This is a genomic window from Phytoactinopolyspora mesophila, from assembly GCF_010122465.1.
Classification (GTDB): domain Bacteria; phylum Actinomycetota; class Actinomycetes; order Jiangellales; family Jiangellaceae; genus Phytoactinopolyspora; species Phytoactinopolyspora mesophila.
Genome location: NZ_WLZY01000002.1, coordinates 363,433 through 478,775, shown reverse-complemented (window position 1 = coordinate 478,775; position 115,343 = coordinate 363,433). Strand labels below are relative to the sequence as shown.

Genomic DNA, 115,343 nt, shown 5'->3' with positions numbered 1-115,343 from the left:
GGCTGATGTGCGTCACGTAGACCTCCGGCGCCCTCCTTCCACCGACTTCAATACCGCCAGGTGGCATAAAAGGCCCTGCGACGGCGACAACGCGACCTGGCGGTATTGAAGTCGCGAAAGCTGGCGGCGGCCGCCCGGTAGATCTACCGACATCGCGGGGGTTATGGCCACCGAATCGTCGGTAGATCCCGGCGCGGACGGCCCCAGTGGCGCCAAAAGTTTGAAAGTACGTACTATCGACGTATGGATAAAGCTGATCCGTCCAAGGCCGAGCTGCACCAGGCCCTCACCAGGCTCACCGCCCGAGTCGAGGCCCTCGAAGCGATGATGCGTCCCCAACCACCCGGGCCTTCATCCGACGACGCGGTGGACAGCCCGTTCTGGGCGCTCGACAGCCTCAAACGTCGCCGCGCCGATCACCCGGCCACGGTCGACGGTGCTGTCCTCTTCGCCGGGACCGTGACCCTGCCCACGGGCGAACCGGTCGAATGGCAGGAAGCCGCCGGGTCCGCGGGTCTACTGGAATCCGACTGGTCCAGCCAGGTACCGGCCCTCAGCGCACTCGCGCACCCGGTCCGCTTGGAGCTCCTCCGCCAGGTGCTGATAGGTGTGCGCACAACCGCGGAACTTGCCGCCGTGGAGTCGCTCGGCAGCACCGGTCAGCTCCATCACCACCTGCGCCAGCTGGTTGCCGCGGGCTGGCTGAGGCATAGCGGGCGCGGCAGCTACGAGGTGCCCGCGCCGCGTATCGTCCCTCTACTCGTCACTCTGACGGCGGTGCAGCGATGAAGCGAATAGCTCAAGAACTCCAACGCTTCGGAATGCGGCTCGTGCTGACCGGCATGGCCTGCGCCTTCCTGTCGATACTGGCCCCCCGATGGCTGCCCGACGCCGGCCCGCTCCTCGCAGCATTCGGCGCCGGCGGAATCCTGCTTATCCTCGTCGGGGTCGGCGCGCTCTTTGTGCCAGGCACTGACCACACCGGCGAGCCGCTTGTGATCCAACCACCGGTACAGGGCCGTTGGCTCGCGCTGAACTCACCCGCCACGAAGGTGCCGAGCCACGGCGTTCGCGCCTACGGGCAGGCCTATGCGGTGGACCTGGTGTTCGAACCGCAGGAATCAGAACGGCCGCAGTTCGGCTCCGGGCCGGGGATGCGCCGTCCCACCGACTTCCCCGCGTTCGGTGAGCCAGTGCTCTCCCCGGTGCCCGGGACCGTGGTCCGGGTCCAGGACAGCGCCCGGGATCATCGCAGCCGGAGCCGGCTCTGGGCGGTGGGCTACATGATGATCGAAGGCATGTTGCGTGAGCTCGGCGGCGTCCGCAACATCGTCGGCAACCACGTCGTCATCGATGCGGGCGACGGCTGTTTCGCGCTCGTCGCCCACCTACAGCGCGGTTCAGCCCAGGTTGGCGCCGGCGACCAGGTCGAGGCCGGTCAGGCGCTCGGCCGATGCGGCAATTCCGGGAACTCCAGCGAGCCCCACGTCCACGTCCAGCTGATGGACCGGGCCAATCCTTCAACCGCCCAGGGGTTGCCCATGACGTTCACCGGCATCGCGATCGGCGACGGACAGCCCACAACTGGTATGCCCGCCAACGGCGAGTACATGACCGTCAGCTGATCGAGTTCAGGGGCGGTGGTTGAACCCTGCCAGCGTGCTGGTGCCGTCGTCGTACAGCTGGATCTCGGTCACCGAACCCGGCGCGGGCTGCAGGCGGAGGACCGACGACGGCGGCGCCTCTAGCGTGCTGCTCGCCAGCACCCGAATGGGCATCGAATGCGTGACGACGACGACGGTCCGCCCGGTGTAACGCGCCACGGTACGGTCGCGCGCCCCGGTGATGCGGCCGAACAGGTCGTCCAGTGATTCCCCGCCGGGTGGGGCCGCCGTCGTCGTCGAGAACCATGCCGCGAGCTCGTCGGGGTACCGCTCGGTGATCTCAGCCAGCGTCAACCCTTCCCATGCGCCGAACTCGCATTCACGCCATTGCTCGTCCACCGCGATGTCGGCCACCCCGAGCCGGGCGGCTATCACCCCGGCGGTCTCGCGGGTGCGCTGCATCGGCGACGCGACGACGATCGGTGAAGCGGCTGCCGCCCCTGACTCCGCCGTGCCGGAGAGTGTGGCCGCCAGCACATCGGATTCAGCCAGGAATTCAGCCGCGCGTTTGGCTTGCTGCTGCCCGACGTCGTCCAGCGACGGCCCGACGGCGCCCCCGCCGCTGAAGACACGGGCTTTCGTCATCGGTGTCTGGCCGTGCCGGACCAGGACAAGCGTGGTCGGAGGGCCCAGCTCAGACGACCACACGGCCATGAGGCCGCCGGTCTGTTCCGGCTTCTCAGCGGCAGGTTCTGCCGGCCCCGGCTCCACCGGGAAAGTCTCCGGCGGCGCCGTCTCGACAAACAGCTGCTGCGTCTCCGCGGTGGCGGAGCCAAGCTGGGCGGGCGGCTCGGGCGGCTCGGGCGCGGCAGGCGCCGCTCGCGGTTTGCCGTCCAGCGCGTCATTGAGCAGCCGGTCCGCGGCTGCGTTCTTGGCCCGCGGCACCCAGGTGTAGGTCACCTGCCCGGGCGGGAAGATCCGCTGCGCTTCCAGCGCCAACGGCCGGAGCCCGGCATGTTTGATCTTCCAGCGGCCCGACATCTGTTCCACGACGAGTTTGGAATCCAGACGTGCTTCGACGGTCGCGTCCGGATCGATCGCGTGCGCGAGCCGCAGCCCGGCGATCAGCCCTCGGTATTCAGCGACGTTGTTGGTCGTGTCGCCGATGGTTTCGCCTATCTCGGCCAATACTTCGCCAGAGGCGGCCGCCCGCACCAGCGCCCCGAACGCCGCCGGGCCTGGGTTGCCGCGCGAGCCTCCGTCGGCTTCGACAATCAGTTGAGTCATATCAGCGCCGGCCGTCTACAGGCCGGAGTCAGGGACGCGGACCAGGATGCGGCGGCATTCGTCATGCCGGATGACCACCTCTGGAGCGAAGCTGCTGATCCGCTTGAGCTCAGCGGCGTCCAGCTGCATCTGGCAACCCTCACACGTCCGCCGGCGAAGCGCCGCGGCTCCGATGCCGTTCTGCGAGGCCCGGATCTTCTCGTACAGGGCCAGCAGCTCTTCGGGAAGCTGCCCGGCCAGCTCGGATCGCCGGACGCGGGCGGCTTCGGCTTCCTGGTCGATCTCGGCCCACTTGGCGTCACGCGACTGTTGAACCTCACGTACCCGCTGTCCGAGCTTCTCCCGCTCTGCCTTGAGCGTTTCGGCCTCGTTCTGGGCCTGCTCGAGGCGCTCCATGATCTCGAGCTCGGCGTCTTCGAGGTCGGACTGCCGCCGGTTCAGTGACTCGATTTCTCGCTGCAGGCTTTCCAGCTCTTTGGGCGAGGTGACCTGGCCCGCGTCGAGCCGTTTCTGGTCGCGCGACTTGCGGGTGCGCACTTTCTCGACGTCGGCGTCAGCGCGCTTCTGCTCACGCTCGAGGTCGGCGACGGTGGTCTGCGCCACCACTTCAGCGTCGCCGAGCCGCGTGTGCTCGGCGGCCAGCGACTCGACCTCGGCCACTTCCGGCAGCGTCCGCCGCCGATGTGCCAGCTGGTCCAGTTTCAGGTCCAGCGCCTGCACATCGAGGAGCCGGAGCTGGGTTTCAGGGTCAGCGTTCAGGGGTGGTCCCTCCCTCGAGCACGGACGCCCCGGACGGGCGGGACGGTACGTGCAGCGTCCACGGATCGGTGGGTATCGCGGATACGCGAGTCTCCACCGTAGTACCTCCGGAGGCGAGGTCGTCTCGCAGCCGGTCAGCGGCATGCGCCAGCCACGGCCATTCGCCGGCCCAATGGGCGACGTCCACCAGCGCCGGCCCGCCACCGGCCAGCGAGTCCGACGCCGGGTGGTGGCGGAGATCGCCGGTCACGTAGACGTCGACGCCGGCCCGTCGGGCGGCGTCGAGCAGTGAGTCACCCGCACCGCCGCAGACGGCCACCGTGTGTACGTGCGCCTCGGGATCGCCTGCGGCCCGGACGCCGGAGGTGGTCGCCGGCAGCGCCGCGGCGACCCGCTCGGTGAACGAGCGCAGCGTCTCGGGTTGATCGAGGACGCCGATGCGGCCCAGGCCGGTCGCGGCCGGCAGCGCGGCCAGATCGTAGAGGTCGTAGGCCGGTTCCTCGTACGGGTGGGCCGCTTTCAGAGCCGTCAGGACGTCGCTGCGCAGTCGCCGGGGCACGACCATCTCCAGGCGGTACTCGGCGACCTCTTCGACCGCGCCCACCGAGCCGATGGTGGGGTTGGCTCCGGCGCCGGGACGGAACGTGCCCGTGCCCGTCGTCATCCAGGCGCAACGTTCGTAGTTGCCGATCACCCCCGCGCCGGCGGCGGTCAGGGCGTCCAGCACTCCCCCAGCGTCGGGTTCGGGCACGAAGACGATCAGCTTGTCGTGGGGCTCGCTGAGATGCGGGCTGAGCGGGCGCAGCTCGCGCAGCCCCAGCGCGGCGGCCAGTGCGTCGTTGACGCCGGACTCCGCGCTGTCGGCGTTGGTGTGCGCGGTGAACAACGCGATGCCGTTGGAGATGAGGCGATGTACGAGGCGGCCTTTCGGCGTCGTCGCCGGGAATCCGTGAACAGGCCGCAGAAACAGCGGATGGTGGGTGACGACGAGGTCGGCGCCCCACTCGATCGCTTCGTCGGCCACATCGGCCACAGGGTCGACGGCGAACAGCACGCGACGCACTTCCGCGCCAGGGTCACCGCAGACCAGGCCGACAGCATCCCAGGATTCGGCCGTTGATGATGGGTAGTGGCGTTCGAGTACGGCCAGGACGTCAGCTAACTGTGGCACAGTCGATCAGCCTAGTGGTCCGGTGTTCGCACGGTCGAGTCCACCTGGTTTGTGGACGGCGCCGCCGCGCGCAATCAACCGGCGACGAGCGACGCCGGGACCACGGTGACCGGAAACGGGTTGGCCAAAGCCACGGACGTGTCCCGATCGCCGTAGCCCACCTGCACGTACTCACCGTCCCGGAGATCGTAGGCGACGATCGACGGCTTCGACGGATCGACGATCCAGTAGGACTCGACACCACCTTCGGCATACTTGGCGAACTTCAGCGTTGTGTCGCGTAGACGACTGCTCGCCGACATCACCTCCACCGCCAGCCGCAGCGGAGCGGTGATCAGTTTCTCGCCGATGTCTTTCTTGGCGACCACCAGGAGGTCGGGTTCGAGGGAGTTGCGCTGGTCTGGTTGCCAGTCAAGCGGCGCGAAGAAGACCTCGAGGTGTGATGGGCAGGCGGCCTCGAGGGCAAGCGTCAGCTGCCGAACCGCTCGCTGGTGGATCGGCGTGGGTGCAGGGCTCACCAGCAGCATCCCGTCGACGAGCTCGTACCGCAGCCCATCGTCCGGTAGCTGGGTGAGGTCGTCGACCGTCCAGTCGTCAGTGGCACGCGGCATCACCGCCATAAGAGTCATGGTGCCCCCTCCCGGGCCGGAATTGCCAGTGATCATGACCCACTTGGCAGCCGTTGCCAAGTCCGTTGTCCACAACCCCGCCAGGCACGGTCACTGGCCGTCATCGCGGCGCCCCATTCCCGGTGATCGTGAGCGGATTCTGGTCGTAATTCGGAGGTAAAACCCCAGGTGAGCTCCCTGACCAACGACCAGAATCCGCTCACGATCACCGGGGAATGGGGAGCCTGCTCTAGCGGGACCGGAGCACCTGCAGCGCCCACTCACACCACTCCAGGGTGTCCTGCTGGAACCGGATGCCGCGCCGGCAGTTCAGGTACGGGCCGAGATGCCGGCTGGTACGCACGAACGTCGCCTCGTCCCGCCCACCTAGGATCTGGCGCTCGAGCTCCTGCAAGGTAGCAAGCTTCTGCTTCGCCTGCTCGGCACGGCGTTCGATGCCGTCACGAACCACCTCAGCGTCGAGGGTGTCGATCGCCTGGACAGCAATCATCAGGTCGTCACGGCCGACCGGGAGCCCTTTCGGCGCGGCGGCGAACTCCGCCAGCACGGCGAGGCCGTCGTCGGTGATCGCAAACATCCGTTTGTTCGGGCGGGACTCTTGGATCACCTCTCGGCCCTGAACCAACCCGGCCTCGCTCAACCGCGCCAGCTCCGCATAGACCTGCTGCGGCTTGGCATGCCAGAAGTTCGCCACACCCAGCTCGAACCGCTTGGCCAATTCGTAACCACTCGCCTCGCCGTGCACCAGAGCCGCGAGAACCGCATGTCGGAGAGCCATGAATACACCCTAGCCAACAAGATGATTAGTCACTAGATTGATTACTCATGAATCTGACTATCACTCGACTCGTCGTCTGCGGCGACAGCCTCTCCGTCGGCGTCGGAGATCCGGCCCCCCGCGGCGCACGTCAGCCAGGCGATCTCTACGGATGGGTCCACCACCTCGTGGAGCGCCAACCCACACTCGAACTCGTGGCCAACCTCGCACGGGTCGGTGCGACGGCGAGCCGCGTCCGCCGGACCCAGTTGCCGCTCGTCGCCCAGCACACTCCCGACATCGTCTCGTGCATCATCGGCGTCAACGACGTCATGTCCTCCGGGTTCGACGCCGACGCCTTCGAGGAGAACTACGACGCCGTCATCAGCGGGCTGGCCGGCATCGCCACCCGCGGAGTGTTCACGGCGACCTTGCACGACGTCGCGGCGGGCCTGCCCATCAGCGGCCGTCGCCGCGCTGCTCTGAGGTCCCGGACGGCCGCGGCGAACGCGGTGATCGAACGGGTCGGTGAAAGATACTCGACCTGGCTGTTCGACGTCCGTATCGGCGCGACGATGGGTGAGCTAAACATGCTCAGTGCCGACAGGCTGCACCCGAACGGTCGAGGCCACCAATACCTTGCCGCCCACGTCGCCGAGGTGTTGGGCCGCCACGGCGCCTGCCCGCCCGGCATGGCGGCCACCATTCCGCCGCCCTGGCCTGCCCATCGGCGAATCGCCCACGGCGTCAGGCACGCGCGCTGGCTGATCACGAATGTGTTGTGGCCCCGGTGGAACCGTTCATCTCCCCGTGGTGATGGCGAGCGGATCACCAGAGACAGCGCGCCCGCTCCGGATCGACGATGCGGTGCGCGATGAAACGATGAGAGACCGGATGCCGCGAAACCAGCTCTGGGTTCTCCAACGCCTGCGCGTGCTCGACCACTTCACCGGCGCGCTCGTAGCGGATGCTGGCCTCCGGATCGCCGGCCAGCTCCCGGCGGAGCTCGTGCCAGGTCACCAGCCGCCCGCCCGCGCCGATCCGGTTCAACCGTGCGTTGGAGGATTCCATCACCAGCACGAGGTCGTCCTGTCCCGTCGCCATCGGCAGCCGGGGAAACAGCAAGTGGTTCGACGTCATCTGCTCGGTCTGCAGGTTGCTGTACATGGTGAAGACCGATCTCGTCTTCCCACCCATGTACGGCGAGGCTGCCGTCGCCACCAGAAGCACGACGCACGACAGGTATCCCAGCCGGGACACGGACAGTACCGGTCCTGGCGGCCAGATAGGAGCCGCGCGGGGCCACCGGTTCTTGACGGCCCGCCAGGCGGCGTCAAGCAGCAGTGCCCCCAGACCGACGGCCACCGGCGCGAGAACCAGCCAATTGCGGTTACCCGACCAGGTCGCGACGTCGGTGCCGACGCCGGCCACCAACGATCCGGCGAGCACCGCCACCGCGATCAGGCCCATCGGACGTGCGCCCTTGATGCGCGTGAGGCGTTGCGGGAGGAGACCCAGAGCTCGGCCGGTCAGGTGCACACCGGCCGGCGCGGGCAGGAACAGGAAGACGAGCGCGAAGAGCACGATCGTGAAGTCGATGGCCGTCGAGCTCGGGCTGAGCGACATGCCGAGATGGAACAGCACCACGACGCCTACCCCAAATGCCCTCGTCGCCGGAATCAGCAACAGCACCGGAATCAGCAGCTCCGTCCCGGCGATCACGAACGGCAACGCGGCCTCGATCGCCTGCGGGATGTCCGGCACCCGCACCCGGCCGTCGAGCACGGCGGTCGCGTCGTAGAACATCGACACCGCACAGCTCTCGACGACGTCGAAGAAGCCGTGGTTGAGCTTCGCGAGCGCGGCGGCACCGTAGGCGATCACTATGGTCAGCCGGATGTAGGCGACCGCGGCGCCCGGCAACACCCCCGAGTCGGCGGCACGCCGTCCGCCCATCAGCACCGCTACAAGCACACCGAGGTTGACGAACCCCATGATGATCATGTGGTTGTCCGTCACCGGCAGCTTCGTGAACAGGTAGACGAGCTGGATACCGGCGAGCATCCCGAGCCGCAGCCGGGAGCGTGGGTTGCCGAGCACCAGGATCGCCGCGATCAACAGCAGCCAGACGAAGACGCTGCCCGGGTCAGCCTTACGGAGCAGGTGCGCCAGGTGAGCAACGCTCCAGAGAACGCTGAAGACCACGACTTGCTGGGATGCCGGGTTCGTCATGGCACCAGCCCCAGCGGGCGGGGCGGCCGGCAAGGTGTCACCGGCCGCTGTCCGCGTCATGGCCCGGCATATTACGGCATGCCGGGCGATTCGGAATAAACGCCCGCAACGGACAGTCCGGCCCCTGTGACGCCCGCCGTCAGCGGACGGCTCGCGCGTCGCCGGTCAGCTCGGGCAACAGCCGCGCCGTGCGGGCCTGGTCCGCCGCCGCCCCCACCGGCACCGCCATGAACTCGGAGACTCCCGCCTCGGCATAACGGCGGATGGCCTTCGCGACCACCAACTCGTCGCCCGCGATCACCAAGTCGCCGGGCCCACTGACGCCTTCACGCTCGAAGGCCGCACGGTAACTCGGCAGATCCCGCGTCATCCCCAGCCGCGCGTTCAGCAGCTCTCGGGTGCCGTCGGGGTCATCGGTCACAGCGACGGGCATCTGCGCGATGATCTCTGGCACAGCACGCCCGGCGCCCTCCGCGGCACGCCGCAACGCAGGCACGACCTGCTCGATCACCGTGTCCGGTGTGACCCATGTCGTGATCACACCGTCAGCGAGTTCACCGGTCAGTTGCAGCAACTTAGGACCCATCGCTGCCACCACCACCGGCGGCGGCTCGGCGCCGGCCAGCTCAAGCTGGCCGACGGCCGTCCAGTCCGTGCCGTGATACGACACCGGCTCACCGCGCAACAGCGGAATCAGCACGGACAGGTACTCACGCAGGTTCCGCGCCGGTGCGGTGAACGGTATGCCGTACTGCCCTTCGACGATCGGCGCATGGCTGGGCCCCAGCCCCAGAACGAGCCGGTTGCCCGTCATCGCCTGGATGGTCAGCGCTTGGGCCGCCAGGGCGAGCGGGTGCCGGGGATAGCTGCGGACAACCGCGGAGCCCAGCCGCGGCGACGCGGCTTCCCGGGCGGCGACGGTCAGCAGGGTGAGCGGATCCCAGTTTCCCACCTCACCGAACCACAACGTCGAATAACCCGCGCCGTCCGCCGCCCGCACGGCCGTCTCGATCTCGTCCGCCGGCAGCCCGGACACCTCGAGCCACATTCCGATCCGCATCGTCCAACCTTTCCTTTGTGACCGACCTTCTTCCTCGAGTGAGGACGAAGGAATGTGCCCGACCAAGACGCAGTTGACCTACACAGCGATCACGAATCCTGATCGTTCGACGTCAGAGGGGTGAACATGGAGCTGCGGCAACTTCGTTACTTCGTCACGGTCGCCGAGCACCTACATTTCGGCCGGGCGGCACAACAGCTACACATCGTGCAACCCGCCGTCAGCCAGCAGGTACGCCGGCTGGAACGTGAGCTCGGAGTCACCCTGTTCGACCGGTCACCACGCCAGGTCCGCTTGACGCGAGCGGGTGAGCGGCTGCTTCCGGAGGCACACGCCGTCCTCGCCGCCGCTGACCGCACGGCGGCCGTTGCTGCTGGGCTCACCGCCGCCCAGCAGGGCACGCTCCGGATTGGCACAAGCCCCGGGCTGAGTTCACGCCTGGCCGGCGGCCTGGATGTGCTCGCCAACCAATGCCCGGACATCGACGTCCAGCTCGATAGCCGGCCCGTCGGGCAGCAGCTGGAATCCGTGCGCAACGGCGACCTCGACGTGGCGTTTCTCCGGGGCATGCCTGGGAAGCTGGCCGAGGACTCCACAATCAACGCGGTGCCCTTGCTCGAGGAGCCGGTGCGGATCGCGCTGACCGCCACCCATCAACTTGCGACACGCCGCCGGCTACGCCTTCAGGAACTCGCCGAGCTCCCGCTCCGGCTGCCCAGCCAGAAATGTGATCCGCTGCTGCACGCCTTCGTGCTCGACGCCTGCCGCCGGGCCGGCTTCGAACCGCGGCGCGGGCGGCCGTCGGGCAGCACACCGGACACCCTCGTGGAAGTCGGTGCGGGCAGCCCGGCCTGGACGCCGCTCTACGGCGACGCCGATCAGTTCGCCACCAGCGACAAGATCACGGTCCTGGAGCTCGATCCGGCGCTCACCGTCACGGTCTCGCTCGTCACCTCGGCGACGCGGGCGCCCACCTGCGTCGAGGCACTGCACGACGCGTTCACCTCGCCCGCGCCCGCCCCCACCTCCCCTGGTGGTCACCGCCACGCACTCGCCGCACTGCGGTGATCGACAGAATGGCCGCGCGGGATTCAGTGTCAGGGTGAGACGTCAGGAGACCTCGACGTCGGCGGTCAGGTGGCGGTCGAATCCAACCACTCGTTCCGGGCCGGTCAGCGTCACCTTGACGACGTGGGTGGTGTCGAGGCTGGAACGCGCTAGCCGGAACTCCAGATCACCTGGTTCCACGACGCGGTCACCGCGCACCCCAGTGAACGCGGCGAGATCGGCGTGCAACCCGAAGGTGACCCGGCGCGCCTCACCAGGTTGCAAGAACACCCGCGAGTAACCGACCAGCTTGGCCTGCGGGCGAGTGACCTGCGCGACGGGGTCATGCAGATACACCTGAACGACTTCGGCACCGGCGAACTCGCCGGTATTGCAGATCCGCACGGACACCGTGACCGATCCGTGGGTCGGGACCTCGATCGGTCCGGCGTCCGGCAATGGCTCATCGGCCCCGCCCACGTGCACGTCGTCCCATGTGAAGGTCATATAGCTGAGGCCGTGACCGAACGGATACAGCGGTGTGGGGTCGATATTGCTGACCTCCGAGCGGTGCCCGAGGGGCGGCGCCAGATAGGTGAACGGCTGCCCGCCTGGGCGCCGGGGCACACTCACCGGCAACCGGCCAGACGGACATACCCGCCCGGACAGCACACCGGCCACTGCCGCACCGCCTTCCTCCCCCGGGAAGAACGCCTGAACGACGGCGCTCACCCGATCGGCGACCGCTCCCAGCGCGTACGGACGACCCGCCAACAACACCAGCACCACCGGGGTACCCGTGTCGGCCATCGCCTGGATGAACTCTTCCTGGACCCCGGGCAGGCGCATGTCCTCGGCGTCACAGCCCTCACCGGACGTGCCGCGACCGAACAGTCCCGCGCGGTCACCGACCACAACTACGCAGACGTCGGCCGAACCGGCCGCCTCGGCCGCGGGGGCAAAACCGCTGCGGTCGTCTCCCGCGACGTCGCACCCGGCAACGTGCACGATGCCGGCGTCCGGAAGCTCAGCGCGGATGCCGGAAAGCAGCGTGGCGATTGGGGGCCCCTCCGGCTCGCCGGTCTCGGCTACAGCGTGCCCGAGGTGACTGGCGAAGGTGTAGCAGCCGAGCATGCCCGCGGTGTCGTCGGCGAGTGGGCCGACGACGGCGACCCGGGCGGCGGGCGACAGCGGGAGTGAGCCGTCATTGTCCAGCAACACGACTGAGGCTTCAGCGATCTCACGGGCCAGCCCTCGCGCCTCCGGCGGGTCGAGGTCGATCCCCTGTTCCGGTGCGGACGCCGGGCCCGGCTCCGGTGTCCAATCCGGATCGAGCAGCCCGATCTCGATCTTCTGCGTGAGCACCCGCCGGACGGCACGCTCGACCAACGCCTCGGGAACGGTCCCCGCGCGCACCGCCTCGAGCAGTGGCGTGCCGTAACAACGCACGCCCGGCAACTCCACGTCGATGCCCGCGGCAAGGGCCAGTGCGGCTGAGTCCACCGGGGAGCCCGCCACACCGTGCTCGATCTCCAGGAAGGAGATGCCGAAGTAGTCGGAAACGACGGTGCCGGCGAAACCCAGGCGGTCCCGCAATAGGTCCGTGAGCAGTGACACGTCCGCGGCCGACGGCACGCCGTCGGTCTCGGTGTACGAGGCCATCACCGAGCCGGCGCCGGCTCGCAGCGCCATCTCGAACGGTGGGAGGAAGACGTCGGCGAATTCCCTCGGCCCTATCCGCACCGGTGCGTGGTTCCGGCCCGCCTCGGAGCCCGAATACCCGACGAAGTGTTTGAGAGTGGCGACAATGCCGGCCGACTGCAAACCTCGCACATACGCCGTGCTCACGGTGCCGACCAGGTAAGGGTCCTCCCCGATGCTCTCCTCGACGCGCCCCCACCGCGCGTCACGGACCACGTCGAGCACCGGAGCAAGCCCTTGATGCACCCCGACCTCGCGCATCGACCTGCCGATCTGCCCGGCCATCCGCTCCACGAGGACGGGGTCGAAGGTGGCCCCCCAGGCCAGCGGCGTCGGGTAGATGGTGGCGCCGAACGTCATGAACCCGGTGAGGCACTCTTCATGCACCAGCGCCGGGATACCGAACCGGCCGGCTTCGACGACGTCACGCTGCATACGCGCAAGAGCCTTGGCGCCGTCACCGGGTTCGACCTTGGCCGTGCCGAACGGCCGGGTGAACTGTCCGAGCCCGTACCGGATCAAGGCCTGGAAGTCGAGGTCGGCCTCGATCAGCGCATGCTGGTGTGGCGCGACGTCGTCCCCGGCGGGGTCGCCCCCGACCCACACGCTGTAGAGCTGTGCGACCTTCTCTTCCAGGGTCATCGCCGCAAGCAACGCGTTCACCCGGTCAGACACCGGCAACGACGCATCACTCCAGGAGCCGTGTTCGGCTGTTGCCGTCGGTGGGTCGCCGATGGGCTCGCCAGCGCCTTGAATCTGCATGAGTCTCGCTCCGTCATCCTGTTATCGATAATTTTCCGGTCAGTATGTCAGATGTCTCGTCGACGCAGAGGCATTCGCACTCTCCACATCGCCCGGGCTTGCCAGTGTATTGCCATGTCAGCAGCACCTTAGCAGTTGATCCTGGCGCCTCCGGAACTTTCGGAATGCCACCGAAACGTTTGGCTCCGCTGCGCATGCTCCCCCGCGAACCCACGCGCGTTTCAATGGGTCCGGTCGAGGCGACGCGCCTGGAACCCGCACCACCACCTGGCTCAGCAGCCACGGGGGCGATAATGGAACGATGAACGCCACGGGCGAGCGCAAGGTCACCATCAGCGCCATTGCTGACGAAGCCGGCGTCTCGATACCCACCGTGTCCCGCGTGCTCAACGGACGCTCCGATGTCGCCCCCGGCACCCGAAAACGTGTCGAGGAACTTCTTCGCCGCCACGGATACCAGCGCCGATCCGCCCGCTCCCCCGTCAACACCCGGTTGATCGATCTGGTCTTCAACGATCTCGACAGCCCGTGGGCCGTCGAGATCATCCGCGGCGTCGAGGAGGTCGCGCACAACGCCGGGGTAGGCACGGTGATATCGGCCATCCACCGAAAGTCCGAGCCGGCCCGGACCTGGCTCGAGAACCTGCGCATGCGGGCCTCCGGCGGTGTCATCCTCGTGAACTCCACTCTCGACTCATCGATGCACCAGGAACTACGCCGCCTCGATGTGCCACTCGTCGTCGTCGACCCGGTCGGCGGGCCCGTGCTCGACGCCCCCACCATCGGTGCCACCAACTGGGCCGGCGGCCTGTCGGCCGTCGATCACCTGATCTCTCTCGGACACCGTCGTATAGGCGTCATCTCCGGCCCACGGAATCTGATGTGCAGCCGGGCCCGCCTCGACGGCTACCGCACCGGCATGGAGACCGCCGGGATCACGCTGGCCGACGACCTCATCTGGGAGGGCGACTTCTACCACGAGTCCGGGTTCAAGGGAGCCCAGGCATTTCTCGCCCTCGCTGACGCCCCGACGGCCATCGCGGCCTCGAGCGACCAGATGGCCGCCGGAGCCTACGAAGCCGTGCGCCGGCATGGCCTTCGAATACCCGACGACGTCAGCGTCATCGGATTCGACGATCTGCCCGAGGTGCGCTGGGCGTCCCCGCCACTGTCCACAGTCCGCCAACCGCTGGCTGAAATGGGTGCGCTGGCCGCCCGGACGGTGCTCCGGCTGGCTGCCGGTGAGCCCGTCGAAAGCCCGCGGCTCGAGCTTGCCACCAGCCTGATCATCCGGGACAGCACCGCCGCTCCATCCCGGTGATCACCCGGGATGGGTGGGCCCCGGACCGGGCCCTGGGGTTGGGCGGAGTGGGCCCGGTCCGGGGTGGGCTGCCCACAGGTGGAGCCGCGGCAGCCCAGGGCGGGCCGGGTTCAACGAGGTCAGTCGCTGAACTCGGCGTAATCCAGGTTGAACATCCGCAGGTTGTGCCTCGGATGGTTCTCGAACACCAGATACATGTCGTGGACCCCGTAAGCGCCGCCGTCGGAGCTGGTGTCGATATCGGTGGACACCGTGATCCACTCGTCAGGACACAGGCCCGTCCACGGGCGACGACATGCATCGGGATCGTCGGCGGCAGGCACTTCCAACTCGCCCACGACCGGTCCGGAACGCGGGTCACCGAGCCGGACCGAGATGGTCCCGCCGGCCATCGGCGCCACTCGGGCGTGCATCCGGAGTTCACCCATCTGCTCGACGAACCCTGCCGCGGAGCCGTCGGCGAAGTTCACGTTGGAGTACTCCAGATGGGTCCCGTGCCGGATGTTGGTGATCATCGACCCGCCATCCGGGTTGTCGGTCACTTTCAGCCCCGGCGACTGACCGTCGTTCTCCTCGGCCGGGTAGGTCGAGAAGACGTCCCGCATCGCGGGCAGCGCCGGCAGCTCGAAATTCTCCGGAATGAACGTCGTCACGCTGGATCCGCGCAGCGCCACGGTGAATTCTGCGTCACTCACCGCGACCGGATCGAGCTTCTTGAGATTCTCACTGGCCGACGTGCGGTACGGCACCACGGCGTCGACATCGGCCGGGAAGCCGTCCAGGTCGAACCGGATCGTGTGGTCGTCGGTGCCGTTGTTGACCGCGACGACCGTGAAGTTCTCCGTCTCCGGGTCCTTGTACGCCGTGACCAGCACGTCGTCCACGGGCCGGGCGTCCGCGCCGATCATCACGTATCCAGGCTCGAGGAAGCGGCTGTAGTTGCCGAACGCGTAGTACCTCTTGAAGACCCGGATCTCACCGGTCTCAGTGGGGTTGCCACCCTGCGGGGACCCGTCGTTCTGCAGCCTGATCAGGTTCGACCCGTCGGCACCGCTGTTCGACGCCGGCCACCACCAGAAGTACGCATTCAGGCTGACCTGGTCGAACATGTTGCCGATCAGGTTCGCGTACCGTAGACCGTCGGTGATCGTGTTGTTCACGAACAGCCGGTCCCGAGGTGCGCCATTGTTCATGTACTCGGTCTGCCAGATCCGCTTGCCCAGTTCATTCGACGTGGTCCACCGATCGGGGTTCGGGGCCGTCTCGCCATCCACCAGACCGGTGTAGGCGTGGGCGGCGACGACGTCGACGAAGTCCACGGTCTGCGGGTCGTTCAACGCCGGGCGCACCCATTCCTCCCCGAAGCCGACGGCCTCACCGACGACGATCTGCGCCGGCACGTCGCGTTCGGCGAACGTCGGCCCCAGGTAGTCACGCACGAACACGTTGAGCTCTTCCGGGGTCCATTCACTGCTGGAATAGCCCGTGCTCAAGTCCGGCTCGTTGGTGGGCGAGATGTAGCCGATGTCGATGTCGAAGTGTTCCTTGTACCCGAGCACGTATTCGGACAGGTAGTCGGCAAACTCCTGGTACATGTCGTCACGCAGCCGGTTGGGCCCGCCACCGGTTGCGCTCTCGTTTTCCTTCATCCAGGCCGGCGGGCTCCATACGCTGGCCAGGACCGTGTCGACGCCGCGCTCCTTCGCCTCCTTCATCAACCAGATCTGATAGGCGTCGAAGTCGTCCTTCACGTCCTCCCAGTCCGGGTCGTCCCAGACGAAAACACCCGGTTCGGGCATGATCGTCTCGGTCGGGCCGTCGTAGATGTCGTCGCCCCATTCGTCGATGCTGCCGTCGCCGACCATCACGCGGACGATGTCCAGCCCGATCCCGTCTTCCTGGTTGAAGATCATGTCCAGGATCTGCCCACTGAGCGGGTCGCCGAGCCGCTGAATCGAACCGGCCTTGTGAAAGGCGAATGCGCCGCCGAAGCCGTCCACCTCCTGCCGTACGTCGTTCCAGTCGATGACAGCCGACGATGTTGAACCGCCGGTGTCCACGGCGTTCAAGTCGTCGGTTGGTGAAGCGCTTGCCGCGACCTCAGGTCCTTGCGACAGCGCACCACCGAGTACCAGCGCCAGCCCTGAGCCGACGGCAAGGGCACGAGCGAACGTCGATGTCACGTCGTTGACCTCCCTTAGCGATGTACCGAGAAGTTTCCGGAACAGTCTGCAGCAATCCGGTCCCGGTGACTAGGGTTGATTACGAGATTGTCTCGTTCTCCATGCTGCCTATCTAGGGGTTGACCTGGACAGAAAGCCGCCTGTAACGTACCCGAAACTATCGGAACTTTCGCTGCTGCATGGCAGCTGAGTGCAGGTACTTGGACATCGGCCGCAAGCAACGCGGCCACTTGAGCCTCATCAGGAGGACAGACAGATGACAGCACCCAGGACCATCCGCCGCCGGACGTTTCTGGCCGGACTCGGCGCGGCCGGCGCGGCAGCGCTGACCACCAGCGCCTGCGGCGGCGACGACGCCGGCAACGAGACCACCGTCGACCCCGCCGATGCAAGCGGCGAGATCGACGTATGGGTCTTGCACGAGGATGCGCTGAACCCCGTCAGCCAGGAGTCCCTGGACCGCTTCTTCGGTGCGGAAGACTCGAACGTGCAGGCCGAGCTGATCACCGAGCCCAACGACAGCTACCGCGATGTACTCCAGACCATCATCGACAGCAACCAGCGGCCCGATGTCTTCTTCAACTGGGGAGGCGGCAGTATCCGCTCGTACGCCCGGGCCGGCCTGCTCGAAGACCTCACGCCATATCTCGAAGCGGATCCGGAGTTCAAAGACTCGTTCCTGCCGGCCGTGCTCGACGCCGGCCAGATCGACGGCGCGTACTACGGCATCCCGATGCGCACCGTGCAGCCCAAGCTCATGTTCTACAACACCGCCGTGTTCGACGACGCCGGCATCACGGTGCCAACCAACTGGCAGCAGTTCCTCGATGCCATCGACACCTTCAGCAGCGCGGGGATCACACCAGTCGCCCTGGCCGGCGCTGATGCCTGGACCCTGCTGATGTGGGTCGAGTACCTCACCGACCGGATCGGCGGCGAGCAGGTATTCCTGGACATCGCTGAGGGCACCGGCGAGGGCTGGCGGCACCCGGCCATCACCCAGATGGTCGACACCATCCGCGACCTCGTGGACCGGGGCGCCTTCGGCACGGCTTTCGCATCGGTCCAGTACGACGGCGGGCCGGAGCCGATGCTCGAGGACGGCCTGGCGGCGATGCACCTGATGGGCGCCTGGGCCTATACCAACCACCTGAACGACGACCCCGAGTTCACCCGGAACAGCCTGGCCTGGGGTCAGTTCCCGGCCATCGAGGGCGGCGAGGGACACCCGGACAACATCGCCGGCAACCCCACCAACTACTTCTCGGTCCACGCCGACTCCCCGCTCAAAGAGGTCGCCATCGAGTACCTGAAACAGGAGATGGCCTCCGACGCATACGTGGAGGACCTGCTCAACATCGGCGACATCCCCGCGGTCGCCGACATCGAGTCGCTCATCGAAGGCCACGAGCACGAGGATTACTTCAGCTTCATCTACAACATGGTCGCCAACGCACCCAGCTTCCAGCTGTCCTGGGACCAGGCGATCGAACGTCCGCTGTCCCAGCCGATGCTCGAAGCCATCGAGAACGTCTTCCTCGGAAATCTCGATGCGGAAGGTTTCATCAAGGCCAATGAAGACGCAGCTGGATAGTTCCAAGGGCGGGCCACCCGAAGCGCCCTCGCCGCCGCGAACCGACCGGTCGCGGCGGCGAGCGGCGCCGGACAACGGACCGCGCCCTGGCCCCCTCTACATCCTTCCCGCCGTGCTGTTCTTCGGCCTTTTCGCCGTCGTGCCGCTCATCCTCGTCGTGGTGCTCTCGTTCTCCTCGTGGCCGGGATTCGGCAGCATCGAATGGACCGGGTGGGACAACTGGCAACGGTTGATCAACGACGGCCGGGTCCTGGAGTCGACCCGGATCACCCTGATGCTGACCGCGCTCACCTGGATCACCCAGACGCCCATGGCGATCGGTATCGGGGTCTGGGCTGCCGGTCAGCAGCGGAATCGGGCCATCCTCTCGTCCATATTCTTCCTGCCGCTGCTGCTGTCCTCCGCCGCGATCGCCGTGCTGTTCCACCGGTTCCTCGATCCGAACTTCGGGATGGCCCGCGACTTGGGTCCGCTGATCGGCTTCCCGGACGGGAACATTCTCGGCACGTCGCACGGAGCGTTCCTGACGGTGCTGTTCGTCAGCGCATGGCAGTGGGTGCCGTTCCATTCGCTGCTGTACCAGGCCGGTGCCCGCAACATCCCCACCACGCTGTACGACGCCGCCATCATCGACGGCGCCAACCGCTGGGACATGTTCTGGCGCATCAGCTTGCCACAGTTGCGGCACACCATCGTGACGTCGTCGGTGATCATGATCGTAGGCTCGCTGATCACCTTCGAGACGGTCCTGCTGCTGACCGGCGGCGGTCCCGGCGGTGCCACTCGAATCTTGCCCTACCTGATGTACACGGCGGGGTTCGAGCAGTTCGAGATGGGCTACGCCTCCGCTATCGCGACGGTGCTGGTGGTCGTGGCCACGGCGATCTCGCTCGTCATCGTCCGGTTCTCCGGGTTCACCAAGATGCGTTCGACGCTGGAAGGTATGTAGCCGATGCTTCGCCGATCCACTACCAGGCCCAACTGGCTCGCCGGCGCGCTCGCCACCATCTGGCTGGTCATCATCGGTGTGCCGATCCTCAGCATGATCGTCTGGAGCCTGACCACCGAGCGAGCCTTCCGGGACGCCGGGCCGCTGGCGCTGCCGAGTGTCTTCACGTTCGACAACGTCGCCAATGTGATCGACCGTGGTTTCCCGCTGTTCTACTGGAACACCGCGATCATCACGGTGGGCAGCATTGTCTTGGCGCTGGCGCTGGCGCTGCCCGCCGCGTACGCGATCGTGCGTTCCAACAACTGGCTGGCCAGCGCGTCGTTCCGGATGTTCCTGCTCGGCCTCGCGATCCCCGCCCAGGCAGTGATCATCCCGCTCTATCTGATCGTGACCGAGATGGGGCTCTACGACACCCTGATCGCGGTCATCCTTCCCACCGTCGCGTTCAGCCTGCCACTGGTCATCCTGATCCTCTCGGGCGCCCTGCGGGACGTGCCCCGGGACATGTACGAGGCGATGGCGCTCGACGGCGCGGGCTCATTCCGGATGCTCATCAGCGCGGTCATACCGGTAGCACGCGGCGCCATCTCCGCGGTGGGCATCTTCATCGGGCTTCAGGCGTGGAACAGCTTCATCTTCCCGCTGATCTTCATTCGCAGCCAGGAGAACCGCGTGGTCACGCTGGGCCTGCGGACCTTCCAGCAGGAATTCGGCATCGACATCCCCGGGCTGATGATGGCCGTCCTGTTGTCCGCCGTGCCGGTGTTCCTGCTGTACTTGTTCGCACGCCGGTGGCTCATCGCCGGGCTGGCCGGGGTGGGAGGAAAGTAGAGATGGGGGCGTTACCGCCGCGAGACCCGTCGGACAATGCAGTCCTGTCGCCGGACGGCAACACCGACGGCCGCAAGGTCACCATCAGTGTGATCGCCCAGGAAGCCGGGGTCTCGGTCCCGACCGTGTCCCGCGTGGTCAATGGCCGCTCCGACGTCGCCCCCGACACCCGCCGCCGCGTCGAGCAGCTGCTCAACCGTTACGGCTACAACCGCCGTGCGCTCCGCACTCAGGCCAAGCCGAGCGCTCGGCTGATCGACCTCGTCTTCAACGATCTCGACAGCCCTTGGGCCGTGGAGATCATCCGCGGAATCGAGGACGTCGCCCACAACGCCGGACTCGGCACCGTCGTCTCGGCTACCCACCGGGAGCCGGTGGCCGCGCGGCAGTGGCTGCAGAACCTGCGTGCCCGCGCCTCTGACGGCGTCATCCTCGTGAACTCCGACCTCGACTCCCCGGTGCAGGAGGAACTTCGCCGGCTCAACGTGCCGATGGTGGTGGTCGATCCGGTAGGCGGTTCCCCGCGCAACACCCCGACCATCGGTGCCACCAACTGGGCCGGCGGGCTGTCCGCTGTCGAACACCTCACGGAGCTCGGTCACCGCCGGATCGGATTCATCTCCGGTCTGCGACAGATGCTGTGCAGCCGGGCCCGAATGGACGGCTATCGGGCGGGGCTGGAGGCAGCGGGCATCACACCCGACGATGCCCTGATCCGCGAGGGGGACTTCTACCACGAGTCCGGCTTCCATGGCGGGCGTGCACTGCTGGAGCTGGACGATCCGCCCACGGCGATCTTCGCCTCGAGCGACACGATGGCCTTCGGTGTGTATGAGGCGGTTCGGCAGCGCGGCTGGCGGGTTCCCGACGACGTCAGCGTCGTCGGCTTCGACGATCTGCCGGAGACGCGATGGTCTTCCCCGCCGCTGACGACGGTGCGCCAGCCGCTCGCCGAGATGGGCGCCCTCGCCGCTCGCAGTCTGCTCCGGCTCGCCGCAGGCGACACCATCGAGAGCCCTCGGGTTGAACTAGCCACCGACCTCACTGTCCGGGAGAGCACAGTCCCTCCTCGCCGCTCGTCCGGCTGACCGGAACGTTTCGGTGATCGTTGCCTACGAGGCGATTCTGGCGCATCTACGCGTCGTGGCGAGCCTGCCCATCTAGTGTCGTGTGATCACAAACACGGGGGGAAGTCTGGAGCGTCATACAGCCGACACCGACGACACCCTGATCCTGCTGTTCATGTGCTGCCATCCGGCGTTGTCGCTGTCGTCGCAGATCGCGCTGACGTTGCGCGCGGTCGGAGGCTTGACCACGGCGGAGATCGCTCGTGGTTTCCTGGTGCCGGAGGCCACGATGACGCGGCGGATCAGCCGCGCCAAGCAGCGCATCAGGAACAGCGGCTTCCCGTTCGCGATCCCCCGAGGCCCGGAGCGCACCGAACGACTCGCGGCCGTCCTTCATGTGCTGTACCTGACGTTCACCGAGGGCTACGCCAGCACGTCCGGGCCGAGCCTGCAGCGCGTCGAACTATCGACCGAAGCCATCCGGTTGACCCGGCTGGTTCACCGGCTGCTACCGGAGGAGCCCGAAGTCACTGGCCTGCTGGCCCTGATGGTACTCACCGACGCCCGCCGCGAGGCCCGAACCGGGCCGGATGGCGCGCTGATCCCGATGGCCGAACAGGACCGCAGCCGCTGGAACACCGACTACATCGATGAGGGCATAGCGCTGATCAGCGCGGCGTTGCCGCACGGACCGACCGGCCCTTACCAACTCCAAGCGGCCATCGCCGCCCTGCACGATGAAGCCTCGAGCTTCGAGACCACCGACTGGCCACAGATCCTGGCGTTGTACGAGCTTCTCCTGCAAGTCTCCGCTAATCCGGTAGTCGCGCTGAACCATGCCGTAGCGGTGGCCATGGTGCAGGGCCACGAGGCTGGACTACAACTATTGTCCGGGCTGGCACAGGAAGAGCGGATCGCCGAGGACCATCGGTTCCATGCGGTGCGGGCACACCTGCTGGAGATGGCCGGCCAGCCAGACGCCGCTCGGGCCGGCTACCTGGACGCGGCAGCCCGCACGTCGAGTCTCCCCCAGCAGCGCTACCTCCATGCCCGGGCAGCCCGCCTCGACGCCCCTCCCCCGTGTTCATGATCACGTTCATGACGACGAGGGACTTCGGGGCCACGCCCCGCCCTCCCTCCGCTCGTCCGGTAGAACAGAGGCATGAACCAAACTGCGGTCGACACGCACGAGAACTGGCTTGAACCAGAGGATCTCGAGCTGGCCAGGCGCCGGCTCCCCATTCTCTACATCAACGCGGTCCCGGTCCGCGTGGACGATACGGGGGTTGTAACCTCGATCGGGCTTCTGTTGCGCGCCACGCCCGATGGCGACATCCACCGCGAACTGGTCGCCGGGCGGGTGCTGTTCCACGAGCGCGTTCGCGATGCGATCGTCCGCCATTTCGAGAAGGATCTCGGACCGATGTGCCTGCCTCGGATCCCGATCTCGCCCGTGCCGTACACGGTGGCCGAGTACTTTCCCACCGCCGGCGCGTCGGCCTATCACGATCCGCGCCAGCACGCCGTCGCACTCGCCTTCGTCGTCCCCGTAGCTGGAGACTGCGCTCCCCAGCACGATGCACTGGACCTCGCTTGGCTCTCACCGACGGAGGCCGCCGACGACGCGCTCCAGAACGAGATGCGGGGTGGCCACGGCTTGGTTCTGCGGCAGGCGCTGGCCCACCTCGGGCTCCCTCCGGCACAGTCCGCCTGATGTACCTGGATCTCCGCCGGCGCTGGGGAGGCTTCATGGCCTCACGTAACGGTTTGGAGTGCGTACGGGCGCCGAAACGTTACGTGAGGCCATGAAACTTCGGCCAGGTGCGTAACCGATCGCTTACCCGAGCGAAACGGTCGAGATCACTCAGCCTCTGATGATGGGCATGCCCGAAGCCAGGCATTTCGGGACGATTCATGACCATCATGGGAGGCCGCGTGGAAATCGCTCCAGGAACGCCGCAGGGACTGAGCAGACGACGATTCTTGACCCGCGTGGGTATGGCCGGTGGCGCCGCGACGCTATACGGCTCCATGGCGGCGCTCGGGCTGACCGCAGGCCCGGCCGCGGCCGACGAGTTCCGCCCGCCTCGTCAGAACGAACTGCCCACGAACGCGCGCGGCCGAACGAGCGTCGTCATCCTCGGAGCCGGGATCGCCGGCCTGACCGCAGCCTACGAGCTGCAGAAAGCCGGCTACGACTGTCACATCCTGGAAACCAGAGACCGTCCCGGCGGCCGCATCCGCACCATCCGCGGCGGCGACACGCTGACCGACACCGACGGCGTCACCCAGACCGCCGAGTTCGACGACGGCCAGTACTTCAACGCCGGTCCGGCCCGTATCCCGAACCACCACGTCACCCTCGACTATTGCCGTGAACTCGGTGTTTCGATCGAAGCTCTGGTCAACGCCAACGCCGAGAGCCTCTACTACCACGAGAACACCGGCAGCACCGACTACGGCCCGCTGGCCAACACCCCGATCACACACCGCCAGGCCAAGGCCGACTACTACGGCTACGTCTCCGAACTACTGGCTACCGCCGTCGATCAGGGCGCTCTCGACGACGTCTTGAGCACCGACGACGCCGAGAGACTGATCTCGTTCGCCAACAGCTTCGGTGACCTTCGGGGAGGCAAGTACGTCGGCAGCGGCCGGCGCGGCTACACCGAGGCACCCGGCGCCGGGCACACCTCCGGTGTCTTCGACGAGCCACCGCCGATGTCCGCCGTGTTGCACAGCCAGATGGGCAACCGGTTCTCCTTCGAGTTCGGGTTCAACCAGGCGATGATGATGTGGCAGCCGGTGGGCGGGATGGACCGGATTCCGTTCGCCATGGCCGACGCCGTCGGCAAGAAGAACATCACCTACAACGCCACAGTCACCGAGATCCGCAACACGTCGTCGGGGGTCGTCGTCGCCTACACTTCCGGACGGCCCGGCCGGACGCGCACCATCCAGGCCGATCACTGCATCGCCACCATCCCGCCGATGGTGCTGCGCGACATCTCGTCCAACCTGTCCAACGAGACCAAGACCGCACTGGCGGTTCCGACAGGCGCGAACACCGGAAAGATCGGACTGCAGTACAAGCGCCGCTTCTGGGAGGAAGACGAGAAGATCTTCGGCGGCATCACCGCCACGAACATGGACGTGGCCGGGATCTGGTATCCGTCGTCCGGCTTCCTCGGCCAGAAGGGCGTCATCGTCGGCTACTACTCCGGCGCCTACACCGACCTGTCCATTGCTGAGCGGGAGGAACGCGCCGTCGCGCAAGGGGTGAAGATTCACGGCGACGCCTACCGCGACGAGCTCGAGACGTCGTTCTCCATCGCCTGGACCAAGGTCCCGGAGGCACTCGGTGGGTGGGCCAACTGGCCGAACCCGCGCGGGGACGCCTACGAGCACTTGCTGAAGCCGGACGGCCACATCTACTTCGCCGGAGACCACCTCAGTCACAACATCGGTTGGCAGGCCGGCGCGATCGATTCCGCCCGCATGGCCGTCATGAACCTCCACGAACGCCTCGTCGCCACCGCGGCATGAAAGGGATCCCTATGCGTACCCGTCTACGCTCCGGCCGAGTCCGGTTGCTTGTCGTCGCCCTGTTGTCCAGCCTGGTCACCCTGGGAGTCGCCGGCGTGGTCTCAGCCGATCTGCGGTTCAAGCCGCCCAACCCGAACGAAGTGCGGTTCAACCTCCCCGAACCCGTGGAAGCGCCTGACCCGTTCCTGGCCGGCGGCGTCTCGATCGGCAGCGGCGTGCCGATCTACTTCTCCAGCGGAATCGGGCCGGCCGCGCGCAACACCGACGCCCCCGCCGGAACCCCAGAGCGCTACATCGACCCGGCCCAGTTCCCTGGCGGCGAGTTGCCCGACGGCGTCACGGTCACCGAGGCCCAAGGCATGAACGCGATGGCCCGGATCCAGGAGAACCTGCAGTCGCAGGGGCTGAGCCTCGCCGACGTCACCAGCATGCGGATCTACCTGGAAGCACCGCCCGGCGCGGACCGGGCCGACTACAACGGCTGGAACCGCGCCTACCGGAAATGGATGGCGAACGTCGACCGGGTGACCGGCGAGGTGATCGACGCCTACGCTCCGGTCGAGTTCGCCAACGAGGTCCGTCCGTCGCGGACCAACCTCGAAGTGGCGACGCTGCCCGTCGCCGGCTGGCTGGTAGAGATCGAAGTGGTGGCTACTTACCCACACGGGCGCCGCCGCTAGAGCGCGGCTCTCATGGACCGGCGGCGTCGGCGAATCCCTCCAGAGCCGGCGCCGCTGCTGCTCGCGTAGCATCCAGTTTCGTCACCTGATCGTCGTTTCTCACCTGATCACACCCCCCTTCCGCGTTGATCATGGGCACCTGACGCCTATTGGGCGTCGAATAGGCGTCAGGTGCCCATGATCAACGCGGAGGGGGACCCACGGCTTGTGCGTCTGATCATCAAGTGTCCGCCTGCCTCGGAGTTGGTCGGCGACGATTGGGTAAGCTCCCGGCGTCCCGTTCTGTCGGCCGAACTACTCCCTGGAAGAACCTTGATCTCACCCAAACAACTCGGTGTGCTCGGCATCGGCGTCTTGGCACTCGCCGCCTGCACCAGCGACGACGCAGCCAACGTCGAGGTCAATCCCCCGTCGACGGCGGCCGCGACTACCGCACCGACACCCACAGCCGGGCCCACCGAGGCGGACCCCACCCCGGACACGTTCGGCTCGCTCGCCGATCTTGTACCCGAAGACCTCCAGGGCAGTGTCCTCGCGTTGGGCATCCCGCCGGAGGAGATGCGCTCCACCGTGTACCTCGAAGTCGAGGACGGGGTCGCAACCGGCGTCTTGCCCGAGCTGCTACAGGCGGCGGGCAACCTGCTCGGCCTCGAGACCGAGCAGCGTGAATTCAACAACGGGGACGAACTAGAGGAGGCGTATCTGGACGGCGACCCGGCCGCATACATGGTCGTGGCCTCGCCGAGAGGTTTCCCCACGTCATACGCCGACATTGTCGCCTTCGTCGAGTACGACGAGCTTTTCCTGCTCGGGCCCGGCGTCGAGATCGGCGACGAGCCCACTGACCTATGTGGGCTGCGGATCGGCCAGTACGAACCCGAGCACAGCGAGCCGAGGCTGGCCGGCTACTTCGCCGAGATCTCCGCCCTCTGCGAGGCCATGGGCGAGTCGATAGAACTCGTTTCGTACACCCCCGACGACATCTCCACCAGCGAGGCCGTCGCGGCAGGCGATATCGACGCCGCGCCCACTGACGAGGTCATGGGCGCACGTGCGCTGAGCGATTTCCCAGAACTCAGCCTTGGCGGCCACGTCACCGGCCGGGGCACGTCGACGTTCATCGTCGGCCAGGAACACGGTCTCGCCGAACCGCTGGCCGAAGCTCTACACGAGCTAGCGGCCAACGGCACGTACGAGGAGATCATGGCCAGCCATGGGATGCCCAACGTAGCTCCGAGCGAACCCATGGTGAACGTGGTCGAAGACTAGTCCTGCCCGTTGAGGAAGTCGTCCCGGGCCATCATCGCGGTGTCGGGGTTGTCTGCCCACACACCTTCGACGCCGGCCTCGAAGAACGCCTGGAACTCGGCGAAGGCGTCGCCGTAGTCACCTGGATCGTCGCCCCAGCGCAGATCGGTCGGCAAATACTGGTTCTCGTTGCGGAACGTCCACGCCATCACATCGAGGCCGGCGGCTTTGGCGTCGGCCACCAGCGAGGAAGGTTCGCCGAGCGAGCCGTCGGACTCCCTGGGAATGACCAGGTTCTTGTTGGGGCCGATCCAGTCCGCGTAGGTAGCGATCTCCTCCAGGCCCTCGGGGGTCACCATGTCGGCGTAGGTCGGCCCTTCACCGTTGGCGATCGTGTCGTACGGGGCGCCTGATGTGGTGATCGCCTGGACAACCGGCACCTTCAGGGCGTCGTCGAGCTTGCGCAGGCTGGTCGGTTCGAACGACTGCACCAGCACAGGGCCGTTCACGCGGTTGAGGCCGTTGCGCTTGATGATGTCGATGAGCGGCTCTTCGAGCGGCAAGCCGATCGACCTGAAGTATGTCGGATGCTTGGTTTCCGGGAACAGCCCAATCTGACGACCGCCGCGGCTCGCCTTCTTCGCGAGGTCGATGATCTCCTGGAACGTCGCGATCTCGAAGCGGCCGTCGTAGATGGTGTTGTGCTGGCGGATGTCCTGCAGCGGCTCTACCGCACGCAGCGTCTTCAGCTCGGCGAGGGTGAAGTCCTCTGCGAACCACTCGTCCTCGATGAGCCGTCCACTCACGGTCTTCGTGGTCTGCCGGTCGGCGAACTCCGGACGGTCGGCGACGTCCGTGGTGTGACCGAGCCAGGGCTCGTGCCGGGCCACGAGCACGCCGTCCTTGGTGGCGACCAGGTCGGGCTCCAGGGCATCGGAGCCCATCTGGATCGCGAACTCGTAGGCCTCGATGGTGTGCTCAGGCCGGTAGCCCGAGGCACCCCGGTGGGCGAAGACGATCGGTCGTTGATCCATTGCCTGCCCGCTGGCCGAGGCTTGCTTCGGTGCTGCCGACGTGCTGATCGGTTCGGGGTTGCTGCCCGCCGGGGGTACGGCGATGGCCACGGCCGCGGCGCTGGCGATGACGGCATGGAGTGGTCGACGGAAGGGCATCGGTGCTCCTCTCCGGCGGCGCCATTCAGGGGGTTCACTTGCGGAGCCGCCGCTGCTCGTGAACGTACTCAATCGATTTAGGAACCGTCAATGGATTGCGGTCGTCGAATCGCCGAACGGTTGGTGACGAACTAGGGCAAGCCCGCCCCGGCGAGAACGTCGCCGCGTGAGATCCTCACCGTATGGTCATCATGTTCGACGCCGAGCTCTGGATATGGGATGCCCGGCAGACTGACAGCTGGACGTTCGTGAGCCTGCCGGTCGATGCGTCGGAGGACATTCGCCAGATGACCGCCGGCGACCGCCGCGGCTTCGGCTCGGTTCGGGTCCGCGTCACGATCGGTGGCAGCACGTGGAAGACGTCCATCTTCCCGGACAGCACCCAGGGCCGCTACGTGCTCCCCGTCAAGCGGGCCGTTCGCACGGCCGAAGACATCGAGGCGGGTGACTCCGCGACCGTGACGGTCGAACTCGTCGATCTTTGATTCGGCAAGGTCGTGGTGGGGCGCGCAACGGATTTGGCGCACCCCACCATGGTGGCTGTCTACTCGCTCACGCTGAAGTCGCTGAACCCGAACCTTCCGGTCACCCCCGCAGCGTGGGACGTCGCGATCAGACCGGCATCCTGCGTCGCCGAGATGCCGGCAAGCTCGACGGTCGAGCCGACCTGCGTCCACGAGTTGCCGTCTGTGGAGTAGTAGCCACTGACCTGTGACCCGGAGCGAACCAGCCGGACCCAGGCCGGCGCCTGGACTCCGCCGGCCCCACCGAAGGAGTCCAGGTATCCGTTACCGTCGGAGTCCCATTGGAACGAGACTCCGTTGCCCGGTGTCACCACCATCACCGCGTATCCGGGCGACGAGCCATCGGCGGTGACATCGTTGCGGATGACCACTCCGGCTTTGGCCCAGGGGTGGGTGTTGTCCATGTGGGTGACCCGGGCAGTGACGGTGGTGTTCTCACCGACCGCGCCCGGCTGGTAGATGGCGCCGTACTCGTCGAACGCACCTCCAGCGTCCTCCCAGATGTCCGCGCCCTCGGTGAGGATGGCGAACTCCGGTCCTGCCTCGGCGAACTGGCTAGGCACCGAGCCATAACTGTCCAGCGAGGTCAGCGGGTTGAGCGCGGTAAGCGTCAGGGAACGGTCCGCTACGTAGGTGTCCCGTTGGATCCGGAAGCTCAGCTCCGCGCTGACCGTCCGTTGGCTGAACGGGACGTCGAATGCCCCGGGTGCGGTGACTTCCCAGGACACGGTGGCCGCCGCCCCCGGCGCGAGGGCGCCGCGCAGACCCTCTCCGATCTGCACGGCCTGCCAGCCGTCAGGGATCGCGATCGAGGCGTCCTGACGGACGAGAGGGCGATCGCCCCGGTTCACCACCGTCATGGCGACGGTCGTCGACTCCCCGGCGTACACGCTCGTCCGGTCTGCGGCCAGCATCACGCCGACCGGACCGTATTGGTCGAACTCCCCGGTGGGGCCGGCTCCATCGATCACTTGTTGCGCCCCCGCCGGGATGTCGTCAGCGGAGAAGGTGACGTTGTCCGCCACGACGTTTCCGCGTTCGCCGTCGACGATGCCAGTGATGGCCGGATTGGTCGAGAAGTTCCCGGTCAGTGCGAGGTCGCCGGTGTTGTGGCCGCCCTGAATGTTCGCGTGGGCCCACTGGTCGTTGGTGTTCATCAGGACGTTTCGGGTCACGTCGATGTAGCGGGATCCCTCGTCGAAGTACAGGCCGAGCTGGCCGGTGCCGTCGCAGAAGTTCCCCTCGATCGTGCTGTTCGGCTGTGCCGAAAGCAGATAGATACAGCCCGCGTCCCACATCGTGTTCACCGTGTCGACCAGGTGGTTGCCGACGATGCGGACGTCAGTGAGAGTCGTGGGTGTGTCGTAGATCGGCTGAAAGTCGTACAGGCCACGGTCGATGTATTCCTGGCTGCCGCCCGGATCGTTGGCGCCCCAGCCGTATCCGACGCCGATACCGCTGTAAGGCATGTGGGCGATGTAATTGTGCTCGATCGAGAGCCGGGTGGCGTATGTGGCAAGGATCGCGTCGTTGTCCAGATAGTCCAGCGCCGTGGAATAGATGCGGTTCTCGCTGAGCAGGATGTCGCGGTTGACCATGCGATCGTCGGACGGATGGTGCGCGTCGGCTTGGATCCCACCCACGGCGATGCCGCCGCCGGCGCTCTCGGTGAAGGTGTTGCCGAGCACGGCGATATCGTGGGCGCCCAACCCGACGCCGGTGGCGTGGGCGTTGGCGTCTTGGCCTATGCCCAGTGCGACCGACCCGAGGTTCACGAAGGTGTTGGCCACGAACGTGATGTCCTTGGCCGCCGAGACCTGCAGCGCCCCAGGCATCTGCTCCCAGTCGTTGCGAGAGCCCTCGAATCCGTAGCAGCCGCGCGAGCACGTCTCGAACGCGTCAGCGGGCCGATCTGGCTGGACGCCCGTGATGATGGCGCCAGTCTGTTGGTTCGCGTAGCCGTCGGGCGAGTTGGGGCCGAGCCAGGTGGTGCCGGTGAAGGTCAGTCCCTCGAACCGCAGGTTGCTGGCCGGTTCGTCGTAGGTGCCACCGACCTCCACCAGAGTCTCCAGCCGCGGCAACTCGACACGCGTGTTGTCGAGGTCTTGGCCCGGCAGCGGCTTGTAGTAAAGCGTTCCGGCATCCGTGTCCAGGTACCACTCGCCGGGCTGGTCGAGAAAGGCATGCGAGTTGACCAGGGAGAACCGTGGGCCGATGTACGGGTTCTGGATCGTGTCGTATCCGTAGGTGTTGTTGTCCCAGCCGGGCTGCTGCATGGTGACCGTCGAACCAGAGATGCTGTCCACCCGGGTGATCCGCGTGGTCCAGGTCAGATGCGCGACGAGTTCGATGCGCTGCTGGTCCGGCAGGTCGGACAGGTAGCTGAGGTTCTCGTTGTTGATGGTGAACCCGTCCGGGTCGAGCGTGAGGTCCGACGAAGCCAGGCTGATCTGGGCGCGCCGGGCAAAGGCACCGTCGACATAAAGTTGCCTGCTGTCGAGGCCATGGCCGACATCCGCCTTGTAGATACCCGCCTCGGCGTCGTCGAGCTCCCAGCCGGTCACCTGCTGAGCGCCACTGACCTCGGGGTTCGCGCCGGGTGCCGCCTTCCACGTGACAGTGTGCCCGTCACGACCCGAGTCCGTGGCGTCGAAGCGCAACGGAGCGTCCAGCCGGTGGGTGCCGTCGAGCAGCACGACGGTGACATCACCGCGTGCTTGGGCCGCTTGGTCGCGAGCCCGCCGCTGGGCCTCCTCGAGAGTCGCCAGCGGCCTATTCGTCGTTCCCGGGCCTTCGTCGTCGGCGTTCACCGCTCCGGTCGGGGCGACGACGATGGTACGACCCGGCGCGGCGGCAGTCGCTCCACCTGAAGGTCCGGTGAGAAGTCCGGCGGTCAGCGCGGCCGTCGCGCAGGCTGCGAGGAATGTTCGTACGTGGCGTGAATGGGGAGGACGCACGTTACTTCCTTTCTTCGGGGACGACGGTTCTCGGGTGATCACCAATAGGGCGTGGAGGACGCCTCATCGGGGCGCGGGGGTGCAGGGTCCGCCAGAGAAGGGGCAGGGGTTGGTGGTGCGGCATTACCGTCGGTGACGGCCAGTAATCGCTTCCCGGCACGCTCCGGCCGGACATGGGGGCCATCATTGGTCAGCGCCACCATCCGACGTGTAGCGGCCGCGATCACGTCCTCGTCGATCTCGATGCCCAAGCCCGCTGAGTCTCCGAGGACGAACGCCCCATCCTCCACATGCAGATCGACCGAAACCCCCGCAGGCGGCCGCAAGTCTTGGAGCTCGCTGGCGAGGTGGTTGGGTACCGACGTCGCGGCGTGCAGAAGCCCGATCGGGCTGTTCCCGATCGGGCTGACGGGGAGGTCATGAGCGTGGGCGAGGGCTGATACCCGCAAGAAGTGGGTCACTCCCCAGACGGCGGCTGACTGGACGATGTCGATCGCGCCTGCGGCAAGCAACGGACGGTATTGTTCGAGACCAGTGAGGTTCTCGCCACTGGCTATTGAGGCCCGGATTCCTCTACCAACGACGGCCAGCCCTTCGGCGTCCCAGCGTCGGACCGGCTCTTCCACCCAGGTGAGGTCCAGGATCCGTTCTAGCTCACAGACATGACGAACTGCCTGCTTGCGCGTCCATGCCTCGTTCGCGTCCAGCATCAGGGCGGGCCGCAGGCCGTGTGCTGCCTCAGTCAGGACCTCTCGCACCAAGCTCAGCCGGCGCACGTCCCGTTGCACATCGAGGCCGCCCTTGAGTTTGGCCGATTTGAGCCCGTGCTCGGCGTATACCTGGTAGGTCGATACGAGCTCAGTATCGGTGAGGCCGATGTCGAGGCCCGATGCGTACGCGGGGACGGTTCGGTCGCGACCACCGAGGAGCCTCCAGAGTGGTTCCCCCGCGGCTCGGGCTTTGATGTCCCACAACGCGGTGTCGAAGGCTCCGATGGTCCCGAACACCGCGCCCGCGTGACCGGCCTTGAACGTCTGCCGAAGCATGCGGTCGTAGAGCGCGGTGACACCACGTGGATCCTCACCGTCGATCGCGGCAAAGATCAACTCAGCTTCCACGGCAGGTCCCAGGCCGATACCGGAGATTCCTTCGTCGGTGTCGACAACGATGATCGGCACCGTGACGACCCCGTCACCGAAGACGCCGTTGGCGTCACCGACCGGGCGGCCCCACTCCTGGACTGTTGTCAGGCTGCGAAACCCAGTTATCTTCATGTCAGCCTTTCGTGGCACCGGCGGTGATTCCGTCGGCGATTTGCCGCTGGAAAAACAGGTAGATGAGCAACACCGGCAGCGCCGCGATCAGCACGCCGGCCGCGAATGTCGGGATGTTGTCGGAGTACTGGCCCCGGAGTGCGGTGACCCCGACCATCAGCGTCCGGTTCTCCGCAGACGGCATCATCACCAGCGAGATGAGCACGTCGTTCCAGCAGAACAGCGTGTTGAGGATGCCGACCGATAGCAACGCCGGCGTGCCCATGGGAATCATGATTCGCCGGTAGACCCCGTAGAGCGTGTTGCCGTCGATTCTGGCCGCGTCGATGATCTCGTCCGGGATGCCCGAGTAGAAGCTCGTCATCAGGAAGATCGTGAATGGGAGGAACTGCGCGACGTATGCCAGGATCAGGCCGGGGTAGGTGTCGATGAGCCCGGCGTCGGCCATCGTCCGGGCGAGCGGCACCATGATGACCTGAAACGGGATGAACAGCGCCGCGAGGATACCCAGGAACAGGATGCGCGAGCCGCGGAAGCGGAGCTTGCTCATCGCGAAGCCGGCCATGGATCCGAACAGGAGCAGCAGAGCCACCGCGCAGCTCACCACGATGAGCGAGTTGACGAAGTAGCCGGCCATCCCGGCGTTGCTCCACGCGGAGGCGACGTTCTCCCACCGAAGGGCGCTGGTCGGAGAGAAGCGGTCGAGGATGTACTCGTGCCGCGTTTTCATCGCGACGTTCGTGGTGAAAACCAGCGGGTAGATCGTCGCCAGCGCGAGGACCGCCATCGGGATGGCGATCAGCCACCTGCCCGCCCGGACGCCGGGCATCAGTCTTCCCTCCCCGAACGCCGCAGCACACTGATCTGCAGCAGCCCTACCACGAGCATGACCAGGAAAAGCACCGTAGACGCGGCCGAGGCCAGCGCCGGGCGGTTCATCTGACCCTGCTGAATCCAGATGTAGTACTCCGGCAGGTAGGTCGAGCCTTCCGGACCACCGCTGGTCATGACGAAGAGCAGGCCGAACATCGCGGTGAGCATCCCGATCATCGTCGTAACGAAGACGAATTGAATGGTGCGGGCCAGCCCCGGGATAATGACGTGCCAGATCTCCTGCACGAGCGACGCCCCGTCCACCCGGGCGGCGTCGAGGAGCGACGAGTTCAACGTCGCGAATCCGGCGAGGAAGACCACGAGCGCCATGCCGAAGGTCGCCCACACATGTACGCCGACGACGGTCAACATGGCTACTCGCCGATCCCCAAGCCAGTCGACCGGGCCTAGGCCGATTGCCCCGAGCAACCCGTTGAACGGGCCGCCGTACGCCAGCAGGAGGTTGAAGATCGCGCCGACGATCACCGGTGACAGCACGGCGGGAAAGAAGTAGACGACCCGGTAGAACCGGTGCCCGGGAACACGCAGATAGATGAAGGTGGCCAGCAGGCCCGGAATGGCGACCGCCACCGGTAGCAGCAGGACCAGCAGCGCCACGTTCCGCATGGCCTGCCGGAACAGTGGATCACCAAACAACGTCATGTAGTTGTCGAGACCGACCGGCTGCCCGTTGAGCACGCCGTCGCCGGTGAAGGAGAAGTTCACGCCCAGCACGAGCGGGTAGAGCCGGAGCCCCACGATGATCAGGACGGCTGGAGCTACCAGGATGTAGGGCGCGAGCCGCTCGCCGCGTGACCGCCGGGGTTTCCGGTTGCCGGTCCGCCTGGTAACTTCCGGGCGGACCGGCAGGATCGAGGATTTGGCTGGCACGCTGTCAGCTCGCCTGGTCGCTGGCGGCCAGCTGCTCCATCGCCTCGTCAACGGTGGCCGATCCGCTCAGCAGTTGCTGCGACAGCCGCCCCATCAGCTCCAGCGTCTCCGACGACAACGCGACGTGCAGTGCGGGCTCGCCGGTCTCCAGCTCAGCGACGATGGCGGCCACCGACGGGCCGGCGCCTGATGCGTCGATGGTGGTGTCCGCCGCGATCGCGCCTGCGTCGTCGAAGAACGCCTCCAGCGCCGCAGTAGAGGTCAACGATCGGACTAGGTCCGCGGCCAGCTCCGGATCGCTGGTCCACTCGGCGACCGCATACCCGATGCCGCCGTCGTACGGAAGGTTCGGCACCGCATCCTGCTCGACGAGCGGGGCCTGCATCACACCGACGTTCTCCGCGCCGAGGAACTCGCTGAAGTCCTTCCAATGACCGATGTCCGACATCAGCCCGATCACGTGTGAGGCTTCTCCGGACTGGAAGATGGCGAAGGAATCGTTGAACATCGCCGTCGAGTTGGGTGCTTCGTTGTTCAGGCCGGCGTCGTTGGCTTCAGTCCACAGCTCGAAGATCCGCCTGACTCCGGGAGAGTTCCAGTCCCGGTCCCCGGCGATCCAGTCGTCGTACTCCTGCGAAGTGAGCACGGCGGAGCCCATTGCGGAAAGGAAGAACTCGATGCCGATGCCCTCTTGGTTGCCCAGAGCGAAGCAGTGGGCGCCGGTCGCGTCGGTGATCGAGTCGCAATTGCTGACGAACTCGTCCCATGTGGTCGCCGGGTTGTCCGGATCGAGGCCTGCCTCTTCGTAGAGTTCCCGGTTGTAGTAGATCGGGTGGCCCTGCAGCGTCACCGGCGCGGCATAGATCTGGCCGTCTCTGGCGAACGCATCCCAGCCCGCTAGGCGGTCTTGATCCTCGGCGAGATAGTCGTCGAGTGGGACAAGCGAGTCTGCCCGGTCGCGGATCTGACCGCCCCCGTTGAAGAGGATGACGTCGGGTCCTGCGCCGGCCTGAATTGCCCCACCCAGCAGGGTGTAGTACTGGTCGAACGGCTGAGCCACGAACTCCACCTCGACGTTCGGATGCTTCTCGGCGAAGTCGGCCCTGGCCCGTTCGATGTAGGCCGCAGCGGATTCGTCCGCTGACTTCCAGTCCCAGACCACAAGCCGGCCTTCGGCATCGCCGCCTTCCGCATCGCCGCCTTCGGCATCGCCGCCTTCGGCATCGCCGCCTTCCGCGCCGTTGCCTTGCGCATCGCTGCCTTCCGCATCGTCGGCGGCGGATCCCGTGGCGCTACCACACCCGGCAAGCGCCAGGCCGGCTACCACAACGGCGGACCACAATGCTCGCTGCTTCATCGCTGCTCACTTCCCGGAGGTCCAGACGAACGACTATCGGAACGTTGGGCGCAAACGTAACTCGTATGACGTCTTACGTCAATAGAGTGACGTATAATCACGCCAGTCTGTGGCTCCGCCTCCCCGCGCGGCGCCACCGGAGGGAACATGACCGCATCGCAATTGCCGGCCGCCAGCACTCAGGCGCCACCTGCTTGGGCCCAGCGGCCGACCAACCTGGCCAAAGCCGTCACCGCTGAACTGGTGCAACGGATCGTCCGTGGCCAGCTTCCGCCTGGAGAGTTGCTACCACCGGAGCCCGCGCTGTGCGAGGCGTTCTCGGTCAGCCGAACCGTCGTTCGCGAGGCCGTGAAGATTCTCCAGGAGAAGGGTCTGGTGAAGATCCGCCAGGGAGCTGGCACCATGGTCCAGCAGCCGACGTCCTGGAACATGCTGGACGAACTCGTCCTCGCCGCGACCATCTCGGAGGACGAGAGCCTCGCGATCCTCGACGACCTCGTGGTCACGCGCCGCTTGCTCGAATCCGATATGGCGCACGTCGCGGCACGGCTGGCCACCCCGGACGCCGTCGAACAGTTGCGTGCTCTGGTCGAGCGGATGGACGAACTCGTCGGCGACCCCGTGGTTTACGAAGAGCACGACCGAGCCTTCCACGACACTGTCATGCAGGCGTCTGGCAACCGTCTGGCCCGTGCAGTCGTGCGCGCTCTGGAGAAGCAAGCCATCAACACCGCGCGCTACGTGGGCCGGACCGAGCCGGCCCTTTGTGTGGCGTCGAACCAAGGCCACCGCCGTATTTACGAGCGCATCGCGGCACACGACCCCGATGGCGCCGCGGACGCGATGTTCACCCACATCACCGAGGCGTGGCTGGTGCGCCGTAGCGGACAGGGCGATCCTGACCGGTTGACGCGCTGAGCCAGCCAGGCCTAGGACGACGCTCGACAGCGACCTTCGGTACGGACTTCACAGAGATCGCAAGGAGCCCGCTCCGGTCCGTGAGCCACCGGCACAGGCGCGAGACCCGGTCCGGATCATTCCCGCTCTGCTAGCGCGGCGAGTCGCTCAAGTGATGCCTGAAGCTTGTCAGCTGTGGTCGCGCGGGCGCGCCCTAGCCGATTCTCATCGGTCAGCTCCGACCAGTCATACGTGTGCGTGACGCGCGTGCGCGACGAGTCGATCGGCTCGAGCTCCCATCGCCAGAGGTGTCCCGGCGTGGGCTTCCCCGGCTCTGAAGGTCTCCACGCGACGAGGCGGCCCTCCTCGAACTCGACTACATGGTTCTCACGAACGCTGCCTATGGTGAGCGTCATCGTGAACACATCACCAACGGCGCGGATTCGCTGACCGGCCGACGCTTCGGCGAGGTTGTCGTTACCGTCCCAGCGAGGCTGCTGCTTCGGATCTACGATGAGCTCGAAGATACGCCCGGCGTCGGCGGCGATCTCTCGGCTGGCGGATGCGACCCGCGGGACGTCGTCGTTGATGGACATGCCTCTATCGAATCATGCCCGGCAGCCCCGTGAGGATGTCAGCCATGAGCAAGACCGACTCGGTGACCATGAGCGCCGGGGCCTGGTAGGCGCGGCGCGCGACTCGGCCAAGCGAGAAGTCTTGTTCTTTGAATCCAAGCCGACGTTACCTAGCGTGGCATGACGACGCGATGGCCGGACTGCTTGGCCGCCTCGGCCATACGCTCGTCGTATGTGACGAGCGCGCCGAGGTCCTCGCCCAGCCGGAAAGCCGTGGCCAAATGAATCGCGTCGAGAGATCGCACCTCGTCTGGCCGCAACGTCGCCGCATCATCGAGGATCCCGTTGCTGATACGGACGACATCGATCCGCCTCAGCACCTTACGCCCAGCTGCCACCGCCTTCTCCCCAGCGGGCAGCAACGCCCGCACCACCTCGGTGCGGGCCAATGCGCTGGAGACCAGCGGACGACGTCGACGCAAGTACTGCCGCAGCGCCGCAGACTCAGACTCCCGCACCACAAGCTTGATGATGGCAGACGAGTCCAGATAAATCGCAGCCATCAGCGCTCATCGCGACGCAACCGCGCAAGAGCTTGCGAGGCGGACTCAACACCTGCAGGCACAACCATGGGTTCGGGCAAATCGTCAAAGTCTTCGGTTGCGGGCTCGATCTCGCCGGCGGCATGCATCCGCTCCAGCGGACTCCCTTGTGGCATGGGAGTCAGCAACGCCACAGGACGGCCACGATCAGTGATCTCGACCGTCTCCCCTTCTCCGACCAGGCGCAGTAGCTCACTGGCTCGCTGTCGCAGCTCACGCACACCAACCGATGTCATGTGCTATTTGTAGCACAATATCCGCCACGTCGCCGCATTCATCTCAGCAAACGTCCGGACGACTTCGTGGCACGTCGGTGGGTAGTCATCGATACCGGCGTCTTCGGAGCACGCCTTACCCGCATCGACCGGCCTCTTGCGTCTGGTTATAAGCCGTTGGTCGAAGGTCGCGCTCGGATCATCTCGTTCATCACGATGGCTGAGCTACGTTTCGGTGCCAAACTTGCTGGGTGGGGTGAGAAGCGACTGACCCGGCTTAGCCCGGATCTAAGCTCCCGAAGCTCAGGACACCCGTCCCGGACGACGAGTAGACGAACGTCTCCGAGCCGCGAAGCCAACCTTCGAATCCTGTGCAGGGTGGTGAGGTGTTGTGACCGTGACGAAGACTCGCACACGACGTGCCCCGGTCCGTGAACTGTTGAGCGTGACCGCTGCCGCGGAGTACTTGGGCGTGAGTAAGCGCACCATTCGCCGGATGATCCATGCCGGTCACCTCAAGGCCTACCGGATACGGCGCCGAGGCATGATCCGGGTAACCAGAACTGATCTCGACGACATGCTGTACGAGGTCAAGCCTGGAGACGTGCAGCCGTAGTCGTCCAAGCATCAGGTGTTGGGAATGATTCGATTCCGTCGACGTTGATGTTAACGGCGTAGGTTAGTGGGACGGCTCCGTAGACTGGAGAAAGCCCGGGAATGGCGGTGTGGAGGTGAGCAGGATGGGCTGCAAGGTGCTGTTCGGTGATGTGGTGCCGTATGAGGTGCCATCGTCGCTGTCTGCGCTGCGCGGTCCCGCTCACGGGCTGCTGACGGTGCCGGTCACGGTGCATTGGGGGCCACGGCGATCATTCGATCTCGACGACGTGGCCCAGCGGCGCGTCGCGTATCGGGCGATCGTGCGCGAAGGCACTCCACAGATGCAGGAGGCACTGCTGAACCAAGCCGTGTTGCGGCGGGAATGGCGGCGCCTGGTTCTTCCGGAGCGATGCCGCAAGACATGGGAGGATACCTTCCCCGAGCTCGCCGCTGCTTAGGGCGGTGTTCGTGGGTACGAGCGGAGCGGAGCAGCAACGTCACGTTGCCCATCTGCTGCTGGACGTGGTGGGCGATGCTGGGTTTGCGCTGGCTGGAGCCAGCGCGATTCGCGAGCACGGGTTGACTGACCGCCCGACCCATGACGTGGATCTGTTCGCAGGGCCCACGCTTAGTCCCGAGCAGTTCCAAGATTCGCTCGCACGCGGTGAGACCGCGTTGCGCAACCACGGTTACCAGGTGACGCGTACCCGCAGTTTTCCGTTCTTCGCGCGTCTGCACGTGATGGACGCCGACGGTGCGGAGTTGGAGGTCGACTTCGGTATCAACTGGCGGGCGCACCCGCCCGTGCAGCTGACTGGGCCGTCAATCTCCTTGACTCCCACACGCCGGGGCTTGGAGAGCCGAACCCGGAAAGATCCTCGCCAGACTCCGCGCCTGATCGGTCGTTGGACGCTCGGCGACGCAGACTCGGCAGCCCCGCCCCGGTTAGCCACGATGTGGCCGAGCCCGAACCACCTGGGCGGTCTCTCTAGCTCCCACTGCCTTGGTCGGCGAACAGCGTCCGCACCATCGGCTACTCCCCCACCGCCGGGTTCATCATCACCGTCATCACGGTGGTCGACGACGGGCACCTGTGGGGCGCGTGGCGGGCCAACGACAAAGACGTTGCGACATACGAGGCAGGAACCAGATACGGGAGGAAGCGATGAGAGAACACATCGTCGATACCGAGGCCTCCGAGGCAACACGTGACGACGGACCACCCCCTGGCGTCACGCCGACCCTTCCGGGGCGGGGCACCGTGCTCTCGGTGCGGCTGCCACAGGACGAGGTCGGGAGACGCCAAACCCAGACGTGCTAGCCAGCGAATGACGGCGCTTGCGGCCCGCCGATGCCTCGGGCTCGATCCGAATGTGATGGTTCAACGCTGGGCGAGTCGATCAGCCAGCCGGGCACGGACATCTACCCAAGCCTCACCTACGGAGTCTCCAGCCAACACCCGCCGGCCGCGACGTCCGATCTCGCTCGCCCAGGCCTCTTCCACCTCCCGTTGATCAACCCCCGGCCGATCACGCAGGCTGGCCAAGAGTTCGGCCGCAACGTCAGCACGATCATGTGCGGGCAGCGCCAGCGCCGCCTGAAGCACGTCCTCAGCCTGACGAGTCACAAAAATCAGTCTAGGCGTCAAGACAGTCCTGACTCCTAACCGCGACGGCGAACGTCCGCCCTCTGGCGCCCGGCGCGGCATCGGGAACGGCTCCGGCATGGGCGTGTACCGCTGGGTCGTGGAAGGAGCGATCGCGCTGCTGCACTGGTTCCGCCGCCTGCGCATCCGCCGGGAGATCCGCGACGACATCCACCACGCGTCGTCACCCTCGGCTGCGCGGTCATCTGCTGGCGATGGCTCCGCACCGCACTCTGTTGGGAGCAAGGGCAGGTGATGCGCCCCAGGAGAGGGCCTGCTCCTTGCGTCAGAACGCACTCGTAGCAGTCGGGCTCGCGCAGCCTCACATCCGGGATCTCAGCACGTCGACCTCACAGCCCGGCGCGAACGCATCGAAGCCGTGCTCGACCAGCCAGCGAACCCCCAGCAGGCTTCGCAACGACCACCACGCATGGACCACGTCGAGTTCGACGTCGGTGCCATAACCGGCGATGACGTCGTCGAGGTGCTCCTCGTGTCCGAGCGTGAAGGTGGCGAGGTCGAAGAGGGCATCACCCCGGCCCGCTTCGGACCAGTCGATGATGCCGGTGACCTCGTCGCCGTCGACGAAGACGTGATCGACCTGCAGGTCGCCGTGCGTGAAAACGGGAGTCCACGGCCGGATCGCAGCCTCGGCGACCTGGCGGTTGCGGGCGACCAGGTCGGCGGGCAGGATGCCGTTCGTCACGAGCAACTCGCACTCGCCGTCGAGTTCCGCCGCCAACTCGTCGGGATCCCGTCGGCGCCGGCCGGGCCAGGGCGGCAACGGCGCCTCGTGCAACTTCCGGATGGCGGCACCCGCTGCCGCCCACGCCGCCGGGGACGCGGTCGACGGCTCACCGAGGCGGCCGAGCGCCGTCCCCGGGAGTGCGGCGATCGCGAGCACGGACGGCTTGCGCCACAGGACCTCCGGGGTCGGGACCGGCGCCAGGGCCATCGCCTCGACCTCGACGTCGATGCGTGCCTGATCGGCATCCACCTTCAGGAACACGTCACCGACGCGCAGCGTCGCACGCTCGGAATGGGCGACGACGACTTTGACCTCATCCATGGGCGACCAGTATCCCGGGGGTGATCGCCGACGTCGCTGGAATTATCGGGTGCCAGTGCCGGGGAGACCGCGGCCGCCATCCACGAGATCGGGGACTTCCTGCTCGACGACTTCGACTTCATCGTCACCGCACGCAAGGGCACCCGCCTGCCTGGCGTGCGCCTTCGCATCCGACAGCTCACCCCTACTGAGGTCATGCCGGTCAACGGCCTGCCGACACTCACAGTCGAGCGGACGATCGCCGACCTCGTCGACACCGGCACGGACATGTCGCTGGTGGCCGACTCGGTGCGCGATGCCGTCCGGGCCGACAAGCTGGTCTCCCGCGAACGCCTCGTCACACACCTCTACGCGATCAAAGAGGCAGCCAAGAAGCCCGCACGGCAGACCGGCCCAGGCGCCAGCGCCGCCACGTTGGCGCAGATCCGGCAAGCCCGGTTCGATCGATTCCTCTCGCGTGTCTTTGCCGACGGCGACCAATCCGAATGGCTACTCAAGGGCGGCATGAGCATGCTCGCCCGAGTCCTCCGGTCACGCACCACCCAAAGACATGGACCTCGCCGCCCAACATGCACAGGACCTCGCCGGGTCGACGCCGTCCTGTACGAGGTCAAGCCCGGCGACGTACAGCCATGACTAGAGACGGTCGATCCAGGGATGGCCCGGCAACGTCGTCACCAAACCTTCGAGAAGCCAGCTCCGGCGCTCCTTATCAAGCAGCGGCAGAGTTGCCTCGAAATCAGCCTGATCTTTAGACCGCATGCCCGCCGCCTTGTACAACAACTGGATCTCCGGCTGGAGATACCGCACACCATCGCGTTCCCAGAGCGCGTCGGCCATCGGCATCGTCATGGTGGGGTCTCGTCGGTAGACCCACGTATCCGCGGTACCGGGCGCGAGGAGGATGTCGTACTCCCACGGGTCAAGAGCACTACGCCTCGTCCACACCTGATCGCAGCCATCCGGGAGCACGTCTTCGCCCGGAAGGAGCGGCTGTAACGCACCGTCGGTCGCCGTCCACACGTCGAGACGACCAACAAGATGGGCCGACAGAACCGGAAGCTCCGAACGCAACACACACGGATCGATGTCAGCATGCCGCCGCTCCACGCCAGTGAACGCCCACAGCGCCCATCCTCCAGCCACCCACCACGTTCCTTGATAGCCAGCGAAGAGCTCGGCCACGTCGGCGGGCGTCCGCAGAGCCCACGGACCATACAGCCGGACGAGCTCCGCACCGCTCAGGTCGTTGATCCCCACCGAACGCTCCCCTGTCCGCTGACCGAGCCTGACGAGTCATCAGGCAGTGTAGGCGTCAGGACAACCTTGACCCCGAACCGCGAAGCGTCTGCCCTTTAGCACCCAGTGGCGCTCTACGAGGAAGTTCCTACCTGCCCCACACTGTGAATGTGCTGGTCACGCTGTCACAACGCGGAAACGGGCTTTCCGCCCCAGAGATGGTTGATGGGCAGGGCCATCAAGCGATCGCCGAACGGTAGCGACCGGGAGCCGGTGTAGAAGACCACACCAGCGACGAACTGATTGCCAAGGCGATCACGGGCCAGCGACAGGTGCCTGAAGTCATGGGCGTTCACAGTTGTGGCAGCTTTGACCTCGACACCAACCGCGCGACCGTCTGGCGTCTGGAGAATACAGTCGATCTCGCGCCCATCGCGATCACGGAAGTGGTACAGGTCGACCTCAAGGTCGGCAGCTGCGCGGAGCTTCATCAACTCGTTGACCACGAACGTTTCCAGGATCGGTCCGGCACCCTCGCTTGTTGGGCGCGCTAGGGAGTCCGCGCTTTGCCCACGCAGCCAGGCCGCGAACCCACTATCGATGACGTGGATCTTGGGGCGCTTCTTGATCTTCGCGGTGAGGTTCTGCGACCAGGCCGGTAGCCGATGTACGAGATAGACCGTCTCGAACAACGCAAGATCGGAACGGATCGTCCCCGCATCAACCCCCATGACTCGCGCCGCTTCGGCCACATTGAGCTCCTGCGCGGTGACCGCGGCCAAGTAGCGCATGAACCGAGGCAGCCGTTCCACCTGCTCGATCTGCTTCAGCTCACGCACATCGCGCTGCGTCACCGTCCGCAAGTAGTCTGCGAACCACCGACTCCGTGGACGACCTACTGGTCGCCGCACCACCTCCGGAAATCCACCCGTGCAGGCCACCTGTAGATACTCATGCCGGGTAACCGGCGCCGTATCGGCAGCCAAGAGTGCCTGAGGCCCGTCAAGTAGCCGTTCGATGAACTGGGGGCCGACACCTGCTCGTTCCGCGACCGATAGGGGCCACAGATCAAGGACCGCGATCCGCCCGGCCAGCGACTCGGAGATCGTTGGCACGGTCAGGAACCGTGTCGAGCCCGACAGGTAGAACTGCCCGGGCCGCCGATCACGATCAGTCACGATCTTGATCGCCAAAATCAACGGGTCCCCAACGCGTTGAACCTCGTCCAGGAACGTCGGGCGCGGAGCTGACATGACATACCCTTCGGGATCCGCTCGCGCCGACGCACGTTCGACATCGGCGTCCATCGAGCGCAACCACCCGCCGAGCTCGGCATGCAGCTGTTCCAGTAGCGTTGTTTTGCCTGCTTGTCGTGGACCGTTGACCAAGACGATTCGGGCATACTCGCCGACCTCACGCAGCTGGGCCAACAAGTGTCGCTCGATCAGCCCGTAACCAGCATCATCAAGAATCACACTGCCACACTACTCCTGTTTTGCCGACCGAGTGATCCCGATTCGTCGGCCATTAGATCCTGATCTGCCGAACGAACAATCCTGATTTGCCGTCAACAAGCCGGCCCACTGATGACGTCAGACGCGGACACCAACTCGCATGCGGAAGCCCTCACAGGACCGAAGCACGGCCGCGAAGCCGACACATCGGCCCGTCCGCCGGCGTGTCGCAGCGATGCATGAGCGATGCAATGCCATCGGGGCTGACCAAAACAGGAACCTGACCTGCATCCTTTGTGTGTGGGCGCAGCTGGGCTCGAACCAGCGACCCCTGGTTTGTAAGTCCGTCTACTGAGCAGCCGGACAGTGACGCATGATGCCGATCGATGCCGTTTCTGCTGCTCAGCAGGCTTTCTGAGTGCCGGCACGAGCCGGAGCATCCGGCTCGTACCGGCCTTTGCCAATACTTCCGGGCTCCCCTCGGCCCCCAACACCACGAGCCCGACCTCGGCCAGGTTGCGTACTTGGATGGCGCTAGAGCGGTCTGGAAATCGTCGGCCCCGACGTCGGCGATGATCGTGTGCGTGGTACCCACCAGGCTGAGCCCGGCGGCGATGCTCGCCGAGGAACAAAGCCGGCTTCACCCGCTGCCCAAAGCGGCGTTCACCGCCGCGTTCGGCACCACCCGCCGGGCGAACTGGGACGGCACGATCTCGGTGGAGGGTGTGCGCTACTCAGTGTCCAACCTGCTGGTCGACACCCGCGTCTGGGCCCGTTTCTACGGCGACGAGCTGATCATCGCCGCCGTCGACCCGGCCCACGGCACCACGACCGAGGCCGCCCGCCACCACCGCGGCACCCCGGGCAGCCCGGTCATCGACGACGCCCACTACCCACCCCGGGAGAACAAGGAGACCGACCGCACCCCGACCGCCCACAACGCCGCCGAGGCCGCGTTCTTGATGCTCGGCCCCAGCGCAGCCAGTTGGCTGGTCGAGGCCGCCGCCGCGGGCACCCGTCGGGTGCGGGCGAAGATGGCCGAGGCCGTCGCGCTGGCCAAGCTGCACTCACCCACGCAGGTCGACCGCGCGCTGGGCACCGCTGCGGCCACAGGCCGTTTTGCCGGAAAGACTTGTTGTCGATCCTGGACTACCAGGCCGGGCTCACCGATACCGAGCCGACCCGCGCCAACGAGACACACAGCCTCCCAGCCGGGCACTTCCGCCTGGGCCTCCTTCGGCGTCCCCACCGACCCCGCTGGCCCCACCGACGGCAAGGAGGCGATCTGATGAACACGCCACTTCGCACCACCGTCTCCGGCACTGGCGGCGACCCCTCGCCGAGGCGATCGAGCTGACCCGGAGACTGAAACTTCCTCACATCCGCCGCCACCTCGCGGACCTGATCCCCACCGCCTAAGCCCCCGATGGGACCCGGCCGAACTCGTGCGCGTCCTACTGGCCGAAGAAGCCGCCGGACGAGACCGAGCCAACCTCAACACCCGCCGAAAACGCGCCGCCATCCCAGCCGGCAAGACCTTCGGCGACTAGGACGACTCCGCATCCTCCATCCCCAGACCCACCCAAGACGCGCTCAAAACCCTCGAACGGGTCAACCGACGCGAGAACCTGTACATCTGCGGACCATCAGGCACCGGCAAAAGCCACTTCACCGAAGCACTCGGCCAAGCCGCCGTCGAGGCCGGACTGACAATGGCGTGGTTCACCATCGAAAACCTCGGCGCGCTCATCCGGCGCCACCGCGCCGACGACTCCATCGCCAAAGCGCTGGCCCGCATCCTCCGCTCCGACCTCGTCATCATCGACGACATCGGGCTACTACCGGTCTCCCCCAGACCCCGCCGAAGGCTTCTACCGGCTAGTCGACGCCGCCTACGAACGCCTCTCGCTAGCCGTCAGCAGCACCCCCCGGGCTTCGACGAAATTATGCCCAAGACCCTCGCCACCGCGACAGTCGACCGCCTCATGCACCACGCCCGCATCGTGGCAACTCAAGGTGACAGCTACCGGCTCACCCAAGCGACCACCGGAAAGGGGTGACACCCTTCAACTAACCCAAACAACACCGACGGCGGGGAGAGATCTGACCGCAGCCGGGGAAGACCTCATGGCCACCAGTGGGGAGATCTGCTGGCCGCCCACGGGGAGAACGAAATGGCCGTTGACACGCGCACTCTTCGTGCCCGCGGATTGGCGTCCGCGGGCACGCCCAGAACTGGGCTGTCGCCGTAGCAACCCCGCCTGGATACGTCGCTGTCGAGCCTGGGCCGCATTCACCAGTAAGGTTGCAAAAGGCCGGCACGGACGTGGAGGTGCGAATGACCCGGGGAGGTGTGACGGGAGGCGACAACGTCGTCTGGCTAGCCGAACCGCACACCCTCGCCAAGCACCAGGTCTATAGGCAGTACCTCAGCAAGTGGATGCCCATCATGATCCAAAGCTGGAAGGGCAATGTGACCTACGCGGAAGGATTCTCTGGCCCTGGTGTGTATGTGGGTGGTGAGCCGGGTTCACCTGTGATCGCCCTGGAGACGTTGCTCCGGGATCCTGCGCTGCGAACGCGGGCACGGGATCTGCGCTTCCTGTTCGTGGAGAGTCAGAAATCGCGGTCCGAACGCCTAAGCGAGGAGTTGGAGAAGGCGGCGAGGCCCGTCCCGCTCCGCCAGCTCGACCGGTACGGGATCGACCTTGCCATCGCGACAGGGGACTACGACCCGACGCTCACCGAGTTGCTCACCGAGCACAATGCCTGGGGTCGGCCGATGCTCGTCGTGCTCGATACGTTCGGTGGCAGCGTCAAACTTGACCTCGTGCGCAGGATTGCGCAGAACCCCTCCAGCGAAGTGATCATCACTTTCGAGCCTCAGCACTTTATCCGGTGGGCCAAAGTGGACAGGATACGTCACGGCGACACCGTGTTCGGGGACCCTGATTGGCGCCGCGTCGATGAGCAGCCCGAGTCCGCCAAGGCCAAGTGGGTCGTGGACAAGTACCGCACAGTGCTGCAGGATGCCGGGTTTTCATATGTGCTGACGTTCGAGCTTGTGAACACGCGTGGACTGTCTCTCTTTCTCGTCTTCGGCACAACACACGTTCGTGGCCTACAGAAGATGAAGGAGGCGATGTGGGAAGTCGACCCTATCTCTGGAGTCCAGTACCGCGATCCTGCTGACCCCGATCAGGAACTGCTCGACATCAAGCTCGAGCCCCTTACCGAGCCACTGCGACGAGAGCTATTGCAGTACCTGCGAAACCAGCCGAAAGAACATGCCGCCAGCGTCAGTGATCTCCGCCGGTTTGCGCTGTACAGAACGGTATACAAGGAGAGCCAGGTCAAGCCCGAGCTCGACATACTCGTCGACAAGAAGCTCGCCCTCGCCGACGGAACCGACGGGCGCGTGCGGCTCGGCGGAAGCGTGCGGCTCACAGCCGCAGGCCTCGAAAGCGGAGGATGAACATGGAGTTCGACTTCAGCACCATCACCGCAGGCACTGACCTCAACGCCATACGCGAACCCGTCGCATTGTTCGATGCATTACCAAGCAAAGAGCAGGGCCTGGGGTACCTGCGTCAGGTCCAGGCCACCGTCCTGGACCGCTGGTCGCCACGCCGTGATGAAACTGACTTGGTCGTCAAGATGAACACCGGTACTGGCAAGACCATCGTCGGTCTCCTCATCCTCCAGGTGGGCTTGCACGACGGCGTAGGCCCCGCGCTCTATTTGGCGCTGACCCCGCAGCTAGCCGAACGAGCCGCCGCCGAGGCGCGCAGGCTCGGACTCTCTGCCGTCACGGACCCGCGCAACGCCAAGTTCCGTCAAGGGCAGGCGATATGCATTACGTCCCTGCAGGTGTTGTTCAACGGCAAGACTAAGTTCGGACTCGCCGACAGCGAGTCACCCCAGCAGGTCGGGATGGTCGTCGTCGACGATGCCCACTCGGCGATCACGCGGCTTGAGGAGTACAGCCGAATCCTCATCCCATCGGCCGATGACGCATACACAGCGCTAATGGAGCTGTTCGAGGACGACCTGGAAGCTCAGGGAGCGGCCAAGCTGATGGATATCAAGACCGGTGAGCCCGGCGCCGTGATGCGTATCCCATTCTGGGCGTGGCAGGACAGGGCCAGCGAGGTCCTCAAAGTGCTCCATCCTCTGCGAAATTCGCCAATGCTCGAGTGGGTATGGCCGCTGCTCAAGGACCACTTGCCGGTATGCGAGGCGACGTTGACTACGAACGGCATCGAAGTCGCCTCGCCCCTGCCACCGATCCAGCAGTTCCCGAGCTACGTCGAAGCCAAAAGGCGTGTCTACATGACGGCGACGCTCGCCAACGACTCTGCCCTCGTCACGCACTTCGCCGCAAACGCCGTGACCGTAGCCAACCCGATCGTGCCCGATTCTGCCGCTGACCTCGGCGACCGTCTTGTGCTCGTCCCCCAACAGCTCGTGCCCGACCTGTCAGATAACGAACTCCGGACGGCAATCGCGTCCATAGCCGTCACTGACAACGTCGTCGTGCTCGTGCCGAGTTGGGCGCGTGCGCAGGGGTGGACCGAGGTCGCGAACGAGACGGTGTCGAAGGCAGACGAGATCGACGCCGCCGTCGCCCGGCTGCGCGCCGAGCCCGTCGGCCTCGTCGTCATCGTGAACCAATACGACGGGATCGACCTTCCGGACGACGCTTGCCGCGTCCTAGTGATCGACGGCCTGCCGCAGGCCGCGTCGGCGTCAGAGCGCCGCGAAGCAACCGCGCTTCGCGATACGAACACGATCATCACCCGGCACGTTCAGCGTTTCGAGCAGGGCATGGGCCGCGGCGTCCGGTCGCGTGAGGATCGCTGCGCAGTGCTCGTCATGGGCCGCAGGCTCGTCGAGTTAATCTCCCTCCCAGATGTGCGGGGCAGACTATCCCCGGGGACGCGGGCGCAGGTGGAACTGTCCAGGCAGGTCGCCCGTATTCTTGAAGGCCGAAGTGACGTGACTATGGACGGCGTTGTCGACCTCATCCGCAAAGTCATCGACGGGGCCGAGGACTTCAAATCCGCCGCTCGCCAGGCACTTCTCGACGTCACCTACGAAACCGCTCCGCTGGCCGCCACCGCGGTACATGAGCGTGCAGCCTATGACGCTGCGGTACGCGGCATGCACGAGGCCGCCGCAGACGCCGCAGACAACGCGGTGAATGTCGCCCGGCAAGTGTTGAACGATGATCGGCTGGCCGGTTGGTTCGCCGAAAAGGCGGCGGCATACAGGCACGCCACCGACCCTATACGAGCCCAAACCCTGCTGGCAGGCGCCACTGCTTCGAACTCCGCGATTCTGCGCCCCATTTCCGGCCTAGAGTTCAAGTCCTCGCGCCCCACTCGCCGGCAAGCCGAAGCCGCTACAAAGTACCTCGCCGACCGCTACACGGACGGTGGACACTTGCGCGTCGGCGTAGAAGCACTGATCGCTGACCTTGAGTGGGACCCCGAGCGGACGGAAGAGGCCGAGCATGCGTGGTCCGAACTAGCTGACCACCTCGGATTTTCTGGCCAGCGGCCCGAGGCACAGATCCGAAAAGGCAGCGACGTTCTCTGGACCGACTCAGACGGCAACCGCTTTGTCATCGAGGTCAAGAGTGGGGCTCGGGCAGCGCTCATCTCCAAGCGCGACATCAACCAGCTCGGTGGCTCGCTGCGCTGGGCAGAACAGTCGCTGACCGGCACCAACCAGTTCGTGCCCGTGATAGTCCACCCTGGACACCTTGTCGAGCGCACCGGAACCCCGCCAACGGGAACACGTGCCGTGGACACTGATATGCACGACAAGCTAATGGGTGCCGTCCGCGCCTACGCCACCGCTTTGGCTGTCGACGATCGATTCCGGGATCCACAGACTGTCCAGGAGCAGCTCGTCCACCTGCACTTCAACGGTCTGGAATTCCCCGCGCACTACGGCGTCGCCGTCAAGGTTGAGTCGTGACGCGACAGGCTGTTCCTGTGGCTGCCCAACGACAGGCGGACCGTCGATGAGCGACCGATCCCGGATCGAATGGACCGAAGCCACATGGAATCCCGTCACGGGATGCGATCGGGTCTCCGCAGGCTGCGACAACTGCTACGCCTTGGCCCTCGCGAAACGGCTCAAGGCCATGGGCACAGAGAAGTACCAACAAGACGGTGATCCGCGCACCTCAGGTCCAGGGTTCGCGGTCACCATCCATCCCGGCTCGCTCGACCAGCCCAGACGATGGCGCACACCACGCACAGTCTTCGTCAACTCGATGAGTGACTTGTTCCACGCAAAAGTGCCAACCTCGTTCGTCCGTGACGTCTTCGACGTCATGGCAGACACGCCTCAACACACGTACCAAGTCCTGACGAAGCGACCACTCCGTGCAGCACGAATCGCCGATCAGCTCCGATGGCCGCCAAACGTGTGGCTCGGAGTCTCGATCGAGCACATGGACGTGGCCCGTCGCGCGGACCATCTACGCCAGATCCCCGCCATCGTGCGGTTCCTCTCCTGCGAACCGTTGCTCGGGCCCCTCGACGAGCTAGATCTGACAGAAATGGATTGGGTCATCGCGGGCGGCGAGTCAGGCGTGAACTACCGGCCGGTAGACATCCGCTGGGTACGGGGCATCCGCGACGCCTGCGTAATTGCCGGCGTGCCATTCTTCTTCAAGCAATGGGGAGGCCGCTCCCCCAAGTCTCTCGGACGTCACCTCGACGGCGAAACCTGGGACCAGATGCCAAGCCAGTAGTCGGTGTGCAGGGGGCGTATCGAGCGTGGGCGAAGAGCCTTCACCCGGAGAGGCGACCTGACGGCTTAATCTCGTCTTGTGAGTCCTGAGTTGCTCGCCGTCGTGGTTGCTGGCGGCATCGGCGTCACCGGCACGATCGTCGGCGTCGTGATGACGACGTGGTTGGGGCGCTCTGCGGAACGGCGGCGCTTGGCCGCTGAAGATGATCGTCGTTGGCTCGCTGATCGACGGCGGGTCTATGCGGCGTTCCTGGTGCTCAGCCAGTCCATGCTTCGCGAGATCGACGGCGTCGCTGTCTTCCTGCCATACCGCGGCGACGAGAAGGTTGCCGACGAGGATGAAGCCTTCATGGCGGACGGTCTGATGGACTACTTCGGCCGCTGGAATGATCAGATTCAACCTGCGCTGAGCGATGTGCAACTGGTCGCGGGCAGTGGGGTGGCTGACCTCGCAGATGGGGTCTCGGGTGCCCTGATGGAGATCACCGTAGTTTTGGAGAAGCGAGGTCCATTCGTCAACTACTACCCCGGATGGTTTCGTGCGCAGGACCTCCTGGGGGTGCTCAGGAACGCCATGCGAGCTGAGTTAGGACTCAACGACGCAATCGAGACGGACTATCCGCGCGGCGCAGAGTGGCCGTGGCTGCAGGACCGGCCCTCGGAAGAGGAATACATCCGTCGCCAGACAGAGATACCGGGACGGCCGCCCCTCACCCCTTCCGAGAAGGCTTGCCTCGCAGAGTCTGAAGATGGCAAGTCGGCATCTTCGGGCGCTGCGTGAGTGGCCAGTTAAGCCACGATGACGACTACTCGTCCGCCGCGGCTCAGACGATGTCAGCGTTGGCGGGACGTTGCGGACGGCTCGTGTGAGGAAGTAGTACCAGCTGGGCTCAGCAGCGCGGTGTGCCCCGAGGGCGCCGCCCGGCACAGACGGAGCAGGAGAACTGTCCCGGAGCGCCCTGCGGGAGGTCCTGACTCGCCTTATCCGCGAAGACTCGGATAGGAATCCGATCTGACCGCGGACATGAACGACACCGACGGCCTCAGGGTCGTGAGTGTTGCTCGGCTGAGGAACCAGTGCGACGTTTCCTTCCCACTGATCGCGATTGCCAAGTAGGCAGGAGAGGACGCTAGCCACTGAATTTTCGCCGCAGTTCTGCCTCGTTCACGTCCTCGACCCCGTGACTGCGCAGTACCCGAGCAAATACGCGGGCCTTCGCCTCCGGTGTCGTCTCACGCCCTGCGGCCTTGTTGGCCTCCGCCTCGGCTTTCTTGAGCTCCTGCCTGATGTTCTTCTCTAGATCAGCCAAGCCCTTCTTGTTCAACTTGGAGTCACCCATTTTCGATCCCTCGCTGTCCTAGGTTGTGACTATCCTCACATGTACGGCTGACATAGAGAAGGCGAGTAGGCCTCCGCCTGGCGCATATCCTCGGCTTTTCAGATACGGGTATTCATCGAGGATGGCGTCGATGCTATTGCCTGTGGCTCCGTTATTTCGACCTCGCGCGACGGCAAGCGGGTCGACTTACCCATCACAGTGGCCGACCTCGCAAACTCCTGCGCATAGCCGACTGGGCTCCGAAGAGTGCGCTCAGTGCCAGCGACAGCCAAGGGCAGCCAATCCTTCGGGCCCTGCTAGCGGCTCAAGCTCAAGCACATCGGAGTGCCAGTCGAATGTCCACATGACTGCGATTCTTGCAGCAGTCCGTCCGTGCAGCAGACCCGAAGTCATGGCACCTCGCTCGAATTGTCCCCGGGAGCTGCGTGAGCGCGCTGTTCGGATGGTGGTGGAGTCCGGCATCAGCTCATGCGAATTGGTGGAGAGTAAGTTGCTCATCTTCTTGTCGTGCTGTTCCGGTTCGCGCTCGGCGGCATCGCATCAGGTGTCCGGCTTCTCCGGTGGATTTGGCGCAGTGTGATCGTCGATCTTCGGCGCCTCCCGGTACGCAGATGGCGTCGTAGCCGGCCCTGCAGGCGGCCCCCGGCGGGCCTGCTTTCTTGCCCTTGCCGCGAGCCTTGCGCTTCCCGAACGCGCTCCACCAGCCGTTCTCGGATGAGATCCGCCACGCGGTGCGGTCGGCCATCGACTCACCGACCTCACGGGCCTCGTCCGCGAGGAGCCGGTAGCCGAACTCGGGATCGTCTTTGTGGGCGTCGAACAACGCGTTCGCGCGATACGCCTCGACTACCTCGCTGACGGTGACGGGGTCTGCCAGCCACCGGTAGTAGGGCTGACGAGAGAGCTTCAGAACCCGGCACGTCACCGCCACGGGCACCCCGTCAGCGGCGAGCTCTCTCACGAGCGGGTAGAACCTTTTGATGGCAGGTTCGCCTGCGATAGATACGCCGCCGCCCGCCGCAACACCTCGTTCTCCTGCTCCAGCAGCCGGATCCGCTTACGTGCCTCCCGCAGCTCAGCCGACTCCGAACGGGTCTGGCCGGGCTTCGCACCGTCATCGATATCGGAATATCGCAGCCACTTCTGCAACGTCATCGGATGGACCCCAAAGTCCTTCGCGATCTGCTCGATCGTCACACCGGGCTCACGATTCCGCGCGACACGCACGACGTCATCACGGAACTCTTGGGGATAAGGCTTGGGCACAACGACATCCTTCCAGGCCGCCACGAGGCAAGCCAGATCGAATGTCACCTACTCGTGCAGCAGACCCGTAGGACTTTAGTCTTCTCCGTTTGGCTCGTCATCCCGCCACACAACCTCGTCGGGTTGGAAGGGTGAGATAGACAGGCTTGCATCGATGAGGGAAGCCGCCGTAACGGCCGCCTGGCGAGCACGGTCATAAAGCAATTTGAGGGCATAGCGCTCTGTCAGCTCTCGCAACTGCATGTCTGTGACGGAGCCAAGAATCGCAGTTTCAGCCTCCTCGCTAAGGAGCCCAAGAGCGATAGACACGCTCGCGTGTGGTTGCTCGTGAAGCAAGCGAGCGTGTACGAGGAACACGCACCTCGACGGGTCCTCTTGGCTCTTGGCAACCGTGTAACCGAGAGCCAAGGTGGTTTGAGTGTCCTCACCACCCCCGTAGACCGCGCGGACATTTAGGACTATTGAGCGCTCCCATCGAGGCACCCAATCAATGGCTTGCTGTTCCTGCACCTGCACTCCGCTGCTCATGTTCGCTCCGCTCAAGCAGACTGGAGACTATGCCCGCATCAGACTGCGTCTCGTTGTCGCAGTCCCTTAGTTCGCGAGCGAGCAAGTCGCTAAGGCCAGACTGCATCTCGATTCGCCAGTTTATACAGACCCCTAGCGCACCTGCGTAGCGTCGAATAGAGGACCAACGAGGATCGCTACCTAGCGTCTCCAACGTGGACACCACAGTCTGATGCCGTCCCATAGCCTTCGCAACTTGCGCCTGACTGAGACCAAGTTGCTCTCGCAGGCGCCTAAGTTCATCAACTAGCTCGAGGTCAATGTTGGCCTGCCGGATGCGCAACGCGACGTTAGGATCGCTACGGTCGAGACCAACCCTGTCTGTGTTCTCGATCCCCTCCATGTCTAAGAGGATAACCTCATACCTGCTTGTCGTCACTAGGTCGCCAGGCCTCAAATCTTTGGGCAGCGACTTGGACCTGCTGGTTCTGCTGAGCTCGCTGAACGCTCAGGGTGCCGGTGGGCTTACGCGCGAGCAACAGTCCAACCGCAAGCGCCTGAGCGCCATCTTGGCACTCACTGAAGTAGAGCCTCAGCCTAGGGCTCACGCTGTTGACGGTTAGCTCCAGAATCAGGGGATCGGTAGCCATCCGCTTGTAGTCCTTGTTAGGTCGCAGGACACCCTGCTCGGCCTTCGCAATCATCGCGTCGACTTCAATCGGCGCGTGAGGGTCGAGGCGCATCAACTCAATCGCCTCACGGCGAGCATGCGAGGACACCCAGAGAAAGCGGCAGCCGCCATCGATTACCTCTAGGTGTGGCCGCGGACTCACCCTATTGGCTCCCCTGACTCTTGACGAGCTCCGCCCCCTACAAGTCGCCCCTCCGCGACCCGCGCGCACATTGTGTCAGCCTATGGGAAGAAGATCCAGGGATGAAGTGTTTCCACCTGTCAGGTCGCCGGCTCCGTCGTTCCAAATGACGACGCCGACAGGTAGGTCCAGGCCAGCCCGGATCTACCAATGAAACGCCGGGATGCGACCGTGCCAGGCGTCGGTTACCACTTCGCACGCGGCCCTACCGTGGGCATCGTGGCGCAAAACAATGGCAGCTACGGTCCATCACGTGCAAGATCAGCGTTGACGGCGTGTATGTCTCCGCGAACACATCCAGCGGCGGATACGCCGTCGTGTCCTGCTCAGCGACGGCTCGCTGACGGACTCGCTGACGTCCTCCAGAACCTTCCGGCTCACCCAGGTAATGCGGCGGCCGCCCACGAGGGGCACATACGTTCACCGCGCCAACGCTTCCATGTCAAGAAGCGGTCGCGGCGGGCTCAGCGTCGACGATGCCAAGTGCGTCGAGGATGTCGGAGCGGCGGGCTCGATAGCTACTACCGATCTTGATCAATGGCACGGGGAATTCTCCGGCGCGTGCAAGCTCGTGAGTCTTCGTGCGCCCAAGCCCGAAGGCCCTGCCGGCGTCCACCAAGGGCACGGCGGCCGGAAAGGTTCTGATCTCGTCGACAGACAACGCAGCTGCCATGACCACGCTCCTCAGTCCTTAACGTCGCGCCCCTGATCCTCGTGTGCGCTCACTACCTGGGAGTCGCTGAAGCGCGCACGCTCCCTCACCGTCGGCACCCATGCCTAGCTACGCGACGTCGCTGTGGTTGATCGCTCGATTTCCTCGATCAACGCGACGCTCTCGTCTTCCAGGTCGCCGCCCAGCTCGTCCGCGAAGTCGCGCAGCTTCGCTATGAGTGCTAGGACGCTGGCACGGGTACCAAGACGAGTCTCGGCTTTGAGGCGGTCTCGCCACAGCAGTTCACAACCTGGTTCGATGTCCAGTCCGCGCAGTGCCGCGCGTTGTGCACCTCGGAAGTCGCCGTTCCTCAGGGCGCGCTCGGCCAGCTCGTGGCAGGCGTCGACGATCTCGGCGATCATCTCCTGCACGTGCATGTCGGCCCACGCGTACGAGCCGCTGCGTACCCCGGACAAGGGGCGTGCCCGCACAAGATCCAAGGCTTGCTGCAGGTTCTCGGTGCTTGTCGATTGTGGTCCGTCGCGCAGCAGCTCGCGCCAGTCGTCCCAATCTGATCGGATGGCTGGATGCAGTGCGTAGGTGTTGGTTGTCGGAGGTAGATATGCCTGCCCAGATGGGTGCGCGCCGAGCCACCGGCGAAGCGTTGAAACTGCGGTGGCGCGTGTGGCGCTGGCTTGCCGGCGTCCGGGCCAGATGGCTTCATCCATGGCCACGCCGCGGCGGCCTGGCCGCAACGCCAGGTACGCGGCAACCTGGACCGCCTGTCCTCGCTTACTCGGATCGAGTGGGCCGAAAGCCCCGATGACGTCTGGTTCACCGAGCAACAAGATGCGAGGGTGCTCGACGGTAGTCACCGTCATGTCGGCCCGTTGCGGGAGCCCAGGTGTACCGTCTGACTCCTGCTGCCCGCCACTCGGGTGAAGAGCAAGTTCAGTGCGGTCTTCGCCCTCGTCCAGCGGTATCTCGTGAAGACCGAGCTCTGCCTGAGCTGCGCCGACAGATTCAGCGTCAGCGGAGGCAATGAGGTCAGCGACCTGTTGCTCGGTGGCGCGGTTTATCTGTTGTGGTCGCAGGGTGACTCCCCAGGGCTCCAGGATCGCTTCATCTGCGCTTGCCACTCGAATGGTCCATTCGCCGCTGCAGGTCGGGTCGTTGGTCACGACGGCGATGGCGGCGTGGGCTTTCTGACCGCTCAGCCGCGCGAGTTGTGTCCAATGCTGATCGTTTAGCTGCGTGGCCACGAGGACGATCTCCGGTGTCCACTCTCCCTCTAACCTGGTCCGTGCCTCGGTGAGGCTGGATACTCCGCTCTCCTGAACAAGGTCTCGGTTGAGCTGGGCCCGAGCCGTGAGTTCCTGCACGAGCACGCTCACATCTTGCGGATCGACTCGCCTGGTGCGGCCCGTTTGCAGTGGCTCTGACACGGCGTGATCGACGAGCGTGATTTGGACGTCGTCGGCGAGACGGGAGGTCGCATACTCGGCAGCCAAGGCCGCCATGAACGCGCGCACATTGTCGTCATTGCCGCTCACGTGCAGCATCCCGATGTGTTCGAGATCGAGCAGGATGTGCGCATCGTCGGCATCGTGGCCAATAGTGACCAGGCTCGGATATGGCGCCGGCCAATGCTCAGCCTCGCCCGCCACCAGCGAGCCGATCCGGTCAGGTGTGAGCATCCAGACTGCGTCGTCGTCGGTGCTGACCCATGGCTCTGGTGCGGGCGCCGGGGTATCTAGGTGAAGCTCGAACTGATCGTGGGCGAGGCGCGCTGCGCGGACTATCGGCGGAGCCCGGTGTTGCTCAGCGAGATTACGGGCGAGCATGCGCAGTGCTCGATCGATGAACTCGAGACTCATGAGGTCCGCGACGTGGCGCAGCTCGATCTCGGCAGCCGTTCCCACGGGTCCCGGTGGGACGAGCCGTTGGCCTGGCTTTCGGTGGCGCTGTCGCAACGCACGACGAGTCGTGAGAAGAGCAATGACACCCGCGGCGAGCAACGCACCAACTCCCGCCGTGGTTCGAACGACGCCCAACACATCTGAGTCGGCATCAGTTTCCTCGCCATGTCCGGCCTGCGAGAGTTCGTCCGGGGAGAGTTCGTCCGCCGCTGGATCTTCACAGTCTTCTGCGGTTGCCGCCATCGTCGCGTGCGGCTCGACCGGCGTTCGGGCGTCGGCAACCTTCGCCGAGGGAGTCGTGGCGTCGCTGCCGATCACGTCGTCACCACTGGTGGTGGCCTCTCCGGTGTCGGGTACGTGCTGGCCCAGGTCTGATACCTCGATCGGCACGGTGAGGTTCCACCCGGGATAGATCAGGTCCGGGTTGGTGAGACGGCGACCGTCCGGCTGGATTGTGTCGGCGGAAGCTTCCGCGATCTCTGGCCATCGGGTCGGATCATCGAGATGTTCGCCGGCGATGTCCCAGAGCGTGTCACCACGCTCTACCCGATGTATCGAGTGATCAGCCTCCTCCACGTCGTGGGTGTCGGTTTCCGGGCCGGTACCGTCTGATTCCTCGCTCTCGTCGAGTGGCGCGTCGGGCACAGGTGGTTCAGTTTCGAGCTCGGCAGGCCGGACCGGCGGGACGGGCCGCCAGTCTTCCGCCGCGACAAGCATCGTGGTCGCCGCCGATGGTGACCCGGCCATGGCGGCTGGGCCGACGGCAAGCATTCCCAGCACCGCAGAGACCAGGACAGCAGCGATGCGCTGTTGTGCACCCAGCGCGGGAATCTTCGGCGCTCGCACTCCCCGCAGCGCAGCAGGTACCTCGACCAGTACGGCGATGGCGAACGCCGCCCATCCGATCCATCCGGCGATCAACAGGGCGGAGATGAACATAGACCCGTCGTCTGGCCTCGTCAGCGCAGTGGTGACCTCGTCGAGGTTCGGGATCTCGGATGGCCAAGGCCGTCCGCCGATCCGCCACAAGCCGTACGGAATGGCGCCCAGCATGGATGACAGAACGAACAGGGCCAGGAGGCCACGCAAGACTTCAGCTCCGCGCGCGTGTTGGCTCGTGCCGGTCATACGCACGTGGCACCTCCCTGTCGCCCGGTGAGAATTCCGATGGTTTGCCGTAGCGCGGCTCACTGTTCGATGAGTTGCCGCTCGCCGATTCGGATTTGCGCAGTGGACGTCAGCGGATCGACATCGAGTTCCCCGGTCTCGCCCGTGGACGATTCCCACGTAGCGATCCACCGGGTCGTCACACTGACCACGTAGGCCTGGCCTGGCTTCGAACCGCTGGTCTGTTCATAGCGATGGCCGCACGTAGGCGAATCGCGCACACCCATGCGCGCCTCGTACGGTGTACCCGGCTCGGTACATACATGACGGCGGCCATCGCCCATATCCCATTCGGCATCCTCAACCGCAGCTGTCACCGTCACCGTGGTACCCCGCTCCGACGCTGAGTCGGTGATGGGGCCCCAGGTCTGCGGAGACGGATCGACGACCCACATCCAGACGGGTGCGCCGACCAGTCCCATTGACCCGGGGTCCTCGTCGATCGGCCGCGGCGCTATACCTACCTCTGCAGGCTCCAGGTCCATGTCGTCGAGGATCTGCTGGGCCAGCACAGCGGAATCGACGGGCGGCAATCCAGGTGGCTCTCCCAGCCACACCACCCGATCGAGCTGGTACGGCGACGGTGTTCCGGTGTTGTGGCCTATATGCATGTGCAACTGATAGATCCAGCCGTCGGGGTAGTTCTCCCATATGCCGTCGTGAAGACAACCTGGGCAGCCGTAGATGCCATCCGGTGCGTAGCGCCCGATCTCGTCGTCGGGAACCGGCCGTACATACCGATCAAATGACGGATCGAACGGGCCGAACGGTCCGGTGCACGGGATGTCCGGGACCGTGGGCTCATTCTGACTGCAGCCCGTGGTTTCTTGTTCCTCGTCGTCCTCGGGCACGCATTGAAACCCGTTGTAGTACTGCCCGTCCTCGCACCCGTACTCAGTCGACGATTCCTCGGCTGCATGGGCGGTGTGCGCGATAGCCACGGTTGATGCCATCGTCAGGGCCACGATCAAGCCTCGCACGGCTCGTCCACGGTGACGTCGATGTCTATCAGGGTCCAACCAGCATCCGGGACATTGGCCCACGTGATGTTCCAGGCCTGGTACTGGGTGGCGTCATCGGCCAGGTCGACGGCCTGTCCGTCGTAGTCGAATGGCTCCAGCTCGGTCATGTCCAGACATGCCTCTGACTCCGCATGCTCTGGTTCACCGTCTTCGGACCCGATGACCACGACGTCGTGGCTCACGATCATCGACTCACCTCGCAGTTCCATGCCTGCAGTGCTCCAACGGCCGGCCCAGTCCAACAGAAGGTTGTAGGCGTCGAGATCGAGTGGCCACGAATCGACAAGGTCAACGACCCATTGCCCCTCGTCATCTGCGTGGTAGTCGCTGGTTGTCGCTCGGTAGTTGTCCCAATCGGCGACGAAGTCCTCCAGAACACCCTGGATCTGCTGTTCCGCTTCATCCTCTGGTGAGGTGGTGGGCGGAGCCGTGAGCGCCGGTGTGGTCACCTCGGCCCGCTCATCGGTCTGGCCATCGGTGGGCACCGGCGCTGCGTCGTCGACATCCTGTGCGCAACCAGCCAGGAGCACAGCCATCGAGCACGCCATCGCCACGAGGACATTCCGAAGGTTCATATCGTTCTCCGACTCCATCTGCTGTTTCATATGTCCTCGCCGATCCGGACTGTGGCCTGACCCCGCCCGGTCACGGAGGAGACGCCGATGATCGACAGCCATACTGTGGGCTCAGTGGTTTGGGTCGTCACGGTGATGGTGTCGCCGCTGATGGCGACGGTGCCGTGGATGCCAGCTTGTTTCAGGTAGCTACTCGCGGCAGCGACCGCTGCCGCGCGATCGAGTCCTATGCCTCCGAGCAGATCATTACCGGTGATGTGCTGCCCGGCTGCGCGTGCGGCTTCGGCGGCGGCATTGTCCGCCCGTTGCATGGCTTGTACCTTGAGGCCGCCGTCGTGCACAAGGCCGATGAGCGCGATCAGAGCGATCGCGAGAACGGTGACGGCCAGGCTGACCGCGCCACGTTCCCCGGACCCGCTTCGTGTTTGCCTGGTCATAATGATCACCGCTGCCGGTAGGTGTCGATAGGGCTGGTCCCGGTCGAGGTGGCTACCCGCTCGGTGATCCCGGGTATCGGGAGGTCCATCACCCGGATGGGGCATGTGATGGTGACCGCGACCGTGGCGTGCTGACCCGCCGGACGGTGGAACCCTGATGTGTCTACATCGATCCCCGTGGACAGGCAGTCGATCCCCTGGCCGGTGAGCGACATGTGCGCCGTGGCGCGGGCTTCGGCTACGGCTTCTGAAGGTGTGCGAGCTATGGAGGCTGCGCGGGCTGCATCGTTGGCTGCCTGTTCGACTGCCCCGGCCGTTGTGCTGACTCGGCCGGCCAGCGCAATGACAGCGATGACGAGGAGCACCCCTGGCAGGCACGCAGCCCATTCCAGCGCTGCCGATCCACGCTCCCCGCCGAGTGGTTGACGTCGCCGGCTCATCGCGTCGTCCACCCCTTCAATGGTGCCGTCGCGCTGTGGCTGACCTTTGGGCCGGACAAGCCCGGCACGAGCGATGGCGCGCGACCAGTCACCGTCACTGTGACCGTCGTTGCGCCATCGCTCTGGGTGACGCTCTTCACCGTCATCACCGATGTCCCGCCAGCATCGGCAATGAACGACGCGGCGCGGGCCGCGCCGTCGCCCCGGGATTCGGCCGACGCGACTCGAGCACCCTCCTGAGCCGCTCCCAAAGCCACGTTGCGGGCGTGAAACCACAGCGCACCTTGCATGACGACCACGAGCGCGAGAATGACCGTTGGCCAGATGATCACTGATTCCAGTGCGATCGCGCCGCGTTCCCGCCGTCGAAGAGTCATGGCCGTTTACGGTTGGATCTCTTCGGAACGGCTAGAGATCACGCTGCCAATCCATACGGCCGCGGCCACCACTATCGGGAAAAGGATGGCTGCGACGATGACGTATTCGAGCGCGGATGCGCCCTTCTCTCGTCGTGCGCTCGCCAGACGATCGCCTATGCGGACACCGAATTCAGCGAGCCGGGTCGTGACGGTCAGGATGCGGTCGGACATGGAGATCTTCCCCTCGGAACGGTGTCAGTTGGTGGCGGTGTGTCGTCTACCTCTCGTGTCGGTGTTTCGGGGCTATTGGATGGCGAGCGCCATCGGGGTAGCGATGATGAGCAGAAATACGATCGAGGTCACCGCGACGGGGGCCGTCGCGCGTTCGGTACGGACACCGGCTTGAGCCTTGTCGTGAGCCAGCAACTCGGCCCGCATGTCTTGGGCACGCGCACGCAGGTTGCCGTAGACGGTTGCGCCCTCGACCCCGGCGAGTTTCATGACGTCACCGACCTTGACCAGTTCGGGCAGGCGAAGCTCCTCTCCGACGTGGCGAAGCGCCTCCCACGCTGGTGTGCCGCGGTATCTAGCACGTGCAAGTTCGTCTCGCAGCCTGCGGAATACCCATGAATCGCCCACGCTCGCGGCGTGTTCGAGCGCTTGGATTGGACCGGCGCCGCCCGCGCGTTCAAGTGCGACGAGATCGACGAAACAGGTCATGGCCCGCGCGAACTCTGCTCTGGCACGGTTGGCCTGGTTCGCCACCATGAAATACGGGATGAGGGATAGGCCGGCCGCGGCGGCGAGACTGAACACTGCGGGTACGACGACGGGCGGTGTCCAGCCCGCCAGGGATGCCGTCAGCGCAGCGACGGTCGGGGAGGCCAAGCCCAGCATCGCTAATACGGCGCGTTCCCCGAGGAACCGGCTCACGCTCATTCCCAACAGGGATAAATCGCGATGTGGTATGCGCATCAGCGTTGACGACCAGCCCCGTCTCAACAAGGCGCCGCCGAGGCGTTCGGGTACCGAGACGCCAGCGCTCCTTGCCAGCGGTGCGATCCGGTGTGTGTTGGTCAGCCTGGCGGCGGCGTCGACGGGATGCGGGTATCTGGGTCGGAATTCCCGGACAACCATGAACGCTCCGAGCCCGGCCACGAGGCCGGCAGCGATCGTCGTCTGAGTCATCACGAAAGTCCACCCCCGACCGTCTGTCGGACCTCGAGATCGAGGATGCGAGTCTGCCGCGGCGAACGGGTAATGCTTCGCAACCACATCAAGCACCCGACGTACAGGCTGAGATACACCGCAAGGACGGCTTGGCCCAAGGTGGTGCCGTACGGCTCGGAGTACGGGGTCACGAAGAGGAACGCCAGGCCACAGACAGTGATGAGCGTGATCACGCGTGCATTGGCGCGTGGCTTGGCTTGTTCCGCGGCCACGTTGCGTCGCATGCGCACGTCGTCGGCGACCGTGTCAGCCAACCCGGTCAGAACCTTGGCCAACTGGGCGCCACGTCGTTGTGCACCGAGGACAAGCGCGGACGCGATCAGATCGCCGGTCGCGTCATCGATGTCGTCCGCCCACGCACGAAGTGCGTCGGGAGTCTCCCAGCGGGCTTGAATCCGGGCTACCAGCCGCCCAACCTCGGCTCGGATGGGTGGCGGAACCGTGGCCAGGCTCGTTCGGATGGCTTGCTCGATGCCAATGCCCGCACCGATCACGCCTGCAAGATCACGCGTCCAGGCGCTCATAGCCTCAAGGCGGGCGATCTCCTGTTTGTCAGCAGAAGTCTGCAGTAGCACCGGCAAGCCGACGATCGCTGCTGGCACCGCAGGGACGGCAAGGAGCCAGCCGGTCAGCAGCCAGATCAATACACCGGCGCCGCATCCCGCCCCGAGCAGGGCTCGTCGGCGACGCTGGGCAGGTGTTTGGCCGCGCACCGCCCGCAATCGTCGGTTCAGGCGGTCCCGACCACGTGCAACGTCGCTCTCAGGCACCGGAATGAGTCCGGCAACAATCAGCCACAAGCCGCCCAAGGTTGTGACAGCGAGAAGCGCAGCTACCGGCGGGTTCATGGCCATTCCTGGGAAGGCCGGTAGCCATGATCAGCCAGTTCACCGATCCAGGGCGGCGGTGTGCCGGGCATGGCCACACCGTTCGGGCCAGCGGTGAACACATCGGTGACGGCCGGCATGCCCCGCTCGCCGGGTTCCAGTGCGATGACCTCGTCCACGTAGCGGCGTTGCTTGACCTGCCCATCGCCGCCACGGTTAGCACGGAGCTTGATATGCACGATCAGGTCGACATGGTGTGCCAACAGCCGATGTGCCAGCACGTCAGTGATGTGTGGACCAGCTTCCAGAAGGCAGGTGGCAAGCCGCTCAATGGCGTCTCGGGCATTGCGAGCGTGAATGGTCGACAGCGAACCCGCCCCTGCTTGAGCCACTTTAAGCATGGGCAACGCCTCAGGTCCGCGGATCTCGCCCACCAGCATGCGGTCCAGATTCAGCCTCAGCGCAGCCTCGAGGAGGTCGTCCAGGGTGACCTCGCCAACCGGACGTCCGTCCGGCCCCTGCTCACCACTTCCCGGCCGCGCGGCCAACGCGATCGGGCGGCGGATGCTGGAGGAACGCAGCTCATCGAGATGAAGCTCGTGCTCGGTCTCGAAGGTGGCGATCTTCTCACCCGGATCAATCACCTGTGTGAGTGCTCGCAGCAGGGTGGTTTTACCTGTGTTCGGCTCCCCCGCGACCAAGATGCTCCGCCGCGCCTGCACTGCGGCGCAAAGGAACGCTGCCAGCTCCGGGGTCAACGTGTGATATTCACCGACGAGCTCGTCAATGGTGACGTTGATCAACCGGTGCCGCCGGATATTAATGACGGTCTGGGTAGCTAACCATCCGATTGCTGCCAGCCGGTGTCCACCGTGCAGATTCAGATGCAAGATCGGACTGTTCTCGGTGAATGTCCGTTCCGTCGTGCCGCCGTGGCTGGCGAGATTCGCCACCATCTCGCGCAGTTCTTCTTCACTGTCGGCAACCGGCGGGAGCTCCTCCACTCGCCCGTACTGGTCCAGGGTGACGACCTTCTCGCAACCGAATACCTCGATGTTTTCCAGTTCAGGATCGTCAACCAAGGGCTGCAATCTGCCCAACCCGAGCAGAGCGTCGAAGATCGCTTTCTCCATTGCAGCCTGACTGTCAGGGGTGATGCTCTGATCCCCTGCCTGGTAAGCGGCACGGACGTGTTCGTCCAGTAGCTCACTGACAATCTGCCGGGCCACATTGCGCCGATGCTCTTCGCTCACACCATCGCTGTCGCGCAGCCGATCCGCGAGCCGGTCTGCCGCTACTCGGCGGAAGCTTCGGATCTGTGCCCAATCGAGATCGCTGCCCTGCGCACCGCCTGACCGCTTACTCGAGCCTGGTGGTCGCGGCCGAGAGCCATTGACGTGGCCGGAACCGACACCATTGCCGGGTGATGAGGAGTTATCACGTGCTCCTGGCCCAGGCGTCCCATGCCCGGTCGCCGCATGCCGCAAGATCGGCAGATCAGTGATGTCGGTACCCGGCGTCGTCGTCATGGCCGGCCGCCTCGCCCGTTCAGCACGTACTCGCGTCGTTGGGCAACACGGTTCAGCTCGCTGATCGCCGATCGGACGCTTCGCATCAGCGGCGACTTCTCAAAACGAGTCCGGCTGGTGATCTCCTTGCCGCCGGATAGCCGATCCGCATTGACCGGATCCCAGGCAACCGTGGCCCACACAGGTAGGCCGGTGGCCCGGCCTACGTCTTTCGATGAATGCGGCTGGCCCTCGCCGACAACGATCGCCCCTACCCGGTCGTTCGCCACGTCGGCGTCACCACGGAGCTCAGCAGCGTTCGCAGCTAAAGACACGATGTGATCGAGCTTGCTCCGCGTGACCACCGCGGACAACGTCGCCCGATCGACCAGCGCCTTCGGCGCCTCGCGCATGCCGACCCGTCCGGCGTCGATCACCACGTCGATCCCGTGGCTGGGCAACGTGACGAGAAGAGCCGCCAACGCCTCCCAGAAGTCCTTCGTCAAGGTCGCGCGCTGCGCGGAATTCGCCAGCCCTGGCAACACCAGCCGGTCAGAATCAAGTGGCAACTCGCGTGTGACACCACGCAAGGTGGCGAGGTTCAGAGCATTGTTCCGGGCCGCTATGGCGAGATCGACCATATTCGGTGCCGGCTCGGCCTCACCTCGCAGGTGACCTGCATTAATGCTCGAACTTCCCGAGACATCGCCCTCCACGAGCAGCGCAGGCCGCGGCCAGGCGAGCGTCAACGCAAGTGCCAGCGTCGTCACACCCGGGGCGCCACGTGTTGACGTCAAGGCCAAAACCGTCACAACCCGTCACCGTCCTCCTCCAGCGAGTCCAAGACGATTCCGACACGACCAGTGGCAACCCGCGCGACAAGATCACCGGCCACGTTGCTACGAACCAAAACATTGACGACGATGTGGCCCGTCGTGACGTCGCTGGTGACACTCACAACCGACGCGGCGATCGAGTCCGGCGTCGTCGCCGGCGGATCGTCTCCCGCATTCGGTGTATCGAAGATCCGCACGCGTGAGCCCGGAGCAATTGGCTCAGTTGGCAGCTGCGCCTCTGTGACGGCAACGCCAACAACTGTTTCACCCGCCGCTGGCAGCATCTGAGTAGTTACGGACTCGTCAGTGAGCAGGCTCCCCCGCGACAGGTCCGCCGCGGCGCGTTGACCGACGATCTCAGGAATGCGCGAGGCGGGAATCGGCGCCAAGGCCGGATCCGGCATCGCTGAAGCGGTGGTCAAGTCATGTTCGCTGATGACGTGCCCCCTAGGCACGTCCGCCATCATCGCGATCACCTCGACCGCGTCGCTGGCCCGTTCGGCGAGCACATAGGCACCGCCACCGCCCAAGGCCAGAAATGCGACGCCCAGCCCAATGAGTCCGCGCCGTCGCGAGTACCGCACTCGTGCAGCCGTTCCGCGTTCACGAACATCCAGCAAGCCGGTGTGGCCGTTGGGCGCCGAACCAACGCCTTGATCGCCTACATCATGCGCGGCCGTCTTGGGCATCATGCTTGTCTCGCCCGCACAAGAGGAACGAATCCGCAGATGCGATCCACCCACCGGCTCATCATGTATCTCCCCTCAGCCGCCTGGCGCCCCTCCCTGAGCGTCAGACACCTGGTCAATGACCCGTTGAAAGATCGTGTTCTTCCAACTGTCATGACACTTAAATGATCTTGCACAGCCTGCCGCGATTCCGCAAGGGGCCAATTGGGACCGCAACGCCTGCTCAGCCGACGTCGCGCGGCGCTCCAGGACCATGCCCATCACGACGCCTCCGGCGGCGCTCCGTTGGCATTGGCCGCCAAACGAACGTCGGCGGCAACGAAGCGCCGGCTTACCGTCGGCTCGGCGAAATGGGACTCGCCATCTCTAACGGCTTGCAGCCACCGCCGGCCCGTAGAAGGCGATACCCCGTAGCGTTCAGCCACCATCGCTCCAGTCACCGCATGACCCGCTTCGCGTTCCTCTTGTAACCAGACGCTCAGGTCTTCCAGGGTGGGCCGCACTCGCCGCGTCTCACTAGTCCGCTGGTGAGGGCGTGGAACGGCGTCCGTCCCGCCCAACCCGTCCGGAAGGTCATCCCGCACGACGCCGTGGTCTTCCCCGCCACCGGAGACGCCATCGCTCACATCGACGCCTCGCCACGTCTGCCCGTCTCCGCGTGTGTCCCGGCGCGGCTCGGCTGCAGGAGCAAGCAGCACAACGAGCATGTGCGATGCACACAGCAACGCCGCCGGCGGGACAGCACTGACCAGCGTCGCCACTAATAGCGACACCCGGGACAGGTCAGCGTGCGACGCCGCGTGCAGGGCATTGCCCGCAACGCTCACGGATGCCGCGATCGCGAGCGTCACCCAGGGGTACCACGCGATACGCCAACCACGCGGCCGCAGCAATACAGCGGCGACCGTGGCCACGCAGATGAAACCGTCCACAACCAGCGGCCAGATCCATGCCAAACGCTCCTCGATCCCGGAAGCGACTGCCAGATCTCGCAGAGCATCAAATGACAAGCTGAAGGCAGCCACGCCAAGAACGACTACAGCGATCGATAGTGCGACGAGCACCTTTCGCCGGATCGCCTCAGAATCTCGCCCCGACTTTCGCAACGACGCGACCGTCGGACTCGCGCTCCGCACCAGCCCGCCTCCTATCAGACGTAGTAATCCCTACATCTGGCCAGGGAGACGCCCGGCCGCGCACATCACAACGGATTGGCTCCGATCACGAATCAGTAGGCCGCGCTCGCAAACTCAAAGCGCTCGTCGCAGCCCGTGAGCGCCTGCAAGCATCTACCCGGGGCCGGATTTCCGACGGTCGAGGCTGACGGCCCAACACCGTCTCTGGCGGTAGCGCAGAAATTGCGTAATGCACAGAGAGTGTCCCGGTCAGACTAGAGCTGCACCGTCGACTCCCTCCAGCGCGTCTTTCCCATAGGGCGCCCTCGCACGGCGCAAAGCCAGCGATTTGGCGTAATCGCCTGCGAGCCAGCTCGCCGCCGGCGTCATGACCCTGTGGGTATTGCTGAGATCTCACCTGGAAAGCCCAGCGGTAGACGCAGAATCCCGACACACAAGCGCTCACGACCGCGCGGCGCTCATGATGACGCCGAGCGAGGAGACTGGTTGAGTCGGCCTGGGGCGCGGTGCCGGGATTGCTCTCGGTCCGTTTCCCAGGCCGACTCAACCAGGGTCCGCTACGAACTGTCGGTCGTGTCCGACAAGATGTAGACCGAAGGGCAAGTGGAACGGGAGACGATAGTGAACAAGCACACAGGACGGCTTGAGCTGACCTGGACCGACAAGGAGAAGACGCTCCTGTCGACAGGTGATGGTCAGTACGACTACACGTTCGTCGACCCGTCGGACTACCGCGTTTCGGAAGTCCGGCTGCTCCACGCGGTGGATCGTGTCGCGGCCCCTACTCCCGAAGGGCGTCCCGATGACCTGCCTGAGCCGACCGACGACAACCTGCTCATCACGGGCGACGCGATGCACGCGCTCGATGCGCTCGCGAAAATCCCCGAGTACTCAGAGAAGTACCTGGGGAAGGTGAAGCTGGTCTACATCGACCCGCCGTTCAACACAGGGCAGGCGTTCACGAACTACGAGGACAACATCGAGCACTCGATCTGGCTGACGATGCTTCGGGACCGGCTGCGACAGATTCTCCCCCTGCTTGCCCGGGACGGATCCATCTGGGTCCACCTGGACGACGTCGAGGTGCATCGCTGCCGGGCGGTCATGGACGAAGAACTCGGTCCCGAGAACTTCCTCGCTGAGGTCGTGTGGCAGAAGGCCACATCGCCGCGAAACGACACGACCGGCATATCGGTCTCACACGACAGCCTGCTTGTGTATCGCAAGACCGACCAGTGGTCACCGAATCGGATGAAGCGGCTCGCCTCCTCGAACACCTCTCGCTACCGCTCGCGGGACGGTGACCCGGTTCCTTGGCGCGACGGCGATGCAACGGCGGGGAAGGCCGCTACCAACCACCCTATGGTCTACGCCATCCAGCACCCGGTCACGGGCGGCCTCATGTACCCGACCCCCGGACGATGCTGGGGTAAGGCACAATCCTGGTTCCTCGACCAGATGAACGAGTACGCGAAGTACGAACTGCGCGACATAGGGGACGAAGAGCGGCGCGCTGTCATCTGCGGAACCACACCCAACGAGGTGCGAGCGGGTGTCCCGGCCATCATGCTCGCGGAGCCACTGGCGGACGCCGCTAAGTCGGCGCGCGCCCGACACGAGGCCGGCCAATGGCCAGATTTGGTGTTCCTCGACCTGAACAAGGAGCGCCTCCAGCGCAAGAAGCATCTGGCCGACGAGGGGCGCGTTCCGGAGACACTGTGGTTCGCCTCAGACGTCGGCGGCTCGCTCCGAGGTAAGAATCAGATTCGCGACCTGTTCCCCGACCTCCACGCCTTCGCCACCCCGAAGCCCGAAGAACTGCTCCAGAGAGTCATCCACATCGCCACCGACCCCGGTGACATCGTGCTCGACTGCTACGCCGGTTCCGGAACGACCGCAGCGGTTGCACACAAGATGGGACGCCGCTGGGTAACCTCCGAGCTGCTGCCCGCCACGGTGGGCAGGTATACCAAGCCGCGGCTCACCCGAGTGGTCAAGGGTGACGACCCAGGCGGGGTCACAACGTCGAGCGAGCGCGTTGCTGCCGCTGCCCTTCCGGACGGCGTGACGCCCGACGAGGCACAAGAGTTCAACCGGCTGCTCAACAAGGTGGCCAACGGCCAGGGTGACCTCGATATCGACACCCTGACGGCGCTTCGGAAACTCACCAAGACCAAGGTCGAGACCAGCACTCTATGGCACGGCGGTGGCGGTTTCGCACACCTGGAGGTCGGCCCCTCCATGTTCGAGGACGTCTACGGCATGGTGCTGCTCGCCGACTGGGCCACCCAGGGCGACCTGGCCGAGGCGATGTGCGCCCAACTGGAGGTCACCTACGCCCCTGACGGGATCTTCGCCGCCAAGGAAGGCACCGTCCGGTACGTGGTGGTCGACGGGCTCGTCGGGGAGTCCACCGTCCGCTCCATCCTCGACCAACTCCCCGAAGGGCAGATCGTTGAGGTGTGGGCGACCCAGGTCGCTGACGGCGCGGCTGACCTGCTCCGAAAGGAGCGGAAGGGTTCCCGGCTCGAAGCGATCCCTGACTCCGTCCTCGATCGGTACCGTAGGAAGGCGTCGAACGGTTCACCGTTCAAGAAGGAGAAGACCAGTGAGTGACCTGAAGGTCGACGAGCACCTGCTCGAAGAGGTCCGACACAGGCTGACCCTGCGAACTCCGAACTACCAGGCGGTCGAGTCGGTCGCCTACATGATGAGCCAGCACTACGACGTCGAGGAGAGGCAGGAGCCGTTCGAGTGCATCGTCGACTCCGCCACCGGTGTCGGGAAGACGTACATCATGGCCGGGCTAATCGAGTACCTTGCCGGAATCGACACCCCGGCCCGCAACTTCCTGATCCTCACCCCGGGCCGAACCATCCGCGACAAGACGGTCCGAAACTTCACCCCGGGTGACGACAAGGCGATCACAAGCTCGATGAGGTCGGATCCGGTAGTTGTCACAGCTGACAACTTCGACTCCGCCGCCATCGCGAAGGCGATCACGGACACCTCGAAGACGAAGGTGTACATCTTCACTGTTCAGGCGCTCACGAAGCCGGACACAGACGCCGGGCGGGCTACCCACGACTACCAGGAGTTCCTCGGCGCCTCATTCTATGACTGGCTCGGCACACTGGACGATCTGGTGATCCTGGCTGACGAGCACCACTGTTACCGCGGGCCGGCGTTCTCGAGAACCATCACCAACCTCAACCCTGAACTCGTAGTCGGTGTGACCGCCACCCCGGACTCCAGGGACCAGGACCTCGTCGTCTACCGGTACCCGCTGGCCAAGGCGATCGAGGACGAGTATGTGAAGATCCCAGTCCTCGTAGCCCGCCAGGACGACAGGAGCGACGACCAGACCAAGCTCCTGGACGGAGTCACGCTGCTCAAGCACAAGGAGCGGGTCAGCGAGGCGTGGGCGGCAGAGAACGGAGTCATGCCGGTGCGCCCCGTCATGCTCGTGATTGCCCAGACCATTGAGGACGCAGAAACTTACCGGGACATCCTCGACTCCGCGAGCTTCGACAGTGGGGCCTGGGTAAGCAAGACCCTTCTCGTCCACTCGAAGCTGTCCGGTGACGACAAGGAGAAGGCCCTCGCCGAATTGGACGCCGTGGAGGACCCGTCATCTACAGTTCGGATCATCATCTCTATCGGGATGCTCAAGGAGGGCTGGGACGTCAAGAACGTCTACGTCATCGCCTCCATGCGCGCGTCTGTCTCCGAGGTCCTGACCGAGCAGACTCTCGGCCGCGGCATGCGCCTCCCGTACGGCAAGTACACCGGCGAGCAGATGCTCGACACCGTCGAGGTCCTCGCACACGAGAAGTACGAGGCGCTGCTGAAGAAGCGTCAGGCGCTCTCCCAGTCGATGGTCGACCACCGGATCCTCACCCAGGTCCGGACCACCGGCGACGGCAAGAAGGTCGTTCGTAAGAAGACCGAGGAGGTCGAGAATCCCTTCGAGGACCAGCCCACCCCCGCACCGCAGGGCGGCGAGGTGGGCTTCCTGGTCTCGGAGGAGCCCGTAGAACACGTCCAGTCGCTCGACGACCACCTCAAGCAGATCGAGGAATGGGCCAAGGACATCCCAGACGAGGCCCGGACCCACCTGCCGCTGCCGGACCGGGAACCCATCCGCATTCCGTACGTGCAGCGGGTGGCGCAGGCCCAGGCGGTGTCACTGAACCAGGTCCACGAGATGAAGCCTTTCGAAGACCTCGGCAAGGCGCTCAAGCACGAGGCCGGCGACGAACTCATCCGGACCGCGCTCAAAGCCAAGGGTGGCCAGATCAAGGGACAGAAGGCTGAAGACACCGTCGAGGCGCTCCACCTGGACACGCCCCTGGAGACGTCGCGGAGGGGCCTCATCGACCGCGTGATGAAGGTAAAGGGCGTCGAGCGCCGCAAGAGCGAGCTCAACGCAGCAGGATCGATCGTCGACACCGTGCTCGAGGCGATGGGCGACACCGCGGCTGAGAACCTTTCCGCCTACTTCGACCGTGCCGCCAGACGTCTCGAATCCGAGGTCTCCAAGCAAATTCGGGAGCGCGCCCGGATTGACGTCGTCTTTGATGACAGGGTACAGACCGCCGACCTGGACAAGCCCCGGATCGCCCGCCGGAAGCACGAGGCCGACCACACCGACACGTTCGAGCGCTCTCTGGCCTACAACGGCTGGGAGAAGAACGCCTACGAGTACGCCTGGTTCGACTCCTCCCCTGAGTACAAGACCGCCGGCGCCGTGGATGCCGACGGCAACGTCGTGGTGTGGGCCCGGCTTCACCGCAACGACATCCCGATCACCTGGACCCAGGAGGGACGGGAGTACAACCCAGACCTCGTTGTCATCGAGGCCGTCGACGACAAGCGAACCTGCTGGCTCGTCGAGACCAAGATGAACAAGGAGGTGACGTCCGCCGAGGTGACCGCGAAGAAGAGGGCGGCGCGTACCTGGGCGAACACCGTCAACAACTCGGGGCAAGTCGATGGTCGCTGGCAGTACCTGCTGCTGAGCGAGGACGACGTGAACGACGCTGCCGGTTCCTGGGCACAGATGAAGGACTTCGGGCAGTGAAGTGCACGGAGATCCACTTCGAGGGGTACAAACGTCTGGCCAACGCCAAGTGCAACGTGAGCCCCCGTCTCCTCGCCTTCGTCGGGCAGAACGAAGCGGGAAAGTCATCCGTCCTGGGTGGCCTAGCGTGGCTCACCGAGGAGGGCGAAACCGCGCTCGCGCCTCTTGACGCCTGCCGATCCAACAAAAAGGACGGTGGCTGGATCGTCGGCGCTCGCTACCGCTTCGATGACGAAGACCTCGCGGCGTTGGAGGAGCTCGGTCTCAGGGACGTCCCGCGGGGATTCTCTCTGTGGAAGCAGCTTGACGGTCGCCTTCGCGTCACCTTCGACAACCCTGACAAGCCCAAGCGTGACCCGCAGCCGTTCATCGCCGCCGCCCAGGCGCTGACAGCGGCCACCGATCGTCTCCGATTGCAGACGGAAGGGGCCGACGATGAGGATGCGCAGGACAAGGAGGACGACCCTGCGTCGTGGGCCAGCCTGGCGAGCGGACTCCTCGACGAACCGGACCACCAGTGGTCAGAGACCGACCAGGAAACGGTCATCACGCTGGCCGACTGGCTCGACGAAACGCCTCCGAACCGGAAAAGGGCCCGTGACCCAAAGGCCGCCGCCTTGATTCGCGTCGCTGCCGAGATCGGGGGCGCTGAGCATCCTGCCGACGCGGGCCTAGACCTGATGCGCAAGCGGGTGCCGAGGTTCGTCGCGTTCGCGGAGGGTGACCGGGCCCTCCCCACGGACACTCCGATCCACACAGAGGAGGCGCGAGCGGGGATCCGTCCTGCCATCCGGAATCTGCTCACCGTCGCAGGTATCGACGTCGAGGAACTGTGGGCGGCATGCGCCGCCAGCGACTCGGGCGAAGCGAAGACGATCCTGGGCAATGGCAACGAGCGACTCGACGCGTTCTTCGGACAAGCCTGGAACCAGGCGAACATCTCAGTCCATCTGGACGTGAACGGACGCGTCCTTACGACCCACATCTACGAGATCGACAACAAGCGGTACACCCGCATCGAGGAGCGCAGCGACGGGCTCCGTGCCTTCGTCGCACTCGCGGCCTTCTTGGAGGCACAAGACTTCAGCACCCTACCGATCCTGCTCATCGACGAGGCGGAGACGCATCTCCACTTCGATGCGCAGGCAGACCTTGTCGGGGTGCTGCTCAAGCAGGTTAAAGCGACGCAAATTTTCTACACGACCCACTCGCCAGGTTGCCTGCCGAGCGACCTGGGCACGGGGATCCGACTGCTGAAACGGAACGGCCCCACGAGCGACATCGTGTCCCACTTCTGGACGAATGAGGCCCCCGGATTCGGAGCACTCCTCTTCGCGATGGGCGCAGGCGCTGCGGCGTTCTCCGCATGTCGATGGGCGGTCCTTGCCGAGGGACCCTCCGAGATGATCCTGCTCCCTACTCTGCTCCGGCAGGCGACCGAGCTCGATGACCTGCCGTACCAAGTGGCCCCGGGCCTCTCGAACGCGCGGGCCTATGACATGGATGTAGAGGAGATCGCCGCCAAGGTTGTGTACTTGGCAGACGGTGACGGTGACGGTGACCGATACCAGAGAGAACTCGAGGGTGCCGGAGTCGACTCCGAGCGTATCTTCGGTCTGCCACGAGGACGTGCGCTCGAAGACCTGCTCGATCCGACGCTCTACCTCGAAACCGTGGCGGGCATGCTCGCCGACGGAGCGCCGAAGCCATCAGTCAAGGACATGGAACCGGGCATTCCGATCGCCCTGTCGCTAGCGCGGTGGGCTGCGCAACAATCGCCAGCGGTGGAGCTCCCCGGCAAGGTCGCTGTCGCATACGCCGTCCTCGACAGCTCGGAGATCACATTGGCGACGGGAGCCCAGGCGACCCTCAAGAGGCTGCATACCGACTTCGTGGCCGCTCTGATGCGACGCGAATCAGTCGACGCGACCACCAAAGCTTGACCAGCCGTCACCGCGCGCCAAAGGTCCAGCTCCAACCAACCGTCCAGCACAGCTCTATCGATCCAGTAGACAACGCATGGAAGACGGGCAAGCATCGATCAAAGCGATCAGCCGCTGACACCAGTCAGGCTCGCCCTCGATCGACGGCAGGCGCAACTACTTCCGTTCATGCTCCTTGCGTTTCACCCGCTCCGCCTTCTGATGCTCCGAGTACGCAGCACGTGCCTTGTCGTACTGCTCGTCCGAGAGAGACACGAGGTAGGCGACCGTCTCGCCCGACCACACGTGCGATGCGCTGTTACTGTGCTTCCACGCGTACCGCTTGTCATCGCGCAGGTTGTCCTTCCCGCAGATCGCCTGGTGGTCGTAGCTATTCAGGCGCCGACCTGACCGCTTCTTGTTGACCCGTTCGAGCAACGGGAATCCACCGAGAGCAGGTTGTCGAGGCGACGGCGGAGGTTTCCACGTTCTGTCCTCTTTGCTTGATCGATCAGGAAGTTTCCGAATGGCCTTCAAGATGAGCCGTTCAAGGGATGCCTCATCGGTTGCTTGTATGTAGCAGGCGAGCACGAAATCTTGGATCGCTTCTCTTGCGAGAACATGTCGGCAAGGAGGTCATCGACCGCGTCAGCGCTCCATGTCGCGTGCCGGTTCGGTGAGGAAAGGACGATGTGCGAGTCACCTGTGCTCCGAGCTGGCGCAGCTAACGGATCGTCTCGGGTCCGCCCGCATCTGCGCGCCGACCCATCTCATCGAACGCGCTCATGCGGACTCCTGCCAACGAATCTAGATCACCCTCACATTCTCTCAGCCGGACGCGACGCGGACGAGTCAGCACGCAGTGGCAAGCGCCCTCTACCTGCTACGCCACCGCCCGAATGCACACGACTCGGCGGCCTCAACCTCCTTCCCAGCGGACCGACGGGGACTGTCGGAATAACGGTTTGCGCCCAGACGGCTTGACAAGTTCCAAGGGACACTCGCAGGTCGAACACCTTCTCTTACTGTCTTGGCCTGCACTGCTCAGTCCACTTCGAGCCGTCGTAGTAACGCTGCTCTGAGCCATCAGTGCCCGGATAGACGTACCAGCCCGCAGACCACGTCCTAGCCGTGGCGACCGGCTGGGCCGGTGTAGCTACCGGCTGGGCAGTGGCCTGTGCCCGTACTGTAGCTTCGACACGCGCGAGGCCTGACTCACGAATCGCGCTTTTCACAGCCGTCTTGATGATGTAGTACAGAATTACGACGCCAATTATGTACCCTAGGACCATCAAGCTCAGCCAGGTGGCCTCATCCATCTTTTCTGTCCCTCTCTTCGACTGCTAGCACGACCTTGCCCTCGCGCTTCTTGGCGAACCATTCAGCAGTTGGTTTGCTGTCAGAAAATCACATCACCGTTTGAGAGAATGACTGATACCTAATCGTCATCACAGTTGCCAAGACACAACAGGTCCACCGCTACGGTTAGGGGCATAGTGGAGAATTAGTGCTTCATCTTCCGGAACGTTGAATGCGAGCTTGCCGGAAGATCGCTCGCCAGCATTCACTCTGGGTGTGGAGAAAGAGTCGTCAATGTCCGATATTCCGGACGAATCGCGGTCATATCTGTTTCCTTCCGAATCAACGACGTAGAAATGCAGTGCATTGAACGACTCACTGGTCACACCCACAACGTCGATATCCACGATTGCCCATTGACCATTCGACGGCGGGTCGGAATAGCGGCGCTGTGCCTGATCGCTGAACTCTACATCTGTCAGGATGATGTTGGCAGTGACCTCTGTTCCCCGAGTAATGCTTACCTCATCGTCGACCGAAAACAACCCCTCTTCATCTGGCAGGTCCGGAGCCTTCTCCTCTTGCATGGCTTCTAGCTCAGATTCCAGCTCAGCAATGAGTTCCAGGTGTTCGGGGTTATCAATTTCTACTACTTCGCCTGGAACTTCAACTTCGACTTCTACTTCTCGCGTCTCCACCACTGTCTCAGGCTCCGAATTGAACGCCGTTACACCGAGACCGACGCCGATGCCTCCGCCAGCGATAAACGCCACTGCTACGACCGCAGCGGCCTGCTTGATGGCGACGGTAGCTCCCCCGCCTCCGCCGGACGGCGGAGGCGGCGGTACCTGCTGTTCTGTTGTCATGATTATTACCCCCTGATCGTTTGGTCGCGCTACCGTACCGGACGGTGCGGACACATCGTTATGATGCGAACTAAACATCACGTTCTGATCACGTAGGTTCCGGCGCAGCCACACAAGTGCCGTTCGCTGCCAGCACTACGACCAAGCCGCGCTCAGCTAGCCCCCTCCGCGCTCGGCGCATCATGACCTCGGCCACTTCACGCACTAGCGCCTCCGCTGGCATCGCCATCAGCTGCCCTGCACTGCGTACGCCAGCCAGGAGTCACGTCTGCCTTTCGAGACCGGTCATGACGCTTCGATTCAAGACACTTCTGGCATTCCGGCCTCCGATCCGTACGTCAGCCGTGCGTTTGTGCGGCGGGCGCCTACTCCCTGAGCAGCAGAAGCACGTTGGTCTGATCCGCGTCAACGACGTGATGCAGGGAGGCTTTTCCATGGCCATTGCAAGGATCGCCATTCTGCGTTGGTGCGCCCTCTGTAGTTCGCTCCGGCTCCACGAAGAGCTAGCAGGCAATGCCACTCGTCCACTACCGGATCGACGCATCCTCGTGTGCGACCAGTGCGGGTTTATCACCACACCAGCGCGATGAGAACTGCGGACACGACGGCGCTCCAAGAGCCTGATCACCAAGGGGTACCGGTCGGCGCCCCCGATGAGAAGCGCTGCCAGAACGAGCACTGTAGGCGCTGGTTCGTCGCGGCCAGCGTCGTACAACGATTTTGCTCATCGAGGTGCCGCACTGTGGCTCGCAACGAGCAATCCGTCGCTGGCGAGCCGCGCTCATGCGAACAATGCGCCGCCGATATCGCCGGTCGACGCCTAAACGCGCGATTCTGCTCATCCGTCTGCCGCTCGCGCGCCAACCGGCAACGCACGCGAGTGAGCAACCACCAGACATGCCAACAATGTGGTGCGGACCTCGCGGGTCGGCGCGCCGATGCCAAGTACTGCTCGTCAGCGTGCCGCGCAATGGCGTACCGCGCGCGGACTCGCATCGATGGTGAACACCCATGATGTCGATCAAGGAACTGCACGCAGGCGACGGATACACGTATCTGCTGCGTGGCGTGGCTGACGGCGAAGGGATTACTGGCGTCGTCTCGCCCATGAGCCGCTACTACGCCGAGTCCGGTCACCCGCCCGGTCGGTGGATGGGCACGGGCCGTGCCGGCCTCGCCGACGGCGCCGGCTTGGCCGCCGGTGAGCACGTTACCGAAGAGCAGATGGAGCGACTGTTTAAGCACGGCACCGATCCGCTCACCGGACATCCTCTCGGACGCCGGTACAACCAGCCGCGATCATGGCGCGAGCGCGCCGAGGCGCGCATCCGCGCGTTGCCGACGACGCTCACCGGCCAGGAGCGTGCTGCACGCACAGCCGCCATCGAAGCCGAGGAACGTGCACGGCCGACCCGCCGCCCGGTGGCCGGATTCGACTGCGTGTTCTCCCCACCGAAATCGGTGAGCACACTGTGGGCGCTCGCTGAACCGAGCGTGCGCGATCAAATCGCTCATGCGCACTATGTGGCCATCGACGAAGTCATTCGCGTCATGGAGCGCGACGTCGCGCGCACCCGAGTCGGCACTGACGGCGTCGCCCAGGTCGAGGCTCGCGGATTGATCGCCACGGCATTCGATCATTACGACTCCCGCGCTGGCGACCCGCAGCTCCACACCCACGTGGTGATCGCCAACCGCGTTCAAGGTCCAGACGGCAAGTGGCGAACGCTGGACTCGCGAGGTTCGTTGTTCCCAGCCGCTGTGGCCATGAGCGAGCTCTACGACACGCTGCTCGCCGACCAGCTCACTTCCCGCCTCGGTGTGCAGTGGGAACGACGAGGTACGCCGGCGAAGCCGAAGAACCAGTCGTGGGAAATCAGCGGCGTCCCGCACGAACTCATCACGGAGTTCTCTCGGCGGGCAAGAGGCATCGAGACGGTCACCCATGAACTGATCGCCGCCTACCGTGCCACCCACGGGCGTGATCCGGACGACGTCACGATCGTTCGCCTACGACAACAAGCGACCTACTCCACTCGCCCGGACAAGCAGTTTCGATCGCTCGCCGAAATGAGCGCCGATTGGCGCGCCCGCGCAACGACGTATGTCGGTCCCGACCCGCAACGCTGGGCCCGTGACCTGATCAGCCGCGCCGCGCATACACCGGTACCAGCTCCGAGCGACAAAGGCGTCGCACCACTCATCGATCAGCTAGCAGCCGAGGCGCTCGATGAGCTCAGTACCGAGCGTTCAACCTGGCGTACCTGGAACGTCCGCGCGGCCGCCGCGCGCGCATCCATGCCGCACCGAGTATCGACTCCCGCTGAGCGCGACGCTCTCATCGAGGCGATCAGTCGACGAGTGACCGAGATGTCGGTCAACATCACCCCACCAGAGCTCGCCTTTACCCCCGAGAAATTCCGCCGCAAGGATGGCACGTCGGCATTCCGGCGCACCCATGGCGACATATTCACCACGAACAGCATCCTCGACGCCGAAGATCGGCTACTGGTTGCGTGCGAGACGCTAACGGCTCCCGTGCTCAACCCGAACACCGTCGAGCGGGCCGTCGTAACGTCCTCCCCCAATGGACTCACAACCTCGATAGATCAGGCCACAGCCGTACAGCAGATCGCGACCAGCGCACGCATGCTCGACGTCCTCGTTGGCGCAGCAGGCAGCGGGAAGACCACCGCTCTTGCCACCCTGAGGTCAGCTTGGGAGGCCAAACACGGTCGCGGCAGCGTCGTCGGGCTCGCCCCCTCAGCGGCAGCCGCCGAAGTGCTCGGCGAAAGCCTCGGCATTCCGACCGAGAACACAGCCAAATGGCTCTTTGAATCAACAGGAGCCACCAACCAGCACCGCAGCCCGGCGGTCGAGGGACCGGCAAAGCACCGCGTCCCTGTTAAGGCGCAGCCGTGGTCGTTCCGCGCTGGACAGCTCGTGATCGTGGATGAAGCTTCACTCGCCGGAACCCTCGCGCTTGACGCTCTTCGCGCCCAGGCTCAGGCCGCCAGCGCAAAGCTGCTTCTGGTCGGAGACAACGCGCAGCTGTCGTCAATCGATGCTGGCGGTGCGTTCGGGATGCTTGTGCGCGAACTGGGGGACCGAGTTCTCGAACTCACCGATATACGGCGCTTCATCCACCCGTGGGAGCGAGACGCCAGCAAGCGACTACGCGTAGGCGATACCGGCGCCATCGAGACCTACATCGACCATGACAGGGTGCGGGACGGCGACCGCGAACAGATCATCGATTCGGCCTACAGAGCTTGGCAGGCCGATGAGGCCGCCGGACACCGCTCGCTGCTCATTGCCACCGACGCAGCAACCGTCCGCGACCTCAACGAGCGCGCGCGAACGGACCAAGTCGCCGCTGGTTGTGTTGAACCCGGCGGCGTCACACTGCACGACGGCACCAGCGCCGGGCGGGGAGACCGGATCGTCACACGCCAGAACATGCGGAACCTGGCTACCGGTCCACGCTCCTTCGTGAAAAACGGTGATCAATGGTTGGTCCGACAACGCGATGACGACGGCTCGCTCATCGTCGCCCGGCAAAGCGGCGGACCTTCAGTCACTCTCCCCGCTGGCTACGTCGCTGAACACGTCGAACTGGCATACGCCACCACCGCGCACCGCGCGCAAGGTCGAACCGTCGACACCGCTCACGCCATCATCGACGACACACGATCCACTCGTGAAGCTCTGTACGTCTCGATGACGCGGGGCGCGCACGCCAACAGCGCATACGTCATCACCGAACTGACCGACGAGGAAATCCCCGACGACCACGTCCGCACCGCCCGCGACGTCCTCTGCGAGGTGATAAAGCGTAGCGGCGCCGAACTGTCTGCCCGGGAGACCATCGCCGACCAACAGCAACAAGTCACGAGCATCGCCAGGCTCGCCGCCGAGTACGAGACGATCGCGCGCGAAGCGGCCGCAGATCATTGGTCCGGCATCATTGGCGCTTGCCCGCTCCCCCGTCTCCGAGACTTTCCCACGACGTCGCCGTCCTACCCGCTACTTGTCACCGCGATGCGTCGCGCTGAAGCCATTGATCTGAATCCAGAGCAGCTCCTGCCGCGCCTTGCCACAGCCGAGGAATTGGACCGCTTTGACGACCCGATCGCCGTCCTCCATCACAGGCTTGATCAGTTGACAGAACATGCCGCCGCCACGAGATCAGACCCAGGTCAGCAACACCTAATCGCCGGACTATTCCCCGTGGCCAAACACGTATCCGATCCTGCACTACGCCGCGCACTTGACGAGCGTGCAGTGCTGATTGGGCGCCGCGCTTTTGAACTCGCCCACCGAGCCATCGCCGAACAACCCCGCTGGTTGGCCGAGCTTGGGCCTGCTCCAGACGACACCACTAAACGTGATCAATGGCTACGATATCTCGCGACCGTCTCCGCCTACCGCAACCGATATGGGGTGCCGGACAACGTTGCTGTCAACAGCCACCCCACATCTGTTCTGGGCCAACGTGTCGATCAACGGCGTGCTGGGGAGGCGGCCGCGCAGTCGCGCCACCTGTCAAGCGAGTTCCTCGCCCTACCCGCCAGAGCACAACCTAAGCGCCGACCTGCGCCATCCCCAGTACTGTGATCATTATTCGGCCTGGCTAGGGGTCAAGGAGCTGAGCGTACGTGCGCTGCCGTGCGCGTCACCATGCAACAGGGACACGCGGCCGCGAACGTTCGACTCACGTATCGCGATCTTGTTCATGCTCCGCGACGCGGCTCTCGATCCCCTTGCGCTTTGTCCTGCGATCCCATAACTCTCGGGGTCTCAGCGTTGGCTGCCTATCGACTGACACGAGTGCGATCATGTCGTCCATAGCCGCTACCGCCGTTTCGAAGGCAGCCTGGTCGATGACGTCACTGTTGACACGACCCAACAGGCCGCGTTCGGCAGCGCTGGCATCGTTGGCCTTCACCATGTCGGCAATGCGCTTGTTGAGCCATGACTCTTCCGATTGTGGCGTTCGGAATCCTTCCGGCAAGAATGCGCGGGCCTCGCCATAACCAGTCGTCCAGGCCCCCACAAGGATCTTAAGATGGCGTCTGATTTTCTGTCGCCGCCTTCTAGGGAGATCAGGTAGCTTCTGAATAATCTCCTCCGCGAGGCGCACTTGCGACTCCAACGAAACGTAGTCCGCTGGGTAGTTCTGCCGAATGACAACCTCAGCATGGCGATACTTCATCGCATCGCGGTAGGTTTGCAAGACTCCGCGAATCGCTATTTCGGCCTCGAGATGCCGTCGGCCGAGCTCGGTTCGCATGCCGATCTTCGGAGCGAGAGTCGCACCACCGACTGTTCCGCTAGCAAGACTCACAGCTACGGTGATGATCCACTGCAATGCGTCCACAACGCCTAGGGTAGATCATTTTGAGTGCCCGCGTGGTCGCAGCAGGCGGCGAGTGACACGGACACATCCGGCACACGACGTCCACGGCTGCCAAAATAGCTGTGCTCAATCACAGGCGTTTCGTGACCCAACTTGGAGCTGCACATGCCAAGTACAGCTGAACGGCATTTCCATGCGGCCATAGTGAACGGAGCCGAGCGGCTGAAACACGAGATCGGCTATAACCCGACCAGGTTTACTCAGATGATCGGCGATCACGGAGCCATCGAGGCTGCCCGCCATCTGCTCCGTGGGCCTACCGCCTCCGATGGCTTCACCACGCTCTGGGAGCATGGCCGACTGGACGTCAGCGTTGAAGCCTTCGTCCTGCTGCCTTGGTATCGGGGGCCATTCACGGACGCTGAGACAGAGGCAGCAGAGCGGCGTCTGGCTGCGCATAAATTCGATGTTGAACGCTTCCTGCGGGAATCCATACGCAATCCACCGGATTGGTGGCAACAAGACGGCGGCACCGACGGGGTTTAGTTTGTATTCGACAACTTGAAAGTCCAAGCGTCGTCACTCTCCGTTACGAGCTCTGAACCGCCCCCTCACCGACACCGCCCGCGACATCCTCAACGCAACCGGCACCACCTGTCCGGCACACTAAACCGGCACGCCCCGGGTCAAGGAGCTGGAAGTTGGGGCAGCATAGAGAATGACGACACAGCGCTGTCTCCTCAAGCGCTGGTCAGTTGGTTTCTCATTTGCAGAAGCGCCTGGACCAGCGCTCCACAATCAGGTCAGCCAGGCAGCGACCAACACACCCACGGCGCTTCCAACCGCTGTGATGATCAGGCCAGTAACGATCGACGCGACTCTGTGTTGATGCCAAGCTCGTCCGACGGCCGTACGTCCACTGGCGTAATGCTCTTGGCGTGTTCGCGGAACGAGCTTCACCCGATCAGGACTGAACCGTGTTGGCATGAAGACATAGGCCAGCCGTCTCCACCAGGAGTGACGTGGCACCCGCTTGAGGTTGTGCCATGCGTTCACCACTCGGACGTAGACATGGTGATCGGTAGACCAGTGAAGTCTCAATGCCACGCTCGGAGGACGTGCGAAATAGGTGAGCGCTACACCATTGCTGCCTCGAATCACCAGGCTGACGATGCGCTCTAGCGCAACCTCCCTCAGCGGCTGCATTTCCGATTCGCTCTTCCGCATTCCGAGGTACTTCACCGTCACGGGCATGTCGCTAGCAGCCTGCTCGTCTCCGGCAACTGCCAAGTACAGCTTTTCAAGATCGTCCTTGTACATCACCCGTTCCCTCAGTGGTACCGATGGCCGTGGATTCGCAAGCAATGGCACGACCTCCTCCTCACGTCGCGCGTGCAGGCACAGCGTAGGCCCCAACGACGAGCGCACACCAGGTGAACACGCACAGGCTCTGGTCTCTGGTCATTATCGACCTGATCGTCTAGGCTCCCGCGCAACTGTCAGGACTGGACAACACAAGCATGGAGCGCATGTGGTGGCGGATGCATCGAGGCAGGACGGCGCTCGGGTCGGCTGGCCGTGTGGCCACGAACTACGCCCAGTTGCCGAGTTGCCAGACATCCTGATCAAGGCCGGATCGCACCACGGTAAACGTGCGAGGAAGCTCTACCAATCGAAGAAGTACGAAGAGCTATTGGACGCTGCGATCAGTGCGGGCATCGCGGTTGAGATGGTCGCTAAAGCGTGCGTTGCGAAGCTCAACCCAGCATTGCTGGCAGGACGCTTGCTGTCCACCGATCAGAAAACCGCTGGCGCGCAGGACACGATACTCTACTTGGCTGGTCACCACGACCTAGCCATAGATGGCAACTACATCTCCAGAATCTCGACCGTTAATGCAAAAGTTGCTGTCGCCGTCGCCAAACGCATTGACCGGCGAAAGCATCTTCCCAGCGCCGATACTGAGTGCGTTATCGATGCTCGAGACGCAGCTATACATATGGGCTTGGTAGATGCAGGCTTACTCGAGAACGCAGTCGAGAACATGGTTCGCTTCATCGATGGTGCGCTCAAAATGCTCAACAAACAGGACGATGAGTTTTGGGAAAACGTGGACAGTGAGAGAGTCAAACAGCTACTCGACCATATAGACGCCAGAGGAATGGCAGCAGTAACCGACAAGATCAAGCAGAGCAAGGAACACTATTCGTACATGATCCGCCTACACGGTTACCCAACTGTGCATCTCTTAGCCGATACAGCAACCAAGTTTATATTCCACCAATGGTCAAACTCTAAGATCATGAGCGCAAGATGTCCAGCATGTAAGAATAACGGCTGGTACGTGGTTGACTCAATGAGTGACGCTGAACATGATCATGATGAAGTCCTCATCAGTCATCACTATGCAATAAGCCACTTCGAATGTCCATACTGCACATTGAGACTCGATGAGGACGAGCTGGCACACGCTGGCCTGGAGGACGATGGAGACGAACTAATGGAAAGTGAATGGGACGAAGACTCGGAAAGAGAGCGGTAGGCGCGCATCAATGACGACGTTGGGCGACATACCGCTTGAGGGTGACCTTAAGCCCGAAGACATGGAGATCTTCCGTCGGGCCAACACGCAAGATCAACTGATGGCGATTGCCGCACTTCACAGGAATCGCGAGGATCTTAGATTCGCGATCCAACGCGAACCTAGCAGTGTGAGCTATCTCGCACTATTTCTCGCTGTCGTGGCATTCACTTCATCCGTGGTCCTTTCACAGTTGGAGGCAGACGTGGGAGCGATATCCAGAGCGCCGCTCATATCGTTTCTCGTTGTCTCGGTTTTACTACTGGTGACCTTGTACTGGCACGAACATGGCTCCAGACGCCATGCTGACTGTGCGCTGAAGGATCTTCGAGACGTCTCGATGCGGTTGGCCGCATATGAGCACATCTTGGCTAAGCCTGATCGAAGTGACGTTAAGATTCAGCCTCTGCTGCGCCGTTGCCAAGCTGGCTTGCGCTCACTGATCCGTGGCATCCGTTGAGCGATGACTGACGGCTGGCCGGTACTCTCTGTTGCGAGCGGAGACTTGACCACCATAGGCCGCTCAGCTTCGGTCCCTCGACTTTGCAACACTGCATCCGCTTTGTCAGTCGAACGACCTATGCGTTTACGGATCTCAGCTTTGGACTCAACCTGGATCTTTCCATCTGATTTGCTCGACCAACTGCCCCTGAGCGAGATCAGCTCCTACCACTCGCTATGGCAAGTCGAAGCCTCGTTCCGGCTCAGCAAGAGCGACCGTCGTGCACGTCCCGTGTTTTCACCACGACCGCGACGCCATCGAAGCCCACCTCACCGTCGTGGTGACCGCTCTCGCGGTCGCTCGTCACCTGCAGAACGCCACCGGACTGAGCATAAAGAAGATCATCCGGACGCTACGGCCACTACAGCAGATTACCGTGAACATCGCCGGCGACGTACACACCGCCACCGACCCACTCACCGCCACCGCCCGCAAAATCCTCACCGCAACCGGCACCGACTGGGCGACACACAAGAAGTACGACTCGGGTCCAACGAGACCGCCGTGGCCGAGGCTCCTGGGCGGGCAGCTCTGGCCCTCTCAAAGACCACGCAATGTTCGAGCAGTCACTCTCCAACGTCCGCGAGAGCTGGGTCGACGCTCTATGCCCAAAGTTCGCCAAGCCACCGTGTCCGCGATCCGCTCACAACTCGCGGTCGCTACCGTTTCCGCCAACCTAGGCACGGCCACCGTATCAGCCGATCGAGGGACGACTTGGACGTCCAACGCGCGGACGCTGGCGATCTCGGCGGAACACACCGGTATCGAGCACGTCCCGAGGCCCCGGGATCGGGCCGCTTCGAGTTGCAGGCTGGCCCGATGGCAGCTGAGTCGCGAGCAGCTCGGCCTGCTTGGCGGCACGATCGACGGCGTCAGCAAGTCGGCCGCGGATTGGGTCGTCGGGTGGAAGGCCGGGTGTCTGGGCCTGCGGCTGGAATTCGGGCCGCTCACACCATTCGCCGTGGCTGACCAGCCTGTCGATGAGATCACGGAACGACGTCACAGTGGACAGCGCGGGCTGAACGCTGCGGACGACGGCTCGCCGCTCGGATTCGTTCGCCAAGGCGGCTCCGCGGCCATCGAGCTGCTGCAGAGCCATACGGATCTCGCGAACCTGGTGCAGTGGGCGCGGATCGTCTGCGGCGAGCGATGTGAACGCGCGGGTGTGGCGACTGATCGCGTTGACAGATTTGGCGATGCGGCGAATGTTGTCCGCGACAGGACGCAGTGCATCTTTGCCGTCTTGCTGATCCAGCACTGCCGCGACCGAATGCAGGCTACGCGCATGCGCGTGGACCAAAGCCTGAACGCCTTCGGGTCTGAGGTGCGTGGCTATGCGGAGCAGGTGGTTCAGCCGTGTAGTGGCTCTGGGCAGCTCGGCCAGCGCCCGCACGCGGATCGGCGTGTCAAGACGGCCATCCGGCAGTGGCGCACCCTCGGGCAGTGGGCCCGTCGTGGCAACCCGCCGCAGGTGCTCACCGGCAAGTGCGAGTTCCCACCCGTCTCGCTCGCGGGCATAAGCCTGGCCGGTGGCTGCTGCGTCCGGATGTGCTCGCGCCAAGTCTCGGTCGAGCAAGGCAGCGGCCTCGACGAGCACGGCCACGTCGGCGACGACAGGCCAAGCGTCCTCGCCATGGGGACGCGCTTCGGCCGGCACTGCGTTCCACTCATGAGCTGCTAGGGCTGCGTGTCGGCGGATCTCGCGCCATTGCCGCCCTGCTTCGGTCGTTACGGCATAGTCGAGCCAGCCGGCGGGATCGCGCGTGGGGGCATACGAAGCAGGTTCGGAGTTCAGCAGACCCAACGTTGAGCCAATTGGCTGAGTGATCAGGTCTCCGAGCAACGGCTCAGGGACCGAAGCCTCACCGGTGATGTCCTTTAGCACTTGTCTGCAGAGCCGCCGGACGCTGACACGGGCGTCGTCTACCAGGGCGAGCTCGCCGGTGTCGACCCGTGGGGACATCGTGGTGAGGTTGGCGAGCTCGATGGCCAGGCGGCTGAGTTCTTCGTCGTAGGTCACGGCACGCCATCCGAGGGATCGTGATCAGCGAGAAGGCGCATTGCTTTGGCGATTCTCAGCCGCAATTCGACATCGGTGCCGGCTCCGGTCGCGGCCCGATCGAGTGCGTCGTGAACAGTTGGAAGTACCGCGCCGAGTGGGAGCGGTGGACGACGCTCGTTGACTCTCGGGTACGGCGGGGCGACGTCGGTGAGTGCAGTCAGCACCTCGCTTGCGGTAATGAGTGCGCGGATAGCTGGCGCGTCGGCAGGGTTGGCGTCGTGGCGCTCGGCTGCCGACAACCACTCGCACGCTTCGGAAAGGTGCGCCGGGAACGGTTGCATATGAAGCTGGGTAGTGTCGTTCATTTTCTCAGCTTTCCGTGGCTGCTGATCACGTGTCTTCCTTCCGGCCACGTTTGTGGATAAACACAGCGATGACTTCCCTCGGGAGTTCAAGGCTGTGGATACTCTCGTCGCCCATCTTCGCGCCGCGACTGATGTGGCGACGGGTACTCATGCACCGGCCCGTCGGCCGCGATCCTGCGGTAGGCCGAATAGATCGTCCGAGCTGCCTCACGCTGTTCCAGGCCAGCGCGGAGGGCTGCCTCGAGCAACGGTCGCGCGTCGCGCACACCTCGCTCCGCTGCCCGACAGGACGCCCAGTACAGGACATCATTTCGGTTTCCTTCGGGTGTCTGGGCGACGTAGCGAGCCAGAGTCGCTACAACACGCTCCGGCGACGCGTTCTCCATGTTGGAGATAGGCGTCCGGGCTGCCGGGCGACGTCCCGGGCCGATCTCCATGACATGCTCGCGGATGGCTTCCCAGTTCACTGGTGCACTGGGCTGCGAGCTGGTGGCCACAGTCACGTAGGGGCTCAGGTGGCCGCGGACGCTGATCGACGATGGCGGCAGCAGCACGTAGCCGCCGGTGGATCGAAAGTCGACATGTGCGCCCGGCAGGGTCCCGTTTCTCTGAGTGGTGCCGGGATAGTAGATGTGCACTCCTCCGCTTGGTGTGCGCACCATGTGTGTCCAGCCGTCGAGCAGTCCCGCGTCGCCGAGCTTCTTCATCTGCGGGTATCCATTGCCGCCGGAGTGAACATCGATGTCGACGACGTCAAAGGTGACTCGCCCGCCGTGCCGCCCGGTTGGCATGGCCAGGTTTGCCTCAGGCCAGCGGGTCCACCAGTCAAGGATCTCGTCCAAGGCAGTCGTGGCGGCGTAGAAGCCGCGCTGAATGAGTGGACGTTTGGCGCCCGGCACACAGGGAAACACAGGCAGGCCCGACGACGCGCACCTCAACGCAGCTTCGAGCATCATTCTCGGTTCCCAGCATCCGGATGAACCGCCGCTGCCTCGACTTCACGCTCGTCCAGAACCGCCGTGATGAATTCGCTCCACCAGTGGTTGTACAGATCGTCGGCCCATGGCGGCGTAGTCCCGCCTCGGTGTTCGCGAGCGGAGCAGCCCGTCCGCGAGGTCCATTCGCGCAGGCGAGTGCGCGTCTCGTTGAAGATGCTGTGCCAGTCGGCCATTGCCGACGCGCTCTGACGGTCGCTGTATGCCACTTCCCATGAGCCCCACAGCGCAGTCAGTTCCTCAATGAGCGCGCCATGCCGCCACCAGCAAGGCGGCAGCTCCCGACTGTCCAGCTGATACCGGATAGCAACCCGACGCACCCACCCGGCGAGGTCGACGAACGTCCGCTCATAATCGTCTCCGGACATCTCGTGCCAGCGGACCGGTCTCCGCGCCTTCGGACCAATGAACTCCGCGACCAACCCCTCGACAACAGCCGGATCTAGACCGTCGGCATTCGGATCCGACTCGTCATGAAGGTCATCCACGCCGCCGCACCTCCTCGCCGTTGGCACCTCGACTACGACTTCACATCGCCGTCTGAGAACCTCTCCAGCCGAAGGGAGACGTCTGTTCGCGCACAGGAACAGCGACCGCGCGTTTTCAACAGGACGGACGGCTGCATCGAGGCCCGAAGCCGTGACAGCAGTCGAACTTTTGTTCTATTCTAGCGAGCATGTCAGCCGAGCCCGAAACCAACGGCAGCCAGGAGATTCTGAACTGTCACTGGCCCGCACACCCAGCGATGCTCGTCGAGCAGGAGCATGCAGTACCCGTTCGGGTGCGCGTCGCCTTCGCACGCGACGGTGAGTGCTTCATCGAGGGCTGGGCCAAGCGATGGGACTACTCTCATGTCCTTGTCGCCATCGACGACCCCCGCGTCGAGAGCAACGAGATCTGGCTCAAACCACACGACGTCTATCGGCGCATGCCAACCGCCCAGTCCCGGAACGCCCGTGGCGCTCGATCTCCTGATAACGGACCCCGGCCGCGACGTCCGAGCGCGCGCTGACCCCATCAGCACGCTACGCCCGACCTGATCGAGCCTTCCGATGATCCACCGGACGTCGCTACTAGCCTTTGAGCACCCGCCCACGGGGCTAGAGAGGACGGGATGCCTGATGGGAAGAAGGCGGTCCGCACGACCCACTCCCGATAACTGGTCGCCAACAGCGACCGGGTCCCGTTCTATCCAAGCCGGGCTGCTGGCAGCCCAACTTGGCTACAGCCCACGCCGCGGGCCGCCGACCTCGGGTGGCTGATGGGACCGGTGACCGGTCAGGGGGCGGAGCAGATGACGCTCATCTGGCGGGACCGCTTGCGGCCCGTCGCTGATATCAGCCTGAGCAACGCCCTTGACGTCGCCAGCACCTTCCGAGCGCTGCGCCGCCGGAGTATCACGCAGGGCTTTGATTCGGGCCGCCCGGATCTCCGATGTGCGCCTATCAATGTGCTCGCTATGTTGGCGTGCTTGTTCAGGCGTCATGTCGAAGAGCCCACGTGTGGGATGTTCACGAAGGCTCTCTCCCATGGCCTCGTGGCCGGCGTCGATCGTGATCTGTTCATAAGGATGCAGCGGACGCATGGGTCTTTCCGGGAGCTCTCCGGAAGCTTCCGCCGCCGGGATGATGTTCTCGTCCCACTCCGCCTCATTGAAATCCGGATCTCCAGCTTCAATGTAACTTCGTCGAGCGGCCTCGCCGTATCCAGCGCGCTCAAGTTCCTGCTCATAGGCGTGTTGCTCGTCGTCATACGCTTGCTTGCGTCGTTCGTAATCTTCCAGCATGTCTGTCCAAGCGGATCGAACCTCGGTCAAGGCGATTCTCCATTCGTCGGCTTGCCTGCTGTACACCGTCGTTCACAGATGCCGCCGACCCCGACGTCCTACGAACTGGGGACCGGCAGCACGTACGCCATGGGGCCGGGGCGTCACCTTCCTTTCCGCTGCGCGGCGACGGCGAGCCGCCGTTCGGTCTCGTCGCGTTCGCGGCGCAGCTGTTCTGCGTCGCGCCGGTCCGTCCACGGCGCCATGTTGAGGATGATCGGCGGGGCCGAGCGGAGCATCAGCACGCCGGTGCCGAACGGCAGCGTGCGGAGCTGCCCCGTATCCAGGATCGGTACGCGCCGAAGGCTCGTTGAGGTGGAACGTGCCCCGTCGTGGGCTCGCGACGTTGAGATCGTTTCGTCGTCGCGCTCGCCGATGAGCGCAGAGATGTCTTGGAGGTCTTTGGAGTTCGACGCCCCACCGAGGATCAGCTTGACCGTCGCCGCGTCCCAGATCGTGGCTGCATCGTGCTCACCCCATCTGCCCCGCGCCTGGGCCAATGACTGAAGGACAGCCGTCGTGCTGATCCCGCTACCGCCTCCTTCGGCCATCAGGGCGGGCAGGCTCGGAATAGGCACGAGATTGCCGATCTCGTCCAGTACGAGACTGAGCGGTGGATCAAGGCGCGCACCAGGATTGCCGGCCGCGATGCGGCGTGCGGTTTCGAGCATGTCTTCGACGAAGGCGTTGACGAGCGCGTTCGCTGCGCCGGCCCCGGTCGACGTGCCCAACATGTAAAGCGTCCCGCCGGAGGCTATGAACTCCTCGGGGTCGAACTGCTCAGATGTCGTTGGTGTGACTGTGTCGAGCACTCGCGGGTCGGCCAGAGCTCCTAGAGCTTGGCGTACTCCACTCCAAACATTCGAGCGAGTCCGCTCATCCATCGAGATCGTGGCATCCAGCGCGTCCGCCCACCCCGCCGCAGCCGCACTGGCATTGTGCATGACCCGCACGGCCTCCGATGCGTGCACCGGGTCCAAGGACCAGCGATACAGGTCACGGGCGGTGCGATCGTCGAGGGCAGCCGCGTGCAAGAGGCCCCGTAGGACGGCCTCGGTTTGCGCCTGCCAATAGGAGTCGTTGTCAACGCCTCCTCCACCGGTACGGAAGCCGGTGTCGGAGGCAAGACCTCGCGCTCGGATCATCGCGGTCTGCGGGTCCGCGCATCCTCGTACCGGGGACCACCGAAGACCACCCGGGATGCCGGGAGCGAGGTGTTGGGGATCAAAGACCGCCACCGGCCCGCGTCGCGCTCGGGCGTTGTGAGTGATGGTGAGGTTGTCGGGTCGAGTCGAGGTGGTCACCACAGCGCCAGGGGCATCCAGGATCATGTCGACGACGACATGTAGCCCCTTGCCGGAGCGGGTCGGACCGAGAACGATCACTGAGTCCTCGCAGCTCGCCCAGACTGGTACGCCACGTGCTTTCCCAAGTTGGTGACCGACATCGGCGGGTGCAGGGTTCGTGAGTGACGGCCGCAGATGCCGTGCACGCTTGCGCAGTGTCCGTGCCGAAGCAGCACGGCGAATCTGCTGCCTGGTTGCGGTGCCGGGTAGCGCATGAACAGATACGGCTTCCTTGCCTCCGGCCCGGCGGGCGGCTAGCCAAGTACAACCAGCAACGACAAGGGCGAGTCCGATGGTGACGGTCCAGGTCACCGCGGAGGAGGGCATCGGCTGGCCCCAAGCAGATTCAAGGTCGGTCGGTTGTGTCAACGCTCCGACGACGGCTTCCGGTGTGAACGTCGGCGTACCGTATCCGCCTGCCCGCGCGGCGAGAAGCGCTCCGCCCCACACCACACCGCCAGCGACCAGCAGGCAAAGCGCTGCAGAAATGACGACGGTGCTTTCGCGGCTTGTGTTTGAACGTCCACGTGCTGTGGTCATATTCGCTTCCCCGCTTACCCGGTCATACGCTCGTCCGTGTCGAACAGTTTTCGCTCCGTCTGAGAGAGCGCGTGGGACACAACGTAGGCGCGTTGTCCGATACGCCAGAGACCCTCACCGACGCCGAGCTCGCCGATGATGTCGCGTTGGGTTGGGTTCAGTCCGAGCAACGCAGCCGACTGTCCCAGTTGGTCGCTCTCTTGCCGGTAAGCGATCCGGGTCGAGCAGTCAGCCAATAGCCCGGCGGCCAGCTCACGGGACTCGGAGCCTGCGTCGCCGATCGCGTCGAGATCGCTGAGCCGGTGGATCACGGCCAAGTTGGCGATCCCCCAGGCGCGGGATAGTTTCCACTGCGCTTGCATGCGGCGCAGCAATGCGGTCACGGACATCAGGCGCCACGCTTCGTCGTAGATGATCCACCGAAGTCCGCTCTGAGCATCCTGCAGAGCCCCTTCTAGCCACGACGATGCGCAGGTCATGATGATCGGGAGCGCTTCGTCGTTCTCGTTGAAGGCAGACAGATCGAGGCTCACCATCGGTAAGCCCGGATCGAACCGGGTCGTCGACTCGCCGTCGAACATGCCTGCCAGGTCCCCGTGGACCATGCGCGCCAAGGCGTGCCCAACTCGGCGGCCGTCGTCGCGCAGAACGGCGACGTCGTCAGATGACAGGTCCGTCGCCAATGGCGAGGGTGCCAGCAGATGCTGAACTACCGTCGGCAGCGTAGGTGTGCCTCCCGCACCTTCGGCCACGGCCAGCGCCGTGGTGAGGGCAGTTTGCTCGGTCGGGGCGAGCGGACCGCCGAGCACCGTTTCTGCGATCGCACGCAGCAGTTGCCGGCGCCGCGCTTTCACGAGAGTGAACCATTGGGTGTCACTCAGACCAGTCGGGCGTGTTCCCTCGTCGAGAGGGTTGAGTCTTGTCGGCAGCCCCGGGCCGAGACGAATCACCTTGCCTCCCGCCGCCTCGACGACGACGCTCCACTCGCCCTTGATGTCGCCCGGGACGTACGTCTTGCGTCCGAAAGCTAGTGACCTCCAGGCGATTGACTTGGCCAGGCTGGACTTGCCATTGCCGATGACGCCGGCCAGCAGCACATTTGGGTTCGTGACTATCCGCGCCCGGTACAGCTCCCAGGGGTCGAAGCAGAAGCTCGCGCCGGCTAGCAAATCCCGGCCGATATACATTCCGATCGCCCCGAGTCCGTCGTCGGCGAGAAATGGATACAGCACGCGCAAGCCGGCGCTCGTGGCGTAGTGCGCTTGTAGACGCAGTGGTAGCCAGGACCGGCCGGCCGCTGGGCCATGGGCGCCGGCTCGTGGGTGGGTCACGTCCCGGGGAGTGTCGCGCTCAGCAGTTTGTTCTTCGCGCCGCCTCGCGCGGTCGTCGTCCCTCTTCTGACGGATCAATCTGCGTGCTTCCTTGCGGGCCGCACGCCGGGCTGCCGCGCTCGCGTCAGCCGATGTAAAGAGCGGACTCGACCGCACGCTCACAGCAGCACGCGCCCAAACGGCAGCGCCGCATAGAAGGCAGTGTCTTGCTGCCCATAGAGCACAACGGTGTCTAGGCCGCAATGGTGGCAGGCAGTCTCTGTCTCCTCCAGTGCCAGCTCGAGCTCCTGTTTTGAGCCGGCTGACACCGTTACCAGCCCGGTGAACGCCAGGTCCGCGTGTCCAGCAACCAACTCGCGTTCGCGTTTGTCGACGTCTTCCTGTTCCCGCTTCTGAGCCGCAGTGGTTCGAATGTCGTGCTTGTCGCGGCGGCGCTGTTCGGATTCTTGTTCCGCCTGCTCAATCTTGAGTTGTCTCGTGGCCTCACGCACCGTGCGGGGCCGGTACACCACGCTCACGCTTCGATGCACCGACGTGGCCAGGAGTAGAGGCACCAGGAACGTGGCGTCGACCTCTTCGCGAGTCCATTCCTTGATCCACAGAACCGCGTGCCAGCCGTCGTCAATGCGCACGTGGTCCCACTCGGCTGAGACCGCCACAGGTCCGGCTACGTCAATATCGCGGCCGAGGCCTGTTCGTTCCCACGCAGGCGTGTGGTGCGGTCGGAACGCGGTATTGATCAGGCGAGCGAGGTCCGTCTCGTCCAGCCACGCGTCGACGTTGATTTCGGCCGAACGCAGGTTCGCCGTCAATGACGTGAGTTCCCGCGCAAGGACGTCGGCTGCACCGGCCACCCCGCCGCCGGCGGACCGGACAGCGCGAGCTGAGTCCTTCAACGACACAGTGACGGAGAGCAGCGTTTCGTGCCTGGATGAGGTCGGTTCGGCGTTTCTGACAAGTTCTCCGTACGATGCCGCGGCAAGACCGGAATCCTGACGGCCAGCACGTTCCCAATAGGTTCGCACCGCATTGCCACCCTCAGGAAGCGAACGAACGAGCACTTGGAGCCTGCTCATACGCCCCGTGCGGCACGCGCCGCTGAGGGCCTGCCCCCATCCAGCCACCCGACGGTTTTGGTCGTCCACGCTCAGGAGCAGAAACACATCGTGGCGGACGCGGACGACGCCCGTCAGCATGCGGCGATGTGGATCATAGATGAATGCGGCCCCAGACGGTTCATGCTTGTGCAAACGCAGGCTCGCCGCCTCACCCGGAAGAGAGAGCGAGCCCACGTGGCGCGACTGGCCCGGCCGGACCAACCACAGCGCCTGGCCACGAATCCGCCGCAACAGAGCATGCGCGACGATCGGTGCCCACGACACGAGCGTTCGGCCTTGTGGAGCTACAAAGGCCAGCACCAGCGCAGTTACCCACCCCGGCGCCGTCATCACTATCCCCATGGCGCCAGCGCTCATCGCGGCCGGTCCGAGAATCGCCGCCGCCACACCCACGGCTGCCATCTGAGCCGCGGATAACCCCCACATGACACCTCGCTCAGATCGTCGCCCCAGCCGGGCGGTGACCGCAGACGGCTGGCGCGACCTCGCGTTGTCCTCCATTGATCCGATGCTCCGTTCAGCCAGATGTGTGTTGGCGTTGGCGGTGGAGGAGATGGGCCGGAGTAGTCATCGTCCGCCCGGCCCCGGTCATAGCCGAACGAGACTGGATGATCATCGAGCGGGCGCTGTGTGAACTGGCCTGCATCGTGATCGCACCTCGCCCCATCGTGCCGTCCCATTCCCGGCCACTCGGCGTCACGAAATCGAGAAACTTGTACGTCAGCCAGGGCGCGATCGCAGCGACGAACAGCAGCATCAACCCCATGGAAAGCTCGCCGATAGACCGCAACACCGAACCTGCTGAGCCCGACAGTCCCTCACGGATGGCGCTGGCGGCGATCGCGAACGTCATAACGATCGTGATCTTGCTGATCGCGAGCGCGAACATGATGCTTGCCCACTTCTGCACCCAACCGGATGTCCACCTGCTCGTCAGGCCTGCAAAAGCTAGTGGGGCAAACACAGCTGCCACGATGATCAACGCCTTCCTCGCCATCAGCGCGAACCACACGGTGATCGAGGCCAGGATGTAGAAGAACGCGAAGACAATGACCAGTATCGAAGGCAACACAGCACCCTGCCCTGTCGCCGAGGCGACCAACATGGCCGGCGTCAGTGCCTCGATCGCTTCACCGACATCGACCCCCACCCGCCATCGCATGATCAAATCGGCAGCCCAGTCAGTCAGCATCAACACCGACTGAGTTACGGACAAAGCAATCGCCGTGGCCGAGAAGCTGCCAAGCATCCCCACGACCGCACGGACCAACTCGCTCGACTGGCGCCGCCACGCCGCCGATGCCAACTGAACGATATACAGCGCAACGACGATCGGCAGCGCGATGACCATGGCAACCGTGACATTGCCTCTCACCCAATCGGCTGTCAGGTCAACTGCCGTCGTCTCCATGAGCAGCGACCACATCGCGACAATCAGCGTCTCCGCCGCTTCGGCCATCGCTCGAGCCAGATTGCCGATCGTCTGGTCATGCAGCCAACCGCTCGGATCGACCTCGCCACTGACAAGTTCGCACACGAACTGGGAGAACGGATCGAACAGGCCACCACAGCCGCCACCAGTCAGCGCGGGCTCGGGATCGCTCCGCATCAACTCACTCCGCGCCGGGCAACGGAATCCCCTGGCCAATGCCCCACGCCCACGACGTGATGGTGTTGACCATTCCGAAGCCGATGAACGACACCAGGGCCCAGCCAGCGGCTGTCTTGCCGGTATCGACACGGTGAGTCGAGCCCGACATTCGCCCCCAGGCCCACATCAGAAATGCCACGATCACCGCGCCTATCGACGCGAACAGGCAGAACGACAGAACTCCACCAAGCAGTCTTCTCAGCGCCGGTATCCCCGGAATCGCATCGTCATTCGGCCTAATCCCAGGGTCGAACAGACCTACGTCGGCCTCCCCCAGCAGCCCAAACGCCGTGATTAACCCTTCAACCACACCCATGCCGACTCCCTGCCGCTCGACCGGCCCGCGTCCGGCACGGGCCTCCTAACGCCAGGGAGCCGACGGTCGGCGCACAGGGACCAGGTCGAGGCGTGCCCATTTGCGCGGCGATCCGCGACTGGGCGCAATGAACTCACTGCCATCGCCGCAGGATGGATGTGGACGATGCGTCCGGCAATTCCTCACTCAGCCGCCGTGAGAGTGGGCCGGTGCCCGGCGGACCACGCCAGCTCGCGCACACGCACCCAGGCAGAGCCACAGGTTCTTGCCCGGTGTGATCACCAGCGACGCCGACGAGTCGTCATGGAACGAGGCACGCACCCACCAGATCGTTGCCCTGCCTGCGCAACGTGACGCCGCAGCCCTCCACCAACCGTTGCACGCTCACCTCGGCCTTGAGCCTCACCAGTTCTGCGTCGGGAGTCCGCGCTACGGCCAACTCCTGTCAAGAACGTTACTTCGCTTGCCAGAATGGACCTAGTTCGCTCTCACTCGTCAACCACGCCCAAGGCGGCACCTATGGTTGAGGAACCAGCGCCCCCTCTGCACGCACCCGGAAGCGAGCCCGTGACCGACACCAACTTCACCGCCCGCCTCAGCACAGCACACAAGTCACAGTCACTCACCCAACAGCAGCTCGCCGAACGCTCCAGCGCCCACGTCACCGCCTACATCGAAGGCACCCTCCTCCGCCACCACACCCGCCAAGCCATCACCGGCCAAGCCAGCTGAGTTCGCCCGTGAACCACGCGACGATGGTCGGCGCCGTGGACGTCCACTACGACGACCAGGAAAGGGCGAAGGCGGCACTGGTCGTCTGCCAAGAGCTGACCTTCTCAACGATCATTTCCGAGCACGTCGCCGACATCGCCCGAGCAAAGCCATACGAGCCGGGAAAACTCTACAAGCGCGAACTCCCGTGCATCCGAGCAGTCCTAGCACTCGGCCCGCCACTTGAGCTCCTAGTCATCGATGGCTACGCGACCCTTGACTCCCAAGGTCGCCCAGGGCTCGGGGCGCATACCGCAGACGCGCTCGGCATCCCAGTCATCGGCGTCGCAAAAACGCCATTCCGCACCGCGACACACGCAGCCGAGGTGATCCGCGGCGCAGCGACCAGGCCTCTCTACGTCACAGCTGCCGGAAGGCTCGAGATCGCCGAGGCGGCGCAGATCGTTGCCGGGATGGCGGGGCCAAGCCGGCTCCCAGCCGCGCTTGCGCGGGTGGACAACCTCGCTCGTGGCCGCGTTCGACCGATCACCGAGCAACACGTCACCTGACCTTCGGGATCAGACCCGCCTTCTCAGGCAAGGCAGTTCAGTGCTCAGCCATCGCCGAGCGAATGAGTTCGACACGGTCCGGTGCGATGACCTCGATCACCTCCAAGGCGTTATCTCGCGCCCACCCCTCGTGGGCAAGAGCCCAACGCGCGAGCAGCCAAAGCCCTTCACGTGCACGGTCCAGGCAACGGCCCCGCAAGGACGGGTCCGTCGCCGAAGTGCCCCTCACGATGAAGAACAAGAGATCCAAGATCCGCCCGCTTCGCCACGACGGCTGGTCCTCCATCAGCGCCGCAAGCATGACGGACACCGTCGGCTCGGCCGCGGAGTAGATGGTTCCCTGCGAGAAGACATGCTCCTCAATCTCATTCCACGCCGACGATGACTCATCAACGTTGGCGCTTGAGAGGAGTCGGCGCAGGGCCACTCCAAGCGTGCTCGCGGGACCCATCGCCACGCGATAGGACGCCCAATCGACTTCCTCAACCATGCGTTCTGCGACCGACTTCACGATCTCAGTCCCCCCAAGGCCCACCTGGCGCCCCGCGCGTGCCCGGCGCGAAGAGGCCGCGCGGGAAAACCTGACACCCCGTGCACACCGTGCCCTCCACCCAGTTCGGGCCCTTAGAACTGTCCAAAGTGCGCCAGCCGAACGGCTTGCTCATCGGCCCGCCCGGCTGCATCTGCTGAATACGGACTTCAGCATGCACGCCACCCCAGTTCCCGACAGTCTGGGATCTGCCATCCGCATCCCCATGACTCACATACCACGGACTGCTCCTAGGAGTTGCAGCCCACATGTCAAGGCTGGTGGCCCATCTCCAAGGTTGCCAGCGATCACCAGCCACGAGCCATGCCATCCGCAATCGAGCATTCTCCACGCGCTAGCTTTTCTCTCTACGCAGGCGTCGTTTTATAAGAGATATTTCCTTCGCAAGTCCCGAGTCAGAACTCAGCTCCCCCAGAGCGGCTCGTGCCGACGGCTTGCGTGACCTCTCCAGCGCACGCAGCAGCAGCACACGGCTTGTGCCATGCGCCGGTTCGCCCGCCAAGCTGACCACCTCGTCAAGTAACCCCTCCCCGGCTACGCCCGCGATCGCCACCGCCAGCCCATCCTTAGCCCGCGTGCCAGGCTTCTCATCGCGGTAAAGCCGCACCAAGGTCTCCCCTGCGAACCGGGCATCCTCACCAACCGCCAGCGCCCGTGCAATACCTTCGCGGACAGCGTCAGGGTACGGCCGCTCCAAGTGCTTGAAGAGGATCGGCAGAGCCTCCGGATAAGGCTCGGAGGTATTGACCAGATCCCAGACCGACTCGACGAACAACCCCACACGCTGCAGGTCGTCTACCAACGGCTCCTCAGCCGCACGCAGCCTCGCAGTTCTTTCGGCGAACTCGCGGTCACGCTCGTCCCGACGCGCAACCCACTCCGGATCAGACTCCAGCTCTGCCATCAATTCGGCCGCAGTCCTTGCCTTTCCGACGCCACGCATCACTCACGGAACATACCTCGAATCGATCAACCAAGCCCTCACGGCGCCCTGGCGTGCTACGGCATGGGCGGCCTCCACGAGCTTTCAGTAGTCCACGCGAAGCGGCGCGGCCAAGACGCTTCCAACGACTCCGGGCACCCCAGGCCGCGCTGCCCAGCCTGATCCTCAAGCCCGACCAGCTGTTCCGCAGCACCAAGTCGCACCAGCCACTCGAACAACACCTGCGCCCGGTCGCGCGTACCCCATCAGCCGCCGTCGTCCGCTCTCTAGCCTAGCGGCGCGCCGTCCAGAAAGACCGCGTAGACCGGGACGAACGCCGAGTTCCACGCCACCAGATTGGCCTGAATCTCTGTCTCCTCGTCGCTGCTGTAGTCGGGGATGCGCTCAAGGCCAGGAACATCTCCAACAAAGAACACCGCACGCTCAGCGACGACTCGAAGCTGCGCACCCGGGGACGGCCACATTCCAAGCTCTAAGCCAAACAGGCATTCGGCGTTGTTCGCCACCGAACCTCCTACTGTCCACGCCCGTCATGAGAGTGGACCGGTGCCCGGCGGACCACACCAGCTCGCGCACACCTCGCCCACCGGAGCTCTTCGTCCTCTAGTCGGCCACGACCGCGCGATGACTCATCAGCGACGCTCCACCGTCACGGCCGTACTCCAGTCGGGCTCCGCGTCCGCTGGAACACCGAGTGCCCTTAAGTAGTCAGTAACCATTTCGCTCGTGAACCGGCTGGCCTTGGATCGACGCTGATAGGCCGACTGATCCTCAAATGGAAACGGCGTTCCCCCAAGCTCGAACACCCAGCGCCCGCCGTCGTCGGCGGCGGCAATCGACCGTTCGAGTGCCAACGGCGGCTCTCCACTCGGGCCATAGACCTCAAGGATCCGAGCAGGGTACGCAGCGTCGTCCTCAACGCGAACGGCGCGGATCGCACGACAGCCGAGCTCTCGCGCGGCGTAGCTCGGCAGAACCCCCACATCGGTCCCGAGCGGGCCGTTGTTCAACACGAGGGTCCAACCGTCTACTGCGACGCATGCGTAACGAAACAACACAGGGGCAGGAACCAGGGACGACACAGCATCCTCAAGTGAGCGCCATGTCGGAGTAGCAAGGACCCAGTCGCCGCCCAGACCCTCGCGAATCCAGTCAGCAAGCCGCCTTGAGTCGTACGCGAAGTAGCCGACCTGCTGGGTCGTGGGTCCGCCAATCAACGATGGGAGTGTCACGGCACAATCCTAAGGACGAAGTTCGCAATCGGATCGTTAGCCAGGATCCGGCTCCGGTGCGCAGCGCCGCGAGGATTCGCGAGTCCCTCGTACTCGATGTAATGGCGCCGACCGTTCAGCGTGTACTGGAGGTCGGGCCGGTTGATACCGACCCGCTGGCCAAGTGCGTTCACCTGCTGCTGGTTGACACGGATGTCGGTCGCTCCCCGCGGCAAAGCGGCAATATCGGACTGGATCGCTCGGTTGTGCGATGCCCGCCCGATTGACCGGTTCAGAGGCAGCGCCCGAGGTGCTGTTGAGCTCACCGCAACGTCCCGTGCAAGCCGGGATCCACCACTTGCGGCAGCACCGGCGGTGGCTCCGGCTCCGCTGGATCCGGCGCGGAATAGGCCTCCGAGTCCGCCTCCGCCGGCAAAGATCACTCCCGTGCGGACTTCGGCACAGCCGATAGCCGAGTCCGCCGCGCATGATGTCTGGCTGCCCGCCAAGCCGAGATGTTGTCCATAGACTCCGAAGACATTCCCAGTGCCATAGGCCAGACCGGCAATGCTTTCGGCGAGAGCAATACGGTCCATGTCCTGGTAAAGCCTTGCTGGGTCCGCTGAAAGACCAGCATGCATACGCGTATATTCGTCGCCGAATAGTCCTTGGATGTAGCCCAGGCTCGGATCCTGGGAAATCGCGCCAACCAGCTGGCTATCGACGCCGCCCCCTCCACCAGCCGCACTGCCTCCGCTTGTGCCGCCCGTCGCGCAGTCATAGCCGCTGCAGCTGGGGGTTCCGCTGCCGGGGGTGCGGCCACCGTCGGCGACCTGGTTGGAGTGCCCGTCGATTTCGACGCGGGTGATGGGGTTGCCGCCGGCGAAGGCGTAGCGGTTGTTGTTCCAGGGGTCGAGGCCGAGGTTGAGGTCGTCGAGGGCGCCGTTGTACATGTCACGGGACAGGAACCGGTTCAGGCCCGGGTCATAGTGCCGGAAACCCATGTCATAGGTGCCCGACGCGGCATCCCACCGGGTGGCGTTGTACCGGTACACGTTGTACGCCTCGTCCACGGTCGGGTCGCCGGGATCGGGCGCGTCGAGCCCGGTGAACAGGTCCTCGTCCTCGCTGCCATAAGCGGTGTAGCCATAGGTCGCGATCGTGTCGCCGGATTCATCGGTGAGAGTTTCAACGTCGGTGCGCGGGTTGTACCCGTAGAACGACGTCTCGTCCTCACCACTGGCGGCGTCGTGTTTGACCTGTGACAGCCGCTGCCCCCAGGCCGAGTACTGATACGACGTCGCCAGCTCACCATCGACGTGTTCACTGATCAGCTGCCCGGACAGACCCAGATAGGCGTACTCGGTGCTTTCCTCACCGGCGCCACCGGCGTCGTCGAGACGTGAAATCGTACGGTCTAGCGGGTCGTAGGTGTACGCCGTCAGCGACGTACCACCGCTGTCGGTGGGGCTGCGGTGCTCGGCGATCCGGTCGAACCCGTCATAGACGTAGCGCTCCAACAACTCCCCTGCCGCTGTGACTGTGTCCAGCCGCCCGAACGGGTCATAGTTGTAGCCTGCTGACACGCCGCTCGTGGTCGCGGTCAACAGACGGTTGCGGTCGTAGACGAACGATGTCGAGGTGCCGTCCACGGTCTGGGCGACCACGTTGCCGTTGGCGTCATGGGTGTAGGTCTCGGTGGACATCGTCGACGAGGTCGACGTGTCCGTCTTGGTCACTTCGGTGACGCGGTCTCGCGGGTCGTAGGTGTACTCGGCGGTGTAGCCCAGCGACCCGGACGGGTTGTCGGCGTCCATCGTCGTGACCACGTCTTCGGTGCGGTTGCCGTTCGGGTCATAGGACATGGTGTGCTCGTTGACCACGGTCGACCCGTCAGCCTTCGTCTCGACCTGGGTACGCAGGAGCCCATCGAGGAAGTAGCCATAGGTGACCACGTTGCCGTTGGCCTTGGTCTCGCTTGCCCGCCATCCCATGGCGGTGTACGAGTACTGTGTGACCTTCGGGTCCGTATCCGTGGCGGACTCGGCATTGGACACCTCGACCAGCAGGTCCCGCTCGTCATAGGTGTACTCCGCGTACTGCTCGTCATGGGCACGGGTGAGCGGGTTGCCGTTCTCGTCGTAGGTGAATGACGTTGCGGCGACGACGTCGCCGCCGTCCAGCTCGGTGACCGATTCCACCTGGTTCAGCCCGTCATAGACCACTTCGTAGGCGTCCACCTCAGCGTCGACGCTGTCATCGGTGATCTCGATCAAGTTGCCGTTCGCGTCATAGGTGTAAGTGAACGTCTTACCTTGGGGGTCGTCGGCGTCGTCGGAGTTGTCCCGTACGAGTTTCACCGCATCGGCGACTACGCGACCGTCGGCGTCATCGGACAGTTCGATCTGGTGATCGCCGCCGTCGGTGAATTCGTGCGTCCCCACTGACACCCATTCGCCGCCTCCGGTTCGCTGATCCACCAGCACCGTGTCCTCGCCACCGGTGTGGTCGATGCTGTACGGGGCATTGCTGGCGCGGTTGGAGTCCGACACGTACCGAACGAACACCTCATAGTCGCCGTCGGCGGGAACGGCGAGCCGCCAGGTAACCGTGTTCGCTCCGCTGCCGCCACCGGATGCGCTGTAGAGATAGCCCGTGCCATGGAAACCGGGCAATCCCGGGTTCGAATGCGACCACGACCCTTCCACGTCGACGTTCTGTGCGTCCGAGTCATCCACCAGCACCACGTCGAGACCGGCAGGGACACCGTCGTCGGAACGTGCGGCCAGCTTCCCGTCGGCAAGGTAGTCCCATGTCATCGTCCGCGACGAGGAGCCGCCCGAACTTGTCAGCGTCCGTGTGCTCTGCTGGCCGAGCTCGTTGTAGTCGTAGCTGGTGACGATGTCCCACGGGTCGGTGGAGGTTTTGATCCACCCGTTGTCGAAATGGGTGTATGATGTTTCGTTGCGCACCGCCTGCCCGTCTGACGGCGGAGCCGACTTTGTGGCCAGGTTCCCCACCGCGTCGTACTCATAGGTGACGACGTCGGGAGTGTTGAAGTCTGGATCGTTGGGATCGTACGGGAGCCTCTCCTCGACCGGCCGGTTCAGCTCGTCGTACACGGTTTCGTGGACGAAGGCGTCGGGCTCGGTTGATGAGGCCACGCCGCGAGGTGTGATCACTCTGGTGCGGTTGCCGACCTCGTCGTACTCGTACCTGGTGACCGTGGGCAGCATGATCATGCCGGCTGCCTCACGTGGCACGGACACCTGGGTCACCAGGCCGCGTTCGTCGTGGGTGAACCGGGTCTGCGAGCCGTCCTTGTCAATGGTTCTCGTGACCAGCCCGTCGAGGTCGTACACGGTCTGCTCGGTCTCGCCCGCAGCGTCGGTTGCCTCGGTGACACGGTGCGCCAGGTCGTAGGCGTACTGCGAGGTGAACGCCGAGGGATCGCCGGCGGCGTTCTTGCGCGGGTCGACCACGGTGACCACATTGCCGACGTTGTCGTATTCGTACGTGATCTCGTCGCCCTCGGCGTTGGTCACCGAGATGAGCTGGTAAACCCCGTCATAGGTGTAGGTGGTGGTGTGCTCGCCGTCGCTGGCTCCGGGCAAGTTGCCGTTAGGTTCGACGACGTCGACGACGTTACCCACCGCGTCGTAGCTGTACGTGGTGCGCCGCTCAGGATCGCCTGGATCGTCGTGCGGGGCAACGCCTGATGTCATCCGGTCAGCCGGGTCGTACTCGTAAGCCCACACGCCACCATTGGGGGCAGCGGCCTCGACCACGTTGTCGTTCGGGTCGTACACCGGTGGCGGCGTCACAATGAACTCGCCTGCGGACTCGTCCTTGGGTTCGGTGGATCCCAGCGGCCGGCTGAACACGTCGTAGCTGTATTCGCTGGCCGCATCGTTCGCGTCGACCACCGTGAGCACGTTTCCCCGGCTGTCGTAAGTGAACGAGGTCGGGTTGTCGAGGGCGTCGGTGATCGTGCGTGGGTAGCCGGTCGGGTGGTAATCCGTATACGTCGTCGTGTTGTCGTTGGCGTCAGTCTCTGCCGACAACCGCCCGAAGCCGTCATAGGTGTAGCTCGTCGTGTAGTCCCCCGACGCGCTGGACGCGGTTCCCGCTGGGTCGGTCACCGAGGTCAAATTGCCGACGGCGTCGTAGCCGAAAGCCCACGTCCGCCCCTCCGGGCTCTCCTTCTCGATCAGCTCGGCTACGTGGCCGTTCAATTGGGCCTGATAGCTCAGAGTGGTGCTCTGCCCGCCACCGGCGTTGGCCTGCGCATCGGTGATGGAGGTCGGATACCCGGTCTTCGGGTCGTAGGTCCACGATGTGACCGCGCCGTTGTCCTCCTCCAGTTCGATGACGTTGTGGTTGTCGTCCCACACCAGATTTGTGGCCTCGCCCTTGGCGTTGGTCGTCGAGGTGGGCCGGCCGAACCCGTCCATGACGTAGACGGTGTCGTTGCCGTTGGCGTCTGTCACCGTCGTCTCAACGGTGCCGCCCTGCGGGCCATCCGGGTCGACGTAGGCGAACTCGGTGGTGCCGCCGGTGCGGTCGGTCAACGCCTCAAGCATCCACTTCGCCTTCGGGTCTGTGGGCGCGTCGAAGTAGGACAGCGCGGTTCCGTTGCCCCGGGGGTCGGTGACCTCGACCAGCTTGACGTTCTTGTTCCCCTGCGTCATGTCGTAGGTGAACCCGAACGTCTTGGCTTCCGGGTCCCCGGCGCCGTCGGTCATCTCCGCGAGCAGGCCCTTGTCGGTGTAGATAAATTCGATCGTGCGCCCAGAGATATCGGTGACCGAGGCGACCTGGTCGATGATCTTCGGGTTGGTCAGGTTGTTCCCCGACTGCGTGTTCCCGTCGTCGTCGACGTAGGTGTAGTCCTGACCGCGGGAGTAGTAGTCGACCGTCAGCGTTTGGCGGCCGTGGGGATCGGTGAGGTATCGCAGGAACTTGATCGGCTTGTTGTTCGACTTCTTGCGTTCGTAGGTGAACAGCAACTCGTTGCCGTTGCGGTCGGCCAGTGCTGACTGGTAGCCGTCGTCGTCGAAATAGAACTGGGTCCGGTCGGGCGCGGTGAACACCCACGCCCGGGTCGGATCCGATGAACCGGTCTTTTGCAGATACAGGTTTACGCCGTGCGGGGAGTCGTAGTCCCAGTCCTCGTCGTTGCTGCTGCCGTGTTTGTTCAGCCGGAACAGATGCGCCGTGCCGTCGCCGTCGGTCAGGCTGATCTGAGATGGCCAGTCCTGTCCTCGCGGATGGAAGTCCAGCGGCGTCCCCATCCGCATCAGGCTCGAGGTCGCCAACGACCAGCCGTCTCCCATGGACGACGCAGCCGTGTCGAGGCTGTTGTACGTCATCCGCACGAAGGTGGAAACCCCGCGCGACGGGTTGGCCAGCGCGTCGTAGGAGAAGACCGTGTTGCCGGCGTGCAGGTTGTTCAGCACAGTCGAGCCGGCGCCGGCATTGGTGCCGGTGTACTGGTAAAACTTCTCCAGCCCCAGCTGGTTGGACGTCACGTCTTCGACGATCGCGGATTGATCCAGAGCCGGGATGTTCCGCAGATTCGAGACCCATTGACCGCTGGCCCGATTGCGCATGTCCCACTGCAAGGTGAAGGCCTCACGCTTGTTGGACTCATCCTCCAGCGCAGGCGAGATCACCGACGCGTTCACCGTCACCGACTCACCAGGAGCCAGATCTTGCGGCAACTCCGTTTCGGCCCGATTCGCTGCTGTGGTGACATCCGAGCCGTCCGGCGCCGCCCAGTGATACGAGAGGACATAGTCGCTGGTTGTCCACGTCTCATCGGTCGTATTGGTAACCGTGACCTCGACGGCGCGCTCCTCTCCGGCTTCGGCGCGAACGGACGTGTCAGGCGCGAAATAGGTCGACTCGGAGGTCTCCTCCAGATACGTGACCACCAGCATGGGATGGCGCGACGGTTCCTCGGCCTCACCGGAGAGGAACAGCACGCGCTGCTCCGGGCCGGCCTCGTCAGCGAGCTTGACGAGGAATCCGTGGTTCTCGTGTTCGTGCGAAGTCCAGTCCTGCACGACGTCGGCCACCGACCAACGGTGCCAATAGGGCTCGTTCGGGATCGCCGCCACGGTCGCCGCGACCTGCGGGTCGAAGTCCCCACCGTCGTTGGACCAAGCCGAGCCAGACGTCGCGCGCTGCCACGTCGCCTCGGTCTGCTCGAATCCGCGCGTCAGCCGGTGGGCGTCAAAGCTCGCCCCACCACCGAACGAATGCGCCGTCCATAGCTGAAGCTGCCCGCCGACCACCGTCGCCGTATCGGGAATGGCGTCTTCCACTCCAGGGAACTGCACCACGGCACGAGTCGTGCCATAGGTGGAGGAGTTGTTGCCCACCATCAGCCACGGGGAGCCCTCGAGGGTGTTCAGGTTGTCGGTCGGTTGGGACTGCGACAACGACGTGTCGGAGACCTCGGCCTGGAATACGTGCCGCACCCGGCCGGCCTTCGGTAGACGCGCGATCTGCGTCGTGGCTGGAATGATCTCGCCGTCGGTGGTTTTCACCGCCACCATGTAGTAGTAAAACGCACCGAATGGGTCCGGATCATCTGCCGGCGTCGGCGTGGCCGTGGTGTCGGTGTACGTCCTCCTATTCGACGGCACCGGGGCCACCAGCGTCGCCGCCGACGGGTCGTAGTTGGCCGTCTGCGCCCGGTGCACCTGATACTCGGCGATGTCATCGTCAGCGTATTCCGACCAATGCAACTCCGCGCCCGTGGAGTACGTCTTTCGCACCGGCTCCAGCTCCACCCCCGGCTCTCCCCAGCTGACCACCAGATTCGGCCGGTTCTCCACCCCGCCGCCATAGGCGTATTGGCTGGCCTGATAGCGCGGCCCGCCCTGGCCCAGCGCCTCGTTGCTGGCCCGCAGCATGAACCCATAGTTCGGCGCCCCGTCATTGAGCCACAACTGCACCGTCGCCGTCACCGAAAACTCGTGCCACTTACTCGTGTCACCAGCCCGCTTCACATCGCGGGCATAGCGGGTGAAACGCACCGCGTCCGCGATAACTGACTTGCTGCTGTCCGGAACCCCGCCAAGCACGACCTTGTGATCGGTGCCCGCCTCGAACGTGTGGCTACCCAGACCTGCCCACACACCGCCAGAGCCGGCCGACTGGTCCACCTGGGCACTGTGCTGCCCGTCAGCATGGTGCACTGCGTACGGAACCGTCGTGCGGTCGTTTGCGCGCACATAGTGCGCATCAACGGAATAGGTGCCGGGTTCGTGTAGCTCCGGCACCCAGGTGTATGCATCGTTCGCGTGATCGTTCTTGCTGTACTGGTAATCCTGATTCCAGGCCAGTTCGGTCAAGCTTGAGTTCGTCGAAAACGGCCAGCCGCCCACCTGCGACGTGCCCGAATCGCCATTGTCCACGACCGTGCGTGAATACGACGTTCCGCTGTTCGCCGACGGCTGGTTGTTCCACGTCACCGTCGACTGAGTCCACGGATCGCGCACCCGGTGCGCGCCAACTGTGACATCGTGGTCGTTGTTCGTGTGCACCTGGTCGTAATACAGCCGCATGACCGCCGAATCGATCCTCGTGCCCGCCGGTACCGGCGACAGGTCGAACTTCACCAACGACCGGGTACGGCCGGTGGCCGTCGTTCCCACCGACAGGCGCGGGTTGTCGCCATAGTTGCTGCTCGGCGATGTCTCGACCACCATGGCGTTCTCCGCCGCCGCCGGATTCGGCACGATCTTGATCGTCGGGTCGATGACCACCGGATACGTCCGCTCGGGGTCACTCAGCCAAGCCGCGTCAGCGGTTAACGTGATCTCGGTGTTCGCGCCGGTCTGCGACACCGACTGCGTCACCTCGTCCGACCAGGCCTTCCCATGTGGCGAGTCCGGATCATCGGTGTCGTCAAACATGAACGGTGCCGGGATCTCGAAGACCGGCACCCCCTCATCGCCGGCGCCACGAGGGTAGAAGCCGATCGAGCCGTCATCTCGCTCGCTGGCCGTCACGCCACCCATCTGCAACGTGAACGAATACTCCACACCCTCGCCATCGGCGACATCCGGTGGTTCGTGAAGGACGATTTCTTCCTTGAGCCCGGCTGATCCGACCGTATACACCACGTCCGCACTATCGAACACGTCCTCGTAGGTCACCGACGCGCCGTCCACGACCGGTTCCAGGTCACGCCGGTCGCCCGCGACGCCCAGCGTCACATGCCGGTTGTCGACCTGAAACCGAACCAGCCGATCCGAGCGGGCGCTGAACCACGACCTGAAGCTGTTCTTCGTGACCCCGTACGCAAAGCCTTCCCTGGAGGAGCCACCGACTGTCGTGTCGATCTCACGCCATAAGCCATCACCGTCCAGATAATGAACCGGATCAGGAGCCAGCTCCGCCTCGAACCGCCCATCCGAGAGCTCGAACACCTTCGCGGTGGCTGTGCGCTCCGACACCACCTCTCGTGCCCGTTGTGCTGGCGGCCTTCTCTCACCCGAGGGCGATTCCACGACCCGGGGCACCGCCGCCGACCCCGACGTCCTCTTGGCCAACTCCCCGACCTGCGCGCCCGGAGCAGACTCACCCGACGACGCCTCCGACAGCGACGCCTCCGACGGCGACGAGTCCGACGCGACTGCGACAGCAGGCAGTCCCGACCAGACCAACACGCTGCACACTACAAACACGACAAGCTGAACTAAACGCTTCCTACCCACCGCGAGCTCCCTCACATGAGGTGCCACTCACGCGATCAACCCCGGGCGCCCGAATTAACGCCCCCACCAAACAGCCCGAAATAGAACGCTCATCGCGAACGTGACATTTCGGTCAAGTCCCATGACTGTGCCGGGCGGCGCGCACTTGGTCAAGGTGACCAGTAGCGTGATCACAATCACGCCCGCTGGCCCCTACCCCGCATTCCCGGCCCGTGATACACGCGCGGGCGATCTCTATCTATGCGCACCCATCCGTTAACAGCGGATACAGCCCTTCACCCGAACCAGTGACCGCTGTACGAACCAAAGCGATCAAAAAATACATCCACCCGGGGCGCTACGGCGCCCAGCCCACACACAGAAATCACACTTTCTATGCCGGGCATTTCCGGCTCTTGAAACGCGGACTATCTGGGCCCGCGGCGATCGCTGGGTCGAGCGTTCACGGTGAGATCGCCATCATCATCACAAAGTCCGGTCATTCCCAAAACCCGGCCCCGGCCGCTCATTCGGCAGCCGACTCCTACTCGCCTTACAGGTTGCGCCCGGAGCTCGCGATACTTCTGCCAGAGTTGAGGCCAGCGCTTCAGCTGTGCCTGGTGAGCTAGCTACAGCGCACTTTCGATAGCCGCCGCTCATGCAGTTAGTCCCAGGCTCACGGCTGAACGCCGAGGTCGGCGAACCAACGTTCCGGATCGAGTGTCTCTCCGTCGTGGCGGATCGTCAGGTGAAGGTGCGGGCCCGTCGACAAGCCTTCGTTGCCGACAGTGCCGATTTGCTGTCCGGCGCCTACGGTGTCGTGCCGGGCTACACCGGCGGATGACATGTGGCCGTACTCGCTGGTGTGACCGTCTCCGTGGTCGATTTCGACCAAGTGTGGGCCGGCCCAAGGCCGAAATCCTACGAACGTGACCTCACCGGGAGCGATAGCCACGACGGGCGTACCGGTGGGTGCTGCGAAGTCGAGCCCGTCGTGCAGTTTCCACTCGCCGGTGATCGGGTGTTCCCGGTAGCCGTACCGGTCAGTGATTCGGTAGCGCCCCTTCGCGATGGGCAACGAGGCCGCACAGTTCGAGCCGTCTCCGGCTAGCTCGGCCACCCAGGCGCGTGCGTCGTCTTCCCAGTCGGCGTAGCGATCGGGAAAGGCGCTGCGCTGCACGGCTTGTGCCGCTTGCCCAACGGTCATCTGTTCCCAGCCGTGGATGTCGAGCAGCCCGGGCGGTTCACTGACTGCTCCTTGCGAGTTCGGGCCGTCAGGGCCGCCGAAGAACGCAGCCGATGCATAGGAGACGTTCATCAGTTCGTTGGGTGTGCCCCATCCAGTTGAGGGGCGTTGCTGGAACACGCCGAGGGAGTCCCGGTCGCCATAGGGCAGGTTCCTCAGTCGGGTCTCGACCGCCCCCGCAGCCAACGCAACGACCAGGCCTCGATGCGGAACGTTGACGGTGTCGCCTGCCTTGATGATGGTTCTTGCTATCTCCGTTTGCTCCGTGTTGAGCCCGTCCACCGTGGATGCCGCGCAGAACGTTCCGTATCCGTGGTCGTCAGTGCCATCGTTGCCTGCGTCGCCGAGCACGACAGTTGCGCCCAACGTGCCGGTGAAGAGGAAGGCCGCCGAGATCAGAGCGAGTCCAGCGATGGTTCTTCCCAGCATTTATGGTTGCCGATCAAGGACACGCAGCAGCCGGCACCCGTTCCATTCGGCAGCGCAACCGATCAGCATCTCCAGCGACGGCCGAATGATGTGAGTCTGAGCGCTGCCGTCGTCGCCGGTGTAGTGCATCGTCTGTGTGCCGTTAACAAGGACCATCGTGGTGATGACGCCAGCGCGCGTCAGGGCGGCGTCCAGCTCGACTTCCTCGGCGCCAATGGGTTCACGCACATCGAATGCGGCCCATTGCTCATGTGCGGCGAGGCGCTCCCAGACGTCCGGCTCGGGGATGAGTTCGACGATTCCAGCGAGTGCGGGGTCCTGGGCAAATGCGGCCCAAGCAGTGTCCGGGTCGTCGGCATCGGCGCCGATGCTGACCGACCACAGGGCGTCGACGTAGGCCTCACGAACTTCGCGGTAGTCGATCCCATAGACGGTCTCGCCAATCCAGCGGCCCAGCTCCCGCGGATCACTGCTCACGGGAGCTTCTAGCCGGAGAGCGGGCTGCGAGCCGCTGGCTGTCATGTCCGTATGGGATCGGGTATTGCCCGTAGATGAAGCCGCCCGGGCTTCTCTTTCGTTTCCCCCAGGCCGATCATTGTGATCGGTGATGCTCGCTAGCGCGACGATGGCGCCACCTGCCAGGAGCCCACAGCCGATAGCCGCGATCCATTTCTTGCCGAGCACGATGTCAGCCTCCTCCGCGCGTCGTGGTGCCGTGTTTCGGATGGCCCGTTCACAAGCTCGGGCCGGTGTGCCGGGCTACGGAAGTCTCAGGCGACGGGCTCCGGGAGGAAAGCCTTTGGTCACGGCCCATGAGGGCTACCGTCACAAGCTTCGTGCGTGCCGCCTGGTCGTAAGTGAGTTCTCCACGATCGACCGCGTCCACCACGCGACGGCCGACGGCATCAACGTCGCGACTCACGCTTGCGGTGACTGGACGGAGGATCGAATCGTCGTGGTTGACAGGGTGCAGGTCCCAACCGAGCTGGTGGAGGTGATACAAGCCGTTGGAGTCTGGAGGCAGATAGAACGATCCGAACGCTGTGCGTGGTTCACCGCCCACGTCGGCCGGCTCGATGACGAACTGAGCATCCACCCGGACCCGCTCGCCTTCCCAGCTGAGATGATCCAGCGCAGGGAACGCTTCTCCGGCTGGAGTTGGGTAGCTGTCGCGTTGCACCACGCTGCGCGCGATGTCGTGTAGTTGTGCCTGCCGAGCGACCATCTCATTCATCACGTACCGAGTGACAGCGGGAACAGCGTCTTGGCCAGAGCGATCGGCCTGCCATGTCCAGGTCGCGACTTCGTACGCGGTCAAGTACCCGCCGCCTCGGTTCCTGGCGGCCCAGACATACTCCCAAGGCCCTGACACAAATCGTGGATTGTTCATTGCCGATCACCATTCCTGGTTGTCTCCGTCGTTGTGCCGTTCTCTGGTGCCAATGCGTAAGCGGTGCCTCCGACGACGGTCACCGCTACGCCGTCGGAGGTCACTCCGAGCGGCGCTGGCGTGTCTGCAGGTAACACCTCGACGTCACCGGCTGGGTCGATCCGCATGATGTGCCCGTCGTCACGGACGCCCCAGACGTGGCGTTCGGTGTGCCACAGCCATGTGGTCTCCGGTTCAACTGCCGCCTCGCGCGCGCCGTCCAACCACAGCGTCACCGGCCCGAGCGCGACGCTCACCGGTGACGTGCCTTGGCTTGCGGTCAATCGGGCATGGCGGACGTCGGCCCACTTTGCTCGAGCCGAAGCGATCTCCTGCCCGCTGCTGGCATCGTGGGTCATGAGCACGACGTCGCGGTCCTCGTCCTGTCCAGGACGGTCCCAGACGACGGTCACGGCATTGCCGGCCATTCCAGCCCATCTGCGGATGACCATCCCTTCCGGGCGGTCCAGCGCGACTACCTCGCTCTGGCCCCCGTGCACTGGCGTGCGCTGCAACACCGCGGACCCGTTCGACGACACGACTACTCCGTCGACCACGGCCATCGCCGTCTCGTCCTCACCGATACCGACCTCGACAAGCCCAGGCGCGTTGAGCGCCCACACGCGACCCGGCATGTCGGGGTCAGAGACCAATACAGCATCACCGGCGTTGCTCACCCGCGCACGCGGTCCGGTTCGGTGCACAACGGGGGCGTCGCCATTGGCGGGGGTGCCTACGACAAGTTCACGTGCGCGTTGCCAGACCACTGTGTCGTTGCCATCGATCCGGACCAGGAACAACGACCCTGCGTCGGTGCCAGCTTCGCGTTCCCATACGACGGTCCCGGTGGCCGCCTCCACCAGGCGGACATGGCCGTCGCGCGCGTGTACGGCGACAAGTTCGGAGTCGCCAGTCACTGGTGCCGTCCCGGGAGCGAGATCCACCTGCCACACTGGCTCGTCGGAGAAACCAGGCGGAATACGGCCGGGGACGGACGCCACCGCTACCGCGGTTGCGGGATATTTTCCTCCAGGCGAGTCCAGTTTGCTCACGATGACCATGGCCAGCGTGCAGGCCAAGAGCACCGCCGATGCACAAGCCATGACCGCTGCTTCCGTCCGGCCATCGGATGACTCGGCTCTCGCGCCTTGGTGAACGCTGCCCTCGTCTGCAGGGCACGAAACGGCCACCGGGTCGGGCACATCGCCGGTCGCGGGCAACTCGTCGACCACCGGCTCGTGCTGTGACTCGTCCGCCTCCTTTGAGCCAGCGTTCTGGTTCTCGGTGGCCCGCGGAGGCGGCAGCATTCGTCTCGGCCGCTGAACCGCCGGTAGGTCCACGTCGCGGTTTGCATCCTCTCGTTGCTCACGTTGGCTGTGCCGAGATTCTGCGGGGGGCGAACCGTCCTCCTCGGGGGACGGGGCGCCGTCGTCAACCGCCGCGTACTCGGGCCGTGGGGCCGGGACGGCGTGGACGACGTCACGGTATGCGCGGCCGTGTTCGTCGACAGTTCGGACCAGCAACGGATGCCCGGCGTCGGACGCCATCTGAGCCAGATGCTTCCAGGCGTCGGCCCTATCGACACTCACCTGTCCTGTTGGTGAAGTGATCGTCGTCGTAGCATCGCCGAGTTCGTCGACTGTGATCACGGCCGTCACATCCGGGCGATAGCCCACCGCTCCTCCCATTTCACCTAGCAGAAATCCGTGCCTGTCTTGTCAGGGAGTACTCGACGACCGCACACGCGACCGGCCTCATGCACCGACCCGAAGCTCGGCGTCGGCTTTCCTGCCGTCGACGAAGGGTGCAGCGAACTTCGCCACTCGTGCGGCGAACTTCGGGTAAGCCCGCAGTTGCGGCCGTTCCCCATCAGCCAGGCGGCAGCGCAATGTCCACCACGCCGAGTCCGCTGCACCACCGCGACGGGTACCGATCAACAGCTCAGCCAGGGCTCTTCTCTGCGCATGGTCGAGGCCCGCAAGTTGCGGTGAGCGATATACCTCGGTGTGCATGTAGGAGCGTGAATGTGCGGCCGCGATGACCTCGATCACCTGCTGGATCGCCTCTACGGTCTGTTCCGGTGGGACACCTGCTTCGACGAGTTCGGTCTGCAACAAACGCAACGCCTCGTCCCAGTCCTCCGTAGGCTCGGCGTGAACGTTGCCCAAAGCCTCGTCACCGACAGGGTCCCTCCGCGCCGCAGGCTCGGTCGAAGCGCGCTCGAACGTGGTCCCCTCACCTAGACGGACCGTCGTATGCAGTGCGCCAGCCTGCAACCGCGACCGAACATTGGACTGCATAAGCTGACGTGCGTGCCGCTCTGACACTCCGAGCTCGTCGGCAAGCGCCGCCGAGCATGCTCGGTGCCACAGCGCAACGTTGATCATCCCCCATGGCGAGCGGGCACTGACGACCTTCTCTGGGTAGGTCACCAGCATCTCCCACGCCAGACCGACCAAGTGATCAAGCCGGTGCGGATCGACCACATCGGCGTGCGGCACCGTCCATCGGTGCGACATTGCCCGAAGTGCGTCCACCACCAATTGGCCGACTGGGCTGTCCCACCCCTCCCCATCCATCACGCGTCTGAGCGCGGCACGCAACCCGTCATCGGTGAAAATGTCCCCGACACCCACTCTGTTCGACGTAGAACCAGACATGCCGAACCTCCCAGGAGGTCTCCTTGGACACGGCCGTCGCGGCGGAACCTCGCCCACGTCACCCGTGCCTCGCGATCACCTACGCTGCGAAAGCACAGCCGACACTCATCACCGAGCCGTTGGCCGAAGCTCTGACCGACGAACTCACCGAAACGCTCACCGGCACGAATCAGCCCAGTTCAAAGGCACTTCTTCACGGACGCCGGACGATGAGACCCTCACCAGAAGGGCGCCGTCTAGCCCCATCAGGAATTGATCAACTGATGAACACGCTGGAATGAGACGCCGAGAAGCCAACCGATGTCACGCAATGACAGTCCGTGATCGACCAGAGCCCGTGCTGCAGCCCGAACCTCAATCGCGGAGGCATGATTCGCCCAGGCCGCAGCTGCACGCAGCTCTTTGCTCCTGTTCAAGCGCTCGAGTGCTGCCTCCGGCAGAACAGGGCGAATCTCCATGCG

At 64.6% G+C, this 115,343-nt stretch carries 99 protein-coding genes and 3 pseudogenes (1 of these 102 running past the window's edge); 36 read left to right on the top strand and 66 right to left on the bottom strand.

Annotated features, from left to right (window positions below):
* Window positions 1-243 precede the first annotated feature (243 nt).
* Window positions 244-789, top strand: coding sequence for an ArsR/SmtB family transcription factor (locus F7O44_RS08385; protein ID WP_162449760.1), 546 nt, complete (start codon window positions 244-246; stop codon window positions 787-789).
* A complete protein-coding gene (locus F7O44_RS08380) occupies window positions 786-1,625 on the top strand; it encodes a M23 family metallopeptidase (RefSeq protein ID WP_222851180.1) in 840 nt (279 codons plus the stop codon). Before F7O44_RS08385 ends, F7O44_RS08380 begins: the two co-directional genes overlap by 4 nt.
* 6 nt (window positions 1,626-1,631) lie before the next feature.
* On the opposite strand, the gene F7O44_RS08375 is transcribed toward F7O44_RS08380, so the two are convergent.
* The 5 genes from F7O44_RS08375 to F7O44_RS08355 all read right to left on the bottom strand — a co-directional run bounded on the left by F7O44_RS08375 (window position 1,632) and on the right by F7O44_RS08355 (window position 6,228).
* A complete protein-coding gene (locus F7O44_RS08375) occupies window positions 1,632-2,891 on the bottom strand; it encodes a bifunctional RNase H/acid phosphatase (RefSeq protein ID WP_162449759.1) in 1,260 nt (419 codons plus the stop codon).
* Window positions 2,892-2,906: 15 nt separating this feature from the next.
* On the bottom strand, window positions 2,907-3,650 hold the full coding sequence (locus F7O44_RS08370; protein WP_162450066.1) for a zinc ribbon domain-containing protein: 744 nt from the start codon (window positions 3,648-3,650) through the stop codon (window positions 2,907-2,909).
* A complete protein-coding gene (locus F7O44_RS08365) occupies window positions 3,640-4,821 on the bottom strand; it encodes a Nif3-like dinuclear metal center hexameric protein (RefSeq protein WP_162449758.1) in 1,182 nt (393 codons plus the stop codon). The genes F7O44_RS08370 and F7O44_RS08365 overlap by 11 nt, the downstream gene beginning before the upstream one ends.
* Window positions 4,822-4,895: 74 nt before the next feature.
* A complete protein-coding gene (locus F7O44_RS08360) occupies window positions 4,896-5,450 on the bottom strand; it encodes a Uma2 family endonuclease (protein ID WP_162449757.1) in 555 nt (184 codons plus the stop codon).
* Between the two features lie 229 nt (window positions 5,451-5,679).
* A complete protein-coding gene (locus F7O44_RS08355) occupies window positions 5,680-6,228 on the bottom strand; it encodes a PadR family transcriptional regulator (RefSeq protein WP_162449756.1) in 549 nt (182 codons plus the stop codon).
* Window positions 6,229-6,275: 47 nt separating this feature from the next.
* On the opposite strand from F7O44_RS08355, the gene F7O44_RS08350 reads away from it, so the two are divergent.
* The gene (locus tag F7O44_RS08350) at window positions 6,276-7,085 is read left to right on the top strand and encodes an SGNH/GDSL hydrolase family protein (RefSeq protein ID WP_162449755.1); all 810 of its coding nucleotides are present in this window, start codon (window positions 6,276-6,278) and stop codon (window positions 7,083-7,085) included.
* On the opposite strand, the gene F7O44_RS08345 is transcribed toward F7O44_RS08350, so the two are convergent.
* Window positions 7,036-8,499, bottom strand: a complete 1,464-nt coding sequence (locus F7O44_RS08345; RefSeq protein ID WP_162449754.1) for an HTTM domain-containing protein — start codon at window positions 8,497-8,499, stop codon at window positions 7,036-7,038. The genes F7O44_RS08350 and F7O44_RS08345 overlap by 50 nt on opposite strands.
* A gap of 79 nt (window positions 8,500-8,578) precedes the next feature.
* Entirely contained in the window at window positions 8,579-9,499 is a 921-nt protein-coding gene (locus tag F7O44_RS08340; RefSeq protein WP_222851178.1) for a TIGR03564 family F420-dependent LLM class oxidoreductase, read from the bottom strand.
* 126 nt (window positions 9,500-9,625) lie between these two features.
* On the opposite strand from F7O44_RS08340, the gene F7O44_RS08335 reads away from it, so the two are divergent.
* Entirely contained in the window at window positions 9,626-10,567 is a 942-nt protein-coding gene (locus F7O44_RS08335; protein ID WP_162449753.1) for a LysR family transcriptional regulator, read from the top strand.
* 42 nt (window positions 10,568-10,609) lie between these two features.
* On the opposite strand, the gene F7O44_RS08330 is transcribed toward F7O44_RS08335, so the two are convergent.
* Window positions 10,610-13,009, bottom strand: coding sequence for a beta-xylosidase/alpha-l-arabinosidase (locus F7O44_RS08330; protein ID WP_162449752.1), 2,400 nt, complete (start codon window positions 13,007-13,009; stop codon window positions 10,610-10,612).
* Window positions 13,010-13,310: 301 nt separating this feature from the next.
* On the opposite strand from F7O44_RS08330, the gene F7O44_RS08325 reads away from it, so the two are divergent.
* Window positions 13,311-14,330: a LacI family DNA-binding transcriptional regulator gene (locus F7O44_RS08325; protein ID WP_162449751.1), complete on the top strand. Its 1,020-nt coding sequence runs from the start codon at window positions 13,311-13,313 to the stop codon at window positions 14,328-14,330.
* A 119-nt stretch (window positions 14,331-14,449) separates the two neighbouring features.
* Here F7O44_RS08325 and F7O44_RS08320 read toward each other — a convergent pair whose 3' ends face one another.
* Window positions 14,450-16,513 (bottom strand): glycoside hydrolase, encoded by a 2,064-nt coding sequence (locus tag F7O44_RS08320; protein WP_162449750.1) that lies wholly within the window; start codon window positions 16,511-16,513, stop codon window positions 14,450-14,452.
* A gap of 256 nt (window positions 16,514-16,769) precedes the next feature.
* Between F7O44_RS08320 and F7O44_RS08315 the strand changes: the two genes are divergently transcribed.
* The 9 genes from F7O44_RS08315 to F7O44_RS08275 all read left to right on the top strand — a co-directional run bounded on the left by F7O44_RS08315 (window position 16,770) and on the right by F7O44_RS08275 (window position 26,452).
* The gene (locus tag F7O44_RS08315; RefSeq protein ID WP_162449749.1) at window positions 16,770-18,107 is read left to right on the top strand and encodes an ABC transporter substrate-binding protein; all 1,338 of its coding nucleotides are present in this window, start codon (window positions 16,770-16,772) and stop codon (window positions 18,105-18,107) included.
* On the top strand, window positions 18,088-19,056 hold the full coding sequence (locus F7O44_RS08310) for a carbohydrate ABC transporter permease (protein WP_222851177.1): 969 nt from the start codon (window positions 18,088-18,090) through the stop codon (window positions 19,054-19,056). The genes F7O44_RS08315 and F7O44_RS08310 overlap by 20 nt, the downstream gene beginning before the upstream one ends.
* Window positions 19,057-19,059: 3 nt before the next feature.
* Window positions 19,060-19,890: a carbohydrate ABC transporter permease gene (locus F7O44_RS08305; protein WP_162449747.1), complete on the top strand. Its 831-nt coding sequence runs from the start codon at window positions 19,060-19,062 to the stop codon at window positions 19,888-19,890.
* Between the two features lie 2 nt (window positions 19,891-19,892).
* Window positions 19,893-20,978: a LacI family DNA-binding transcriptional regulator gene (locus F7O44_RS08300; protein WP_162449746.1), complete on the top strand. Its 1,086-nt coding sequence runs from the start codon at window positions 19,893-19,895 to the stop codon at window positions 20,976-20,978.
* Window positions 20,979-21,060: 82 nt separating this feature from the next.
* Window positions 21,061-22,047, top strand: a complete 987-nt coding sequence (locus tag F7O44_RS08295; RefSeq protein WP_222851176.1) for an RNA polymerase sigma factor — start codon at window positions 21,061-21,063, stop codon at window positions 22,045-22,047.
* 72 nt (window positions 22,048-22,119) lie between these two features.
* Window positions 22,120-22,671: an NUDIX hydrolase family protein gene (locus tag F7O44_RS08290; RefSeq protein WP_162449745.1), complete on the top strand. Its 552-nt coding sequence runs from the start codon at window positions 22,120-22,122 to the stop codon at window positions 22,669-22,671.
* 200 nt (window positions 22,672-22,871) lie between these two features.
* Complete coding sequence (locus tag F7O44_RS08285; protein WP_222851175.1) at window positions 22,872-24,503, top strand: flavin monoamine oxidase family protein; 1,632 nt, start codon at window positions 22,872-22,874, stop codon at window positions 24,501-24,503.
* Window positions 24,504-24,514: 11 nt separating this feature from the next.
* Window positions 24,515-25,183 (top strand): Rid family hydrolase, encoded by a 669-nt coding sequence (locus F7O44_RS08280; protein WP_162449744.1) that lies wholly within the window; start codon window positions 24,515-24,517, stop codon window positions 25,181-25,183.
* A 312-nt stretch (window positions 25,184-25,495) separates the two neighbouring features.
* Window positions 25,496-26,452, top strand: coding sequence for a type 2 periplasmic-binding domain-containing protein (locus F7O44_RS08275; protein WP_162449743.1), 957 nt, complete (start codon window positions 25,496-25,498; stop codon window positions 26,450-26,452).
* Here F7O44_RS08275 and F7O44_RS08270 read toward each other — a convergent pair.
* Window positions 26,449-27,603, bottom strand: a complete 1,155-nt coding sequence (locus F7O44_RS08270; protein WP_162449742.1) for a glycerophosphodiester phosphodiesterase — start codon at window positions 27,601-27,603, stop codon at window positions 26,449-26,451. The two genes, F7O44_RS08275 and F7O44_RS08270, sit on opposite strands and share 4 nt — an antisense overlap.
* Window positions 27,604-27,785: 182 nt before the next feature.
* On the opposite strand from F7O44_RS08270, the gene F7O44_RS08265 reads away from it, so the two are divergent.
* Entirely contained in the window at window positions 27,786-28,088 is a 303-nt protein-coding gene (locus tag F7O44_RS08265; protein ID WP_162449741.1) for a DUF1905 domain-containing protein, read from the top strand.
* A 59-nt stretch (window positions 28,089-28,147) separates the two neighbouring features.
* Here the strand turns inward: F7O44_RS08265 and F7O44_RS31675 are convergent, their stop codons facing one another.
* Genes F7O44_RS31675 through F7O44_RS08240 form a run of 5 tightly spaced genes read right to left on the bottom strand, consistent with a single transcriptional unit; the run spans window position 28,148 to window position 35,479 of the window.
* A complete protein-coding gene (locus F7O44_RS31675; protein WP_162449740.1) occupies window positions 28,148-31,084 on the bottom strand; it encodes an NEW3 domain-containing protein in 2,937 nt (978 codons plus the stop codon).
* A 38-nt stretch (window positions 31,085-31,122) separates the two neighbouring features.
* Window positions 31,123-32,358 (bottom strand): mandelate racemase/muconate lactonizing enzyme family protein, encoded by a 1,236-nt coding sequence (locus F7O44_RS08255; RefSeq protein WP_162449739.1) that lies wholly within the window; start codon window positions 32,356-32,358, stop codon window positions 31,123-31,125.
* A 1-nt stretch (window position 32,359) separates the two neighbouring features.
* Window positions 32,360-33,187, bottom strand: coding sequence for a carbohydrate ABC transporter permease (locus tag F7O44_RS08250; protein ID WP_162449738.1), 828 nt, complete (start codon window positions 33,185-33,187; stop codon window positions 32,360-32,362).
* Window positions 33,187-34,104 (bottom strand): ABC transporter permease subunit, encoded by a 918-nt coding sequence (locus tag F7O44_RS08245; protein ID WP_174255895.1) that lies wholly within the window; start codon window positions 34,102-34,104, stop codon window positions 33,187-33,189. The genes F7O44_RS08250 and F7O44_RS08245 overlap by 1 nt, the downstream gene beginning before the upstream one ends.
* Window positions 34,105-34,126: 22 nt before the next feature.
* Window positions 34,127-35,479: an ABC transporter substrate-binding protein gene (locus F7O44_RS08240; protein ID WP_162449737.1), complete on the bottom strand. Its 1,353-nt coding sequence runs from the start codon at window positions 35,477-35,479 to the stop codon at window positions 34,127-34,129.
* 147 nt (window positions 35,480-35,626) lie between these two features.
* Between F7O44_RS08240 and F7O44_RS08235 the strand changes: the two genes are divergently transcribed.
* Window positions 35,627-36,397 (top strand): FadR/GntR family transcriptional regulator, encoded by a 771-nt coding sequence (locus tag F7O44_RS08235; protein WP_162449736.1) that lies wholly within the window; start codon window positions 35,627-35,629, stop codon window positions 36,395-36,397.
* A gap of 116 nt (window positions 36,398-36,513) precedes the next feature.
* Here F7O44_RS08235 and F7O44_RS08230 read toward each other — a convergent pair whose 3' ends face one another.
* The 3 genes from F7O44_RS08230 to F7O44_RS08220 all read right to left on the bottom strand — a co-directional run bounded on the left by F7O44_RS08230 (window position 36,514) and on the right by F7O44_RS08220 (window position 37,789).
* A complete protein-coding gene (locus F7O44_RS08230) occupies window positions 36,514-36,972 on the bottom strand; it encodes an SRPBCC family protein (RefSeq protein WP_162449735.1) in 459 nt (152 codons plus the stop codon).
* A gap of 149 nt (window positions 36,973-37,121) precedes the next feature.
* Window positions 37,122-37,514, bottom strand: coding sequence for a type II toxin-antitoxin system VapC family toxin (locus F7O44_RS08225; RefSeq protein WP_162449734.1), 393 nt, complete (start codon window positions 37,512-37,514; stop codon window positions 37,122-37,124).
* The gene (locus F7O44_RS08220; protein ID WP_162449733.1) at window positions 37,514-37,789 is read right to left on the bottom strand and encodes a type II toxin-antitoxin system Phd/YefM family antitoxin; all 276 of its coding nucleotides are present in this window, start codon (window positions 37,787-37,789) and stop codon (window positions 37,514-37,516) included. The genes F7O44_RS08225 and F7O44_RS08220 overlap by 1 nt, the downstream gene beginning before the upstream one ends.
* A 376-nt stretch (window positions 37,790-38,165) precedes the next feature.
* On the opposite strand from F7O44_RS08220, the gene F7O44_RS30115 reads away from it, so the two are divergent.
* Both F7O44_RS30115 and F7O44_RS08210 read left to right on the top strand, forming a co-directional pair.
* Window positions 38,166-38,384, top strand: coding sequence for a helix-turn-helix domain-containing protein (locus tag F7O44_RS30115; protein WP_222851173.1), 219 nt, complete (start codon window positions 38,166-38,168; stop codon window positions 38,382-38,384).
* Between the two features lie 124 nt (window positions 38,385-38,508).
* Entirely contained in the window at window positions 38,509-38,823 is a 315-nt protein-coding gene (locus F7O44_RS08210) for a transcriptional regulator (RefSeq protein WP_162449732.1), read from the top strand.
* 923 nt (window positions 38,824-39,746) lie between these two features.
* Here F7O44_RS08210 and F7O44_RS08205 read toward each other — a convergent pair.
* On the bottom strand, window positions 39,747-39,992 hold the full coding sequence (locus tag F7O44_RS08205; protein WP_162449731.1) for an addiction module protein: 246 nt from the start codon (window positions 39,990-39,992) through the stop codon (window positions 39,747-39,749).
* Window positions 39,993-40,050: 58 nt separating this feature from the next.
* Between F7O44_RS08205 and F7O44_RS30110 the strand changes: the two are divergent.
* Window positions 40,051-40,185 (top strand): annotated as a pseudogene (locus tag F7O44_RS30110) (IS5/IS1182 family transposase); the annotation flags it as partial.
* A 147-nt stretch (window positions 40,186-40,332) separates the two neighbouring features.
* On the opposite strand, the gene F7O44_RS08195 reads toward F7O44_RS30110, so the two are convergent.
* A complete protein-coding gene (locus tag F7O44_RS08195; RefSeq protein WP_162449729.1) occupies window positions 40,333-41,079 on the bottom strand; it encodes an aminoglycoside phosphotransferase family protein in 747 nt (248 codons plus the stop codon).
* A gap of 156 nt (window positions 41,080-41,235) precedes the next feature.
* Here F7O44_RS08195 and F7O44_RS29585 point away from each other — a divergent pair, with 156 nt between their 5' ends.
* Complete coding sequence (locus F7O44_RS29585) at window positions 41,236-41,715, top strand: hypothetical protein (protein WP_222851172.1); 480 nt, start codon at window positions 41,236-41,238, stop codon at window positions 41,713-41,715.
* Here the strand turns inward: F7O44_RS29585 and F7O44_RS08185 are convergent, their stop codons facing one another.
* Entirely contained in the window at window positions 41,716-42,339 is a 624-nt protein-coding gene (locus F7O44_RS08185; protein WP_162449728.1) for a hypothetical protein, read from the bottom strand.
* Window positions 42,340-42,503: 164 nt separating this feature from the next.
* Window positions 42,504-43,793, bottom strand: a complete 1,290-nt coding sequence (locus F7O44_RS08180; RefSeq protein ID WP_162449727.1) for a DUF4143 domain-containing protein — start codon at window positions 43,791-43,793, stop codon at window positions 42,504-42,506.
* A gap of 572 nt (window positions 43,794-44,365) precedes the next feature.
* On the opposite strand from F7O44_RS08180, the pseudogene F7O44_RS08175 reads away from it, so the two are divergent.
* From F7O44_RS08175 to F7O44_RS08150, 6 genes and pseudogenes are all read left to right on the top strand, one after another.
* A pseudogene (locus tag F7O44_RS08175) lies at window positions 44,366-45,061 on the top strand (Mu transposase domain-containing protein); the annotation flags it as partial.
* A 279-nt stretch (window positions 45,062-45,340) separates the two neighbouring features.
* Window positions 45,341-45,832, top strand: coding sequence for an ATP-binding protein (locus F7O44_RS08170; RefSeq protein ID WP_162450060.1), 492 nt, complete (start codon window positions 45,341-45,343; stop codon window positions 45,830-45,832).
* A 278-nt stretch (window positions 45,833-46,110) separates the two neighbouring features.
* Entirely contained in the window at window positions 46,111-47,247 is a 1,137-nt protein-coding gene (locus F7O44_RS08165; protein WP_162449726.1) for a three-Cys-motif partner protein TcmP, read from the top strand.
* A 2-nt stretch (window positions 47,248-47,249) separates the two neighbouring features.
* Window positions 47,250-49,757, top strand: a complete 2,508-nt coding sequence (locus F7O44_RS08160; RefSeq protein WP_162449725.1) for a DEAD/DEAH box helicase — start codon at window positions 47,250-47,252, stop codon at window positions 49,755-49,757.
* Window positions 49,758-49,803: 46 nt separating this feature from the next.
* A complete protein-coding gene (locus tag F7O44_RS08155; RefSeq protein WP_162449724.1) occupies window positions 49,804-50,541 on the top strand; it encodes a DUF5131 family protein in 738 nt (245 codons plus the stop codon).
* A gap of 90 nt (window positions 50,542-50,631) precedes the next feature.
* Window positions 50,632-51,321: a hypothetical protein gene (locus F7O44_RS08150; RefSeq protein WP_162449723.1), complete on the top strand. Its 690-nt coding sequence runs from the start codon at window positions 50,632-50,634 to the stop codon at window positions 51,319-51,321.
* Window positions 51,322-51,670: 349 nt separating this feature from the next.
* Here F7O44_RS08150 and F7O44_RS08145 read toward each other — a convergent pair whose 3' ends face one another.
* The 18 genes from F7O44_RS08145 to F7O44_RS08060 all read right to left on the bottom strand — a co-directional run bounded on the left by F7O44_RS08145 (window position 51,671) and on the right by F7O44_RS08060 (window position 67,322).
* Window positions 51,671-51,880, bottom strand: a complete 210-nt coding sequence (locus F7O44_RS08145) for a hypothetical protein (RefSeq protein WP_162449722.1) — start codon at window positions 51,878-51,880, stop codon at window positions 51,671-51,673.
* A 466-nt stretch (window positions 51,881-52,346) separates the two neighbouring features.
* Window positions 52,347-52,841 carry a hypothetical protein gene (locus F7O44_RS29420; protein WP_187361168.1) on the bottom strand — a complete coding sequence of 165 codons (495 nt, stop codon included), beginning with the start codon at window positions 52,839-52,841 and terminating at the stop codon, window positions 52,347-52,349.
* On the bottom strand, window positions 52,838-53,146 hold the full coding sequence (locus tag F7O44_RS29580) for a transposase (protein WP_222851170.1): 309 nt from the start codon (window positions 53,144-53,146) through the stop codon (window positions 52,838-52,840). Before F7O44_RS29580 ends, F7O44_RS29420 begins: the two co-directional genes overlap by 4 nt.
* 487 nt (window positions 53,147-53,633) lie before the next feature.
* Window positions 53,634-54,056, bottom strand: a complete 423-nt coding sequence (locus F7O44_RS32295; protein ID WP_162449721.1) for a helix-turn-helix domain-containing protein — start codon at window positions 54,054-54,056, stop codon at window positions 53,634-53,636.
* A gap of 911 nt (window positions 54,057-54,967) precedes the next feature.
* Window positions 54,968-55,198, bottom strand: coding sequence for a hypothetical protein (locus F7O44_RS08125; RefSeq protein ID WP_187361167.1), 231 nt, complete (start codon window positions 55,196-55,198; stop codon window positions 54,968-54,970).
* 104 nt (window positions 55,199-55,302) lie between these two features.
* On the bottom strand, window positions 55,303-58,224 hold the full coding sequence (locus F7O44_RS08120; protein WP_162449720.1) for a BTAD domain-containing putative transcriptional regulator: 2,922 nt from the start codon (window positions 58,222-58,224) through the stop codon (window positions 55,303-55,305).
* Window positions 58,225-58,283: 59 nt separating this feature from the next.
* Complete coding sequence (locus F7O44_RS08115; RefSeq protein WP_162449719.1) at window positions 58,284-59,243, bottom strand: hypothetical protein; 960 nt, start codon at window positions 59,241-59,243, stop codon at window positions 58,284-58,286.
* Complete coding sequence (locus F7O44_RS08110) at window positions 59,231-59,860, bottom strand: hypothetical protein (RefSeq protein ID WP_162449718.1); 630 nt, start codon at window positions 59,858-59,860, stop codon at window positions 59,231-59,233. Before F7O44_RS08110 ends, F7O44_RS08115 begins: the two co-directional genes overlap by 13 nt.
* 26 nt (window positions 59,861-59,886) lie before the next feature.
* Window positions 59,887-60,297: a hypothetical protein gene (locus F7O44_RS08105; RefSeq protein WP_162449717.1), complete on the bottom strand. Its 411-nt coding sequence runs from the start codon at window positions 60,295-60,297 to the stop codon at window positions 59,887-59,889.
* Between the two features lie 5 nt (window positions 60,298-60,302).
* Window positions 60,303-60,749, bottom strand: a complete 447-nt coding sequence (locus F7O44_RS08100) for a TadE/TadG family type IV pilus assembly protein (RefSeq protein WP_162449716.1) — start codon at window positions 60,747-60,749, stop codon at window positions 60,303-60,305.
* The gene (locus F7O44_RS08095) at window positions 60,734-61,114 is read right to left on the bottom strand and encodes a TadE/TadG family type IV pilus assembly protein (protein WP_162449715.1); all 381 of its coding nucleotides are present in this window, start codon (window positions 61,112-61,114) and stop codon (window positions 60,734-60,736) included. Before F7O44_RS08095 ends, F7O44_RS08100 begins: the two co-directional genes overlap by 16 nt.
* Window positions 61,115-61,120: 6 nt before the next feature.
* Window positions 61,121-61,327 (bottom strand): hypothetical protein, encoded by a 207-nt coding sequence (locus F7O44_RS08090; RefSeq protein WP_162449395.1) that lies wholly within the window; start codon window positions 61,325-61,327, stop codon window positions 61,121-61,123.
* Window positions 61,328-61,399: 72 nt separating this feature from the next.
* Window positions 61,400-62,284 (bottom strand): type II secretion system F family protein, encoded by an 885-nt coding sequence (locus F7O44_RS08085; protein WP_162449714.1) that lies wholly within the window; start codon window positions 62,282-62,284, stop codon window positions 61,400-61,402.
* The gene (locus F7O44_RS08080) at window positions 62,284-63,174 is read right to left on the bottom strand and encodes a type II secretion system F family protein (protein WP_162449713.1); all 891 of its coding nucleotides are present in this window, start codon (window positions 63,172-63,174) and stop codon (window positions 62,284-62,286) included. The genes F7O44_RS08085 and F7O44_RS08080 overlap by 1 nt, the downstream gene beginning before the upstream one ends.
* Window positions 63,171-64,406 (bottom strand): ATPase, T2SS/T4P/T4SS family, encoded by a 1,236-nt coding sequence (locus F7O44_RS08075; protein WP_162449712.1) that lies wholly within the window; start codon window positions 64,404-64,406, stop codon window positions 63,171-63,173. The genes F7O44_RS08080 and F7O44_RS08075 overlap by 4 nt, the downstream gene beginning before the upstream one ends.
* 272 nt (window positions 64,407-64,678) lie before the next feature.
* Window positions 64,679-65,458 (bottom strand): hypothetical protein, encoded by a 780-nt coding sequence (locus F7O44_RS08070; protein ID WP_162449711.1) that lies wholly within the window; start codon window positions 65,456-65,458, stop codon window positions 64,679-64,681.
* A gap of 11 nt (window positions 65,459-65,469) precedes the next feature.
* Complete coding sequence (locus F7O44_RS08065) at window positions 65,470-66,189, bottom strand: SAF domain-containing protein (RefSeq protein ID WP_162449710.1); 720 nt, start codon at window positions 66,187-66,189, stop codon at window positions 65,470-65,472.
* A gap of 257 nt (window positions 66,190-66,446) precedes the next feature.
* Window positions 66,447-67,322, bottom strand: coding sequence for a DUF2637 domain-containing protein (locus tag F7O44_RS08060; protein WP_162449709.1), 876 nt, complete (start codon window positions 67,320-67,322; stop codon window positions 66,447-66,449).
* A gap of 621 nt (window positions 67,323-67,943) precedes the next feature.
* On the opposite strand from F7O44_RS08060, the gene F7O44_RS08055 reads away from it, so the two are divergent.
* The 3 genes from F7O44_RS08055 to F7O44_RS31670 are packed head-to-tail and all read left to right on the top strand — an operon-like array spanning window position 67,944 to window position 74,348.
* Complete coding sequence (locus tag F7O44_RS08055; protein ID WP_222851169.1) at window positions 67,944-69,938, top strand: site-specific DNA-methyltransferase; 1,995 nt, start codon at window positions 67,944-67,946, stop codon at window positions 69,936-69,938.
* The gene (locus tag F7O44_RS08050; RefSeq protein ID WP_162449708.1) at window positions 69,931-72,405 is read left to right on the top strand and encodes a DEAD/DEAH box helicase family protein; all 2,475 of its coding nucleotides are present in this window, start codon (window positions 69,931-69,933) and stop codon (window positions 72,403-72,405) included. The genes F7O44_RS08055 and F7O44_RS08050 overlap by 8 nt, the downstream gene beginning before the upstream one ends.
* A complete protein-coding gene (locus F7O44_RS31670; RefSeq protein WP_162449707.1) occupies window positions 72,402-74,348 on the top strand; it encodes an AAA family ATPase in 1,947 nt (648 codons plus the stop codon). Before F7O44_RS08050 ends, F7O44_RS31670 begins: the two co-directional genes overlap by 4 nt.
* Window positions 74,349-74,504: 156 nt before the next feature.
* Here the strand turns inward: F7O44_RS31670 and F7O44_RS08040 are convergent, their stop codons facing one another.
* The 3 genes from F7O44_RS08040 to F7O44_RS08030 form a co-directional block, all read right to left on the bottom strand.
* Entirely contained in the window at window positions 74,505-74,765 is a 261-nt protein-coding gene (locus tag F7O44_RS08040; RefSeq protein ID WP_162449706.1) for a hypothetical protein, read from the bottom strand.
* Between the two features lie 584 nt (window positions 74,766-75,349).
* A complete protein-coding gene (locus tag F7O44_RS32290) occupies window positions 75,350-75,619 on the bottom strand; it encodes a DUF2510 domain-containing protein (RefSeq protein WP_425501377.1) in 270 nt (89 codons plus the stop codon).
* A 156-nt stretch (window positions 75,620-75,775) separates the two neighbouring features.
* Window positions 75,776-76,492 (bottom strand): DUF4352 domain-containing protein, encoded by a 717-nt coding sequence (locus F7O44_RS08030; RefSeq protein WP_162449704.1) that lies wholly within the window; start codon window positions 76,490-76,492, stop codon window positions 75,776-75,778.
* A 1,011-nt stretch (window positions 76,493-77,503) separates the two neighbouring features.
* On the opposite strand from F7O44_RS08030, the gene mobF reads away from it, so the two are divergent.
* Window positions 77,504-81,109 carry a MobF family relaxase gene (gene mobF, locus F7O44_RS08025; protein ID WP_162449703.1) on the top strand — a complete coding sequence of 1,202 codons (3,606 nt, stop codon included), beginning with the start codon at window positions 77,504-77,506 and terminating at the stop codon, window positions 81,107-81,109.
* A gap of 97 nt (window positions 81,110-81,206) precedes the next feature.
* Here the strand turns inward: mobF and F7O44_RS08020 are convergent, their stop codons facing one another.
* Complete coding sequence (locus F7O44_RS08020) at window positions 81,207-81,872, bottom strand: hypothetical protein (RefSeq protein ID WP_162449702.1); 666 nt, start codon at window positions 81,870-81,872, stop codon at window positions 81,207-81,209.
* 144 nt (window positions 81,873-82,016) lie between these two features.
* Here F7O44_RS08020 and F7O44_RS08015 point away from each other — a divergent pair, with 144 nt between their 5' ends.
* Window positions 82,017-82,397, top strand: coding sequence for a hypothetical protein (locus tag F7O44_RS08015; protein WP_162449701.1), 381 nt, complete (start codon window positions 82,017-82,019; stop codon window positions 82,395-82,397).
* A gap of 252 nt (window positions 82,398-82,649) precedes the next feature.
* Here the strand turns inward: F7O44_RS08015 and F7O44_RS08010 are convergent, their stop codons facing one another.
* The gene (locus tag F7O44_RS08010; RefSeq protein WP_162449700.1) at window positions 82,650-83,171 is read right to left on the bottom strand and encodes a hypothetical protein; all 522 of its coding nucleotides are present in this window, start codon (window positions 83,169-83,171) and stop codon (window positions 82,650-82,652) included.
* Window positions 83,172-83,382: 211 nt separating this feature from the next.
* On the opposite strand from F7O44_RS08010, the gene F7O44_RS08005 reads away from it, so the two are divergent.
* Window positions 83,383-84,393 (top strand): hypothetical protein, encoded by a 1,011-nt coding sequence (locus F7O44_RS08005; RefSeq protein ID WP_162449699.1) that lies wholly within the window; start codon window positions 83,383-83,385, stop codon window positions 84,391-84,393.
* Between the two features lie 691 nt (window positions 84,394-85,084).
* A pseudogene (locus tag F7O44_RS31665) lies at window positions 85,085-85,406 on the top strand (IS1634 family transposase); the annotation flags it as partial.
* 222 nt (window positions 85,407-85,628) lie between these two features.
* Here the strand turns inward: F7O44_RS31665 and F7O44_RS08000 are convergent.
* The 4 genes from F7O44_RS08000 to F7O44_RS07985 all read right to left on the bottom strand — a co-directional run bounded on the left by F7O44_RS08000 (window position 85,629) and on the right by F7O44_RS07985 (window position 88,784).
* Window positions 85,629-86,954, bottom strand: a complete 1,326-nt coding sequence (locus F7O44_RS08000) for a hypothetical protein (RefSeq protein WP_162449698.1) — start codon at window positions 86,952-86,954, stop codon at window positions 85,629-85,631.
* Window positions 86,951-87,301 carry a hypothetical protein gene (locus F7O44_RS07995; RefSeq protein ID WP_162449697.1) on the bottom strand — a complete coding sequence of 117 codons (351 nt, stop codon included), beginning with the start codon at window positions 87,299-87,301 and terminating at the stop codon, window positions 86,951-86,953. The genes F7O44_RS08000 and F7O44_RS07995 overlap by 4 nt, the downstream gene beginning before the upstream one ends.
* A gap of 86 nt (window positions 87,302-87,387) precedes the next feature.
* Window positions 87,388-88,257 carry a bifunctional DNA primase/polymerase gene (locus F7O44_RS07990; RefSeq protein WP_162449696.1) on the bottom strand — a complete coding sequence of 290 codons (870 nt, stop codon included), beginning with the start codon at window positions 88,255-88,257 and terminating at the stop codon, window positions 87,388-87,390.
* Window positions 88,254-88,784: a DUF4913 domain-containing protein gene (locus F7O44_RS07985; protein ID WP_162449695.1), complete on the bottom strand. Its 531-nt coding sequence runs from the start codon at window positions 88,782-88,784 to the stop codon at window positions 88,254-88,256. The genes F7O44_RS07990 and F7O44_RS07985 overlap by 4 nt, the downstream gene beginning before the upstream one ends.
* A gap of 188 nt (window positions 88,785-88,972) precedes the next feature.
* Between F7O44_RS07985 and F7O44_RS07980 the strand changes: the two genes are divergently transcribed.
* On the top strand, window positions 88,973-89,308 hold the full coding sequence (locus F7O44_RS07980) for a hypothetical protein (protein WP_162449694.1): 336 nt from the start codon (window positions 88,973-88,975) through the stop codon (window positions 89,306-89,308).
* A 210-nt stretch (window positions 89,309-89,518) separates the two neighbouring features.
* Here F7O44_RS07980 and F7O44_RS07975 read toward each other — a convergent pair whose 3' ends face one another.
* From F7O44_RS07975 to F7O44_RS07950, 6 genes are all read right to left on the bottom strand, one after another.
* Window positions 89,519-90,112 (bottom strand): hypothetical protein, encoded by a 594-nt coding sequence (locus tag F7O44_RS07975; RefSeq protein ID WP_162449693.1) that lies wholly within the window; start codon window positions 90,110-90,112, stop codon window positions 89,519-89,521.
* A gap of 113 nt (window positions 90,113-90,225) precedes the next feature.
* The gene (locus F7O44_RS07970) at window positions 90,226-91,506 is read right to left on the bottom strand and encodes a type IV secretory system conjugative DNA transfer family protein (protein WP_222851168.1); all 1,281 of its coding nucleotides are present in this window, start codon (window positions 91,504-91,506) and stop codon (window positions 90,226-90,228) included.
* A 515-nt stretch (window positions 91,507-92,021) separates the two neighbouring features.
* Window positions 92,022-93,416 (bottom strand): TraC family protein, encoded by a 1,395-nt coding sequence (locus F7O44_RS07965; protein WP_187361166.1) that lies wholly within the window; start codon window positions 93,414-93,416, stop codon window positions 92,022-92,024.
* Between the two features lie 80 nt (window positions 93,417-93,496).
* Complete coding sequence (locus F7O44_RS07960; protein WP_162449690.1) at window positions 93,497-94,882, bottom strand: SCO6880 family protein; 1,386 nt, start codon at window positions 94,880-94,882, stop codon at window positions 93,497-93,499.
* Between the two features lie 91 nt (window positions 94,883-94,973).
* Window positions 94,974-95,915: a hypothetical protein gene (locus tag F7O44_RS07955; protein WP_162449689.1), complete on the bottom strand. Its 942-nt coding sequence runs from the start codon at window positions 95,913-95,915 to the stop codon at window positions 94,974-94,976.
* 154 nt (window positions 95,916-96,069) lie between these two features.
* Window positions 96,070-96,423, bottom strand: coding sequence for a hypothetical protein (locus F7O44_RS07950; protein ID WP_162449688.1), 354 nt, complete (start codon window positions 96,421-96,423; stop codon window positions 96,070-96,072).
* Between the two features lie 519 nt (window positions 96,424-96,942).
* On the opposite strand from F7O44_RS07950, the gene F7O44_RS07945 reads away from it, so the two are divergent.
* Window positions 96,943-97,155: a hypothetical protein gene (locus F7O44_RS07945; protein WP_162449687.1), complete on the top strand. Its 213-nt coding sequence runs from the start codon at window positions 96,943-96,945 to the stop codon at window positions 97,153-97,155.
* 8 nt (window positions 97,156-97,163) lie between these two features.
* Window positions 97,164-97,703, top strand: a complete 540-nt coding sequence (locus F7O44_RS07940; RefSeq protein ID WP_222851167.1) for an endonuclease V — start codon at window positions 97,164-97,166, stop codon at window positions 97,701-97,703.
* A 37-nt stretch (window positions 97,704-97,740) separates the two neighbouring features.
* Here the strand turns inward: F7O44_RS07940 and F7O44_RS07935 are convergent, their stop codons facing one another.
* The 11 genes from F7O44_RS07935 to F7O44_RS07885 all read right to left on the bottom strand — a co-directional run.
* On the bottom strand, window positions 97,741-98,214 hold the full coding sequence (locus F7O44_RS07935; RefSeq protein ID WP_162449686.1) for a hypothetical protein: 474 nt from the start codon (window positions 98,212-98,214) through the stop codon (window positions 97,741-97,743).
* A gap of 373 nt (window positions 98,215-98,587) precedes the next feature.
* Window positions 98,588-99,157, bottom strand: coding sequence for a hypothetical protein (locus tag F7O44_RS07930; protein WP_162449685.1), 570 nt, complete (start codon window positions 99,155-99,157; stop codon window positions 98,588-98,590).
* A 305-nt stretch (window positions 99,158-99,462) separates the two neighbouring features.
* A complete protein-coding gene (locus F7O44_RS07925) occupies window positions 99,463-99,702 on the bottom strand; it encodes a hypothetical protein (RefSeq protein WP_162449684.1) in 240 nt (79 codons plus the stop codon).
* 126 nt (window positions 99,703-99,828) lie between these two features.
* Window positions 99,829-100,428 (bottom strand): hypothetical protein, encoded by a 600-nt coding sequence (locus F7O44_RS07920; protein WP_162449683.1) that lies wholly within the window; start codon window positions 100,426-100,428, stop codon window positions 99,829-99,831.
* Window positions 100,425-109,091, bottom strand: a complete 8,667-nt coding sequence (locus F7O44_RS07915) for a golvesin C-terminal-like domain-containing protein (protein ID WP_162449682.1) — start codon at window positions 109,089-109,091, stop codon at window positions 100,425-100,427. Before F7O44_RS07915 ends, F7O44_RS07920 begins: the two co-directional genes overlap by 4 nt.
* A gap of 703 nt (window positions 109,092-109,794) precedes the next feature.
* On the bottom strand, window positions 109,795-110,793 hold the full coding sequence (locus F7O44_RS07910) for a M23 family metallopeptidase (protein WP_162449681.1): 999 nt from the start codon (window positions 110,791-110,793) through the stop codon (window positions 109,795-109,797).
* Complete coding sequence (locus tag F7O44_RS07905) at window positions 110,794-111,270, bottom strand: hypothetical protein (RefSeq protein ID WP_162449680.1); 477 nt, start codon at window positions 111,268-111,270, stop codon at window positions 110,794-110,796.
* A gap of 256 nt (window positions 111,271-111,526) precedes the next feature.
* Window positions 111,527-112,027, bottom strand: a complete 501-nt coding sequence (locus tag F7O44_RS07900; protein ID WP_162449679.1) for a hypothetical protein — start codon at window positions 112,025-112,027, stop codon at window positions 111,527-111,529.
* Between the two features lie 152 nt (window positions 112,028-112,179).
* On the bottom strand, window positions 112,180-113,871 hold the full coding sequence (locus F7O44_RS07895; protein WP_162449678.1) for a PQQ-binding-like beta-propeller repeat protein: 1,692 nt from the start codon (window positions 113,869-113,871) through the stop codon (window positions 112,180-112,182).
* A gap of 105 nt (window positions 113,872-113,976) precedes the next feature.
* A complete protein-coding gene (locus F7O44_RS07890) occupies window positions 113,977-114,882 on the bottom strand; it encodes a hypothetical protein (RefSeq protein WP_162449677.1) in 906 nt (301 codons plus the stop codon).
* Between the two features lie 245 nt (window positions 114,883-115,127).
* A protein-coding gene (locus tag F7O44_RS07885) for a hypothetical protein (protein ID WP_162449676.1) crosses the window boundary here: on the bottom strand, window positions 115,128-115,343 show its 3' portion. It continues 171 nt past the right edge of the window; only the last 216 of its 387 coding nucleotides appear in the window; the start codon falls outside the window, past its right edge — the gene reads right to left on this strand; the stop codon is at window positions 115,128-115,130.

Excerpts from the sequence above, each read along its gene's own strand:
- F7O44_RS08385 (WP_162449760.1), top strand. The coding sequence starts at position 244 with ATGGATAAAGCTGATCCGTCCAAGGCCGAGCTGCACCAGGCCCTCACC.
- F7O44_RS08380 (WP_222851180.1), top strand. The coding sequence starts at position 786 with ATGAAGCGAATAGCTCAAGAACTCCAACGCTTCGGAATGCGGCTCGTG.
- F7O44_RS08375 (WP_162449759.1), bottom strand. The coding sequence starts at position 2,891 with ATGACTCAACTGATTGTCGAAGCCGACGGAGGCTCGCGCGGCAACCCA.
- F7O44_RS08360 (WP_162449757.1), bottom strand. The coding sequence starts at position 5,450 with ATGACTCTTATGGCGGTGATGCCGCGTGCCACTGACGACTGGACGGTC.
- F7O44_RS08355 (WP_162449756.1), bottom strand. The coding sequence starts at position 6,228 with ATGGCTCTCCGACATGCGGTTCTCGCGGCTCTGGTGCACGGCGAGGCG.
- F7O44_RS08350 (WP_162449755.1), top strand. The coding sequence starts at position 6,276 with ATGAATCTGACTATCACTCGACTCGTCGTCTGCGGCGACAGCCTCTCC.
- F7O44_RS08345 (WP_162449754.1), bottom strand. The coding sequence starts at position 8,499 with ATGACGCGGACAGCGGCCGGTGACACCTTGCCGGCCGCCCCGCCCGCT.
- F7O44_RS08340 (WP_222851178.1), bottom strand. The coding sequence starts at position 9,499 with ATGCGGATCGGAATGTGGCTCGAGGTGTCCGGGCTGCCGGCGGACGAG.
- F7O44_RS08335 (WP_162449753.1), top strand. The coding sequence starts at position 9,626 with ATGGAGCTGCGGCAACTTCGTTACTTCGTCACGGTCGCCGAGCACCTA.
- F7O44_RS08330 (WP_162449752.1), bottom strand. The coding sequence starts at position 13,009 with ATGCAGATTCAAGGCGCTGGCGAGCCCATCGGCGACCCACCGACGGCA.
- F7O44_RS08325 (WP_162449751.1), top strand. The coding sequence starts at position 13,311 with ATGAACGCCACGGGCGAGCGCAAGGTCACCATCAGCGCCATTGCTGAC.
- F7O44_RS08315 (WP_162449749.1), top strand. The coding sequence starts at position 16,770 with ATGACAGCACCCAGGACCATCCGCCGCCGGACGTTTCTGGCCGGACTC.
- F7O44_RS08310 (WP_222851177.1), top strand. The coding sequence starts at position 18,088 with ATGAAGACGCAGCTGGATAGTTCCAAGGGCGGGCCACCCGAAGCGCCC.
- F7O44_RS08305 (WP_162449747.1), top strand. The coding sequence starts at position 19,060 with ATGCTTCGCCGATCCACTACCAGGCCCAACTGGCTCGCCGGCGCGCTC.
- F7O44_RS08300 (WP_162449746.1), top strand. The coding sequence starts at position 19,893 with ATGGGGGCGTTACCGCCGCGAGACCCGTCGGACAATGCAGTCCTGTCG.
- F7O44_RS08290 (WP_162449745.1), top strand. The coding sequence starts at position 22,120 with ATGAACCAAACTGCGGTCGACACGCACGAGAACTGGCTTGAACCAGAG.
- F7O44_RS08285 (WP_222851175.1), top strand. The coding sequence starts at position 22,872 with ATGACCATCATGGGAGGCCGCGTGGAAATCGCTCCAGGAACGCCGCAG.
- F7O44_RS08280 (WP_162449744.1), top strand. The coding sequence starts at position 24,515 with ATGCGTACCCGTCTACGCTCCGGCCGAGTCCGGTTGCTTGTCGTCGCC.
- F7O44_RS08270 (WP_162449742.1), bottom strand. The coding sequence starts at position 27,603 with ATGCCCTTCCGTCGACCACTCCATGCCGTCATCGCCAGCGCCGCGGCC.
- F7O44_RS08265 (WP_162449741.1), top strand. The coding sequence starts at position 27,786 with ATGGTCATCATGTTCGACGCCGAGCTCTGGATATGGGATGCCCGGCAG.
- F7O44_RS08255 (WP_162449739.1), bottom strand. The coding sequence starts at position 32,358 with ATGAAGATAACTGGGTTTCGCAGCCTGACAACAGTCCAGGAGTGGGGC.
- F7O44_RS08250 (WP_162449738.1), bottom strand. The coding sequence starts at position 33,187 with ATGCCCGGCGTCCGGGCGGGCAGGTGGCTGATCGCCATCCCGATGGCG.
- F7O44_RS08240 (WP_162449737.1), bottom strand. The coding sequence starts at position 35,479 with ATGAAGCAGCGAGCATTGTGGTCCGCCGTTGTGGTAGCCGGCCTGGCG.
- F7O44_RS08235 (WP_162449736.1), top strand. The coding sequence starts at position 35,627 with ATGACCGCATCGCAATTGCCGGCCGCCAGCACTCAGGCGCCACCTGCT.
- F7O44_RS08230 (WP_162449735.1), bottom strand. The coding sequence starts at position 36,972 with ATGTCCATCAACGACGACGTCCCGCGGGTCGCATCCGCCAGCCGAGAG.
- F7O44_RS08225 (WP_162449734.1), bottom strand. The coding sequence starts at position 37,514 with ATGGCTGCGATTTATCTGGACTCGTCTGCCATCATCAAGCTTGTGGTG.
- F7O44_RS08220 (WP_162449733.1), bottom strand. The coding sequence starts at position 37,789 with ATGACATCGGTTGGTGTGCGTGAGCTGCGACAGCGAGCCAGTGAGCTA.
- F7O44_RS08210 (WP_162449732.1), top strand. The coding sequence starts at position 38,509 with ATGGGCTGCAAGGTGCTGTTCGGTGATGTGGTGCCGTATGAGGTGCCA.
- F7O44_RS08195 (WP_162449729.1), bottom strand. The coding sequence starts at position 41,079 with ATGGATGAGGTCAAAGTCGTCGTCGCCCATTCCGAGCGTGCGACGCTG.
- F7O44_RS08165 (WP_162449726.1), top strand. The coding sequence starts at position 46,111 with ATGACCCGGGGAGGTGTGACGGGAGGCGACAACGTCGTCTGGCTAGCC.
- F7O44_RS08160 (WP_162449725.1), top strand. The coding sequence starts at position 47,250 with ATGGAGTTCGACTTCAGCACCATCACCGCAGGCACTGACCTCAACGCC.
- F7O44_RS08155 (WP_162449724.1), top strand. The coding sequence starts at position 49,804 with ATGAGCGACCGATCCCGGATCGAATGGACCGAAGCCACATGGAATCCC.
- F7O44_RS08145 (WP_162449722.1), bottom strand. The coding sequence starts at position 51,880 with ATGGGTGACTCCAAGTTGAACAAGAAGGGCTTGGCTGATCTAGAGAAG.
- F7O44_RS32295 (WP_162449721.1), bottom strand. The coding sequence starts at position 54,056 with ATGGAGGGGATCGAGAACACAGACAGGGTTGGTCTCGACCGTAGCGAT.
- F7O44_RS08125 (WP_187361167.1), bottom strand. The coding sequence starts at position 55,198 with ATGGCAGCTGCGTTGTCTGTCGACGAGATCAGAACCTTTCCGGCCGCC.
- F7O44_RS08120 (WP_162449720.1), bottom strand. The coding sequence starts at position 58,224 with ATGACCGGCACGAGCCAACACGCGCGCGGAGCTGAAGTCTTGCGTGGC.
- F7O44_RS08110 (WP_162449718.1), bottom strand. The coding sequence starts at position 59,860 with ATGAACCTTCGGAATGTCCTCGTGGCGATGGCGTGCTCGATGGCTGTG.
- F7O44_RS08105 (WP_162449717.1), bottom strand. The coding sequence starts at position 60,297 with ATGACCAGGCAAACACGAAGCGGGTCCGGGGAACGTGGCGCGGTCAGC.
- F7O44_RS08095 (WP_162449715.1), bottom strand. The coding sequence starts at position 61,114 with ATGACTCTTCGACGGCGGGAACGCGGCGCGATCGCACTGGAATCAGTG.
- F7O44_RS08090 (WP_162449395.1), bottom strand. The coding sequence starts at position 61,327 with ATGTCCGACCGCATCCTGACCGTCACGACCCGGCTCGCTGAATTCGGT.
- F7O44_RS08085 (WP_162449714.1), bottom strand. The coding sequence starts at position 62,284 with ATGACTCAGACGACGATCGCTGCCGGCCTCGTGGCCGGGCTCGGAGCG.
- F7O44_RS08080 (WP_162449713.1), bottom strand. The coding sequence starts at position 63,174 with ATGAACCCGCCGGTAGCTGCGCTTCTCGCTGTCACAACCTTGGGCGGC.
- F7O44_RS08065 (WP_162449710.1), bottom strand. The coding sequence starts at position 66,189 with ATGATGCCCAAGACGGCCGCGCATGATGTAGGCGATCAAGGCGTTGGT.
- F7O44_RS32290 (WP_425501377.1), bottom strand. The coding sequence starts at position 75,619 with ATGGTCCTAGGGTACATAATTGGCGTCGTAATTCTGTACTACATCATC.
- F7O44_RS08030 (WP_162449704.1), bottom strand. The coding sequence starts at position 76,492 with ATGACAACAGAACAGCAGGTACCGCCGCCTCCGCCGTCCGGCGGAGGC.
- mobF (WP_162449703.1), top strand. The coding sequence starts at position 77,504 with ATGATGTCGATCAAGGAACTGCACGCAGGCGACGGATACACGTATCTG.
- F7O44_RS08015 (WP_162449701.1), top strand. The coding sequence starts at position 82,017 with ATGCCAAGTACAGCTGAACGGCATTTCCATGCGGCCATAGTGAACGGA.
- F7O44_RS08010 (WP_162449700.1), bottom strand. The coding sequence starts at position 83,171 with ATGTACAAGGACGATCTTGAAAAGCTGTACTTGGCAGTTGCCGGAGAC.
- F7O44_RS07995 (WP_162449697.1), bottom strand. The coding sequence starts at position 87,301 with ATGAACGACACTACCCAGCTTCATATGCAACCGTTCCCGGCGCACCTT.
- F7O44_RS07990 (WP_162449696.1), bottom strand. The coding sequence starts at position 88,257 with ATGATGCTCGAAGCTGCGTTGAGGTGCGCGTCGTCGGGCCTGCCTGTG.
- F7O44_RS07980 (WP_162449694.1), top strand. The coding sequence starts at position 88,973 with ATGTCAGCCGAGCCCGAAACCAACGGCAGCCAGGAGATTCTGAACTGT.
- F7O44_RS07960 (WP_162449690.1), bottom strand. The coding sequence starts at position 94,882 with ATGTGGGGGTTATCCGCGGCTCAGATGGCAGCCGTGGGTGTGGCGGCG.
- F7O44_RS07955 (WP_162449689.1), bottom strand. The coding sequence starts at position 95,915 with ATGGCCGAAGCGGCGGAGACGCTGATTGTCGCGATGTGGTCGCTGCTC.
- F7O44_RS07950 (WP_162449688.1), bottom strand. The coding sequence starts at position 96,423 with ATGGGTGTGGTTGAAGGGTTAATCACGGCGTTTGGGCTGCTGGGGGAG.
- F7O44_RS07945 (WP_162449687.1), top strand. The coding sequence starts at position 96,943 with ATGGTTGAGGAACCAGCGCCCCCTCTGCACGCACCCGGAAGCGAGCCC.
- F7O44_RS07930 (WP_162449685.1), bottom strand. The coding sequence starts at position 99,157 with ATGGCAGAGCTGGAGTCTGATCCGGAGTGGGTTGCGCGTCGGGACGAG.
- F7O44_RS07910 (WP_162449681.1), bottom strand. The coding sequence starts at position 110,793 with ATGCTGGGAAGAACCATCGCTGGACTCGCTCTGATCTCGGCGGCCTTC.
- F7O44_RS07900 (WP_162449679.1), bottom strand. The coding sequence starts at position 112,027 with ATGAATGAGATGGTCGCTCGGCAGGCACAACTACACGACATCGCGCGC.
- F7O44_RS07890 (WP_162449677.1), bottom strand. The coding sequence starts at position 114,882 with ATGTCTGGTTCTACGTCGAACAGAGTGGGTGTCGGGGACATTTTCACC.